Source organism: uncultured Eudoraea sp. (assembly GCF_947490415.1).
Classification (GTDB): Bacteria; Bacteroidota; Bacteroidia; order Flavobacteriales; family Flavobacteriaceae; genus Eudoraea.
In genome coordinates this window covers 461,372-576,714 of record NZ_CANLGX010000003.1, presented here as the reverse complement: position 1 = coordinate 576,714, position 115,343 = coordinate 461,372, and the positions used below count along the sequence as shown (strand labels likewise).

Here is a 115,343-nt window from a genome sequence, read left to right as displayed (position 1 = left end):
CAATCTATCGCTCCAATTATATGGTATGATGTTAAAAGTAGGCTATGTGAGAAATGATGAAGACCTTGGCCGAGTAAGGCTTTATTTTGCAGAGCATTTACCTGAATACAAAATTGAAGATCTTGGTTTTAGGGAAAGGTTATGGCTGTATAAGGCACATTTATGGTATAGTTTTTTGATACAGGACTTTTTATCATGTTATAAATATTCAAGTAAATGGGTAGATCTGTTCTATGAGAATGAAAAAATGATTTATTTAAATCCTGTTTTCTTTTTGAAAGGGAATCACTATTTATTGGAGTCTTTATTCTTTGTAAAGTACAGTTCTCAATTTAGAGAGACACTTGAAAAAATGGAGGCTATTGTTGGCGAAAAGGAATTTGCTAAAAATGACAACATATCATCCTTAGCATTTTTATATATTTATTCAAATAAGTTAAACCTTCATTTTCTGGAGGGCACATTTGATAAAGGATTGTACCTGGTTAAAATAATTGAATACGGCATAACCAAACACCGTGATCGCATAGACCAGCACCATATAATGATCTTTTATTATAAAATTGCCTGTCTGTATTTTGGAGTTGGAGACAATAAAACCTGCATAAAATATTTAAAGAAGATTATAGATAATAAAAACCTTAAGATGAGGGAAGATCTAATGTGCTTTGCCCGGGTTTTAAGTTTAGTGGCGCATTATGAAGCAGGCATGGATTACCACCTTGAAATTCAGTTAAAGAGTACTTATAAGTTTTTACTCAAGATGAATGATCTTCAGGCAGTTCAAAAGGAAATGATCAAATTCTTAAGGAAGTTAGGGGATATTTATCCTCATGAATTAAAAGCGGAATTTCAAAGTTTATATGATGAACTAAAAAAATATGAAGATCATCCCTATGAAAAGCGCGCATTTCTTTATTTAGATATACTCTCCTGGCTTGAAAGTCATTTGCAAAACAAACCTGTAGGGCAAATTATCCGAGATAAGGCTTTGAAAAATATTCGTTGATTTCCTCAGATGACCACATTATGGTATGGGGCTTTTTTTAAATGTATCGAAAATTCAAAAACAAGCATCCCAAATTGGATCTTCTCCGGTCGGTGCCGTTATAGATATAGGTTTCTTTCCAACAGGATGAAAAAATTCTATGCTTCGGGCATGCAAATGGATACTTCCGTTTTTATTGCTACGGTCAAAACCATATTTTAAATCTCCTTTAATTGGGCATTTTATTGCTGCCAGTTGCGCCCGAATCTGATGATGCCTCCCCGTTTTCAAATCGATTTCCAATAAATAATAATTGTTGAGCTTTTTTAAAATTTGGTAATCTAAAACGGCCTTTTTACTATTGGGAACTTCTTTAATATGGGCATAGGACTTATTCTGTTTCGTGTTTCTCACCAACCAGTGTTCCAAAGTGCCCTGCTCTTTATCAGGATGATTTTTTATAATTGCCCAATATGTTTTTTTTGCTAATTTTTTTGAAAATAATTCGTTTAATCTGGAAAGTGCTTTTGAGGTTCGTGCAAATATGACTATTCCAGAGGTGGGTCTGTCTATCCGGTGAACTACGCCCAAAAAAACTTTCCCCGGCTTGTTATATTTTTTTTTAATGTATTGCTTTACTATTTCACTTAATGGTTCATCTCCTGTTTTGTCTCCTTGAACAATATCGCCTGGTCTCTTGTTTACGGCAATAATATGGTTATCCTCATATAATACCTGAAGATTTTGGGAATTGGTCTTAGTTCTATTGTCCACTAGCTTTAATATTGCTCATCATCACTGGGGAAGTCCTGGCTTTTCACATCACTTACATAGCGCGAAATGGCATTTCCCATATCCTCATAAAGATTCATATACCTCCGTAAAAACCGTGGATTGAACTCATGAGTCATTCCAAGAAGATCATGGATTACCAATACCTGACCATCGGCATATTTACCACCGCCTATACCAATTGTTGGGATAGTAATATTTTCGGACACTTTCTTTGTTAACAAAGCCGGTATTTTTTCGAGGACAATTGCAAAACAGCCTAGCTTCTCAAGTAATTCAGCGTCTTCCATTAGTTTCTGAGCCTCATCCTTTTCTTTGGCCCTGACGGTATATGTGCCAAATTTATAGATGGCCTGTGGTGTTAATCCCAGATGTCCCATAACCGGAATACCTGCATTTAGGATTCGTTTTACTGATTCTTTTATCTCAATACCACCTTCGACCTTTACTGCATGAGCACCACTTTCTTTCATTATTCTGATAGCTGAACGAAGTGCTTCTTTGGGATCACTCTGGTAACTTCCAAAAGGAAGATCAACTACTACCAGAGCCCTGTTTACTGCTCGGATAACGGAAGAGGCATGGTAAATCATCTGATCGAGTGTTATAGGTAAAGTAGTCTCATGTCCTGCCATGACATTGCTGGCAGAGTCACCTACCAATATGACATCAACTTTGGCATCATCAACAATCTTTGCCATGGAATAATCATATGCTGTTAACATAGAAATTTTTTCTCCCTGCTTCTTCATTTCTATTAAGGACTTAACAGTAACCCTCTTGTATTCTTTTTTGGAAATAGACATTGCTTTCTTTTTGGCGAGTTAAATGTAAGGAGTTTTGTTCAATTGTTAAGAGCAAGATAAAGTGTTTAAATTATTCCTTATTTTAGGCACCGAAGTTTAAACGATTAAACAATGAGAGTATTTATTTGTTTGCTGTTGATTTTTAGTTCTGGTTTATTAAATGCCCAGAATAATGAAAAAGAAGAAGTAAAGAAGGCCGTTGAAATGTTTTTTAATGGATTTCACAATCAGGATTCTGTGCTAATAAAAAGCACTACCAGTCCTGGTATAATTATGCAAACTATTGGTCGTGATAAAGAAGGTGCAAGTGTAGTCAAGACCTCAGATTTCAATACTTTCCTAAAATCTATAGTTAGTATTCCTGACACTACAAAATTTCGGGAAAAATTACTATCCTATCAAATTCAGGTCGATGGAAGTATGGCAAATGCCTGGACCCCTTATGAATTCTATATCAATGATAAACTGAGTCATTGTGGGGTTAATTCATTTCAATTGCATAAGAAAGACGGAGCCTGGAAGATCATTTATATTATAGATACACGGCGGCGTGAAGACTGCGATTAGGCCAAAAAACACCCTAATTCTTCCGGTTTCAAGCCTCTCTAAATACAATTTCTTTTAGAATACTCCTTATTTAGTTAACGGAACTAATGACATCCTGTCAGTTTTTTCCGGTTGGCATGCTGTTTGTCATTTAATAAATCACTGAAATATAGATAAATATTAACTTATAAAATAAATATTGATGAGCAAGATTATAGGAATAGATTTAGGAACAACAAACTCATGTGTTTCTGTAATGGAGGGCAATGAGCCGGTTGTGATACCCAATGCGGAAGGTAAGCGAACCACACCGTCTGTTGTTGCGTTTGTAGAAGGTGGCGAAATAAAGGTTGGTGATCCTGCTAAAAGACAGGCAGTTACTAATCCGCATAACACGATATATTCCATTAAACGTTTTATGGGGAATAAATTCTCAGAGTGTCAAAAAGAAGTTGACAGAGTACCTTATAAAGTCGTAAAAGGAGACAATAATACACCAAGAGTAGATATTGATGGACGTTTATACACGCCTCAGGAGATTTCAGCAATGGTGTTACAAAAAATGAAAAAAACTGCTGAAGATTATTTAGGCCAGGCCGTTACCTCAGCCGTTATTACAGTGCCTGCTTATTTTAATGATGCACAGAGACAGGCAACTAAAGAAGCAGGAGAAATTGCTGGTCTTAAGGTAGAAAGAATCATCAATGAACCTACAGCAGCTTCTTTGGCCTACGGACTTGACAAGAAGCACAAGGATCAGAAAATTGTAGTATTTGATTTCGGTGGAGGTACGCATGACGTTTCCATTTTGGAATTGGGAGATGGAGTTTTTGAAGTATTGTCTACAGATGGTGATACTCACTTAGGAGGCGATGATGTTGATCAAAAAGTTATTGACTGGTTAGCAGATGAATTTAACAAGCAAGAGAGCATAGATCTGCGAAAAGACCCAATGGCGTTACAAAGATTACGTGAGGCAGCAGAAAAAGCCAAAATTGAATTGTCTACTTCTGCACAAACTGAAATCAATCTTCCGTATGTGACTGCAACAGCTTCCGGACCTAAGCACCTCGTGGTTACCTTGACTCGTTCAAAATTTGAGCAATTAATCGCTGATTTGGTGAAGAGAACCATTAAACCTTGCGAAACAGCTTTAAAAGCTGCCGGACTTTCAAAAAGTGATATTGATGAAATTATTTTGGTTGGAGGATCTACCAGGATTCCTGCGGTTCAGGAAGCTGTTGAGAAATTCTTTGGTAAAAAACCATCTAAAGGCGTGAACCCTGATGAAGTTGTTGCTGTTGGAGCTGCTATCCAGGGAGGTGTTCTTACAGGAGACGTGAAAGATGTCTTGCTATTGGATGTTACCCCGTTATCTCTTGGAATTGAGACCATGGGAGGCGTAATGACCAAATTAATTGAGTCAAACACCACTATTCCAACGAAAAAATCACAAGTATTTTCTACTGCTGCGGATAACCAGCCATCTGTTGAGATTCATGTTTTGCAGGGAGAAAGACCAATGGCGACAGATAATAAAACCATTGGAAGATTCCACTTGGATGGAATTCCACCTGCACAAAGAGGGATACCTCAGATTGAAGTTACTTTTGATATAGATGCTAATGGTATTATAAAGGTATCGGCAACAGATAAGGCTACTAACAAAACTCAGGATATCAGAATTGAAGCTTCTTCCGGACTTACCGAGGAGGAAATTAAGAAAATGAAGGCAGAGGCAGAAGCTAACGCAGAATCTGATAAAAAAGCTAAAGAGACTGCAGATAAAATGAATGAGGCAGATAGCATGATATTCCAGACTGAGAAACAATTAACTGAGTTTGGAGATAAATTATCTGAAGACAAGAAAAAGCCAATTGAAGATGCTTTAACAGAGCTTAAAACAGCTTATGAAGGTAAAGATGTTGAAATAATAACATCTGCACTGGATAAAATAAATGAGGCTTGGAAGGTTGCATCTGAAGAGATGTACAAGGCCCAGGCTGAAGCTCAACAAGCCGGAGCATCAACTAATGGCGAAGAGACTGCTTCTGCAGAAGATACAAAAGAAGGGGATAATGTGGAAGATGTGGATTTTGAAGAAGTAAAGTAAAACAAAAAATATGTTGGGATTAAAGGGCGGTTATTCCGCCCTTTTTTATTTTCGGTATGTTATTTGTTTTCATTTTGAGGTATAAAGAAGTAATTTTGTGTCAATGCAAAAAAACTACATTACTTACCTTTTTAAGCTGATATCGGTTATAGGTCTTTTCTTATTGCCCTTTAAGACATATACCCAGGAACCACAAATCTTTACAATAAAGGATTTTGACCTTAGGGGAAAGGTTAAGTCCTGCCTGGTCATTACTGATTATGGCAAAGAAGAGTTTGAATTTGATAAGGAAGGCTTACTTACCAAAAATTTAACCCGTTATAATGAAACCGATTACGATATTACTTATTACAAATATTTGAACGGACAGTTGATGGAAAAGCGCGATGAAATTTATCGCGAAGGCCAATTTGACAAACAGACTTCACTTGCGCATTTTTTTGAAGTTGATACCACGGATAATAAAAAAGTTTCTGAAAAAATTATTTCTTATGCCGGTGATGTTCTGGATATCTATGAGTATTCTTATGATAAGGATGGTAATCTCATAGAAATTATCAGATCTAATAATCAAGGTTTGGACAACACAAATATTGAATATAGCAGTTATAAGGGCGAAACAACAATAACCTATTTGTTAAATGGTGAAATTCTCAAATCTGTAAGAACATCTTTTAAGAAGAATAAAAAAGGCATAAAGAACAAGATAGTTTTAAGCAAAGAATTTCTTAATGGAATTCCCAACAAAGCGGAAGAGCGGATATATGATTCGGAAGACAAATTGACCTCATTAAAGGAATTTGATTATGATGAAGCTAAGAAGTCATTTGTAACCATAAAGGATATTAACTATAGCTATGATGCAGAGGGCTTGCTTATAAAAGAGGTTGAAAAAATTGAAAAATCTGTCAATACAAAAGGTTATATATACCAATTTGATGGAGAAGAAGAGGGGAATTGGGTTAAAAAAATCATTACACCAAAAAACCTTTTTACTACTCGAAGTATAACTTATTATCAGGATGAATTAACTAAAACTAAAGAACAATAACATTACTCTTTAAACGGTTCAATTAAATCCCATAAGTTTCCATAGACATCCTTATCGGGAGGACGAACAAAAGTAACCCCTTGTTGGCTCATTTATCCTGGCGAAGAAATTTTCCCCATTCATTTTTCAGAATACCATAACAGCAGGTGTTTCTTTTATAGCCATCTAATAAATAGACATTTTCCCTGAGAATTCCTTCCAGAACAGCTCCCAGCTTTTCCACTGCTTTTCTTGATTGCAAGTTTCGTTCATCTATCCTGAAGGAAACTTTTTCAAATCCCAGCATGTCAAAAGCATGGTTAAGCAGCAAATTTTTCATTTGTGAGTTAAGACCGGTGCCCTGAAACTTTTCACCTATCCATGTAGAGCCAATTTCCAACACCTTGTTTTTATAATCTATATTCATATATCTGGTACTTCCGGCAAATGCCATGGATTTTTTATCATAGATAATAAAGGGCAGCGAGGATCTTTGCTTCTGCTGTTCCAGGGCTATTTCAACATATCTCCTTAGAGCCGCAGGAGTTTCGATATCAGAAGGGGAATACTGAATAAGTTTATGCTCTGCAGCTACTGAATGTAAGTTTGTGTAGTTATCAAGAGTGAGAGGCGAGAGTCTTACCCTATCATTTTCCAGAATTATAGATTTTATCATATAATTAAACTATTAATAAGTTCTTTTTTTACGATATGACCTCCATCAAAAATATGTTCTTTTGCCCTGCCATTAAATATGGTCCGGCTTTTTTCTCTCTCAATAGTCAAGCGATCTTTTGTAAGATATTCATCTTGATTACCGATAATTATACTTATCTGAGTATTAGCATCTAAATGTGCAAAATCATTTTCATTTAGTTCGTTTGGAATACCACCCGCATAAAGCACTAATTGATTACATATAATTTTACGTTGAGCCACCCATCTGGCAGCCATCGAAACTCCTTGAGAGAATCCAAATATTATAAGGTTATGCGTGGAGAGCATTGTTTCCGCTTCTAAAATGGCATCGAGATAGTTGAGATTATTCTTTATTTCTCTCTGAGTATTTTCTTTTGTCAGCCAACTGGCGCCAACGTGTTTATATGAGTTATTCAGATAATATTTGGAAGGTGCCTGCGGGGCAATAATGTAATTATCTACAGGATTTAGTTCATCAAAATATTTTAGAAAATACTTGCTCAAATACCCTATTCCATGAAATACAATCCATACATTTTTGGTTTTATCAGTAAAGCCATTTAATGTTTCATAGGTGTTTGTGCTGTTATACCTAACAGATTTTTCCAATGGTTTATTACTCATATTATTTCAATTGTTATTTGTGCATTTGAATGCTTAATTTTACGCAAAATTATTTCTATGGACGAATACAAAGACAAAATACTGAAGGTTTGCAATGATATTTGTAAAAATACCCTAATGGAAACCTTGGAAATTGAATTTGTTGATGTAGGTGAAAATTACCTTGTGGCTAAAATGCCTGTAACCTCAAAGGTTCACCAACCTGATGGTGTCTTGCATGGTGGCGCAACTGTTGCTCTGGCCGAAAGTGTTGGCAGCGCCGCTTCGTATGTATTTCTTGACGCCCAAAAATATTTTGTGCGTGGTATTGAAACATCGGCTAATCATGTAAAGAGTATAAGTGAAGGAGAGGTATATGCCAGAGCTACAATTATTCATAAAGGAAGAACTACACAATTGTGGGATATTAGAATAACAGACATAAAAGGCAACCTCATTTCAATATGTAAATTAACCACTATTGCCCTACCAAGAGCCTAGTATGTTTTTAGAACACATTAGCATAATTGAAAATCACTGGAAAAGTGAATTACCCCTTGTTGTTTACAGAAAACCTAATACCAACGAAGTAATCTCAATTTTTCAGCAAGATTCGAACCTGTACCATGTCCATGATTTTAGCGAGAAAGGATTTGTTTTCGCTCCCTATGATAGGAGGGCTCCTGGAATTCTAACCCGAGCGGATAAAATCTATTCGCATGAATATCAAATCAGGCATTTAAAATTTGATACTCCCAACTTTGGAGCAATCCCGGGAGAGGGGAGGAAATACCATATCGAAATTGTAAATAAAGGGATTAAAGAAATTGTAAATAATAAATTCAAGAAAGTAGTGCTATCAAGAAAGATAGTGGTCCCCAATAATTCCTCACCTATTGAAATATTTAGAAAGGTCCTTGATAGTTATCCTAATGCTTTTTGTTATTTCTGGTACCATCCAAAAATAGGTATTTGGATAGGAGCTACTCCCGAATTACTTTTTCTTAAACAAAATTCCACTTTGGTTACTGTGTCTCTTGCAGGCACCAAAAAGAGTACAACCACTGATAAACCTTCATGGGGTAAAAAAGAAAAAGAGGAGCAGGATTTGGTTACCCAACACATCGTTCAACAACTCAGTGGTTACGTCCCGGATTTGTCAATTGGAAAGGTAAATTCTGTTAGGGCAGGTAATTTATGGCACCTTAAGACTAAAATTTGGGGGACAGTTGGGGATTTGAAATTAAAAAGTATAATTCAAGCATTACATCCCACGCCGGCTATTTGCGGCTTACCTGTAAGTGAAGCAGAAGCATTTATTGAAAGGAACGAGAATTATGATCGGGAATATTACACCGGATTTTTAGGAGAACTAAATATTGATAATGACAAAACTTCACATCTCTTTGTCAACCTTCGTTGCATGCAAATAAAAGATGATTCGGTTTTCCTTTATATTGGTGGCGGAATAACGGGCAGTTCCAATGCTGAACAAGAGTGGATAGAAACAGTTCATAAAAGCGAAACCATGCTAAATATGATATTTAATTAAGTCAATTGATTGGATTTAGACCGCGTTCCGTCGTATTTTTGCGTTGCCTATGAAATATTCTAGTATTCCTTCGGCTCAATCGGTTGTTTTCCATTGTAAATCAAGGGGTATTAAGAACGTTGTAATCTCCCCGGGTTCAAGGAATGCCCCATTGACCATTGGTTTTTCTAATGATCCGTATTTTTCGTGTTATAGCATTGTAGATGAGCGCAGTGCAGCTTTCTTTGCCTTAGGCATGGCACAACACTTACAAAAGCCTGTTATAGCGGTTTGTACTTCGGGAAGTGCTCTTTTAAATTATTATCCTGCCGTAGCAGAAGCTTTTTACAGCGATATACCGCTTATTGTTATCTCTGCAGATAGACCCGGTTATAAAGTCGATATTGGTGATGGTCAGACCATAAGACAAGAATCAGTATTTGAAAAACATATTGGTTATTCAGCCAATTTAAAACAAGATATTTCCCATGCTACTGATATAGTAAAAAAGTATGATCCCTCCTTATTTCCAAAAGATTATAGCTTAGAAAATTTACAGTCTCAAATACAAAACTATAATGATGCAGAGTTAAATAATGCCTTAAAGGAGGCAATTAATCAAAACAGCCCCGTACACATAAATATACCTTTTGAGGAGCCTCTATATGACGCTTTGGAAAATTTAGAGATAGCACCATTTTGTGTCCCTGAAATTTTGGAGAATAGCAGTGAGGAGATCGATTGGGATTATCTTGCCCAAATATGGAATTCGTGTGAAAAGAAAATGCTTATTATTGGTGTAAATAATCCAGATAGCATTAATGTTGATTATTTAAATGTCCTTGCGAATGATGATTCAGTAATTGTTTTTACAGAAGTTACTTCAAATGTGCATCATAAAAATTTTCTTCCAAGTATAGATAGTATAATTGCGCCCATTGAAAAATCTAAGAATAAAGAATTACTTTTTAAAGAATTACAGCCTGAACTATTGATTACTATGGGAGGTATGATAGTTTCAAAAAAGATAAAAGCATTTCTAAGAAAATATAAACCAAAACATCATTGGCATATAAATAATAAAAAAGCCTATAATACTTTTTTTAGTCTTTCAAAACACATAAAAACAGATGAAAATTGGTTTTTTGAAAACTTGTTTAAGCAGAGGTCTGAAGTGCAAAGTAATTATTTTGGCAAATGGAATGAAGTAAAACAAAAATATGAAAGTAGAAGGAAAGCTTATATAAGTGAAATTCCATTTACAGATTTTTTGGCTTTTCAAACTATTTGTTCCGGCATTCCAAAAAACTATCAGTTACATCTTGCAAATAGCTCAACCGTGCGATACGCCCAGTTATTTGATTTAGATCCTTCACTTAAGGTATATTGTAATAGAGGAACAAGTGGCATAGACGGTAGTACTTCTACCGCAATTGGTTCGTCAATTCATTCAGTAAATCCTACCTTACTAATAACAGGAGACCTGAGTTTCTTCTATGACAGCAATGGCCTATGGAATTCATATAAGCGCAATGATTTAAGAATAGTAGTAATCAATAATGGTGGTGGCGGAATTTTCAGGATCTTACCAGGTATGGAAAATTCTCAGAATTTTGAGACCTACTTTGAGACCGTACAAGATTTAGAGTTGCAAAAACTTTGCTCGCTTTTTAATATAAATCATCTGGAAGCAGTAGATAAGAAAACCTTAAATACTGCTTTATCTACTTTTTATTTACCTTCCAATTCGCCGGTGCTTTTAGAGGTAAAAACACCCCGATTATTGAATGATAAAATTTTGCTTACTTATTTTGATTTCATATCTTAGGATCTTATTAATTCTTATAAAGAATCTAACAATATGAGCAGTAGACGAGACCACCTTATTGAGCAGTACGCAGCGGATATCAAGGGTAAATTTGGTCAAACCCCCGATATGGATCTACTGACAAAAGTAACTATTGGTCTGGGGCCAGCAATCTATAATATGGATTCTTCCAAAGTGTCTGGAACAGACGGTGCTGAACTTGAAACTGTAAAGAAAAACTTTTTACAAAAAAAATTAGGGCTAACAGATGGCCCTCTGCTAATGGAAGGTATCAAAAGTGTAATTGACACATACGGTGTTTCTGAGAGAAACAAATATCGTGCGGTGGTATATTATATATTGGCAAAGCATTTTAAAAAAGAATCTGTCTATAACTAGAACATCAAATTAGCCGTTCTTTTGATCGGCTTTTTTTATACCTTTTTGCTTAGAACAATTTCATGATAGAATTAGGAAATTATAACACTTTAAAAATTTTAAGAGAAACAGATGTAGGATTATTTCTAGGTGACGATGATGTGGATGATTTATTACTTCCATCAAAATATGTTCCGGACGAATTCAATATAGGGGATGATATAAGTGTATTTTGTTACCTGGATCATGAAGAACGGCCTATTGCGACAACACTTAAACCACTCATTAAAAGGAATACTTTTGGTTGGCTTAAGGTAGCTGAGGTAAACGAATTTGGGGCTTTTATGGATTGGGGCTTGGAAAAACATTTGCTGGTACCCTTCAGGGAACAGCAGACAAAAATGATTGAAGGAGAATCGTACGTGGTTTTTTGTTATCTCGATGAAAAGAGCTTCAGATTAGTGGCTTCATCCAGATTGAATAAATTCGCGAAGAATGAAGAAATATCACTTAACCCCAACGATGAGGTAGATCTATTGGTAAGCAGGCAATCTGAATTAGGTTGGGACGTCATAATAAATAATAAATACCAGGGACTGGTCTTTAAGAGTGAAGTATTTCAACCCATGCAAGTTGGAGCTACCTTGAAAGGGTATGTAAAGAAAATTCGTGAGGATAATAAAGTTGATGTTGTTTTAAAGCCCATTGGTTATTTGGGACTAGAACCTGCGGCAAAGAAGATTTTTGAGCAGCTAGAATTAGCAGGAGGATATATTTCACTTCATGATAAATCAGCTCCGGAGGAAATACAAGAGATGTTTCAGATGAGCAAAAAAACCTTCAAAAAAGCCATAGGAACCCTTTACAGGAATAGAAAAATTGAAATTAAAAACGACGGGATTTATTCCGTATAGTCAGAATTAATTTTCAATAGTTTTAAACAATTACCAATTCCGTATATTATTCTTCCCATAATTCTGCTATTTTTGTCCGATTAAACCTATTTATTTTGTTGATAATAAGGTTTTTACTTAATTTTAACCGTGGATCCCTAAATTAATTACCTCATGCCATTTATTGAAGAAAGCGATTTATTAGAATTACATAAAGATATTGACAAGGCACAGATTATAAATGAGCGCTTGTTAGATCAAATAAAATTTAAGAATAAAGAATTAAAAAGTAGTAAGATCCAAAGAAATGTTCTTGCTGGTGTAACTACACTTTTTTTAATCGGAACACTTGCGATTACTTCATTTACTGCCGGACTTAGTAGGTCTAATACCTATGACAATCAAAATTTATTAGTTTCTATTGATAGCTTGGATGCTGTAAAAACCAGAATAGATAATCTTCAACAAAAGAATGAAGAGTTGAGTTTAGTAAAAGAATTCTATCTGGCTAAGATGTTTTTAGAAAAAGAAAAAATATATTCAGTACAGGTAAAATCCTTTGTTGATAATAATCTTACCCTGGCCTCAGAATCTTTGACAAATACCATGTTCGTCAAAACCAACCCTTTTTATTCTTACTCACTGGGTAATTTCGAAACATTGGAAGAAGCCAGATCCTTCAGATATCAATTGGTTAAAATGGGCTTCGAAGATGCATTCGTGGCTTCTTATCAGGATGGAAAGCGAATAAAAATTGAAGATCCTTATTAGTGACCAAATTTAGAGCCTGGCTAAGTGCAGCCCGCTTAAGAACCCTTCCTTTATCATTGTCAGGCATATTGGTAGGTACTGCTGTGGCTAATATTTACGGTTATTGGGATTTGCATGTTTTCATTCTTGCTTTGTTAACAACAGTTGCTTTTCAAATTACATCGAATTTTGCAAATGATTATGGTGATGGAGTAAAAGGCACAGACAATCAAGATAGAATTGGACCCAAACGAGCTTATCAAAGTGGCCAACTGTCTAAAAATGAGTTAAAATCGGGTATTCGCATATCTGTTGTAATTGATTTATTCCTAGTCTTCCTGTTATTGTACTTTGCTTTTCAAGAGGAACACTTCTTGTATGTGGTTTTATTTGTAATGCTTGGAATGGCTAGTATTTGGGCGGCAATTAAGTATACAGTCGGCAACAATGCATATGGATATAAAGGATTTGGTGACCTTTTTGTTTTCTCATTTTTTGGACTGCTGAGCGTTCTTGGTTCTATGTTTTTGTATACAAAGTTTTTAACATCTATGGCGGTACTGCCTGCTGTTTCTATTGGATTCCTTAGTACAGCGGTACTTAATTTAAACAACTTAAGAGATATAGGATCGGATAAAAAAGCAAATAAGAATACGGTAATTGTCAAAATAGGGCTTTCTAAAGGGAAAGTTTACCATTACACCTTAATTATTTTGGCATTCATTAGCATGCTAACTTTTGTGGGGTATCATTACTATTCATGGAAAAGTGCAATATGTCTGATCGCATTTGTACCTCTTTTTATTCATTTAAGATTGGTAAGCAAAATAGAAAACCCCAGGAATTTTGATCCTGAATTAAAAAAAGTGGCCCTTAGCACTTTTCTGCTGGGATTCTTGTTTTATATAGGGTATAATTATTTTTTGTAAATTTGAGAAGACATAACCCACTAATACCATACTTACTTTGGAACAAGCTATTAAGATTCTTATTGTAGAAGATAATGTGATTATTGCAGACGACATGCAATCCATGTTGGAGGAAATAGGATATGAAATTGTAGATAATGTAATTGTTTACGAACAGGCTGAAGAGGTTTTAAAAAACAATCATGTAGACCTGGTGCTTATTGATATCATTTTAGCATCCGACAAAACTGGAATAGATTTAGGGAAACATATTAGAGAGAACTACAATATTCCCTTCATTTTTGTCACTTCCAATTCAGATAGGGCTACTGTGGAGAACGCTAAGACAGTAAAACCTAATGGCTACCTTGTAAAGCCATTTGAACAGCAGGATTTATACACTTCTATCGAAATTGCGCTTTCAAATTTTGATTACTCAACCAAAGAGGGAGGGCAGGAACACCCGGAAGATGAGGAAAGGGTAGTATCTAATTCTGTTCTCAAAGACTCGATTTTTGTTAAAAAGCAACACCTTTATTATCGCATTCAGTTTGGAGATATTCAGTTTATTAAGGCAGATAATGTTTATCTGGAGGTGAATACAATAGACAAGAAATTTTTGGTAAGATCTCCCTTAAAAGATTATTTGGAGAAATTACCCAAAAATAAATTCTACAGGGCACATAAATCTTATATCGTAAACGTAGATCATATAGACGCTATTAACTCTAAGGATATTATGATCAATAATACCCTTATCCCGATTTCGAAAGATTTCAAAGAGTTCATTATTTCTGCCATGAACTCATAGGGCTGAGTTTTTTCAGTAGTTTTATTTTATCAGAATAAAACCTGGTATTTATTATTAATGGCCTTCAAAAGGCTAATCACAACACATTTGAACTACTTCACAACAATTATTTTTCCCTGAGGAAGAATAGGAATACTTTGGCTATGTAATTAATTAGATAAATTTTTTTCATTTTCATATAGTGTTCTCGTAAAAGAGTCTTGTCTTAGTTGGCAGGACTCTTTTTGATTAATACCATTTTGAATTGAACCGGATTTCTATTCTCACTTGAATTAATACTCCATGAAAGGCTAAAAAAATCGGGTAAAATGCATATAATGACTATAAAATGCTGTTTCACAACATAATTATGCACTTACACAACAAAAACCCGAATGCTAAATTTCTAGGTAATAAATTTGAAGCGCTGATACAGCACCCCAAATCTTATCATTAATATATCACCGTTTAAAAGGCTATGCTTTGTGTATAGTCTTTTTTTAGTTGCCCCACGTATTTTATAGGGATGATTACAAGAAATAAAAGCGGAAAATTGAAGGTGTTTTGGTATTAAAAGTATGGATGAAAATATTTTGTTATGAGCCTTAATATTTACTAAGAGCTATGGTAGACAACAGTTTCATTCTACTTTACAACAAAAATTTAAACGCTAGACGAATTAATAGTAAGTTTAAATTGTTGTTAAGGTTTTTAACTTAATAATTTTAATCAGATCAAAATAGAATTAGGCAAATATCCCTTAGCTTGTTATGGCAAAATCGCTGGGTAAAATTTTAGTAATATTTTTTCTTTCTTTAGTTCAAAGTGTCGGAGCCCAGGTTTTAGACACCTTGGATGAAAATGTATTGGATGTATTTAAGGAAAAGCAAAGTGTTGCCGATAGGTTTGATTATTTCTTTAATACACTACACAGGTACAATGAAAACTCCGCCTATGATTGGTTAGACGAGGTTAATGTTTATCTAAATTCTGCAGAGAAGTCAGGAGATTCAACAGCTATAAATAATTATAAGCTCATGCAATCTCAAATTTATTATGATTTGGGTGACTACGACAAAAGTGTGGCTATAGCCAATGACCTGTATTCTGTGAAAGATGGGCTCGATTTGCAGACCAAGAGGTTTATGTTAGATCTGATAGATAGTAACTATTCACAGTTACAACTATATGGAAAGCAAGTTGAGATAAGACAGGAGAAAAGAGATTTAGGTTTCTCCGAGAATATTACCTTTTATGATATTTATTCTAATCTGGGTTTGCATAGAAAAGCCATGGAAGATTATATCATGGATATGAAAAAGACCATTGATAATAGTGATCTCTACGGTCTTGCAGAATACAATAATAATGTAGGCCGGTATTTACTTCTGGACAAGTCTTCCTCGGTGGCGTTAAGTAATTTTAAAAAAGCCAAAGGTTATGTGGATGTATTTTTAAATGATGTGACCCAGGTTAAGACGGAGAAAGAATTACAGGATGCCAAATTATTAAAGGGAATTATTGAAGGGAATATTGGTAAATCCTATTTGCAGCTAAAACAATTTGAGGAGGCCTTACCTTATTTGGAAAATAGTATTGGTTTAATAAAGGAAAATAATATTGGGCAGTATTCTGAGGATGTGATTGAAAATAGTCTGGCACTTGCAGATTGTCACCTTCAGCTGGAAAATTTTCAAAAAGCAAAGGATATATTAAATGAAGCTCTCAATCCCATTAAAATAGAGCATATTATTAAGAAAAACAGACTGCTGGCTGCATATTACGACAAGATTGAGGACTATAAAAATTCAAGTTTTTACTTAAAGAAAAATGTAAGGATTGCCGATTCTATTAATATCAATGACTCCTCACTTAAAAAACAACAACTTTCCACAGTTGCAAAATATGAAATTGAGAATTCCAAAAGAATGATAGATGCGCAAAAGCTGGAAATGGAACGCGCCAGAAATGAAATGCAGGCTAAGGATGAGCAGATAAACCTGGTTTTTATTTCTTTGGTTTTTACTCTATTGGGTTTTGCGGGATTAGTTTATGCCTATTTAAAAAGTATAAAGAATCAACGTCTGATTGCCGAGCAGAAGCATATAATTGAAAATTCTCTGGTAGAAAAAGATTCTTTACTTAAAGAAATTCATCATCGTGTAAAAAACAACCTGCAAATGGTATCGAGCCTTTTGAGTCTTCAAACCAAAAATACGCGAAGTAAAGCGGCTATTGAAGCTCTTGAAGAAGGAAAGAGCAGGGTAAAAGCTATGGCTCTAATACATCAGAAGTTATATCAAAATGATGATTTATCTGTTATTGAAATGCAGGGTTATATAGAAAGTTTGGTCAATAGTGTACAATCAGTATTCAAAAAAGGAGGACATAGTATTAATATAACAATTGACGCTGAAGGGGTTGAATTGGATATTGACAGGGCCATCCCTTTTGGATTAATATTAAATGAGTTGGTGTCAAATTCTTTTAAATATGCATTTCCCGATGATGACGCCGATGGTAAAATATATATCCACCTTAGAAAAAACGGCGACCAGGGATTCTTTGAGTATACCGATAATGGTATAGGACTTGACGAAGAATCTGAAGAAAGGGCCAATTCATCAATGGGGATTCGGTTAATGAAGCGTCTGGTAAATCAATTACAATCTACATTAAATATTGATAAAACTACGGATGGTGTACGTTTTTGGTTCAATTTTAAATAAATTTGAACTTCTAAATGTTATCTCATGAAAATTACTTTTTTAGGGCACGCATCCTTATTGGTTGAGGTCGGTCAATACAAGGTTTTAGTTGACCCGTTCATTACAGCAAACGAGAAAGCAACCGGAAAGGTTGATATAAAAGATTTGAATCCAGATTATATCCTGGTTACACATGCTCATCAGGACCATATCTTGGATGTAGAAGCCATTGCTAAAAGATCTGATTCAGTAATTGTCAGTAATTATGAGATTGCAATGCATTATCAGGCTAAGGGCTTCAAAGTACATCCAATGAATCACGGCGGCAACTGGAATTTTGACTTTGGAAAAGTAAAATATACGAATGCCATACATACTTCTTCCTTTCCCGATGGTTCATATGGCGGACAGCCAGGTGGATTTATTATCTCTTCTGAAGGCAGACAACTCTATATTGCCGGAGATACAGCCTTGACTACAGACATGAAATTAATTCCTTTGACCCATAAATTGGACCTGGCCATTTTACCCATTGGGGACAATTTTACCATGGGAATAGAAGATGCTGTTCTGGCGGCAGATTTTGTTTCTTGTGATACGGTGCTGGGTTATCATTATGATACTTTTGGTTATATAGAAATAGATCACAAGAAGGCTCAGGAAGAATTTACGAAAGCTGGTAAAAAATTGCACTTGTTGCCAATAGGGGAGGCAATTACCATTTAATTATCTAAACTTACTTCTCAGAACTATTTTGTGTAATAGCTTTGGGAAGAATCGTTTCAGGTAAATACCTTTAATTTCTTTACCACCAATATATACTTCATATTTCTTTTGCTCTATTGCCCGGATCATTTTTCTTGCAAATATCTCAGGGGGCATGCCTTGCTCCGTTGCCGTATCATTTCTATTTTGAGAAGAACCATCGCCGATTAAAGCATTTATCGCCAACTTAGTCTGAACAAAACCCGGACATACCATGGTTACATCTATACCGTCCTTATCGTGTTCCATCCTAAGCACATCAAAGAAACCGTGCAGGGCGTGTTTAGCTGCGCAATAACCGGACCTATAAGGAGACCCAAATTTGCCCATTAAACTGGTTACGGTTACAAAATGCCCGCTCCCTTTTGAGATAAAATGGGGCAAGACTTCTTTGCTTAGGGCAACAGTTCCCATATAATTTATATTTATCAATTTTTCATAGACTTCTAAATCTGTATCCATTATTAAAGAACGCTGACTTATTCCTGCATTATTAATTAGCATGTCAATCTTCCCATAAAAAGAAATCGCAGTGTTAACACTTTGATCCATAGCTCTGAATTTTGAAAGGTCAAGAGGTAAAATTGTCACGCTATCCGGAAATTTACAGTTCTCTTTAACCAATTGAAGTTGTTTTTTATTTCGGGCGGACAGGATAAGTTTATGGCCTTTCAGGCTTAATTCATAGGCCAGCGCTTCACCTATACCGGAAGAAGCACCGGTTAACCATATTACTTTTTTATTATTTCCCTCCATTCTCTAATTTTTAGATTGAAAATATAGTTAAATTTAGCACCAATTCATATGGACGCCCTTTACAAGAAATACGATCTGAACTTCAAAAGACCTGGTGGCACGTCGCGAGGCATTCTTAGGAAAAAAGAAACCTGGTTTTTAGTCCTGAACAGTAATGGAAAATTTGGAATAGGGGAATGCGGATTGTTCAGAGGCCTGAGTATTGATGATGTACCAGAATATGAGGCCAAACTTTCCTGGACCTGTTCACATATTCATTTAGGTAAAGAAAGACTTTTAGAAGATTTAAAGGAATATCCAAGCATTAGATTTGGAGTGGAACAGGCTTTCACTTCCCTGGCTTCTGAAAACCCCTTCGTGCTTTTCCCTTCGGCCTTTACCAAATCTCAAGCAGCCATTGATATTAATGGCCTAATTTGGATGGGCGATATAGAATATATGCAGGAACAAATAGCTCAAAAGATAGCGTCGGGATTCAGTTGTATTAAAATTAAAATAGGGGCAATTGATTTTAATACGGAATTGTCGTTATTGACTTCCCTGAGAAAGAAGTATAAAAAAGAAGAAATTGAACTTCGGGTTGATGCCAATGGGGCATTTAGAGCAGATGAAGCCTTAAATAAACTCACTAAATTAGCAGCCTGCGATATACATTCTATTGAACAGCCTATTAAACAAGGATTTCCTGTTGAAATGAAATATCTATGTGAAAACTCACCACTGCCAATAGGTCTTGATGAAGAACTAATTGGCCATCATACCGTAACGGAAAAGGAAACTTTGCTACAAACCATTATGCCACACTATATTATTTTAAAGCCAAGCCTTTTGGGGGGATTCATGGCTTGCAAGGAATGGATTGAGATAGCTTCGAAATTAAATATCGGCTGGTGGATTACCAGTGCATTGGAAAGTAATATTGGTCTTAACGCCATCGCTCAGTGGACATATACGCTTAACAGCAAAATGGCTCAGGGTTTAGGTACCGGGACTTTATTTACTAATAATTTTACCAGTCCACTTAAAATACAAAATGGGAAATTACATTACGATAAAAATTCAAACTGGGAACAAAGCTTAATAAATAAATTATGTATATAGAACAAGGTTTTAAAGGATTGCATGAACTATGGCGATATGCGGTTGGAGTAATAATAATTTTCTTTGGCTGGCAAGTTATTGGGGCAGGTCCCCTGGTTTTAGTTCTTATTGCAAAAGCAATTGAGTCAGGAGAATACCCGTCAGACATAGCCGAAATTTCCAATTTACTGGGATCTAATTTATTTTTCTTTCTTGCGCTGCTGACATTTGTCATAGGGTTTTTGGCACTATATCTTACTTTAAAATATGTTCATGGACAAAGCTTTATATCATTAAGCACTTCCAGGAAAAGTATTGATTGGAAACGCGTGATTTTCACATTTTTCCTGTGGGCCGCAATTTCTGGCATATTTATAGGGTTGGATATCTTTTTATCACCTGAAGACTACGTATATAACTTTCAGCCAGGTCCATTTTTAGTATTGCTGCTTATCGCTCTTATTCTGATTCCTATTCAAACTAGCTTTGAAGAGTATTTTTTGCGTGGTTATTTAATGCAGGGATTGGGCATTGCCGCAAAGAACAGATGGGTTCCGCTTATAGGTACATCTGCATTTTTTGGGCTGCTGCATATCTTTAATCCGGAAGTAGCCAAAATCGGATACGGTGTAATGATTTTTTATATTGGAACCGGCCTGTTTTTAGGTATTCTTACCCTAATGGATGAAGGTTTGGAATTGGCCCTTGGTTTTCATGCAGCAAATAATTTAACGGCTGCACTTTTGGTTACTGCAGAATGGACGGCTTTCCAGACGAATTCTATATATAAGGATATTTCTGAACCTGAAATTGGTTGGGAAGTTTTTGCACCAGTTTTTATTATATATCCTGTTATGCTTCTTATTTTATCCAAAAAGTACGGGTGGTCCAATTGGAAGGAACGCTTAACCGGAAAAGTTTTACCCCCCGGAGATATAGATGATACACTTAAAATTTAATTAGATGGCGGTTAAAATACACGAACAATTTAAACTTAATGGTCATGGCTACTCCAATGAAGAGTTAAAAGAGGTAGCTTATAGTTTAATTAAGGAAGGAGAAGATTATGAAAAGGATATAGGAGACTTTCTGTTAGATTGGTTGTCTCCAGACCTACAGTTAACAGTTCGAACATCCGGCTCTACAGGTATTCCTCTGGGGATTGCATTAAAAAAACAGCATATGGTAAACTCTGCCAAGGTTACCGGCGAATATTTCCAGTTAGAGGCCGGTGACAGGGTTTTACTATGCCTATCTCCCCAATATATTGCGGGAAAGATGATGCTCGTTAGAGCAATGGTTCTTGGTTTAGAGCTCGATTTTGTTGCTCCTACTTCAAGACCTTTGGATGGAGTAAATAAGTCCTATAAATTTTGCGCCATGGTACCTCTTCAATTAGAATCATCTATTAATAAATTAAATCAGATTCAGACGGTCATAGTCGGGGGAGCTTCAGTTTCTTCTCAATTAATTAAATTGATTGCTAATAGCAATACAAAGATTTTTGAGACTTATGGCATGACCGAGACCATTACTCATGTTGCGGTCAGACCATTGAATCAATACGATACCAAGTCAAAGTTTGGCGCCTTCAAAATATTACCGGATATAACTATTTCTCAGGATGACAGGAAATGTCTGGTAATAAATGCTCCAAATATTACCGATGACCCTGTAATCACCAATGATATTGTAGAATTGATCTCGGAAAAAGAATTTCTTTGGCAGGGACGATTTGATAACGTTATTAATTCGGGGGGTATCAAATTAATTCCTGAGCAAATTGAACAAAAACTGTCGTCCCTTATACCGTCAAGATTTTTTGTTAGTGCTTTGCCCGATTTGAAGTTGGGTCAGAAATTAGTTTTAGTTGTTGAAGGTGAAAAAATAGAGGGGCTTCAGGAAATAATTTCCAAAGCCGATTTGGAGAAATTTGAGTTGCCAAAAGAAATATTTTACGTCCCGGCTTTTATAAACACAACAAATGGTAAGATTGTAAGGGAAAAAAGCTTGTCTTTGATAAAAAGCTGATATCATTCAAAATTTTGAGAACCCAAATTTTAGTAATACTAAGGGTAAGAATGTATTACTATAGAATATAAATGATTAGTATATTCATGGCTTATTTTAAAAAATAAAACAAATTATAAATTAATGAAGTCTACGCATTTTATGAAAACTTTCCTGACGCTCCTTTTATTTTCACTTAGTTATCAGTTATTCTGCCAGCAAATTTTATCTGAAGAAGAACGTGCTCAGGTTATTGATGAAATTTTAAACGAACGGTTTGATGTACTGTTGCCTGAACTTATGGACCAGTCAGATGTGGATATGTGGATTCTTATTTCCCGGGAATACAATGAAGACCCTATATTGAGGACCATGCTGCCGGCTACATGGCTAAATGCCAGAAGGAGAACCATTCTATTGTTTTATAGAGATAAAGCCAACAACACAATCGAAAAGCTGGCCGTAGCCAGATATAATGTCGGAAAAAACATCTCTTCGGCATGGGACAAAGAAAAAGAACCTGATCAATGGCAAAGATTAATTCAATTGATAGAAGAACGTAATCCAAAAAAAATAGGCCTGAATTTTTCAAAAGATCATAATATAGCGGATGGTCTGGATAAGACAGATTATGAGGAATTCTTGCAGTACTTACCAAAGAAATACGCTTCAAGAGTAGTTTCTGCTGAACAACTTGGTGTTAGATGGATTGAGACAAGAACTGAACGGGAAATGGTAATTTACAATCAGTTGGTCTCCATCACGCACGATATTATTGAAGAAGCATTTTCCGAAAAAGTGATAACCCCCGGAATAACAACAACAACTGAAGTGGAGTGGTGGATGAGGCAAAAAGTTACAGACTTGGGTCTGGAGACCTGGTTCCATCCAACAGTAGATGTACAACGAACAAATGAGGAACTGGTGGGGCATCTATACTCTTTTTCGGGAAGACCAGACCAAATGGTGATTTTACCTGGAGATCTGTTACACTGTGATTTTGGGATTACTTATTTAAGATTAAATACAGATTGTCAGGAATTGGCCTATGTTTTAAAACCCGGAGAAAAGGAAGCACCTGATTTTTTAAGGGAAGGTTTGAAAGCTGGGAACAGTGTGCAGGACTATCTCACAAAGAATATGATAAAAGGACGAACAGGGAATGAAATATTAAGGATCGCCTTGGATCAAGCCAAAGAGGCCGGATTTAAACCTGCCATTTATTCTCATCCATTAGGGTCTTATGGTCATTCTGCAGGAACAACTATTGGTATGTGGGATTCCCAGGGGGGGGTTATGAAAGACGACGGCGAGAATTACCCACTAAATGCGAACACAGTTTATGCTATTGAATTGAATACAACAATTACTATTCCGGAATGGAATAGAGATATTAGAATCATGTTGGAAGAAGCAGGCTTCTATGGGGAAGAGGGTTTTAGGTATGTAAATGGACGACAAACAGAGTTAATGCTGATACCCAGGGAAATCAAACATTTAGGTAATTAAACCTGTAAGACACCCATATTAAATGCTTTTTCAATAGGGGCATGGTTTGCTGCCTCTATACCCATGGAAATCCATTTGCGTGTTTCTAACGGATCTATAATAGCGTCTGTCCATAAATGTGCTGCCGCGTAATATGGGGATATTTGTCTATCATATCTTTTCTTAATTTCATCAAAGAGTTCGGCTTCTTTTTCAGGAGTTATTTTTTCTCCCTTCTTTTTTAAAGAGGCCTTTTCTATCTGGAGTAATACTTTTGCCGCCGAATTCCCGCTCATTACAGCAAGTTCGGCACTTGGCCAGGCGAAGATTAGTCTTGGGTCATAGGCTTTACCGCACATAGCATAATTTCCGGCTCCATAACTATTGCCAATAATCACGGTAAATTTAGGTACAACAGAATTGCTTACTGCATTCACCATTTTGGCGCCATCCTTTATTATTCCGCCGTGTTCACTTTTGCTACCCACCATAAACCCTGTGACATCCTGAAGGAAAACGAGAGGTATTTTTTTCTGATTGCAATTTGCAATAAATCTTGTGGCCTTATCTGCAGAATCTGAATAAATAACACCTCCAAATCGCATTTCGCCTTTATTGGTCTTCACTACCTTTCGTTGATTAGCGACAATGCCTACGGCCCAGCCATCAATGCGTGCATATCCTGTCAGGATTGTTTTCCCAAACCCCTCCTTATATTGCTGAAATTCTGAGTGGTCTACAAGTCGCTTAATTATTTCGAGCATATCGTATTGCTCTGTCCTTGATCCGGGTAAAATACCATAAATGTCCTCCGGATTTTCTGCAGGTTTTATAGTCTTAATTCTATTGAATCCTGCGGTATTGGGAACCCCTATCTTATCAATCAGGTTTTTGATCGTATCAAGGGCATCTTTATCATCTTTTGCCTTATAATCGGTTACCCCACTAATTTCACAATGTGTCGTGGCTCCACCCAGGGTTTCATTATCAATATTCTCCCCTATAGCGGCTTTAACCAAATAGCTGCCAGCTAAAAATATACTCCCGGTTTTATCAACAATCAGGGCTTCATCACTCATAATAGGTAAATAAGCACCCCCTGCTACACAACTCCCCATAATAGCGGCTATCTGTACGATACCCATACTGCTCATTATCGCATTGTTTCTAAAAATGCGGCCAAAATGCTCTTTGTCGGGAAAAATTTCATCCTGCATGGGGAGATAAACCCCTGCGCTGTCTACCAAATAAATAATTGGAAGTCGGTTTTCTATAGCAATTTCCTGAGCTCTAAGGTTCTTTTTGGCCGTAATCGGGAACCAGGCACCCGCTTTTACTGTAGCATCATTTGCAACAACAATACATTGTTTACTTTTAACATAGCCTATTTTTACCACAACTCCTCCAGATGGGCACCCACCATGTTCCTTATACATATTATCTCCCGCAAATGCACCGATTTCTATAGAATTACTTTTGTCATCCAATAAGTAGTCTATACGTTCTCTTGCAGTCATTTTACCTAATTCATGCTGCTTTTCGATACGGATTTTACCGCCGCCTAATTTTACATTTACAAGTCTCTTCTTTAGCTCTGAAACCAGTAATTTATTTTGATCTTCGTTCTTATTGAAGTTGATATCCATTCTCTATAGTCAATTTCTTTAATAGGGTTAAAGATAAGGAGTAATATTGATTAACTTTAGCAAAATACAACAGTAAGATATGAAAGAAAAAATTCGTTGGGGAATAGTGGGATTGGGAAATATAGCTCAAAAATTTGCAGATGATTTAAAATTGATCGCTGATGGGGAACTCACTGCGGTTGCCTCGAGAGATATTCAAAAGGCCAAACGATTTGGTGAATTAAATAATGCCAAACATGCATTTGGTAGCTATCAGGAATTATTTGCGTGTACCGACGTAGATGTGGTATACATTGCCACACCACATACTTCTCATGCCGATTTGAGTATCATGGCCATGAATGAAGGACGAAATGTACTTTGCGAAAAACCTATGGGAATAAATAGAGGTGAAGTGGAAAGAATGATTGCCTCCGCCAGAAAAAATAACGTTTTTTTGATGGAAGCTTTATGGAGCAGGTTTAACCCTTCAATTAGAAAAGTAAAAAATTTGATAGACGAGGGAATTATTGGTGAAGTAGGATACTTACATGCAGATTTTGCTTTTTATGCGCTCGACAAGGATATAAACGGTAGGCTTCTAAATCCTGCATTGGCAGGGGGATCCCTTTTGGATATAGGTATTTATCCTATTTTTTTAGCATATCTTATTTTAGGATTTCCTGAAAAAATTATGGCTTCTTCTAAAATATATAAAACAGGGGTAGATATCCAAACCTCCATGATTTTTGAATATTCAAATGCACAGGCCATATTGTATAGCGGACTTACCTCTAATTCCGAAATGAAGGCAGAGATTTCCGGTTCTGAGGGAACTGTCTTTTTAACCCCCCGATGGCACGAAGCACAGGAATATTCTGTTGAAAAAAACGATAAGTTAGAAAAAGTTCAATTACCTACCAGAGGAAAAGGTTATGAGTATGAAATTGTAGAAGTTCATCAATGTTTAAGGAACGGTAAGTTAGAAAGTGACTTATGGTCCTTGAAAAATACCTATGATTTAATTAGAATTATGGACAATATTAGGAAACAAACGGGGGTAGTCTTTCCCTTTGAACAATAAAAGTTTAAGCATTTACTTTGAAAAATTCTTATAAAATTTCCGATATTTGAGGTCCAACTAAACTAACTAACATGGGAATGAACAAGAATACGGTCCTTGCCTGGGCTACCTTTATTATGATTTTTGTGGGCTTAGGTCTTATTGCCCTTGGGGCATTTCGTTACGACGATGTAGCCGGATGGGGGTTTGCCTCCGTTGGTATTGGTTTTTTTGCCATAGCCTGGGTATTTAATGCATTAAAAGGGAGAGTTTGAGCCCTTCTCTATCCCATAATATTTCTTTAAATATCAACTGGTTTTATGACTTCTTGATTTATTTTTCAAAAAACATATTAAGTTTATGTCTGACGATAAGAAGGTAATTTTCTCAATGTCCGGGGTTACCAAAACCTACAAAAATGCCAATACTCCCGTTCTTAAAAATATTTATTTAAGCTTCTTTTACGGGGCCAAAATAGGAATACTCGGACTTAATGGTTCGGGTAAGTCTACGCTATTGAGGATTATAGCTGGTGTAGATAAGAACTATCAGGGAGATGTAGTTTTTTCGCCGGGTTATAAAGTGGGGTATCTGGAACAGGAACCTTTACTGGATGAAGATAAGACAGTTTTGGAGATTGTCAAAGAAGGAGTATCTGAGACCGTTGCTATTCTCGATGAGTACAACAAGATAAATGATATGTTTGGATTGCCTGAAGTATATGAAGATGCAGATAAAATGCAAAAGCTGATGGACAAACAGGCAACTCTGCAGGATAAAATAGATGCTTCCAATGCCTGGGAACTCGACACCAAACTGGAGATTGCTATGGATGCGCTGAGGACTCCTGAAGCAGATAAGAAAATTTCTGTACTCTCGGGCGGTGAGAGAAGACGGGTGGCATTGTGCAGGTTGCTTCTTCAGGAACCGGAAATATTATTGCTTGATGAGCCAACCAACCATTTGGATGCTGAATCTGTACATTGGTTAGAACACCATCTGGCACAATACAAAGGAACTGTTATTGCGGTAACACATGACCGTTATTTCCTGGATAATGTCGCCGGTTGGATACTGGAGTTAGATAGGGGAGAAGGTATTCCATGGAAAGGAAATTACAGTAGCTGGCTTGATCAAAAATCCAAACGTCTTGCACAAGAAAGTAAACAGGCCTCTAAAAGACAGAAAACACTGGAACGGGAATTAGATTGGGTACGTCAGGGTGCTAAGGGCAGGCAGGCTAAACAGAAAGCCCGTCTCAATAATTATGACAAATTATTAAGTCAGGATCAAAAACAACTTGATGAAAAGTTAGAGATCTATATTCCAAATGGCCCTCGGTTGGGAACCAATGTTATTGAAGCTAAAAATGTAAGTAAAGCTTTTGGCGATAAATTACTTTACGAAGAGTTAAATTTTAAATTGCCACAGGCCGGAATAGTCGGAGTAATAGGACCTAATGGGGCTGGTAAAACAACTATTTTTAAAATGATCATGGGCGAGATAGCTCCGGACAAGGGCGAATTTATTGTGGGTGAGACGGCTAAAATAGCCTACGTAGATCAAAGTCATTCTAATATTCAGAAAGATAAGTCTATATGGGAAAACTTTAGCGACAGTCAGGAATTGATAATGATGGGAGGCAGGCAGGTTAATTCCAGAGCATATTTAAGCCGATTTAATTTTTCCGGAAGTGAGCAGAACAAGAAGGTGAACATGCTCTCCGGAGGAGAACGCAACAGATTACATCTCGCAATGACTTTAAAGGATGAAGGCAATGTTTTGTTATTGGATGAACCTACAAATGATCTGGATGTAAACACATTACGGGCGTTAGAGGAAGGTTTGGAAAATTTCGCCGGTTGCGCCGTTGTAATTTCTCACGATCGCTGGTTTCTGGATCGAGTTTGTACTCATATATTAGCCTTTGAAGGAGATTCACAGGTATATTTCTTTGAAGGTTCTTTCACAGAGTACGAAGAGAACAAAAAGAAACGTTTAGGTGGGGATATTATGCCTAAAAGAATAAAGTACAAGAAGTTAATCCGGTAAAACCTTACTTTTTTTTGCCCTTTCTTAAAAGTCATCATTGGGATACCAGTCCAGTTGTATCACCATAATGTCAGGATTTTCCTGATTCACCAATTCTTTAAATCTGCCAACGTCACTAACATTTGGCCTGCCGCGGTAATGATAAGGATAAACTTCCTTGGGTTGAAATTTAAGTACGGCATCTGCAGCGCTTTCTTCGGTCATTGTATAGGGCTGATTCATACAAATAAATGCCTTGTCAATATTTTTTAATGCGCGCATTTCAGGGATATCTTCGGTATCACCGGAAAAATAAAAACGTTCATTACCCATATTTAGAACATAGCCATTCCCACGCCCATTTTCGTGAAATGCTTTAGCTTCTTCCCTCAAATTATACATTGGGATGGCTTCAACGGTAATACCAAATCGCTCTTTAGAATCCCCATTATTCAATATATCTATTTGTGGTGTAAATTTAGAAGGGATTTTATCTGCAACTGCCTGAGGGACGATGATCTTGGCCTTTTCAGTATTTAGTTCTTCAAGTGTTTCAAGACTAAAATGGTCTCCATGTATATCTGTGATTAAAATCAAATCAGGCAGCTTTTGACCTTCAAATGATTTTAGACCACCAACCGGATCTATGTAAATAGTAACATCTTCCCACTCGAGTACTGTGGTTGCATGTTCAATTGGAATTATTTTAATTTCTGATTGAGAGTTAGCAGACGGTGGCGGTAATTGTTCACTATACTCAGGTTGTGAATCTACCCCCGTTTCGCGGTTGTTTTTTTGCTTACAGCCCATTAAAACCATAAAACAAGCAAGTAAAGCAATAATTAAATTTTTCATAGTATTTTTTATTGTAATAAAAGAAGGAGCTAAAGATAAATAATAAAAGACAATTATAAAATGAGCTGCATTTTAATATTACTTCGTTTATATGGAGTGTTTTTTTCTAAATCTATTACTTGGAACCCATATTTCCGATAAATATAAATGGCGGCTTCCAGCTTTGTATTCGAGTATAAAAGTAATGTTCTCCATTTGTTTCTTTTGGCAAAGTAAATGGCATATTCCATCAATTCCTGACCTATTTTCAGACCCTGATAACCCGGGTCAACAGCCATTTTTCCCAATTCAAAAGTTTGTTCATTTAATTTTATCAAAGAAAAACATCCTACTATTTCAGACTTCATTTCGGCAAAAAAAATATAGCCACCCTTATCAATGATACTGCTTTCACAGTTTTCCAGTAACTCAGCATCTTTAGGCTCTATATAGAAGTAATTCTCCAACCAGGATAAATTCAGATCCCTGAAGTATTTGGCAAGGCCCGGTCTGTAAGGGATAATTTTCAAAGACATTATTGGGATTCTAATTTTGCGATTACTAAAGTTAATATTAGGGGGATTCTTGTTAAAAGTATTTAATTATTTTTTTAGTAAAAAAAATCTAAAAGTAAATCTAAACCGTATATAGACTTATACAAACAAACACTTTTAAAAAGTAACAAAAAGGTTAACTAATATTTACATTATGACTGAAACAAAAAACAACAATGGATTAAAAGTAATAGCTGGCTTATTGGGCGTTGTTCTATTAGCTACTATTATTTATACTGTTAGTCTCTATCAGGATAAGAAAAAGACCACTATGGCTCTTACTCAGGAAAAAGATCTTGTTGTAGAGGATTTGAATAGCTTAAAATCTGAATACGATAAAGCAATATTGGAAAGTAATGCGACAAATGAAGAATTGGTTAGCGCCAGGGATAGAATTGCAAAGTATATTGACTCTGTTAAAACAATGAAGTCTGATATTGCTTCCCTTTCAAGATACAGAAGACAGGTTGGTGTTCTTAAAGAAGAAAGAGAACAATTACTACGCCAGGTAGATTCTTTGACTAAGTCCAATACGTTAATTGCAATGCAAAGAGACAGTACTTTTGTTGAATTGGAAAAACAAACAGTATTCAACGATTCATTGGTAGTACAGAATACTCAGTTGGCAGATGCAGTTGAAAGAGGTTCTGCTTTAAATTTATCTTCTTTTACAGTTGATGCTGTTAGAGAACGTAGCAATGGTAAATTAGTATCCACTTCCAGAGCAAAAAGCACCGACAAATTTAAAATTTGTTTTACTGTTGCTGATAACGTAATTGCAGAAGCAGGAGACAGACAATTCCTTGTTGAGGTTTTAGATCCTCAAGGTAATGTTTTAGGCGGAGGAATGACTAAGTCTAGTGAAGACGGTGCCTCAGTATCTTATAGCAAAGAAACCGATTTCTACTACGAAAACAATGATTTGGATGTGTGTGATTTTATAAACAAACCATCTGGTGATTTCCAAAAAGGAAATTATATGGTAAATGTATATGATGACAAACTTAAATTACTAGGAACATCTAAGTTCGCATTGAAGTAATAAACACTATCCATTTATAAAAAAAGGGTCAATCGTTAGATTGGCCCTTTTTTATTATAATATTTCTGAATTCAATACACTTATCTGGTGTTGAAGGCAAATCCTAACGAGTTACCCCCAGGTCTTCGAATGATAATATTATACATGTTCTGTAAAGGAGGGGAATTCTATTTCAGACCACCAACCATCTCCTCCGGTTTAACCCATTCATCGTATTCTTCTTCAGTAACATATCCCAGATTAACAGCTTCTTCCTTTAGGGTTGTCCCGTTTTTATGTGCCGTATTGGCTATTTCTGCAGCTTTATAATATCCAATTTTTGTATTCAAAGCCGTTACAAGCATTAATGAATTGTTCAATAATTCTTTTATGACGTCGCGATTAGGTTCAATGCCTACCGCACAATTTATATCAAAACTAATGGCAGCATCTCCCAAAAGCTGGGCAGATTGCAAAACATTGGCGGCCATTAAGGGTTTAAAAACATTTAACTCATAATGCCCCTGTGTACCTCCTATGGTGACTGCAACATCATTACCCATAACTTGTGCGCAAACCATGGTAAGTGCTTCGCATTGGGTTGGGTTGACCTTGCCAGGCATTATTGAACTTCCGGGTTCATTGGCAGGAATTATGATCTCACCAATTCCGGATCTTGGCCCTGAAGCCATCATTCGAATATCATTAGCAATTTTATTCAGGGAAACAGCTAGTTGTTTTAATGCACCATGGCTCTCAACCAACGCATCATGTGCTGCAAGGGCTTCAAACTTATTTGGAGCCGTTTTAAACTTAAGTCCGGTAAATTCAGAAATATATTTAGCTACTAAAACGTCGTAGCCTTTTGGCGTATTTAATCCTGTACCTACTGCAGTGCCACCTAATGCTAATTCACTTAAATGATCTAAAGTGTTCTCAAGTGCCTTTATCCCATGATCTATTTGAGAAACATAACCAGAAAATTCCTGTCCAAGCGTTAAAGGGGTTGCATCCATTAAGTGCGTCCGGCCAATTTTAACCACAGTATTAAATCGTGTTGCTTTTTCATTGAGGGTATTGCGCAATTGTCTTAGTCCGGGAATAGTAACCTCAACAATCTTTTTATAAATTGCAATATGCATTCCTGTCGGAAAAGTATCATTTGACGACTGAGATTTGTTAACATCATCATTTGGTTGAATTGTCTTCTCTCCTTCGCCAATGACTTTACCAGCCAATTCATGTGCTCTATTAGCAATAACTTCATTTACATTCATATTGCTTTGCGTGCCGGAACCGGTTTGCCATATAACAAGAGGAAATTGGCTATTGTGATCTCCGGCGAGTATTTCATCACAAACCTGGGCAATTAGATCTCTTTTTTCAACGGCCAATACCCCTAATTCACAGTTGGTGTATGCTGCGGCCTTTTTCAAATAGGCAAATCCCATAATCACATCTAGTGGCATGGAAGCCGGAGAACCAATTTTAAAATTATTTCGTGATCTTTCAGTTTGTGCACCCCAGTATTTATCTGATGGGACTTTTACCTCACCCATGGTGTCTTTTTCAATTCGGAAGCTCATAATAGTGTAGTTTTAATGTCTACAAAGATAAGATACGAAGGCTTATTTTGATGGTTGTAAATTGAAATTTCATGTGATCCAATTTTTTTTTTGCCTTTGATTTGTTGAAATTACTATTTTCAAACTATCTTTGTGTTCCAAAGAATAAGAGTATGTTCGAATTTGATCAATATTTGGGATTTTTAGCCTTTTTAACCGTTATTACCATAGGATTTTGGTTAATGATGTTTTTATTATTATTTGTAGTTCCCTATTGGCTGGGAGGTAATCTTATGGAATTATGGAAAGAAAAGCGGGAAGCCAAAAGAGCCCAGCGTAACGAATAAAAAAAAGAAGCCGCCTGGCTTCTTTATATTTTAGAGATATTTGATTTTAAGATCCTTCAAATTCAAAATCCTCTCCATTACCATTTCCTCTTCTGTTTCCATTTCTTTGGTTCTTGTTTTGATTGAATCGATATAAAAAGGACAATGTAATTTGTCTTTCACGCCATTGGAATTCACTGTAGGTAAATACATTATCTGTGCGGGTTTCACTTCTTCTTTTTCTACTGTTAAATAGGTCACTTACGTTGAGGGAAAGTGTAGCCTTGTCTTTAATTACGTCCTTGCTAAAAGCTAAATTTGTGCTTAAAATACCCTTACTCAGGCTTTGTGCATTTTCCGTTGGACCTCTGTAAAATAGATTAGCCTGAAAATCAACTTTTCCAGGAAGGGGGATTTTGGCACTAAACCTGGTAAACCATGCAAGGTTGTCCGCATCAAAAACTTGAGTTATTTCCTCTTCCTGAGAATTCGTATAAGTATAGTCTCCCCGCAATTGTTGATTAAACACATTAAAATTTACAGTAAAACGCCAATTTCTTATCGGTACGTAGATAGCGGTAAATTCCATTCCATAACGTGTGTCTGTTGCAAGATTTATGGGAGTTCTAACCTGTATAGGAACAAAGACAGGGTTGTCAGGATCATCAGGGTTTTCAATTTCAACAAAATCTCCTGTTTCCAGTGTAATAAATTGAAAAACCCCTGTTGAATAGTTGTAATATGCTGAAGTAGTTAAGGTAACCTTTTCCCATCGTTTCAGGTACTCTAAATCAAAGGCATTGGTATAAGTAGGGTTGAGATCCGGATTTCCCAAAAACAGATTTGTATTACTGGATCTGGAGGGAAAAGGATTAATAAATCGCGAGCGGGGCCTTCTCAATCTCCTGCTATAACTAATATTAATCTTATCTAATTCTGAAAAATCATAGCCTATAAATATAGACGGAAACCAATCTACGTATGTTTTGTTATTTATTTCCTTTGTAGTAACTAATTCAATTCCGATATCAGAAGCCTCCATTCGCAGGCCACCAAGAATATTGAAATGTTTAAATTTTCTTCCTAATTGAACGTATGCGGCGTTTACATTTTCTGTATAAATAAGTCGGTTGCTAAAATTGGGATCACTAATTAAACTACCCTCTTCCACTAATCCGAATTGAAAATCTGTATCAAACGTATTAAAAGTCCCTCTGTAACCTAATTCAAATTGTGACTGCTTGTCCTCGCTAAATGGAAGTACATATTCCATTTGCAGTAATTGGTTTATTTGAGTTTCATCGTTGATAGTCTGCTCTGTTGGAATTTTCTCATTCTCACCAAGTACAATTTCATTGATAATTGCATTTTCTACTTCTGAGCCTGTTGAATATTGATAATCAATTGCAATTTCATGGCCTTTGTCATTGAATTTCTTAGCAAAATTGAATGAATACTGTATATCGTTTTCATCTTCTCTTTCCGTAGTAAACCTATTTCTTTGTACAGTTGGATCCCCGTTGGCATCAAAATTAAAGAAATCAACATCTACTATGTTGTCGCCGTTTGAGGTCCTGTAAACAAAGGAATTCGTGATGCTCGTTGTTGGGTTAATAAATAATTCAAAACCAAAATTATTATTGAATCCGTTCCGCTCTCTTTGATAAGCCCGTATTTCGTTTTGAAAACTTGCGGTAGTCCCATCGGGATTAAAATTTTCCTGCTCAAACAGAGCATTACCAGGAGCGTTTCTGTATCTATAAGTGGTGTTGATAAAAAAGTTGAATTTCTCCCGCCTTAGATTTAAACTAAGGGCACCTCCATAATTATCAGGGTAACCTGCAAATAGATTGACAGATCCGTTTAAGCCAGAATTTTTTCCCTGTTTTAGTATTATATTGATGATCCCACCGGTACCCTCAGCGTCATAGCGTGCTGATGGGTTTGTTATAACCTCTACTTTTTCAATGGTTTCTGCCGGTAATTGTTGTAAGGTTTCAGGATTAATGCCTGATAAGGCAGAAGGCTTACCATTAATCAGAATCCGCACACTTTCATTGCCTCTTAAACTAATATTTCCCTCTACATCTACAGTAACTGACGGTATATTGTCTAAAACATCTGTTACAGATCCTCCTCTTACCGTAAGATCCTGGCCAACATTGTAAATTTTCTTATCAAGGCGAAGTTCTATTGTAGTCCTTTCTCCTATTAGTTCCACTTCTTCCAATTGCTGGGCATCTATTTGCAATTCAATGGTTCCCAGATTGGTTGATGCCCTAAAGTCTTGTGTTTTCAGCTCATAGGTCTTATAGGAAATATATTCTATTCGCACATTGTACTGTCCTGGAAAAGTTTCCACATTAAACTGGCCGTTAGCATCAGTTAATCCACCGGTAACGCGCTCCGGATTTCTTATTGACTGAAGAACTAGGGTAGCATATTCAAGAGATTCACCGGTTTCTGAATCAATAACTTTTCCGGTTATTTGAATTGGATCCGGTGTTTGGGAATGTAATGATAAGTGCATAAATAAACATATTAAGGCCATAGGTATTCCTATTCGGCAGGTAAATATGTTTTGTTTGATTATTCTTCCCATAATTTTTATTATTCTCAAAAATTTATATTAATAAATTATCCGAATAGAATTTAATTTTCCTGTGTCAAAGTTGTGATTAATAAGACAAAACACGAAACAATCTTCTTTGAACGACATAAGGATTGCAGTGAACGGCAAGCTTAGGTTTTTTATCAGCGCAAATGTCGTTCACAGGAATGATTTAGTAGTTGGCGTATGACATTTGGAGAATGGGCCTAATAGTGAAGGCTTATAGAATTAGCATCATGGGGTAGAAGATGCTTGAAAAAGATGGCTGGCAAGAGTTTTTCTTTCAAATTATAATGTCTGAATAGGTGCTGTTTTTTAATTCATCTGACAAGGGCTATCCTGTAATTACCAAAACTATATTGGTTTTGGTTTTAGTAGGAATCGCAAGGTACTTATATCCTACTTCCTGATGTCTAAAGACTTTAACCCTCAGATTTATCTTTCTTTTTCTTTTTCTTTTTGATTTTCTTATACCCCTGCTTTTGTAGTTCGACCAGTTGGTTGAATTTATCTTCGGGAAGCCCTGCTTTTAATTCCTCTTTTTGATTTTCACGAATTTTTTCAGCAGCTTCTCTGGTTTTATCAGCTGGTAACTTTAAAAGTTGCAGTTCAATGCTCTGCTGCACATACTTGGTAAGGATAGAGGAAACTACAGCCTGCTCAAAGTCATTTAGTTCTAAGGCCTCTATGATTTTTGGCATTTCTCTTTCCACTATTTCTTCGGCAGTAAGATTTTCAGGTTTACTTTGAGGCTCCTCCATGCGCGGGATTGGACTATTTCGCCTGGAATTCCTATTATAACCATTATTATAACCATTATTATAACCATATTGAGCATTCGCTTCTGGGATTACAAATAGTGCCAATAAAAATATAAAGCCGATATATTTAATGTTGATAGTCATTCTTTTTCAATTTTCAGTAAAATTAAACCAAGGATTATTCTTAAGCGGTTAAATGATAGTTAAAACTCCAATGGACATAAACAAAATTACAATATAAATCAAAACTTACCATAATGTCGAAATGGGTCCTGAGAATTTCCCCTATTGACCTAACAATTCTATTATAGTTTCGGAGGGTCTGCCAATAACAGCTTTATCTCCTTTTATTACTATTGGACGTTCAATTAATTTGGGATATTTTATCATGGCATCAATAATCTGTTCATCGGACAGAATACTTCCTTTAAACTTTTCTTTCCAGATTGCCTCATTTTTACGCACCAATTGATCAGGACTTAAAGACAAATAGGATAAGACCTTACGCAACTCCTCCTTTGTAGGAACTTCCTCGAGATAGTTAATAATTTTAAAATCTTTTCCGGAAGATTCAACTATTGCAAGACCCTCCCGGGATTTACGGCATCTTGGATTATGATAGATTTTTATCATTGCAGACTAATTATTGCTTTCTTATGTTCTAAATTTATATGGGATATACTAAACTTCGCTTTGCCCCATCGCCATTAGGTAGGCTTTTAAAAATTCATCAATTTGCCCATCCATAACAGCATCCACATTAGCTGTTTCTCTTCCTGTTCTAACGTCCTTGACCAGTTTGTACGGGTGCATAACATAATTCCTGATCTGCGAACCCCATTCTATCTTCATTTTTGAAGATTCTATTTCGCTTCGGGCTTCCTGTTTCTTGCGCAATTCAATCTCATAAAGCTGAGATTTTAACATCTTAAGTGCTGTAGCTCTATTATCGTGTTGTGACCTGGAATCAGAACATGAAATTTGAATCCCAGTAGGTTTATGCACCAACTGTACTTTTGTTTCTACTTTGTTCACGTTTTGTCCGCCCGCTCCGCTCGATCTTGAAGTGGTAATTTCAATATCCGATGGATTTATTTCTATTTCAATAGTATCATCAACCAAGGGGTAGACATATACAGATGCAAAAGAAGTATGTCGTTTGGCATTACTATCAAATGGAGAGATGCGTACCAGACGGTGAACACCATTTTCTCCTTTCAACCAACCAAATGCATATTCGCCATCAATTTCTAAAGTCACAGTTTTAATACCTGCCACGTCGCCTTCCTGGTAATTGAGTTCCTTAATCTTGTAGCCATTTTTTTCACTCCACATCATGTACATTCTCATAAGCATGGCAGCCCAATCGCAACTTTCAGTTCCCCCTGCACCTGCGGTGATTTGTAAAACTGCAGTCATATTATCTCCCTCTTCAGAGAGCATGTTTCTGAATTCAAGATTTTCTATGGCCTCAAGTGCAGCATTGTATTGATGAGTTACCTCCTCTTCAGAGATTTCACCTTCCTTAGCAAATTCCATTAAGACTTCGAGGTCATTTATCAGATCTCCTGCGGCATTGAAATCGTTAACCCATTTTTTTTTGGATTGTACCAGTTTCATTTGAAGCTGCGCATTTTGGGGGTCATCCCAAAAGTCGGGAGCCAGAGTTTTTTCCTCTTCGTTTTCTATTTCTATAAGTTTGGCATCAATGTCAAAGATACCTCCTCAACGCGCCAAGGCGTTCTATAAGATCTTTCTGCTGATCTGATGTTGTCATTAAATTGAATTTTCATCAAAAATAAAGCTAAAGTATGGTTGTGCAATCAATTTTGTATAAATTTAAAAATTCAACCAGCAACATAATGAAAAACTATTTTTATACTTTTTTTCTATCTCTTTTTTATTGTTCTTTAATAAATGCACAATTTACCGAAAAGAGTAAAGCCTTTCAAAAGCATGAAGGGTTTTATGATTTCTATTATGACGCTGCCAGTGATAAGATTTACCTGGAAATTGATGCACTTGAAAAGCCTTTTCTTTATGTTTATTCCTTAAGCAGCGGAATTGGAAGTAACGATATAGGTTTAGATAGGGGACAACTTGGAAATGAGCAAGTTGTATATTTTAAAAAAGCGGGGAATAAATTACTTCTTATTCAGCCTAACTTAAAATACCGGGCAATTACCGACAATGAACTGGAAAAAAAATCTGTGGATCAGGCCTTCGCCAAATCGGTGCTTTTTGGTTTTAAAATAGTAGAAGAGTCTACAGGTAAATATATTATTGATATCAGCGATTTTTTAATTCAGGATGCTCATGGGGTGGCGAAACGCCTTAAGCAAAAAGAGCAGGGATCTTACACTCTTGATAAGGGTAAAAGCGCCATGGCACTTGAAAGAACAAAGGCATTTCCAAAAAATGTTGAGTTTGATGTCACACTTACCTTTAAGGGAGATTCCAAGGGTAATTTTATCAGATCAGTTTCCCCCAACCCAGATTTGGTAACAGTAGCACAACACCATTCATTTATTGAGCTCCCTGATGCGAACTATAAAGAACGGGTTTTTGATCCCAGAAGTGGTTCATACCCGTTTTCATATTATGATTATGCCACACCTGTGCAGGAACCTATTCTCAAGCAATTTATTACCAGACACCGTTTATCTAAAAAGAATCCGGAGGCCGAATTGAGTGAGGCCTTAGAGCCTATTATTTATTACCTGGACAACGGCACCCCCGAACCCGTAAGAACAGCCTTGTTAGAGGGGGGCAGGTGGTGGAATGAGGCATTTAATGCAATAGGTTATAAAGATGCGTTTCAGTTAAAAATATTGCCGGATGATGCTGATCCTTTGGATGTAAGATATAATGTTATTCAATGGGTACACCGTTCTACAAGAGGTTGGAGTTACGGTAGTAGTATTACAGACCCCAGAACAGGTGAGATAATTAAGGGGCATGTAAGTTTGGGTAGTTTAAGGATCAGGCAGGATTTTTTAATAGCACAGGCCTTAACAAATAAACCTTTTGAAGAAAGGAATGATAATTATAATCAGATGCTGGAACTGGCTTTGGCGCGAATAAGGCAATTGTCTGCTCACGAAATAGGCCATACACTTGGGTTTACACATAATTTTGCAGCAAGTACCAATCAACGAGCATCGGTAATGGATTATCCCCATCCTCAGTTTAAAATTGTAAACGGGAAAATAGATTTTTCACAGGCTTATGACACCGGAATTGGGGAATGGGACAAAACAACTGTTGCCTACTCCTATTCAGAATTTGCAAAGGGAATCAACGAAAAGCAAGCCCTGAATAAGATACTGTCTGAGGCCTCCAATAAAGGACTTCGCTTTATATCCGATCAGGATGCCCGGCCTTTTGGCGGGGCACATGCTCTAGGGCATTTGTGGGATAATGGAACGAGCGCCAGTGCCGAATTACAAAACGTTTTAAAGATCAGGGAAATTGCCATTGAAAATTTTTCTATAGACAACATTCGCGAAAATGAACCAAATTCTGTTTTGGAAGATGTTTTTGCACCACTTTATTTTTTTCATAGATATCAGACAGAAGCTGTGGCTAAATTGATTGGGGGGCTCGATTATAACTATGCTGTTAAAGGCGATGGTCAGAAAACTGTTGAAACTCTTGATAAAAGCTCCCAGATTCAGGCACTTAAGGCGCTGTTGGAAACACTAAATGCAAATGTGATAGCCATTCCGAAGGAAAAATTGCCATTATTTCCACCAAGAGCCATCGGATATCCAAGGAGCAGGGAATCTTTTAAAGGCAGGACTGGAGTTTCTTTTGATGCTCTCTCCGCCCCTGAAACGGCTTCGGATATGACCCTTGGTTTATTGTTGCATCCTGAAAGAGCGTCGAGATTAATACAGCAAAAAAGTTTAGATACCCAGCAAATTGGGCTGGAATATGTTCTTAGTCAGCTGGTTCAAAATACGATTGAAAAAACCCTGAAAGATCCTTATTTCAACGAGGTCCAGAAATCAATTAATTACCGGGTACTTTTTCATATTATGAACCTGGCAGCCCATAAAGGTGTGCACCCCCAGGTAAACGCCATTGCAAATCATAAACTTAAATCAATTAAAACAGCCTTACAATCTAGCAAGAATAATGTCGATGCCATAGAAATGATAAGGAGGGTTGATTACTTTTACAGCGAACCAGATAAATTCAAGGTTATAGAAGTTTCTAAAATACCAGACGGATCTCCAATTGGTATGGATTGTATGAATTAGATTGATACACTAAAAGGGCTATGGAAATAAATTTAATTAGTGATACGGTTACCAAACCATCACCCGGTATGTTAGATGCAATGATGTCGGCAGATGTGGGTGATGATGTTTTTAAGGCCGACCCTACAGTTAACAGGCTGGAAGAAAAGGTAGCCAATTTGTTTAGCAGGGAAGCCGCATTGTATTTTCCCAGTGGTACAATGACAAATCAAACTGCAATTAAACTTCACACAAACCCCGGGGATCAATTGATTTGTGATAAATATGCCCATGTCTATAATTATGAGGGTGGGGGAGTAAGTTTTAATAGTGGAGTTTCCTGTAAATTAGTAGATGGTCACCGAGGGATGATGACCTCAGATCAGGTTGTGGAGGCCATAAACCCACCAGATTTTTATCATAGCCCGCTGACTTCCCTGGTTTGTATAGAAAACACCACCAATAAAGGAGGAGGAGCCTGCTGGGATTTTTCTGAACTGGTTCGAATTAAAGAAGTTTGTCAAAAACACGGTCTGGCATATCATTTGGATGGCGCCAGGATATGGAATGCCTTAGTTGAAAAAGGGGAAACTGCGAAGCAATATGGGGAATTGTTTGATACCATTAGCGTTTGCCTTAGTAAGGGATTAGGATGCCCCGTGGGTTCAGTTTTGGTTGGGGATAAAGAAATGATCGACAAGGCATTGCGCATTAGAAAAATACTGGGTGGTGGTATGCGCCAGGCTGGTTTTATGGCTGCAGCCGGCATTTATGCGCTGGATAACCATATTGACCGTCTTGCAGATGATCATAAAAAAGCAAGAGAAATTGGTACATTGCTACAAAGTTTGCCCTTTATAAAGAAAGTGGAACCTTTGGAGACCAATATTATAATCTTTGAAATTAATGACGACTATTTTAGTGCAGAGGATTTTATTCAAAAACTTCACAAAAAGGACATTCATATAATTGGTATGGGAAATAACAAATTACGCGTGGTAACACATATGGACTACACTGATGAAATGCACGAAACTTTACTAAAAACCTTAAAAAATCTATAATTCTTCAAACTTGTTTAGGGTAGCGATACTTTTTTTTAGATTTTTTATGCCATTCTCCATTCCTGCCTCAGAACCATAAAGTTGACTATTTCCAATGAGCTGTCCCTTTTTATCCTTGAGGTTAAAAAGAAAGTTTCCATCATGATCAGTCTTACGCTCAAAGATATATTGTTGTTTATCTGTCATGTTCAAACCACTAACAACATTCTTGATCTCTTCTTCACTTGAAAACCCTACACTATAAAACAAGGCATTACCACTAGTGGTGTTTAAAGAGAAATTATACGTGTTGTTATCATCCTTATTTATCTTTATCATGAAGTGAGTTTTTTTTTAAAAGTATTAAAAATGGACCAACTTTCATACTTGATTAACTTACCAGGATAAGCTTAATTCCACTATTTATTACTTAAAAAAGAATCCATTCCGGGAATATCAGGCATTCCTTCTTTAGCTACTGCGGCTAATTCTGCTTCATTTATTTCAGTGGCTTTTTCTATGGCCTTATTCAGGGTAAGGACCAGATAATCCTCTAATTGCTCCTTGTCTTGCAGCAATTGATCATCTATATTAATAGCCCTTAAAGTTCTATTAGCCGTGATGGTTACGGAAAGAAGGTCATCAGAAGATTTTTCTTCAAGTAGAACCGAATTTAATCGTTCTTTTGTGGCTTTTACCTTTTCCTGGGTTTCTTTTAGTTTCCCCATCATTCCCATTAAGTCTCCAAACATATCTTTCTATTTAGCGTTACTAAGGTCAAAATTACTAAATTGCGCCCTTAAAAATAAGTTATACTGATACACTTTCTTAAAAGAACAATCATTTTATTTATTATTCTTATCATGGCTGCTTCATGCCAGAATGAAAATCAAAATATGGAAGTTATAAATGCCCCCACGGCTAAAAGAATACCTGTTAAATTAGTAAAGCATGACGATATACGCGTGGATGACTATTTATGGCTAAACGAGCGGGATAATAAAGAGGTACTGGCTTATTTGGAAGAAGAAAATAATTATTACAGCGCCCTTACTGAACATACCAAATCTTTCCAGCAGGAATTGTTTGAGGAAATGAAAGGCCGTATTAAGGAAGATGATTCTTCCTTGCCGTACAAATTAAATGGATATTGGTACATAACACGGTATGAGATTGGGAAGGAATACCCTATTTATTCCAGAAAAAAGGGCAACCTTGAATCGGCCGAAGAAATAATTTTCAATTGTAATGAACTTGCACAAGGGCATGAATATTTTGATATCAGAGGTGTTACTGTAAGTCCGGATAACAAACTCGCGGCGTTTGGTACCGACACAATAAGCAGAAGACAATACCACATTCAGATAAAAAACCTTGAAACGGGTGAAATTTATCCCGATAAGATAGATAATACTACAGGCAGTGCAGTCTGGGCGAATGACAATAAAACTTTATTTTATACAAAGAAAGATCCGGTTACTTTGAGATCTGATAAGATATACAAACATATTCTGGGCCATCCAAGTGAGGAAGATGAATTAATATTTCATGAGCAGGATGATACCTTCAATACATTTGTTTACAAATCAAAATCCAAAAAATATATAATTATTGGTTCATATAGCACGTTAACAACTGAATTTCAAATACTTAACGCTGATAATCCCAATGGAGATTTTAAGTTATTCTCAGAAAGAGAAAGGGGCTTGGAGTATTCTATTTATCATTTTGAAAACAATTTTTATATACTCACAAATAAAGATAAAGCTACCAATTTTAAATTAATGAAGGTTGATGAGAATAATACATCCTCTGAAAACTGGGTAGAATTTATTACACACAGGCCCAATATTCTGCTTGAGGATATTGAAATATTCAAGAACTACTATGTTCTCACAGAACGCGATAATGGCCTTAATAAATTAAAGATTACAAAATGGGATGAATCTGACAGTTATTACATCCCGTTTGATAGTGAAACCTATGTAGCATACCCTTATGCAAACCCTGATTTTGACACGGATAATTTTCGTTACGTATTCAATTCAATGACTTCACCATATGCCATTATTGATTTCAATATGAGTACTAAGGTGAAGGAAATAAAAAAAGAACAGGAAGTTTTAGGGGGTAAGTTTAATAAAGAAAATTACCGTTCCGAACGAATATGGGCAAAAGCACGCGATGGCGCAAAAGTACCTATCTCTTTGATTTATCACAAAGACACTAAATTAGACGGTAATAGTCCACTTTTACTATATGGATATGGATCATACGGCAGTACTTCGGATCCTTATTTTTCTACTGTTAGGCTAAGCCTTTTAGATAGGGGTTTTATTTTTGCTATTGCGCATGTGCGGGGTGGAGAATATCTTGGCAGACCCTGGTATGAAGATGGAAAACTCCTAAACAAGAAAAATACCTTCACAGATTTTATCGATTGCTCTAAGTTTTTAATTGAAAGTAATTACACGAGTAAAGAGCATCTATATGCTTATGGTGGTTCTGCCGGTGGCTTACTTATGGGTGTAATAGTTAATATGGCCCCTGATCTATATAACGGGGTTATAGCAGCAGTTCCCTTTGTAGATGTTATTACAACGATGCTGGATGGTTCTATACCACTAACTACCGGAGAATTTGATGAATGGGGTGATCCAAATAAGAAAGAGTACTATGATTATATGAAATCTTACTCCCCATATGATAATGTTGTCGCACAAGAGTACCCTAACATGCTTGTGACCACCGGTTTACATGATTCTCAGGTGCAATATTGGGAACCAGCGAAGTGGGTCGCAAAACTTAGAGCTAATAAAACAGATACGAATAAACTCTTTCTTTATACCAACATGGATGCCGGGCATGGTGGTGCCTCGGGAAGATTTGAGGCATTGAAAGAAACGGCTAAAGAATATAGTTTTCTAATTGATTTAGAAGGCAAAACGGGTAAATAAAAAAAAAATAGTAATTTTGTCGCCAGATTATAATCTATTAAAAAAGATTTATCGACCTAACCTTTCTTTATGAAAAATAAGATAAATGCTCATAACTCGATCCTTGATTTAATTGGAAACACCCCGCTTGTTAGGCTTAATAAGATTTCTGCACCTCTTAAGGGGAGTTTTTATGCAAAAATTGAGGCCTTCAATCCGGGCCATTCCTCTAAAGATAGAATAGCTACATATATTATTGATCAAGCTGAAAAGAGTGGCGTTCTTGAGCCGGGCAATACAATAATAGAGACTACATCCGGGAATACGGGCTTTAGTATTGCCATGGTAAGTATTATAAAGGGCTACGAATGTGTATTGGCTGTAAGCTCAAAGTCTTCGAAGGATAAAATTGATATGCTGCGTTCTATGGGCGCAAAAGTATATGTGTGTCCTGCGCACGTAAGTGCGGATGATCCCAGATCCTATTATCAGGTTGCAAAACGTTTGCATGAAGAAATTAAGGGATCAGTCTACATCAATCAATATTTCAATGCACTGAATATATTAGCGCATTATAAATCTACCGGTCCTGAAATATGGGAACAAACAAATGGTAATATAACTCATTTGATAGCCTGTAGTGGTACAGGGGGCACAATTTCGGGTACTGCCCGATTCTTAAAAGAGCAAAACCCGAATATTAGGATCATAGGAGTTGACGCCTATGGATCTGTTTTGAAAAAGTTTCACGAAACCGGAGAATTCGATAATGATGAAATATATCCCTATCGAATAGAAGGTCTTGGTAAGAACTTAATTCCCGATGCGACTGATTTTAAGGTTATTGACGAATTTATTAAAGTTACAGATGAGGAAAGTGCGCATACCGCAAGGGAAATTTCCTGTACAGAGGGTATTTTTGTAGGATATACCAGTGGAGCCGTTATGCAAGCGGTTAAACAACTAAATGCCCAGGGAGAATTTACTAAAAACAGTAATGTGGTTGTCATATTTCCCGATCATGGCTCCAGGTATATGAGTAAGATTTATAATGATCAGTGGATGAGTGACCAGGGCTTTTTTGACAGTAAAAATGTTGAAGAAGAGCAGCAGATTCAATATGTGAAATAAACAATATAGATTCAGATTTTGAAGGCAACAGTAACCTACTGTTGCCTTTTTTGTTACCAAATAAAATAATTTATGAATCGTGATCAAAATTCCATAATTTTGTGGACTAACCAAACGAGGCCAGATGAAAGATTTATTTGCTAGAATCATTGAGAATAAAGGACCTTTGGGTAAATGGGCATCCCAGGCAGAAGGATATTTTGTTTTTCCAAAGTTGGAAGGCCCTATTTCAAACCGAATGAAATTTCAGGGAAAAGAAGTGATTACCTGGAGTATCAATGATTACCTGGGCATGGCTAATTTACCTGAAATTAAGAAGGTAGACGGGGAAACTGCAGCTGAATATGGAGCAGCATATCCTATGGGGGCTCGCATGATGAGTGGACATACAGATTTTCATGAGCAATTAGAGGAGGAGTTGGCTGATTTTGTCCATAAAGAATCTTCTTATCTGCTTAATTTCGGTTATCAGGGAATTTTATCTGCAATTGATGCACTGGTTTCTAAAGATGATATTATTGTTTACGACGTGGATTCCCACGCATGCATAATAGATGGGGTTCGTTTGCATATGGGCAAACGATTTACTTTTGTACATAACGATATAGAAAGCTTAAAAAAGAACCTGGAACGTGCTACCAAAATGGCAGAACAAACCGGTGGTGGAATCCTGGTTATTTCAGAAGGTGTTTTTGGAATGCGTGGGGAACAAGGTAAACTTAAAGAAATCGTTGAACTAAAAAAGGAATTTAATTTCAGGTTATTAGTAGATGATGCCCACGGTTTTGGAACGCTGGGTAAGACCGGAGCTGGAGCAGGTGAGGAGCAAGGTGTTCAGGACGATATAGATGTATATTTTGCAACATTTGCAAAATCTATGGCAGGAATTGGAGCTTTTTTGGCTGCTGACAAGGAAATTATTGATTATTTGAAGTATAACCTGCGGTCTCAGATGTTTGCAAAATCACTTCCAATGATCTATGTTAAAGGTGCTTTGAAACGGCTTGATATGCTGCGCACAAAGCCTGAGTTAAGAGAGAAATTGTGGGAAAATGTAAATGCCCTGCAAAATGGACTCAAAGAAAGGGGCTTTGATATAGGGACAACCACGAGCTGTGTTACACCTGTTTATCTTAATGGAAGTATCCCTGAAGCTATGGCTTTGGTTAGGGATTTAAGAGAGAATTATGGCATATTCTGTTCAATAGTAGTGTATCCGGTAATTCCAAAAGGAATGATCTTATTGAGAATGATACCAACATCTACTCATACTTTGGAAGATGTTGCTGTAACATTGGATGCATTTTCGGCTATAAGAGATCGATTGGAGAACGGTACCTATAAGAGATTATCTGCTGCGGTGGCTGCGGCTATGGGTGAATAAGTTAAGGCGCGATTTCAATTTAAAGATATTTTAGTTATTAAAACGGAAAGTCTCTATAGCTGTTTTCTGTAGGTTCGCCTGCGCTTATAGATTTCGGGGTCAAAGTGTTTCCACATTTGACGAATGGCAACATTTTCCTCCAATTCGGGAGTTCTGTAACAATTCCTTATTTTTTTCGCCTGAAAAACTTTGTGATATTCATTCATAATTATTGCGGTAACTCCCTTATTCTGATATTCCGGATGAACTCCAATAAGGTAAAAAATCACATCTTTGCTGTTTCTTTTTGCATTCAAAAGATACAGAAAACCAAATGGAAAAATCCTGCCGTTAGCTTTTTGCAAGGCAGATCCATATGATGGCATTACTATAGCAAATGCTACCAGTCTGTTATTACTATCAATTACAAACTTTATATATTCAGGATTGACTAAACCAATATGTTTATTCTTAAAATAAGTTTTTTGCTCGTCGGTTAAAGGAACAAATGAAGATAACTTTGAATAAGTCTCATTAAACAGATCAAACATCTGGTCTGCCCAGGGCATGATATCAGCAGATTTTGTAAAATTCATTTCTTTCAAACCATACCTCTTTTTTATCAGGGCCTGTATTTTAATAAAGTGTTCTGGTTTGGTATTACTGGCGGGAAATCTGTTTTCCATATATTCCTTTTCCTTTATAAAGCCGTGGTGTTCATAATGATCTTTATAATAAGGATGATTATACCAGGTAATCATTGTTCCCACATCGTTAAAACCCTCAACTAATACCCCTACTTTATCGAGATTAGAAAACCCTACAGGACCTTCCATGTAATCGAGCTTGTTATTTTTTCCAATTTCCGCAACCTTGTCGAGCAATGCTTTTGAAACCTCCAGGTCATCAATAAAATCAAACCAGCCGAAGCGCATTTTGGAGTTTTGTTGTTCATTTACCTCTATCCAATTAATAATAGTCGCTATTCTACCTACTAATTTATTTTCTTTATAGGCAAGGAAAAACCGGGCTTCTGCATTAATAAAGTTGGGATTTTTTTCTTGGTCAAATGTTTCAAGTTCATCTGAAATAAGTGGAGGAACCCAATAAGGAGATTTTTTATAAAGGGTGAAAGGGAATTTTATAAATTTTTTTAAATCCGATTTTGTAGTAGCTTCTTCGAGCCTTACCATACCATTTATTTGTAAGGTCAAGATAAGAGATATTTGGTGAAGGAATCAAATTTTAAGACAATTTTCACTAATTCACAACACAAAAAGCCTAGCAAAGAACATATATTAGAAATCAATTACTCCATTGTCAGAAGTATTCTTTTTTTTGTCTTTTTTCTTCTGTTTTTTTATATCCTTTTTGGATGGTCCCAGATCAATATCCTCAGCGCCTTTTACTTTATTTCGGCCTTTAGTTGTTTTTGTCTTTTTGTTTTTCTGCATAGAGTTCTTTTTAATGGGCCCACCATTTTGACCAGCCTTCTGATCTTCAATAGGAATGAGTACATCCTTATGAAGGTCCAGTCTGTATGATGCTCCAACTGAAACAAAAAGGCGGCTTGGAGAATTCTTGAAACTGCCTCCTAAATTGGCATCAACCTGAAAATTTTCATTGACCAAATACGCTCCACCACCTCTCAACAATACGTCCGCATAACGATCACTGCTAACGCCCTGGTTTTCCAAAAACACACTCCATTTGGGATTCCTAAGTGCGTGAGAAAGAGAAAGTGTATAGCCCAATTCCGGATCATCTGTGGCAATTCTATCATAGGAAATATTGGAGATCAAAACAAATCTGGGCGTAAGCCTGCTCTGTGTTGCCAGCATCACTCTGGGAGAAACTGTGGGATCTGTAGGATAAAATGGATTGTCGCCAATAACAAAATTGGCCCCTGCATATACCGAGATTGCCGGAATTAAATTTTTAAATTGAAATTTATTATTGGCCTTCCAACTATACAAGTTTGGTTTGTTGCTTTCCGGATTTTTAAATGGATCAAAAACCAAATACTTTACGCCAAGTCGGTTTCGTGAAAAATTGGTTCTTGATTCATTAAAATCAAGAGAAATGTATGTAATATTCTGATTTATATAGGTGCCTTCCCAATTTAGCTCGAGTTTCTCCAATAATAGGCCATAGCGAACAGAAAAATCCATGCCGTAAATATTAGAATCATAATTCAGATCTGCGTGATCCCGCTTTTCATAAGAAAATCCTATTTCTATTTGAGGGACTCCTTTGCCCACTGCATAGGCGCTTACAGATAAACCCGGTCGGTTAGAATTAATTACATCTGTATATTGGCAGACACCTAATAAAGGGATTAATAATGCTAATAAAAAAAGGACATTTTTATGATTTTTAAGTTCAATATCTCGAAACATCAGGTATATTTTATTATTATTTTATGAATTTTGTAATGTTAATACAACGTTGGAATTGTATTTTTGATATATAGAATACAGACATTATGGGTTTTTTAAGAACGATTTTAATAATTCTTCTGGTATACTATATGCTCAAATTATTTGCTAAATGGTTTGGGCCGAGAATAGTTGGCTATGCTGCACGAAGGACAGAGAAGCACTTTAAAGATAAATTTGATCAATTTCAAGGATATCAAAATCAAGAGGATAAGACTAATGAAGGCGAGATTAGTATCGAGAAAAAAACAGTTCAAAAGAATAAGAATTCCGAACAATTAGGCGAGTTTATAGATTTTGAAGAAATTGAATAACCATTACCACTAAAGCAACCAATGAATAGAGGTACGAAGGCTTTATTTATACATTTTTTTGCGCTTGTTTTTTTTATTGTTGCCTCATTGGCATACTTCTATCCCGTACTTCAGGGCAAAACTATCATCCAATCCGATATTATCCAATATACCGGAATGGCTAAGGAGCAAAATGATTTCAGAAAAAACACTCAGGAGGAACCCTATTGGACCAATAGTGCTTTTGGGGGTATGCCAACATATCAGTTAGGAGCTTATTATCCTCATGATTATGTTAGAAAACTTGATAGGACTATTCGATTTCTACCTCGCCCTGCAGATTATTTATTCCTGTATTTTGTCGGATTTTATATTTTACTATGCTGCTTAAAAGTGGATTATCGATTAGCAATCTTTGGTGCGCTGGCTTTTGGTTTTTCTACCTACCTTATTATTATTCTGGGGGTTGGGCACAACGCGAAGGCCCATGCTATAGGGTATTTGCCAATGCTATTAGGTGGTATTGTCCTTACTTTTAGAAAAAAGTACCTCTGGGGTTTTATTCTTACCTCAATCGCTATGGCATTGGAAATAGGGGCAAATCATTTCCAGATGACCTATTATTTTATGTTGCTTGTACTTGTACTCGGAATTGCATATTTGGTTGATACGGTTAAAAAAAAGAAACTAAAACACTTTTTTATTTCTGTTGGACTGCTTATTGGAGCTGTAGTTTTGGGCGTTGCCGCTAATGCTACTTCTATTATGGCTACAAAGGAATACGCGGATTGGAGTACACGTGGGAAGTCAGCACTTACGATAAATCCCGACGGGACCTCCAGAGAAACTTTAGAGGGGCTGGATAAGGAATACATAACCCAATACAGCTATGGAATAGTTGAATCCTTAAACTTATTTGTCCCGAGACTTTTTGGAGGCAGCAATAATGAAGACCTCGGCGCCAATTCAAAGGCTTATGAATATCTTACAGAACAAGGATTGCCCAGAACAAAGGCCCTGGAATTCAGTAGTGCTCTTCCATTGTATTGGGGAAATCAACCGGGGGTGGCAGCTCCAGCATATATAGGGGCAATTATGATTTTTCTTTTTGTCCTGGGGCTGTTTTTGGTAAAAGGACGTTTAAAATGGTGGTTATTAGGGGGAACGTTACTTTCACTCTTTTTATCCTGGGGAAAGAACTTTGGTCTGCTTACGGATTTTATGATTGACTATTTTCCACTTTATAACAAATTCAGGGCGGTTTCTTCCATTCAGGTACTATTAGAACTCTGTGTGCCTATTCTGGCGGTTATGGTATTAGTTCAAGTATTTAAGCCCTCGATAGCAAAGAGTAAAAAACTTACGGCTTTAAAAACCAGTTTCTTTATTGTTATTGGACTCGGTATCACCTTATTTTTAATTAAAAGTGTTTTTGATTTTACAGGTCTAAATGATAACACCTATCAGAAATATTTTGGTAATGAGGTTATGACAATGATAAAACGGGACAGGGAGGCTGTCTATGTTAATGACACCATACGATCTTTAATATATGTGCTGTTAGCCGGTCTCGCGATATGGCTTTACCTTAAAGAGCGACTTAAGAAAAATGTGGTGATTTTGACGCTTTCCGTGTTAGTGGTTTTTGACCTCGTAGGTGTTGATCTTAGATATGTGAATAAGAAGGATTTTGACAGGCAAAAAAGAATGAATCAACCATTTCAGCAATTGCCTATGGACAAGCAAATTGCCGAAGACACCGGAGTATTCAGGGTTTATGACCCTTCAGAAGGACTTAACGGCGCCAGGACGTCCTATTTTCATCAGTCCATTGGAGGCTATCATGCTGCAAAACCCGCAGGGATGCAGGATTTATTTGATTTCCATATTTATAGAAATAATTTGCGAGTCCTAAATATGCTTAACGTAAAGTATATTGTTCAGCAAGATGACGAAGGTAGGAGTTATGCAATTACAAATTCTGAAGTCAATGGTAATGCCTGGTTTATTAGCAGACTTATTGAGGTACAAAGTGCCGATGAAGAAATTAAGGCACTGGATAGTTTGGATGTTCTTAATGAAGCTGTTGTAAACGCCTCTGATTTTGCTCAAATAGACCAATTTAATTTTCCAAAAGACTCTTTGGCGTACATTAACTTAAAGGAATATAAGCCTAATCATTTAACTTATATCACTAACAATTCAAATAACGGACTTGCGGTATTTTCAGAAATGTACTATCCCGGGGATTGGAAGGCTTATATTGATGGTAAATTGGTAGATCATTTTAAGGTCAATTACGTTTTAAGAGCATTAAATATTCCAAAAGGTAATCATACAGTGGAGTTCAAGTTTGAACCTAAAGTGATTGAAACTGGTGGAAAAATCACCTTAGCAAGTTCCATTTTAATGATTCTGATGTTTTTAGGGGGAGGCCTATTTTCAATATTTCGTTTGCGAAAAAAGAAGGAGGGATAATGCATAAGGTCCTTATCATTAGCTATTATTGGCCTCCTGCCGGGGGTCCCGGGGTTCAGCGATGGTTAAAATTTGTAAAGTATTTACCTGAATTTGACATACATCCTGTCATTTATATTCCTAAAAATCCGAATTATCCTATTACCGATAGCAGTCTTATTAAGGAAATTCCTAAAAATGTTACTGTTTATAAAAATGAAATCTTCGAACCTTATTCATATGCCGGATTTTTAAGTAAAACCAAAACCAAGCAAATAAGTTCCGGGGTTATAAGTGATGATAATCCTTCATTTTTAGAAAACATTTTACTGTGGATAAGGGGCAATATGTTCATTCCGGATGCTCGAAAGTACTGGGTTAGGCCTTCAGTGCGGTTTTTAACGGATATAATTAAAAAAGAACAAATAGATACTATAATTACAACCGGTCCCCCTCATAGTCTTCATTTAATTGGTTTGGAATTAAAAAAAAATCTGGATGTTAAATGGCTCGCGGACTTTAGGGATCCATGGACCTCTATAGGCTACCACAGTAAACTAAGGCTTACAAAAGCTTCAGAAAGGAAACATCGTGAATTGGAAAAGAAAGTTGCAAATGGTTGCGATAAACTTTTGGTTACCAGTAATACCACTAAAGTTGAATTTGAATCAATTACTACGAAGCCAGTCTATGTAATTACCAATGGTTATGATATTCCAGAAAGTGACCTGCCCTTAAGTGCCTTGGATAAAAAGTTTACACTTTCGCACATTGGTTCACTGCTTACTGGAAGAAATCCTGAAAACCTTTGGAAAGTACTGTCCGAGATCATTAGTGAAAATGAGGCTTTTAAGAATGCCTTTCAATTAAATCTAATTGGGGTGGTAGGCCAGGATGTTTTAAATTGCATAAATGATAATGGGCTAAAGTTTTATACAATGCTTAAAGACTATGTCACCCATGAGGAAGCAGTGAATTATCAGAGGAGATCTCAGTTATTACTTTTAGCCGAGATTGATTCACCACATACACGAGGTATTATTCCGGGAAAACTTTTTGAATACCTTGCAGCAAAAAGGCCAATCCTGGCCATAGGGCCTGAAGATTGGGAAGGCGGAGAAATTGTAAAAAGCACAAATTCGGGTTTTGTTTGTAATTACAATTCTTTATCAGACCTTAAAGCTGTAATTTTAAAATGGTTTCATCTTTATCAGCAAGGCAATTTAATGGTATCTTCAGTAAATATTAAAGAATATAACAGAAGAACGCTTACCGCAAAGCTGGCTGAACTGTTGTAATGGGAATAATTTTTAAACAATCATTAAAGAATACTACTATCACTTATCTTGGATTTGCGATAGGAGCCATCAATACACTTTTCCTTTACACCCGTTTTCTCACAGATGAGTATTATGGCCTGGTAGGAGTAATTCTTTCCTCATCGGCTATTCTAATGCCATTTATGGCGTTTGGTGTGCCCAATACTCTCGTAAAATATTACAGTAATTTTAGTGATTCAAAATCGGTTGATGGTTTTCTCACCCTAATGGTGTTCCTTCCGTTGCTTATTATCATTCCCCTTTTAGGGGTAAGTTACTTTGCAAATGAAGTAATAGGTGATTTCCTGGCTAGGAAGAATGTTATTGTAAAAGATTATGTCTGGTACATTTTCTTAATAGGAATTGCTATGGCATATTTTGAAATATTTTATGCCTGGTCCAAAGTCCAAATGAAATCGGTTTTTGGGAATTTCATGAAAGAGGTGTTCGTTAGAGTAGGGGTCAGCTTACTCCTAATCCTTTTATATATGGAGTTTATAAGTGTAGCTTTTTTTTTAAAAGCATTAGTGGGTCTTTACCTTTTAAGAACTCTGTTAATGAAACTATATGCTTATAGTCTAAGAAGACCAAAACTGCAGTTTAATTGGCCAAAGAACACTAATTCTATCATAAATTACAGTATTCTGATCATTCTGGGCGGATCTACCGCAGTAATCCTTTTGGAGATAGATCGTTTTATGATAAATCAGTTTATTGCTATTCAAAATGTCGCATATTATACCGTAGCTATTTTTATTGCCACTGTGATTGCTGTACCGGCAAGAGCCATGCACCAGATTACCTACCCAATGACCGCTGAAATACTGAACAGGAAAGATATAGTTGAGCTGAAAAGACTGTATCAAAAAAGTTCTTTAACCCTGTTCATTGTATCCGGCCTTATTTTTATTCTGATCCTGCTCAATCTTAATGATCTTTATTCTATGCTGCCAATGGCATATCGCGGAGGATATATTATTGTTTTATTAATTGGATTCACCAAACTTTTTGACGCTTTGATTGGTAACAATAATGCTATACTCTTTAATTCAGATTATTACAGGGCTTTGTTGTTTATGGGTGTTCTTCTGGCAGTCTTTACCATACTTTTCAATTGGCTCCTTATTCCCGTATACGGATTGAACGGGGCGGCTTTTGCAACATTCATAGCCATCTGTTTGTACAATATAATTAAACTGATATATGTTAAACGAAAATTTAATATAATGCCCTTTACCAATGAAACAGCTAAAATTGCGGGCCTTTTGGTTTTGATGGTATCTATTTTCTTTTTCGTGGAACTTCCTTTCCATCCTTTAGTCAACATTGTTGTGAAAAGTATACTAATTATAGCTGTATATGTTGGTCTTTTGTACCGCTTTAAAATATCAGAAGATGTTTTCGGGGTTTTTTCAAGATTTTTAAGCAGGAACAGAAAATAAGCTTTTATTTATTAAAGGAAGTTTACATTTTAAGTATTTAAACAGATCCGGATGTGTTTCCAACAAAAAACCCCGCAGGGACTTATCCACTGCGGGGTTAAACAACTAACCAACCTAAAACTATATTTACTATATTTTTGTACTTCTGCTTCGTGCACTATTACTTTTTCCGGAACTCCTGGAAGGACTTCTGCTTACTGTTTTATGAGCAGTGCTTGTCTTCTTAATTGTTTTACTTCCAGAACTTCTGCCCGAAGGATTAGAAGCAACTGTGCGTTTTGTTGAATTCCTAGTACTAAAAGTCTGGCTTTTTGATGCAGCTCTTTCCGGTCTTTTATAATTACTACTGCTGCTGCGCTGAACTGTTTTACTTCTTGGAGTTACCCCAACCTCCTTTTTTGTTACAGTTCTACCTGATGTATACTGCATAGATCCTTTAGTTCCATTTCTAACAGCATTACTTTCAGTATTTCTACCAGTATTGGCAATAGTCCTCTTTGTACTATTAGCAGCTGTTCTATTAGATCTGTTTACAGTCGTACTGTTTATTGACCTTTTGGTACTGGTATTATTTCCTCTTTGCGCTACTGCTGTCGTATTTCTTACTGAACTGCTAGTCCCGTATCTGCCTCTTCGCGAACTATTATCTCTAGCAACTACACGATTATCATTCCTGTATACCTTGCTGCGCCTATTGTAATTTTTACCATGATCATAATGATGGCCCACATTGGCATAGGCTCTCCTATGATTATATTGATAGGGTCTGTAATAAGTATAGCGCACAGGGTTGTAATATCTTCTGTATGGGCTATTGTATACCAGGCAGTAACCAGCTGCAGGTCTTACAAAATAATTATAATAGGGCCTGTATGTATAATATTGGTTATATACGTTAACATATCCTGTGTAATGACTATAATACCCTCTGTTATTATAATACACATACATTCCACCAACTCTCCTCACTCGTCCATTACGGTACCATACATCAACACCACCAATTTGGTTAACACGACCATAGTAGTCGTAAAAGACGGGTACATTTTGAACTTGAATAACTGCACCATAATCATCATATTGAACATATGGATTATAATCATAACCCGAATTGAATGTAATGTTGGTACTTCCGAAATTCACATTTGCTCCTACATTAACACGGTTGTCTATATAGAAATCGAATTCTCCATCAGGATAAACGGAAAACGTAATGCCATTTTCAACAAAGATGAAAGAATTGTTGTATTTATAAGCATTGCGTATTGCAACCTTATCTTCCACTGTGGCTGCCATGGTACCCGCAGTACCTAAAAGAAGAGCCGTAAAAATGAATATTAAATTTCTCATGATATAAGGTTTTAAATTTCCGAATGCAACTATTTACATTCACACAACTAGTACCAAACAACGTGCCAGAAATATTAATATCGATATATAATACTGTAAATCAGTTAATTAAAAATTATTATAGCTAAAGAATTCAACTATACCTTATTTGTTTGAGAGGGAGTGAAGCTATTTCTAATTGGTACTATTGTAATTTTTTACGGAGGTACCGCCCTGTATGAGATTTGGTTTTCAATACAATTTCTTCAGGGGTACCTGAAGCAATAAGTTCACCGCCTTTAGCCCCTCCTTCGGGTCCAAGATCTATAACGTGATCTGCACATTTGATAAATTCAATATTATGCTCTATCACAATAATAGAATGGCCCCTGGCGATTAAAGCGTCAAAAGATTTTAAAAGCTTTTTAATATCATGAAAGTGAAGCCCGGTGGTAGGTTCGTCAAAAATAAACAAAGCCTTTTCTTTTGTTGTCCCTTTTACAAGAAATGATGCCAGCTTAATCCTTTGCGCTTCTCCACCCGAGAGAGTAGAAGAAGACTGGCCTAAGGTAACATATCCTAGACCTACCTCTTGCAATGGTCGTAATTTACCAACTATTTTAGTTTGTGCATGAGTTTCAAAGAATACAATGGCATCATCTATGGTCATATTCAATATATCATCAATATTCGCATTTTCGAATTTAACCTCTAGCACTTCTTTCTTAAAACGCTTTCCGCCACAAGTATCGCATTCTAAATGAACATCAGCCATAAACTGCATTTCTACAGTAATCTCACCTTCTCCTTTGCACTTATCACACCTGCCACCATCTACATTAAAGGAGAAGTGTTTGGCTTGATAACCTCTGAGTTTACTCAATTTTTGTGAGGCAAACAAGGCCCTGATATCATCATAAGCTTTAATATAAGTGACCGGATTAGAGCGAGAGGATCTTCCAATTGGGTTTTGATCTACAAATTCCACGTTTTTTACAGACTGAAACTTACCTGACATTTCAGTATATTGGCCTGCTTTTTCTCCATATCCACCTACTTCTTTAAGCAAAATTGGGTAAAGTAATTTTTTTACCAATGTGCTTTTCCCACTTCCTGAAACACCAGTTATTACTGTGAGCATATTAAGGGGGAAAGTAACATCAATATTCTTTAAATTGTTTTCCCTGGCTCCTTTAATTTCAATAAAGTAATTAGAGGTTCGGCGTTTTTTGGGAATTTCAATTTCCATGGTTCCATTCAGGTATGCTGCCGTAAGTGAGGACGATTTCAGGATTGCCTCCATTGGCCCGTGCGCAACTACTTCGCCTCCATGGGTGCCTGCTTCCGGACCAATGTCAATAACTTCATCTGCCGCAAGCATTATATCTTCATCATGCTCAACAACAATGACAGTATTACCTAAATCTCTCAGAGATTTTAAAACCATTATAAGATTTTCTGTATCTTTCGGATGCAGGCCAATACTAGGTTCATCCAGGATATACATGGATCCAACCAAACTACTGCCAAGAGATGTTGCCAGGTTTATTCGCTGACTTTCCCCACCTGAAAGAGTATTTGATTTTCTGTTGATTGTTAAATAGCTCAATCCGACCTTATCCAAATAACTTAGCCTGGTTTTGATTTCTACTAATAATCTTTTTGCGATTTGAAGGTCGTGTTCGCTTAATGAAAGTGTATCAAAAAATATGATTAAGTTTTCAATTGATAATTCCACAAGATCTGAAATAGATTTTTTATCAATCTTAATATAATTGGTTTCCATTCTAAGGCGCTTCCCTTTGCAGGAGTTGCATCTAGTTTTACCTCTATATCTGGAGAGCATTACCCTATTTTGGATCTTATAACTCTTTTCTTCTAATTGCCGGAAAAATTTATCTATTCCTATAAAATGCTCATTGCCTTGCCAGACCAATAGTTTTTGCTCCTCATTAAGTTGATACCATGGCTTATGGATGGGAAAATCAAACTTATAAGCAGAATTTACTAATTGATCCTTATACCAACTCATGCTCTCGCCTCGCCACGGAAATATCGCATTTTCAAATACAGACAACCCGGAATTAGGTATTACAAGATCTTCATCTATGCCAATAACATCACCATAACCTTCACACTGCGGACAAGCCCCGTAAGGATTATTGAAACTGAAGAGATGTGCGTTAGGTTCCATAAAAACCATTCCGTCCAGTTCAAACTTATTGCTAAACTGAGTCACCGTGCCATTAGCGATTTCTTCTATAAAACAGTATCCTTTACCTTCAAAAAAAGCAGTATCCACTGCATTGGCCAATCGATTAAGAAAATCCTCATCATCCTTCTTAATAATTCGATCTACAACCAACTCAAAATTATAACCAATATCCTGTAACGATTCATCAATCCTGATGACTTTACCCTTATGTTTTATCCTTGCATAACCTTGTTTGGAAAGCAATTGTAAAGATTTTACCGGATCTCTGTCCTTCGAAATAACAATGGGAGCCAACAATAAAAGCTTGGTGCCTTCTTCAAAAGATTTTACATGATTAATTACATCTGATACGTTATGCTTTTTAACTTCATTACCGGAAATTGGCGAATAGGTCTTACCAATTCTGGCATAGAGAAGTTTCAAATAGTCATAGATTTCCGTCGTTGTACCCACTGTTGATCGTGGATTAGTGGAATTTACCTTTTGTTCAATGGCTATTGCCGGAGCAATACCTCTAATGTAATCCACTTTAGGCTTATCTAATTTGCCAAGGAATTGCCTGGCATATGAGGAAAGGCTTTCTACATAACGACGCTGTCCCTCAGCGTAGAGGGTATCAAAAGCCAGACTGGATTTACCTGAACCCGAAAGCCCGGTAATTACAACTAATTTATTTCGGGGTATAACTACATCGATATTTTTAAGATTATGCAGTTTAGCCCCTTTGATTATGATGTTTTCCTTTGGATTTACTTCGGTTATTGCAGACATTTCTTCCGTTAGGTTCGCAAAGATACGATATGTTGAATTCAAACACCAATAGGTAGTCTTTTACATCTAAATTCTGCAATATCACAACATTGTTTACTTGAAAAAATATTTTTTCTCTATATTTGAATCTTAATAACTAAAAAAAACCGCCTATACGCGAAAATTACTTTTTTGAGCATTAATCTGAATAACTAAAGTCCTTTCCCAAAAGAAAGGCCCCTAAGTTTAACCAAAAAAGTAATTAGTATGCAACTACAAGTCGCGGATTCAATTTTAGTTCAGAATTACATTAGCGGGGATGAAAAATCCCTGGAAATTCTAATAAACAAGCACAATCAACGTCTAACGAGTTTTATTTATTCCAAGGTCCAGGACAGGGCTATTACTGAAGATATCTTTCAGGATACCTTTATAAAGGTAATAAAGACCTTAAAAAGAGGGGCCTATAATGAAGAGGGTAAGTTCTTACCTTGGGTTATGCGAATAGCTCATAATCTGATCATTGACCATTTTAGAAGAAATAAACGAATGCCTAAATTTCAAGGTAGTGATGATTTTAACATTTTTTCCGTTTTGGGGGATGATAAACTAGATGCTGAGAGACAGATAATCAAAGACCAGATAGACAATGATCTTGGATTATTGATAGAAGAACTTCCCGATGATCAAAAAGAAGTCCTGGTAATGCGTATATATAAGGATATGAGTTTTAAAGAAATATCTGAAAATACAGGAGTAAGTATTAATACTGCTTTAGGACGAATGCGATATGCGTTAATTAACTTAAGAAAAATCATAGAAAAGAACAATATTGTTTTAACGAATTAATAGGTTCTATAACGACTAATACAAATGGTTTCATAATAGTTGCGTTATTTAGTCATAACAATATTATTTATGGAACAGATTTACCCTAGACATCAAAACAAATGCAAGCTTGTAAAAGTTAAGCCAGAGAGTGTACAGTTATTGCTTCAGTATTCTAAGGCATTAAATATTGTAAAACATAAAGAACTTACATTTGAGAGTAACTTGAATTAACCATATAACCATTTTATTAGGATATTCATTAATCCCTTTGATAATACATCAAGGGGATTTTTAGTTTCTGGTTGTTATTGAAGCCGCTTATATAATTAATTGGAATTAATCCGGGAATATTTCCAGGCTTCCTGAAAATCAATTGGTAACTAATTTATTATGGATTTATTGTGTCTTTACTTGCCAAATCGCTCTTTGACATCAAAAATCACGGGTTTGACAACATAGTTTTTCTCAGACATGGCTATTTCGATACTTTTAAATTGTAATTATGAAATCATAGCTACTAAATATTTAAACTAGTAACCAAAGGTCCGTCAAAAAGAAGCCCCTTTATATTAACCAAAAAATACTACCAATTATGGAATTTGAAATTAACGACTCAGAATTAGTAAGAGACTATATCAGCGGTGACGAAAAAGCACTTGAAGTTCTTATAAACAGACACAATCAACGTATAAGTAGTTTTATTTATTCCAAGGTAATGGATAGGGATATAACTGAGGATATTTTTCAGGACACCTTTATAAAAGTAATTAAAACTCTAAAAAAAGGATCTTATAGTGAAGAGGGAAAATTTTTGCCATGGGTCATGAGAATTGCACATAACTTAATTATTGATCACTTTAGGAAGAACAAGCGTATGCCTAAGTTTGAAGGAAGTGATGATTTTAATATTTTCTCCGTTATAGGTGACGACAAACTTAATGCAGAAAAGCAGATTATTAAAGATCAGATAGATAGTGATCTTGGTTCTTTGATTGAAGAATTACCCGATGATCAAAAAGAAGTTCTGCTTATGAGAATATACAAGGACATGAGCTTTAAGGAGATTTCTGAAAATACCGGAGTAAGCATAAATACTGCCCTTGGAAGAATGCGATATGCACTTATAAATCTCAGAAAGATAATTGAAAGACACAATATAGTTTTAACAAATTAAGAGCAAGGAATAACATCCGAGCAATATTTCCATTTTAGTTGCGTTATTAGAACATAACTATACTATAATAATATGGAAAAAATTTACTCTGAAGAGCAAAACGCTTGTAAACTGGCAAAAACCAGTCCTGAGACGATTCAGTTCTTACTGAATTATTCCAGGTCCTTCAGAATCACGAAGTACAAGACATTCAAATTTGAAACAATTTTGAATTAAGACAAGATGGCCCGCAATTAGCGGGCCTTTTTAATTTTATAATAATCTTCTAATACTTTTTTTCTCCCTATCGTTTTGGTTATTAAATCTTTGTCTATATCCCAGCCTCTTGCCGGAGAATATTCACGGCCATACCAAATAATCTGAAGATGCAAATCGTTCCATAATTCTTTAGGAAACAACCTTTTTGCATCTTTCTCGGTTTGAACCACATTTTTACCATTGGAAAAACCCCAACGATACATTAGACGATGAATATGCGTATCAACCGGAAAAGCCGGTATACCAAAGGCCTGAGAGACTACTACACTTGCGGTTTTATGACCCACAGCCGGTAATTCTTCCAACAAGCTAATTTCTGAAGGGACATTACCCTCATATTTTTCGATCAATATTTTGGATAGACCATGTATTCCTTTCGATTTCATCGGTGAAAGTCCTACGGGCCTAATAATTTCTTTTATTTCCTCAACAGACATTTTAATCATGTCGAAGGGATTATCTGCTCTTGCAAATAATATAGGGGTTATCTGGTTTACGCGTACATCTGTACTTTGGGCCGATAATAATACAGCGATTAACAATGTATATGGATCTTTATGCTGAAGAGGAACAGGTATCACGGGATATAATTCCTGCAATTTTTTTATAGTAAAGGATACTTTTTCCGATTTCGTCATTTTTGTTTAATTTTACAATGAAAAAAATAAACACAAATTTAATTCAAAATAGACTATGAACACACTTAAAGAAGGTGATAGAGTGCCTGATTTTACTTCTGTTGATCAGGATGGCAATTTGGTAAAATTAAGCGATTATTCCGGTAAGAAGTTAGTGGTATTTTTTTATCCAAGGGCTAATACCCCCGGATGTACTGCAGAGGCTTGTAATCTACGGGATAATTATGCAGAACTGCAATCAAAAGGTTATGAACTTCTAGGGGTAAGTGAAGATTCTCAAAAAAAGCAAGCGGGTTTTAGAAATAAATATGAATTTCCATTTCCGCTTTTGGCGGATGAGGACCATACCGTAATTAAGACATTTGGAGTTTGGGGGCCTAAAAAATTTATGGGTAGGGAATACGATGGTATTCACAGAATGACTTTTATTATTGACGGAAACGGATTCGTTATAAAGGTTATTGACAAAGTTAAAACCAAAGATCACGCTGCCCAGATTCTTTAATCTGAAATTATCAGTATGAAAAAAGGCCCTAAAGATTAGGGCCTTTTTTATGGAGTTAAGCGTTAAGCTTTTTCCTCTAGTTTATCGGAAGTTCGCATAAAAAGGTGTTCTTTCTTTATTGTTTCCGCAATACCTTCTGGTAGCATTTCCTCCCAACCACCTTCTCCGCTTTGAATTTTTTTCAAGACATCCCTGGAAAATATGTCCATAATTTCAGGATCGTAGTCTATAATATCCATAACTTTCCCATTGTACTTAAAAAATTTGTACAACTCCTTCATTCTCGGATGAACCTTAACATTATTACTAGTCATGATCTGACCGGTCTCGGGATTCTTCATCGGATAAAGATATACGATGAGTTCTTTAAAGAATAACTTGCCAAATGCTTCCAAAATACCTCCGCTCAGATGCCTGTAATATTTTTCATCAAATATGTCCACCAGGTTATTAACACCCATAGTAAGACCAATTTTTGCTTTCGTATAATTGTTGAAGTATTCCACCAATTTAAAATATTCCTGAAATTTCGAAATCATCACGGAATGTCCTAATGAACACAATAATTTGGCCCGGTCCATAAAGTCACTTTCATCTATTTCCCCGGAAGCTTTTAGATTAGACAATGTGATTTCAAATATTACAATAGAATTGTCTTCATCAACTGCCGGATCACGAATAAAAATTTCATAAGACTTTTCAAACATATCCATGTTCACCTTAGTTACAGGCCTAAAACTCCCTCTAAGCGCAAGAATATTCTTTTTATAGAGAATGGCAGCCGGAAGAAGATTGTTTCCGTCTGGGCCAAACATGACAGCATCAGTCATATCATATCTGATAAGCTGAAGACTCATAAGTCTATTGTCAACGTTTTTAAAGTTTGGGCCTGAGAAATTTACCATATCAATCTCCAGGGTATCACGGTCTATATGATCATATAGGTATTTTAATAGCTTTCTGGGTTTATTATACTTATAAAAAGCACCATAGATAAGGTTCACTCCAACTATTCCCAGGGTCTCCTGCTGCAAACGGGCTTCATTTTGTTTAAACCTGACATGTAATATGATCTCGTCAAATTCCTTTTGGGTTGGATCTAATTGAAAACGGATTCCTACCCAGCCATGGCCTTTATATCGCTTTGAAAAGTCTATAGTTGCAACCGTATTTGCGTAAGTAAAAAACAGTTTATCCGGATTTTTATCCCTGCTAATACGCTCTTCCATAAGATGCATTTCATGAGAAAGCATCTTTTTTAGTCTACTTTGGGTAACATACCTGCCTTCAGTTTCCACACCATAAACGGCATCGCTGAAAGACTTGTCATAGGCACTCATAGCTTTTGCTATGGTCCCTGAGGCACCACCTGATCTAAAAAACCACCTGGCAGTCTCTTGTCCGGCCCCTATTTCCGCAAAAGTCCCATAGATATCGGGATTTAGATTTATTCTAAGAGTCTTAGCTTTTATTGAGGGAATATTTTCAAAAGCAGGATCCTTTTTGAAGACTGAAGCCATATGTATAGTTTGCTTACGGCAAAGTTAACAAGATTGGGGTATCTATTAAATAAATATGTTATAAATTTGAAATAAATAGATGACAGGTTGAAAATAACTTTTTTAGGCACTGGCACATCGCAAGGAATCCCGGTTATTGGAAGCAATCATCCGGTCTGTTTAAGTAAAAACCCCAAAGATAAAAGACTTCGAGTTTCTGTGCTTATTTCATGGAAAGACTATAATTATGTAATTGATTGTGGTCCTGATTTCAGGCAACAGATGTTAACTCATAAAGTTTCCAAATTAGATGGTATTCTTTTTACTCATGAACATTCAGATCATACAGCAGGGATAGATGATATCCGCCCTTTTTTCTTTAGACAGGGTGACATTCCTGTTTATGCTCATGCAGATGTAATCTTCTCTTTAAAAAGGAGATTTGACTATATTTTTGCCGACGAGAACAGGTATCCCGGGGCTCCGGCGGTAAAGGTTAACCTGATACGGAATAATGAACCTTTCATAATAGGGGACCAAGAAGCAATTCCAATTGAGGCTTTTCATAACCGGTTAAGAGTATATGGATTTAGAATAGGTGACTTTGCCTACCTTACCGATGTTAAGACCATATCTAGTGAAGAAATAAATAAGATAAAGGGAGTTAAGTTGCTATCGGTAAATGCATTACGTATAGAACCACATCACTCTCACTTAAACCTTGAAGAAGCACTTAAATTAGTTGATATAATTAAACCTGAGATAGCATATCTTTCTCATATTAGCCATTATTTGGGTTTTCATGATGAAGTGGAAGAAAAATTACCTGATAATGTGCACCTGGCCTATGATAATCTTGTTGTCTCTGTTTGAGCTACAAAACAATAATTTTAGTTAGTTTGATACTTGATTCTTTAAATTTATGAAAAGTAGAATATTTATTTACCTGTTCATTTTTGCTTCTTTGTTATCACTTTACTTGTTTGTAAGCAGCAATACCATGCTAGAGAGTAAGGATTTAAAAATTCAAAATCTGGAGTCTGAAGTTAGTGTACTTCAGGATTCTGTTCAAAAATTACAACTTCAGGTTTTTGATATGCAATATTTTTCATTGCAAAATAATGACGACGCCTTGTCATATTATGATCATCTTGGCCTGGACAACCCTTCGGGCTATATTTCAGATAAGTTATTGGAAACCAATGAACAGAAAGGAGATAATCCATTGGTACCGTATGAGGGTATGGAAAGTGATTTTAAGATCAATAAGATTAAAATACTGAATCATCAATGGATAATAGCCGATTTTTCCGATGGTAAATTTTGGGGAGAACTTCTTTTGAAATACGAGTTAAAAGATAATATGAGTGTTGATTTTACAATGATGGATCATCTTTTATATACCAGGAGCAATTAAATATTTTCTTCAAGCCATTTTCTAAAGGAATAAAAATTTTCGGCGGATACCCCATGGCCTACTGGAAATTCCTCATATTTAAAGTTAATGCCAAGCTTTTTTAAGAGAACAGGTGCTTTTTGAGCCCATTCAGGTGGGATTACCTGGTCTACCTGACCGTGGGATATATAAATGTTCAGGTTTTTATGGTCTTTTTGGGTATAATTCTTCTCGAGAATATTCTCATCTATATAGCCGCTTAGGGCCACCACATTTTTAACCTTATCCGGATATGAAAGCGCAACCGCATAACTCAATACCGTACCCTGGCTAAACCCCAACAAGGTTACATTGTCTTTATCCAGTAAATAGGCTTCACAGGCTTCCTCAATAAAATCTACAATTTTGTTTCTGGATGAGATAGCCTGTTTCTCATCACTCCATTTTCCATAGGATGCATCAAAGTTAATAGCATACCAGGCATTACCAAAGGGGGGTAAAGGGTGTGGGCCTCTTGCAGAAATAATAAAACATTCCGAAGGTAATTCTGAGGCGAATGAAAATAAATCTTCTTCATTGCTGCCATAGCCGTGAAAGAGAAATATAACAGGTGGACGGCCATGTTCTGTTGATGAAGGGCGAATTATATGATATAAGGATAAGGGAACTGTTTTCATATTACTGAATAAAGCTAAACCATTGCTGAAATGAAGTTCCCAAGATTGGAACCGGTTGTTTTTTATTGTTCAAAGCTCCTACAAGACCATATATCCAGAGAGCAAAGTAAAATACATACAAACCTACCCAAACAAAAAAATTGAACCATTGACTTAAGAAAAGCGCACATCCCATAAAAACCAGATGCAAACCAAATGCTTGCCTTGTATGGAATCTCGCAAATTCATTTTTTGGTTCCATATTCATAGTTATTGCTATTAAAGATCCAATAATGGTGAAATAGGCTATTATCGCCGTTGTTTTTCCTTTTGCTACCGAATCTTGTCCCAAAACTTTATTTTTTTATTGCTATATAAACTATAATTGGTTCAGACGATTATTTGATTGTTTGCTATTATTCCGTAAACCTTGCCTCTCATTTTTTCACCAAAAAACATACTGTTTTTTGAAGTAGAATTACAACTTTCTTTTGTAAAAATATATTCGGATTCAGGATCAAAAAGAGTAAGATTAGCCAAAGAACCTTTTTTTATGGCCACCGGACTTAATCCATAGCGTTCTCTTCCTTTAGATAAAAGGGTGACGGCCGTTTCGGTGCCGAATAGCTTATTTAAGACACCAAACGCATTTTCAAGTCCTATTGTGCCATAAGCAGCATTATCAAATTCTATTCGTTTTTCTTCAATATCAATGGGTGTGTGATCTGAAGTCACAAAATCAATAATACCTTCTTTAAGACCTTTTATCAAAGCATTGATATCTTTACTGGTGCGAAGTGGGGGTAAAACTTTGTAATTACTATCAAAGCTGTCCAAAACCTCGTCAGAAAATAACAAATTATGCACAGCGACACTACAACTTACATTAAGCCCCTTTCGTTTAGCTTCGCCAATAAGCTTCACGGACCTGGCTGTAGATATGGTTGGGATATGGAGATACCCACCCGTATATTCCAGAATAAAAAGGTCTCTAGCAATTTGAAGTTCTTCCGCCAAGGCCGGAATTCCCTTTAAACCAACCCTTGTAGATGAAATACCTTCATTAACAATACCCTTGCTCATGATTTGTTTATCCATTGGAAAAGAGTAAACTAATCCATTAAAATCCTGGGAGTATTGCAAGGCTATCTTTAATAAATTGGAATTTGAAATAGATCTCTTAAAATCATAGAATCCAACAGCTCCTGAATTCTGCATGTCATAGAGCTCAGCAAGATCAATACCTTCACTAAGAACCGTAAGTGTACCCAAAGGGTGTAATTTTGTCGGTTGTTCTTTGGCAGCATTTTTCAAAAAAACAATTGCGCCACTGCTGTCCGGTAGTGGATTGGTATTAGTGTTGAGAACAATATCTGTATAACCACTTTTTGCAGCCACCATGAGGCCGTTATTAATGGTTTCACGTTCTTCATACCCTGGTTCACCAAAACTTACACTGCTATCGAACCAACCAGCAGAGACATGCAAATTTTTGAAGTTTAGTGTTTTTATATTCCCGGCAGGTTTAATCGAGGTAGATATTTCTTCAATAACCCCATTAAGAATAAGGATATCACGTTTTTTTAAATGAAGTTTATCGTTGGTTTTATCAACAATTGTGGCAGATTTTAGAAGTATGTTCATTTAAATATTTTTTGAATAAGAACTTCGGCCAGCATAAAAAGCAAAGCAAAAATAGTAAACCATTTCCATAGCTCAGTTACTCTGTTGTCTTTTTCCATGGTTTCAAAGACTTCCGATAAATTATTTAAGGTGGCATTACTATTTAATATGTCTAAATCGGCATATATAGATTCGCTTTCCGTTCTGGGGTAATTAAAACTTATATTTTGAATGGGTCTGGATTCTTCACTTATCACATAAATACCATCTTTATTAGGATTGTAATCAAAGGTTAAGGTAGTTCTATTAGAAAAAGACTGCTGTTCAGGGATAAATTCATATTCTTTCTGGGAAACCTTTAAAATATTATCGCTTGCCATTACTGTCTTAACATCTATTGTGGTTTTTTGACCCAGGGTATTGTATAATTCAGGCGATTTAAGACTATTTGCCCCAATACTATAGATTGTAGGCACGATAAGAGGCGAATTCTTAAAATTAGAATTTGTATTAACGATTGGAGCTGTGAACAAGTATAGCCCATCCAGTCCTACAAGAAAAGCTGATTGATCCTGTAATGAAAGTATTTTTGGGGCCGTTGTTCTGGTAATGAAATAGCTTTTCACCCTTGGATATTGAAAATTGCTTACTCTTTGGGCAAATACATTTTTATAAAGAGGATGATCAAAGTTAATTTCCGTTACATTGCGCTCTTCATCAAGTCTGTTTACAAATGAAGTAGAATAATAATTTCCGAGGAAACTATTATAGCTCTCTATATTGGCATCAAAAGAAGGGATAATCATTAAATGACCACCTTTTTGAGTATAATTGCTTAAGGTATTTTTTAGAGAGACGGGAATAGTTTTTAATTCATTTAATATTATTAAGTTTTGCGACTCCAGTATGCTGTAATTAAGATTATTCATTTGTACATCCGCATATATGAATTCATCTTCGGTAAATATTCTTTTTAAAAACTCACTATCTGACTCACTAACAGACAATACTTTGATTTTGTCCTTCTGATTAATATTAAAAAACAACTGATTATCATAAGGTAATCCAATATCTGATATTTCAATTTTACCTCGAATAACTTCATTAGAAGGTAATGTAAATACTACATTAGATTTTCTGTTCTTATCAAAAGTTGCAGCTGTTTTAGCAATTAACTTATCGTCATTATATAAAGAAACTGGGATCGTTTCTAGAGCTGCAGTTGTAGTTAAATTCACCGAGAGGTCTATTGTAGCTGCATTTACCTCAGCTATATATACCGAATCCAAAACAGTATTATCAAGATTTTCTGCCTTAAGCCGAACCATAAAAGTTTGGATATTTCCTAGAGTATCGGATTCCTGGATAGCGGTTCTGTTTTGAAAATCTGAGATCAGAACCAAATATTTAACAGATTTTTCATCTTCGCTAAAGAAATTTTTCCCTTTGAGAAGGATATCCTTAAAACCCAACTGACTATAAGTATATGGCAGGGATAAAAGCTCATTGCGAATATCCATTAAGGTAATATTAGTAAAGACTTTATCATTAGTAAAAAGACTAAAAGTATTATCCTTAGGAAGACCTTGTAATAAATTCTGAACTGCATCCTGGAGCAGGGTTCCATTCTCTGTCTTGGCCTGCATGCTAAATGAGTTGTCCAGATATATTACGGTTTCTTTGGCGTATGAAGCCGACTCCTTGGCGAAATAGGGCTGTGAAAAAGCAAGGATAAGGCCTGAAAGCAATAATACCCGGGAGAAAAGTAAAAGCCATTTTTTTATCGTACTGCTTTTGCGAGATTGCGCAACTACTTTTTGTAAAAGCTTTACGTTAGTAAATGGTGTTTTTTTAAATCTCCGAAGTTGAAAGAGGTGAATTAATATGGGAATTAGTAGCAGAAAAAAGGCCCAAAGGAGTTCCGGATATTTAAACAGCATTCCCAATTTTGATTTGACAAATATATAAAGTATTGAGAAGATATTGCCTAGTAATTATGACAAAATTGGTAATGAAATGCGTTGAATGAACAAATGGAATTAATATTTAAGCTAAGTGCGCTAGAAATGGACTATTTAAGGTTGATTGAAAGAAAAAATTTTTAACAAAAGAAAAAATAATCGACCATTGGAGTTTGTCCCAAATTTGAGAAGAAATTCGTGATCATTTCCTGGGCCTCTTCATTTGCAACGGTAACTATACTTATTGGCTTTTCCAGATTAAGCAAATAATTAAAATGCTTCATTTCCTTACCATATATAGTTTTGCCGATTTTATTTGGGTTGTCGCATAACCAATGAAACGGAATATTCTGCTGTAACAAATCTCTGGCAATACTTTTTCCTTTGTTCCCCGCACCCCAGACGGTTAAAGGTCGCCTGTGATCATGGTGAAGCTTTAGAAAGTAATGTAGTTTTATATGTAAAAAATAATTCTGAGCATAGTGCTCACTGGTTCTTGAGGTTCTACTGTCATAGTCACGCCATCTGTGTAATATCTCGTTACACGGAATACATTGCAAACCCCGCTCATAAAATCGAAACGTAAGATCATAGTCTTCCGGGTATCTATTGGGCTCAAAGGCACCACATTCTTCTAAATCTTTTTTGTAGACCATCCAGCAAGGGGAGGGGATAACACATTCCTTATAGATTTCAGAGTAGTTTGCTCCTGTGGCAGTGAGTTTGTTCAACCATTTTTCATATCGCTCATATCCATTGCTTATTCCACGATCAGAAAAATAACGAACACCTCCTACTGCAATATGTCCTTTTCCATGTTTTTCCAATGAGGAAGCCATGATTTCCAGCTTATTGGAGTTCATTATATCATCAGAATCCATTCTTGTCAACAATTCACCTTTGCTTAAATTATACGCCTTCCTAAGTGCAGAAATTATACCATTTCCTTTATTTGGATGTACTTTTATTCTGGTATCTCTTGATGAATAATATTCAACTATACTAAGACTATTGTCCTCCGAATGATCGTCTATAGCAATGACTTCCCAGTTTTGGTAACTTTGAGATAAAATCGAATCAATGCACTCCGGAAGGTAAACCGAAGTATTTTTAAATGGAATTAATACACTAATCAGATGATTTTTCATTAAAAGAGCAATTGTCGAATTTATTTTATTGTTTCCAAAAAAAAATTTCAAAGCATAATGAATTCATTTTTTGCGGAAATTTCGGCAACCTTTAGGATCCGAATCGCCATGGTATTGTTTTCAATACCGTAAGGTGAAAAAGGTGGTAAAGTAAAACCTTACTGTACTATTTTTAGCAATAGCGGAAAGAGTAAACGATCCCATCGCACTAGTACAGAACTAATGCTTACTTAATGCCTTGGCGATTGCTTTTTCGGCCAATGGAGCCATTAGCTCATACCCTTTTTTATTAGGGTGAACCCCGTCACTGCCAAGATCTTCCCTTAGACCGTTATTACCATCGGTCATTGCCGAAAAATAATCCAGGTAGACAAAGCCTTTACTATTGGCGTAGCTCTTTATCATAGTATTCAGCGCGGGTATTTTTTCGTTTGGCATAAGCCCTTTTCGCCAGGGATAATCATAAGCCGGTAATACAGAGCATAAAACTACTTTTATACCATTAGCTTCTGCCAATTCTGCCATAGACAATATATTGTCTGCAATCATTTGCAGGGTTGATGGTCCTGTGTTACCAGCTATGTCATTAGTTCCGGCAAGAATGACCACTACTTTAGGTTTTAGATCAATTACATCTTGTCTGAACCGTACCAGCATTTGGGGGGTTGTCTGGCCACTTATTCCTCTATTTACATAGGGTTTACCCTCAAAGAATTCGGGTTGATGATGAGACCATCCGATGGTAATAGAGTTCCCCATAAATACCACACGGTTTTCATTGGTTTTGGCATCGGGTAATTCTTTGTTAGCAGCGTCAAAGTGTCCAAGCTGTGCCCAATCCTGGGCGCTCAAAATAGAATACATAAAAAAAAGACAGATAACTAAAAGGCTTTTTGGCTTTGTTAAAATCATAATGGAAAGTTATATTTTAATGTTTCAAAAGATACAAAATGTAGAAAACATAAATAACTAAATTTAATATATCAATTGGAAATTGTAATTCTAGAGATACTAAATATTAAAAAGCCCTGCATTTAAACAAATGCAGGGCTATATATCAATAAAATTCTTAATTATTCACATTGTACGTCATCGCCATTACTATCCCAACAATGCCATTCTTCATCTTCGAAATAATCAAATGCCATTACTCTTCCCACAAATGTTGTTCTACTCCATTCAATTCTAACATCACTAAAATCCTGCTTATTGCTGTCATAAGCGTATGCTTTAAAATAAGCATCTAAATCACCGTCCTGAAGTCCATATTCAAGATAACTGTCTTTAAACATGTCGTCATTCTCTTGTTCATCCAGTTCTCTGACCCAGGTATATCGAATACTGCCAATTTCATCATTTGAACGTTCCCAGTCTATTCTTAACATTGCTTCTGGTCTCTCCGCACTTTCATTTAATAACCAAAAACCACTGTTACCATCCATCGCAGAACTCCCTGAAAACCACAAGAATTCTTCAAAAGCTCCAATTCCTATCTTGGTTATGTACATTTCCCAAAGAACTTCTTCTCCGGTTACCTCTCCTGTAAGACGTGCAGAATATTCGCTTGTAAAGCCATCTACACTATAGGTCCATTGCCAGATATTATCACCTAAATTTTCAGGGGTATTTGCAAAAGCAGATTTGAAAGAGGCTACAGGCACGGCCAGGTTGGTAAAAAGGGTTGAATTCCATACTCCCACAACAATTCGTGAAAAAAACCAATTGCCATTAGGTGCTTTATTATCATAAACCTGGGCTGTACTTTTCCCTGTATTTGAATCATCGGTAAAATTGCTAAAATCTATAACCATTGATTCATATAACGGTAACGCCAGGTTATTGGCTTCATCTGTGGCTTCATCAGAGTTATCACAGGAAGTTGTAAAAATAAAGGCAAAGGCCATTAATATGCCATATACTCTCCAATTTTTCATAACGTAATTATTTGTTTATTAATCACTTTTATATCTAATATTAACGCTTAAGTAGTCATAAAAGTGTAGGGTAAGGAGTCATATATCGAAAACTTAGCGATAAAATTTACCGCCAAACAAAGATTAACTAACAAGGAATCTGCAATTTATTTCGGCTAAAAGAAATAAAAGTCAGTTTGCAGGGTAGTGCGGAAATTAATTAATATTTGTTAAGATCTTTAATACTTGGCAGATTTTCCTTTTGCCATTGTTTTTTCAATAAATAGCCTAATGTCGGAGTTGGCTTTTTGCAAATCTTCTTTGCGCAAGTACATCATATGTCCACTTCGATAACCTTTAAATTCAAACCGATCTCTCATGCGACCACTCGGGTCTACCTGCCACATGGTGTATTTGGCATTGAAATAAGTGGTGGCACCGTCATAATATCCGGACTGAACCAATACATGCAGATATGGATTCTGTGCCATGGCCTGTCTCAGATTATCTCTTGTATCATCATCTTTATTATCCCACGGACGTACGGGGCCAAACATATTATATTTGATATCTGTTTTAAATTGAAGTTCTTCTTGCAGGTAATAATTTATAGCTGGTGTGAAGCTATGCAGCCAGGAAGTTAGTTCGGGGTTATAATCTGGCGCAGTTCCCGAAATTTGCTTATCTATTCCCAAATATCGGCTATCTAGTCTACCAATAGTATTACCGCTGCGGTCTCTTAATAACCCTTTCCAGAAATACGAAGTAGGAACTACAAGATTATGATCTAATATTTCCTTTTTAGAAAGCCCTGAATAGTATGCCATTTTTTCTGCAACCGTATTTTTCTCCGTTTCACTAATAAACCCTCCTTTTGCGATTGCCGGGAGTACAGTATTAATTGTAAAAGCCTCTGATTCGGGTAAAATATCCAATAAATCTTTTTGTTGAAGGTCGCTGTCTAAAGCTTTTTGATACCAGGCTGCTGCTGTATAATAAGGTAAATTTAAAGCACTGCTTACGGGGCCGCCAACACGAATTACTTTATAATCTGCAGGAGAAACCATAATAACACCGTTTAAATACATCCACTGCTGGTTTTGAAGGGCAAGCGCCAAGCCCATTACTCTGGTACCGCCATAACTTTCACCAATTATATATTTAGGAGAACTCCATCTGTTATTGCGGGTGACAAAAGTATTCAGCCATTCTGCCAAATATTTTATATCTGCATTAATACCAAAAAATTTACTGCGGTCCACTTCTTTTCCACTTTCGGGAATGGTTCTGGAATATCCTGTATTAGCGGGGTTTACATAGACTATATCTGTTACATCCAATATAGAATAAGGGTTTTGCTTTACACCGTAGGGTTGAACAGGATAGCCTTCGTCGTCAATCTTTAAAATCCTGGGTCCTGTATATGCCAAATGCATCCAAACTGAACCAGATCCTGGCCCTCCGTTAAATGATATTAGTAATGGGCGACTTGCCCTGTCTTTGATATTGTTGCGAGTATAATAAGTGTAATGCAAAGACGCAATAGGCTCTCCTAATTCATCCCAGACCGGTTGAGTCCCCGTTTTTGCGGTATATGTAAATGCAGTACCGTTAACAGTGACACTATGTTGTGTAGTAATAACAGTATCTATGGGTAATTTGCGATTTTGAGATAATGTGATATTGAGGCCTAGTATCAAAAGGGAGAACAGGAACGATCTTTTCATTTTTGGGTAGTTTTAGAAAGCCCTAAAATATGGAATTTGACTGATAAATCTGATTATCCTAAATATTAAGATTAAAAAAAAATAGAAATTTGTTTGCTATCTTTAAATTTAGCTTATATAAAAAAAAGGATTTCCAACAACTAATTAGGTGAACATGAATAATATTACCAGAAGAACTTTTAATAAAACAATGTCTAAAGGAATTGGCGGAGCTACCTTGCTTAGCGCGATGCCATGGGCTTGTGCAATGGGTGAACAAAAACAGGACAAGAAGAAATTAGGCGTGGCATTGGTAGGTTTAGGAAGCTACAGCACGTATCAACTGGCACCTTCTTTAATGGACTGCGAATATTGCTATTTGGCAGGGATAGTTACCGGAACTCCTGAAAAAGAAAAGATATGGCAGGATAAATATAATATTCCCCGCACAAATGTTTATAGTTATGAGAATTTTGATACTATCGCATCTAATGATTCCATAGATATAGTCTACGTTGTACTACCTAATTCTATGCATGCAGATTTCTCCATAAGAGCTGCCAAAGCAGGTAAACATGTTATATGCGAAAAACCTATGGCCGTTACTGTTGAGGAATGCGATGCAATAATTGAAGCATGTAAAAAAGCAAATGTTAAATTAAGTGTAGGTTACCGTCTTCACTCAGAGCCCTATACTCAGGAAATAAAGCGATTGGTTGATGAAAAGGTTTTTGGAAATGTACAGTATATATCCGCGGAAGCTGCCTACAGATCTGGCGGCAATCCAGATCAATGGCGATTAAACAAAGCGCTTTCTGGTGGAGGAGCCTTAATGAATATGGGGGTTTATGCGATCCAAAGTGCAATTTATGGAACCGGAGAGAACCCAATATCTGTAACTGCACAGGAGTTTAGCTCAAGACCGGATTATTTTAAGGATACCGATGAGACCATCACCGCTCAATTCGAATTTTCAAGCGGAGCTTTTGGTAATATCATGACGTCACATAATACGAATGTAAACAGAATGTATGGCTCATGTGATAAGGGGTGGTTTGAATTAAATCCTGCCAGTTCATATGGGCCATTGGCAGGTAAAACCTCCAGCGGAGACTTGAGTTTCCCACATGAACGTCAGCAAAAATTACAGATGGATGATTTTGCAAGACATATTTTAAATGATGCTCCAAACGTTGCACCTGGCGAAATGGGCAAACGGGATATGATAATTGTAAAAGCTATTTATGAGTCGATTGCGAAAGGGAATTCAAAAATTGAATTGAAATTGGGTTCTATGGGTCTGTAGCAAATTACATTAATATTTCCTAGAACTTTTCAAATACGCCCAGTCCAAATAGTGCAAAATCGTATTTTACGGGATCTAGTGGGTCCATTTTTCGAAGAAAGGAATCCAGTTCATACACCGCTTTGGAATCGTTTTGTTTCCGATGTAATATCCCTAGCTTTCTGGCCACATTGCCTGAATGAACATCCAGGGGGCAGGATAAAAGGGCAGGGGAGATGGATTTCCAGATCCCGAAATCTACCTTGGTTGAATTATCGCGAACCATCCATCTCAGAAACATATTCAGGCGTTTGGCGGCGGAACCTTTGGCTGGATCGGAAATATGCTTTGTTGTTCTTTTTGGATGTGTTAACTCAAAAAAGGTTAGCTTGAATTTAGAAATTGCAGGCTGTGTTGATTTATTCGTAGTATGTTGACTAAAAATTGCTTCTAAACCTCCCTGTTGTTTATATATATATCTCAATGCTTTAATAAAATATACCAGGTCAATATGATTAAAAGTGCGATGGACAAATGGCTCAAGCTTCATCAATTCTGATTCTTTATGGAATAAAACAAAGTTAAGAGGGTCATTATCTAATAAATCCATTAAATATCGGGCATTGTTTATAATGCTTTTTCGATTACCCCAGGCAATTGTTGATGTGAGAAATGCACTAATCTCAATATCTTCTTTTTTAGTAAACAAATGGGGAACCTGAATTGGATCTGAATCAAGAAATTGAGGATTATTGTATTGGATGACTTTTGCATCCAAAAAATCTCTTAACTCATATATAGTCACTGATTTTTTATTTTGGTGGGGCTAATGTGATAAATGGGTTTTTTTATAGATTCCCATACTTCTCTCAACATATTAGTCTATGATTTGTCCGTCTATCATGGTTAACTTTCTGTCTGCCATATCAGCTAATTCTTCATTATGAGTAACAATAACAAAGGTTTGCCCAAATTCATCGCGTAACTGAAAAAAAAGCTGATGCAGTTTATCTGCACTTTCCGAATCCAGATTGCCACTTGGTTCATCGGCAAGTATTATGCTTGGATTGTTTATCAATGCCCTTGCGACTGCCACACGTTGTTGTTCACCACCAGATAGCTCATTAGGTCGGTGGTGCATGCGACTGGAAAGCCCAAGGAAATTTAGCAATTCAGTTGCTCTGGACTCCGCCTCTGCCTTCCCGGTCCTTTTAATAAATGCCGGAATGCAGACGTTTTCAATGGCTGTAAATTCCGGTAATAATTGGTGGAATTGAAAAATAAATCCAATATGATTATTTCTAAATGCAGCCAGTGCTTTATCTTTTAATGAAGTAATATCAATACCATTGATTTTTAGCTCACTTTCCTTTTTGTTTGATTGGGTATCCAGTGTGCCCAAAATTTGCAATAATGTTGTTTTACCGGCACCTGAGGGCCCTACAATAGATACCACTTCTCCAGCTTTTATACGCAAATCTACCCCCTTCAAAACCTGAAGTTTTCCGAAATATTTTTGGATATTAGTGGCCTTAATCATCAATTAATAATTAGGGCATGAAAGTAAACAATACCCTTAACACTTCAAAATGTTATGAATGGGGAATATGTTGGCAGCAGCCTGGTATAATTCTATTGATGCCTTCATTTTACTAATAATACATTTATTTATGATTTTTAAAGTAGAAACCTTTAATTTCGAAGTACTTTTAAATCAAGCCATTTATACCTTTTTATTATGACATCATACCACAACCTGGAAGAATATAACATAGAAATTACCAATGAAATAACTGAGCGTTTTTCTGGAATAATTAACGAAATAGGGGAGGAAGTTGGTCGTGAAGGATTAATTAAAACCCCTGAACGAGCGGCCAAAGCAATGTTGTTTTTAACACAGGGATATAAACAAGATGCCGCGGCAATCCTTAAGAGTGCAATGTTTAATGAATCTTATAACGAAATGGTAATTGTTAAGGATATTGAATTGTATTCTCTATGTGAACATCATATGTTACCTTTTTTTGGGAAAGCTCATATTGCTTATATCCCCAATGGACAAATCGTAGGGTTGAGCAAATTGCCAAGAATCGTAGATGTTTTTGCAAGAAGGTTGCAGGTTCAGGAACGCTTAACCGAGCAAATATTAGATTGTATAAATGACACTCTAAAGCCTCAGGGAGTTGCCGTTGTTATAGAGGCCGCACACATGTGTATGATGATGCGGGGGGTTCAGAAACAGAATTCCGTGACTACAACATCCGGATTTAGAGGCTCTTTCCAAAAAGAAGAAACTCGTAATGAATTTTTAAAATTAATCAGTTCAAACCTGTCTTAATTTTGTCATATAGAGAATTAAATTTATAGAATAGGATTCGTTTTTATAATTTCTAAATGATTAAGAAGAAAAAATACAAACTCCTTGCATTGGGGCTCCTTTTTGATGGAATTGGCATGCTTTCTTTTATGATGCCGGGTATTGGGGAATTCACAGATTTGATATGGGCGCCCATAGCAGGTTGGTTAATGACAAGAATGTACAAGGGGAATCCCGGAAAAATAGCCGGACTGATAGCTTTTATCGAAGAAATTGTTCCCGGATTAGACGTGATTCCTTCTTTCACCTTAATGTGGCTCTATACCTATGTTTTTGCGACTAACAAGTACATAACTATTGAAGAAGACTAAACCGTTTATATTTCAAATTCCTTAAACCACCTGTTTTAATTTATATTATAAACTAAACCAATATTTCTTACAGAGGAATACTTAATCCTATATTAATATTCCTTCCAATATTTGAAATATCATCTACCTTTAGCCTGGATAAATGGGAAATATAATCCTTATTCAGAATATTTAGGGCAGTTACCACCAATTCAACATCTTGTTTAAAGAGTTTCAGACTTGCTCCAAAACCAGCGTTTAAAAGATTATAACCCTTAGTGGACGTCTCAAAGGTTGCCACTCTATTTTGATCAAATATGGTGTTTAAGGTGATAAAGGTATAACCATCTGTTATCCATTTTTGGGAATTATTAAATTCTAACCTTAAGGTATTGCTTAGCTTATTTGCAGGTATCAATGGAAGGTAGTCGTCATTGTCCAACTGTCCTATCACAGATTCGAAGCTGCTCTGCACATGCAACCAGTCTAAAGGGTGAGGGTGAAAATGAAATCCAATTTCTCCACCATATAAATTGGCATCCTGCTGTATGTAATTGTACACCGGATTATTATCTACAAATTCGCCATTGGGTTCAATAAAAATATAATCGCTGATAATATTATAAAAACCATTTGCAAAAAATTCAAAATGTTGACTACCATATTCCAGTGCAATATCTATTTGCAGATTATTTTCATTCTTCAGGTTGGGATTGCCTATTTCAAATCGGTTAGTACCTTCATGAATACCATTTGAAGTTAATTCAGCCAAATTAGGAGCTCTAAATCCACTTGCAAGATTAATTCGACCTATAAAATTCTTTAAAAAATCAATTCGATATCCCAGTGCTGCATTAAAGCTATTGAAATTTCTATCCAATTGTGCTATGTATCCTTCTTCACCCACGATGCCCGTTTCCTCTCCTTTAATAGTCCGATTGTCAAATCGGATACCTAGCTGAACATCGCTTTTTTCGAAGTGTATATGTGAGGTTGCCAAAAGGCCAATATCATTGGTAATTGCATTGGGTATTAACACCTCCTCTCCAAAGTTTTTATTATCCTGGCTCATTCCCTGGAGCCCTGCTATGGTCTCCAAGCGGCCAAGGGTTGGCAAATTATATTGGACATTATAGCTAAATGTAGAAAGTTTCATGTCCAGAGCTGGTTTTAAATCAACCGCGTTAACCGGTGGTATTTCTTCATCTTCCTCCTCCTCAAACTCTTTTCGGTTATTTAAGATATAGCCTAGTGTAATTCTCAGGCTTGAATTGTTAAAAAACAAATCGCTTTTTGAACTCAATATATGGCTGTTTATTTCCTGATATGGCGAAATTGGAGTTCGTCCTAAATCCTGTATTCCAATTTCTTCCGGAATGCCTAAATCGGAGCTATTTAAATTATAGCGCAACTCTGTTTTAAATTTTCCTAATTGGTATCCAAGCGCTGTTTTAAGATCAAATTCATTAAAACGGGAGTTAGTTACTCTTAAACTGTTTCCGCCTTTATAATCAGCATGAGATGTATATGCACCACGTACCAGGAATTTGAATTTTTCTCCAGAAGTTTTGAAGCCTGCATTGGCATTGACACCCTGCGTATTCGTAAAATAGTTTAAATTTATATCACCCTTGCTTGAATTAACATTGGCAAATTGTTCCGGATTTAAATAAAGTACCCCACCTAAGGCATCCGAGCCATAAAGAAGAGATGCTGGACCCTTAATGACCTCTACACTTTCCACACCTGCTGCACTGATACCAAGGCCGTGTTCATCCCCAAATTGTTGGTTCTCCAGTCGTATGCTTTGAGAATAAACCAAAACCCTGTTGGAGCTTAAACCTCTTATCACAGGTTTTCCAATCCCTATCCCTGTGGAAACACTTTCCACACCCGGGATGTTTGTGATTCCATCAGAAAGCGTTATAGCCCCCATTTTTCTCAATGATTCAACGGCAGCCTGTTCTACCTTCATTACGTTTTCACGTTGTAATTTGTGGAATGGTGTAGATACAATTACCTCTTCCATTTCTATGGCACTGGGCGAAAGGACAATATCCAAGGTAATTGTGCCCTGAGTAAGCGTTATGGTTGAAGAATATGTTTGGTAGCCCATATAGGAAGCAACAATTTTGTAAGTCCCCACGGGAAGATTATTCATGACAAATTCTCCATTGCTTCCGGTTACCGTGCCTTTTTCCAATTGTGGCATGTATACGGAAACCTGTTCTAATGGGGTATTTGAATCTTCTGCTGAAATAGTGCCCCTAAGTGTGCACTGTGCTTTACTATTAAAATAAAATAATACAAAAAGTGTTAAAAATAAATATTTCATAACCTGTTTTTAAATTAAAAAAAATCTAACAAATGGAGTTACGAAAATGAGGGTGGGGCTCTAAGAGAAAATAGTGGAGTGTCTGATACCGGATTATATATATAAGAGTGTGAGAATTCATTTCTTATAAAAACAGCGGCTACTAATTGTGTTTTAAAAAGTCGAATATAAAAGTGATGAGAAAAATTAAATTTACTAAAATCACAATCCAATTCTTTGGCATGAATATGCGACTCAAAAGTGTTGTCGCAGCTAATTTCTAAATGATTGGAAACGTGTGATAATTGAATAACCGAAGGAAGCGCCAAAAAAATGATTAGCACCAATGAAATTATGGAAAGTGATTTGTTTTTGTCCATCACGATACAAAGTAATCAAATAAAGCAATCAGGATAAGTTAAGAAAAGATTAATTTACTTAAAAAGAAAACCTAGTCCGATTCTGCTTAACATTTTTTTTTCAAAGTTCCAGAAAAATTTAAATTGTCCAAAAAGCCCTCCAAAAACCACTAGAAGAATCTGGTAAATTGGAAAGATCACCATTATTCTTAAAGTCCAGTATACCCAGCCACTCCACCATGTGTCAGGTAAGTTGCTTCTTTCCAGACCAACCCACTCAAGAAATGGTTTTGCAATAAATACCGCAGCAGAACCTGTGATAGAAAATACAATTAAAATTATGATAAGTTGAAAACTGGATTCTATACCCCAGCGTTTTTTAAGTTTATTCATTTTAAATAAGATCGGGGCAAATATATTCAATTAATTCGTGGTGCAAAGGGTCCAAGGCGTTGATTGTATTTGCGTTGAAAATAAATAAAATAATTATAAAGTTTATAGTTCACTTCATACCCATAATCAATATTGGAGTCATAGTTGATCTGCAGCTCATATAAATTAGGATCAAATCTTGAAGGTTCCAGAACGCGTTGATTCCAGTTCATAACATAAATACGATTTCTGTTTTCCATATAATTTTGGGTATAATATCCCCTTGGCTTTGCTATACTTTGGAGCCAGGTATTGAAACCTATCTCCATAATTATTATTTCATATTCTAAGCTATCGTTCTCAATGATAACGGTGTCTCTCGTATTTTGATTAAATACTTCCTTCTCTTCTTTTGAAATATCAAGAACTTTCTTAGATCCGGAACATTGAATAATAAATAAAACCAAAATTGAACAGAAAAAAATTCGTATTAAAACTTTAGGCATCATAGCATTATAATTGAAATAATAAAGTACAAAAAAACCATTTGTTTTATCAAATGGTTTTGTTAATTTATTTGGAAAAACTTTGAATTTATTTACCGAAGAGGCCACCCAATAAACCTCCGATACCACCTTTCTGTTTAGAATCACCCATAACCATTCCTGCTACGTCATCAAGAATACTACCATCTCCATCTGCATCCAGAAGGGTAGTAAGAAGACTTTGGTTTTGTTCTGGTTGTCCACCCAACATACTACTTAGCAGCGTATTCATTCCACTCGCATCACTGACTTTATTTTCAGCAGTTTGTTTTGCTAAAATACCCATAACCAGAGGAGCCGTAATTTTTAGAATATTAGCAATAGATCCTGCATCCATTCCGGATCGCTGGCTCAAAGCATTCTCAACATTTGCCTGTTTACCACCAAAGACATGACCTAATATACCAGCCCCATCGTCCATAACTGATTGATCTACACCTCCACTAAAAAGGCCTCCGAGATCATCAAGAATACTTCCATTATGTTTAGATGATAAAGCGTTCATCAATCCTTGTGCACCTTCCGGCGTGGCTACATTTTTTTTCATTGCCCCTAATAGCAAAGGCATAGCCATACTCAGTACATCAGCTGTTTTGTTTTCAGCTTGCCCTGTTTGGCCTGCAACTCCGCTTATTACCTGTTTCCCAATGGGACTGTTTAATAAATCTAATAATCCTCCCATTAACTTACTGTTTAGTTTTATATCATGGAAATGTACGAAAAGTAATTAATGCATAAGAACAGTGCCCTAAAAAAGCAAAAATTACTTTGGTTAACTTCATAATTAAATTAAATTGCTCCTTTTTTAATTATCTTTTTATCTTTAAAGCATGAATTTTTTAGAACTTCCTTCCCAGCCTCATCCTGCAGTTTCTTATTTACGGGTAGGAAGACTGTTGTATTGGTCTTTAATACTTTTTTTATTGGAATCGTGGTTCTACTGGGGGCAATTTCAGGCTTCATTGCAACAATTCTCCCTCTTTTGGGTAGCTCTTTGGTTTAGTTGTTTTCTCTTTTCTTTTGTTCATATCTTCCTTGTGATTATGGACGGATGGTCGAGATTTCAGAATTATAAAAGGGCTAAAGATCTTTTTTTTGTTCATGGATTTAATTCCAGGATTGCCGACATGTACGTTGGGTCAAAATGTCAGCGCAATGCGGCAATAGTTGCTGCGGAAGAATTAGGTTATAAAGATGAAATATTGAACTATTATCAATCCAGGGGAATAAAATGGTTTCATTATTTACCTTATTTTATGATTCATGACCCTTTATTTTTGTTTCGAAATTACTTTTGGGAAAGAACATTTCTTGAAAAGGTTTATGAGCCTAAATTTGACTACAGGAGCCTACATCTGGAAAGAGCAATATGATACTTGAAGCCAGGAATATTTTCAAGTCCTATGGTTCGATTAAAGTTCTGAAAAATGTGACTATAGAATGTCACAGGGGCAAAATCTACGGGCTTATCGGGGCAAATGGCGCAGGGAAGACTACCTTATTTAGGATACTGTTAGGTCTCATTAAACAAGACAGCGGTAGTATAGAAATAAATTCACAAGGAATTAAGCCTATTGGTGGTATTGTAGAAAAGCCTGCCTTGTACGGATATCTATCTGCTTTCGGAAATTTAAAAGTTTTCGCCCAAATTCAGGGTTTGAAACTTACCAAAGATTTATTTTGCCAATCCATGGAACAGGTGGGTCTTTCACCAACGCGGAAAGACGTAATAAGAAATTATTCCCTGGGGATGAAGCAGCGCCTTGGTCTGGCCATAGCTTTATTGAATAATCCCGAATGCATTGTATTAGATGAACCTTTTTCCGGTTTGGATCCTATGGGAATATTTGCACTACATGAATTGATCAAAAAACTAAGCAGCGAGAATCACATAACGGTTATAATCTCATCTCACATTGTCAGTGAATTAACAGACCTGTGCGATACACTTTATGTTCTCAATGAGGGAGAAATAATTAAATCAGGATCAACTGCCCAGCTGATTAAGGAAAATGTTACCACCTTTAAAATTTCTGGAAAGAATCTGGAAATGTCGGAAGTGTTAAAAGATGTCAGTGCTGTTTTTTTAAATAAATCTGCTCTTGTTTCACCCAAAAGTATGAGCATTTCTGAGGTTCTGCATAAATTAATGAAAGAGGGGATAGAAATCACCGCCTGTATTCCACAAACAGATTTAAAAGCCCTATTTGGAAGGGAACCAGTATGATATCATTGATTCGTTCAGAAATTTATAAAATCAGCAAACAGAGCAAAACACTTTATGCCCTGGCTGCCATACTTATTATTGAAGGATTTGTAATTATGAGTGCCTATTATCAGGGCGCGGGAATAATAGACCTTTTGTTAGACAACCTGAAAGATTCTTTTGAATTCAGAGGTAATCTTTTAAATGGGAACTTAATTATTTACTTGATCCTGAATTCGTTGTGGTTTCATATCCCCTTAATTCTAATGATTATTATTTCGGGATTTTTAACTTCCGAATATAAAGACAAGACCTTGGAGACGGTTATGCTTCAACCCGTAAGTAAGTTATATTTTATATTGAGTAAATATATCGTTTCCATAGTTTTTACGCTTTTTATTGTCCTTATTTTGGCTGTTACCACCTTTTTTATTTCCTATTGGATTTTTGGGTACGGGGATTTGGTGGTGTATTTAGACGGATTGAATTTTTTTAAATCAGACGATGCTTTTTACAGACTGATATATGCATTTTTGTCGGGCTCAATAACCATGGTATTCTTTTCGGTGGTTAGTTTAACGCTGGCTGTTATTTTAAAAGATGCTACAAAAACCTGGATTGTATCGGCTATTTTTTTGATATGCAGCAATCTGTTGTTAAAAATCGACTTTAGAAATGAAGTCATCAATGAGTTATTTTTTTCTAAGTTAACAGATAGCTGGCAGTATTTTTTCTATTATGAAATACCGTATTCTACTATTTACTTCAAAAATTTTATGTTGTTGGGATATTCCATACTTGTCATGGTAATTGGCGTACTAATTTTTAAACGAAGGGACATTCAGGGATGAAAGGATTATTTTTTTTATCGATATTTTTAATAGGCCTGAATCAAGTTTGCGCACAGGAGATTGATAATGATCTCCTTCAGATAAAAAAGCGTATGGATTCAATTAAGTCTTACGATGCACAAATAAAACTGGATGTAGACATCAGTTTTATTAATATGCCATCCAAATATGGGAAAGTGTTATATAAACAAGGAGAAACTACTAAGGTTACCTCTGAGGATTTTATTATGCTTCCTAAACGAGGCTTGGATCTTACCTTAAATGAAATCTTTAAGTATCCATTTATAACTGTAAATAGGGGCGAAGCCAACCACAAAGGGATTTTATGCAAGGTTATTAATCTAATTCCCACCTCTTCAAAATCTGACTTCTCTATAGCGACTATTTTTATGGATACTAAGGCAAAAAGAATAGTGAAATCAGAAATAAGTACTAAAATGGAAGGCGTTTTTACTACCTATTTAGACTATAAAAATTATGCGGATATTCTTCCGATGAAAATTGAGGTTGAATTTGCTGTCAATAGTGTAAAAATACCTTTGCGTTTTCTGGGGAAAGAAACTGAAGTTGATCGTAAAGCCCTTAAGCAGGAAGGATCCAAAACCGGTAAGATCTTTTTAACACTATCAGAGATTAAAATTGTGAAATAGGCTTTTGAAAAAACCAATAATCAGTTTAAAGAACATGACTGAAAAGCCTATGTTCTTAAAGGATTAAAATATTTTTACTACCTAAAGCTAAGATTTTTAACAATTGCTTCGGCTTATTTTAAAAGCGCAATAATTTGATTAGCCAATTCCAGGCCAATACGGTCTTGAGCTTCTGCAGTAGCCGCCCCAATATGCGGAGTTAGTGATATTTTGGAATGCATTAGAATCTTTATTTCCGGAGTGGGTTCAGATTCAAAGGTGTCGAGGCCGGCAAAAGCAATTTTTCCACTCTCCAAAGCTTCAATAAGAGCAACCTCATCAATTACACCACCTCTCGCGGCATTCACGATACCAACCCCGTTTTTCATAATGTCAAATTCTTTTTTACCTATTACATATTCCTTTTGAGCCGGCACATGAACAGTAATAAAATCGGAATCCCTCAACACTTCTGCCTTGGATCTGCTTTCAAAGGTAAAACTGACCGACTGCCCATCAAAGAAGGGTACTTTAATCGTTGCCGAATCTAAAAACGGGTCGTGAAAGATAACATTCATGCCTATCCCAATTGCAATTTTGGCAGTTGCCTGTCCTATTCTTCCAAATCCAATTACCCCAAGCGTTTTACCGCGTAACTCAACGCCTTTGGCATAGGATTTTTTTAATTTTTTAAAATTGCTGTCTCCTTCAAGAGGCATATTTCTATTGGCATCATATAGAAACCGAACCCCACCAAACAAATGAGCAAAAACTAATTCAGCTACAGATTCAGATGAAGCGGCCGGTGTATTAATAACATGTAGGCCTTTTTCCTTGGCATAAGCTACGTCAATATTATCCATACCAACACCACCTCTGCCAATAAGCTTCAAAGAAGGACAATTATCAATAATATCCTTACGAACTTGGGTAGCACTTCTAACCAGAATGCCTATAATCTCATTTTCATTGATATAGTCTACTAGCTGTTCCTGGGCAACTGTGGTTGTAATTACTTCGAATCCGGCTTTTTCCAATGCTGAAATTCCATTTTCTGATATACCGTCGTTAGCGAGTATTTTCATCCTTTGATGTTCTAAGTTTAACTTTAAATTTATTTGCTTCTTTGATCAAGTAATTAACCTCTTCTTTCCAGATCACTCATTATATCAACTAAAACACCTACACTTTCCAATGGAAGTGCATTGTACATGGACGCACGATAGCCTCCTACGGATCTATGACCGTTCAATCCATTTATTCCTGCTTCTTTCCACATTTCGTCAAAGGTATCTTTAAGTAATTCATCAGTTAATGTAAATGTGGCATTCATATTTGAGCGATCTTCTTTTTTTGCAAATCCATTAAAAAGAGGATTAAGGTCAATCTCAGAGTAAATGAGGCTGGCCTTTTTATCATTGATTTCTTCAATTGCGGCTATTCCGCCCAAATCTTTCAACCATTGAAGAGTAAGCATCGATACATATACTGCAAAAACTGACGGAGTATTATACATACTATCCTTACTTAAATGAACCTGATAATCCAGCATGGAAGGAATTTGCCTGGATACTTGTCCCAGTATATCATCCTTAATAATGACCAGAGTTGTACCTGCCGGCCCCATATTTTTTTGCGCTCCGGCATAGATAAGATCAAATTTGGAAAAATCCATTTGTCTTGAGAAAATATCGGAACTCATGTCGCAAATTAATGGAACTTTAGTGTTAGGAAATTCCTTTATCTGAGTCCCGAAAATGGTATTATTAGAAGTTAGGTGAAGGTAATCCAGGTCATTAGGAACCACATAACCTCTGGGGATATAGTTGAAATTCTTGTCTTTGGAAGAAGCAACTTCAATAACATCACCAAATAGCTTTGCCTCTTTGATTGCTTTAGTACTCCAGGTGCCGGTATTGATATAACCAGCTTTGTTTTCTAAAAAGTTATAAGCGACCATAAGAAATTCCAGACTTGCACCTCCCTGGAGATATAAAGCCTTATATCCTTTTCCTTCAAGCCCCAAAAGTTCAAGAGCTAAAGACCTTGCTTTTTCCATTACAGCAACGAATTCTTTACTGCGATGTGAAATTTCAATAAGAGAAAGACCAATGCCATCTAATTCAACTACTGCTTCTGATGCCTTTTGCATCACTTCTTTTGGCAATATGCATGGTCCTGCACTAAAATTATGTTTTTTCATCATTAACTTATTTTTTGAGGATCTAAAGGTCATAAATAATACCGAAAAACTAATCAGTAATATGGATTATTTCCATTATGTTTTTAACAGGAATTCAACAGTGTCTATTCCATCAGCATAATCCCATAAGTCTGGTTTTTGGGTTTTACCAAACGGCAGTGAATTTTCAATTATATCAACTCCAACAATACATTGGATCTGATCAGAATCCCTGAGAAGTCTTTTTCTCAATTCTTCAGTAGTGGTATATCTCTCGTAAAATGCCGTACCTATAGGCGAGGCATATCCCACATCTTCTTTTAATAAGAAAAAACCATTATCCAGAAATTGGAATTCACTCATCAAATAAACGGCCTTATTATAATCATAATTATTCGCGTACTTATTCTGGTCAATTAAACTTTGATAAATATTGATGCTCTTAAAAAAATCATCGAAACTATACTCCTTCGGAACAAATAATTTAGAAACATTTCGGCACCCTAATCCGTAATATCGAAATATGTCTTCGCCTAGCTCACTAAGTTGTTCTTTAGTTTCCTTTCCTGTAAGTATGGCAATGGAGTTTCTGTTTTTTCGTATGATATTGGGTTTATTTCCAAAGTAATGTGCAAAATAACGGGCTGTATTATTACTTCCGGTTGCTATAACAACATCAAATTTGGTTAATCTTCCCTCGCTAAACTCTATTTCAGAGGCCAGCTCCGGCTCAATATGTATTAAATACTTGGCAATAAAGGGTAAGAGTATATTATCATTAGAGGAGCATTTTGCTAAAACCTGGTTCCCACTTATAAGGGTAGCAACGAAATCATGAAATCCTACCAGTGGAATATTCCCTGCCATTATTATAGCAACAATTTTGTGAGTATTATTCTCGAGAGGATAAGGCGATAACCATTTATTCAGGTTTTTTTCGTTAAGCTGTTCCGCCCAGGCATTTATTGCGAACATCACCTGTTGTTTTGTGAACCAACCATTTTTATGGCCGGCTAAAGTAATAGCACTCTCAAATTTTTGATGCCATTCATTATTGTCATCTGCTAAACTTAAATTATCTGATAAAGTTTTGGTGAAATTCCCAAAAAACTCTCCAAGTTTTATAAAAGCGTTAAATCGTTGCTCCAGTGTGGCCATTATATTTGTGCAATAGTGTTTAAGGATTTACCTTTGCGCAAAAATATGCATGCTGGGACATTGTAGCAACAATCAGGGCAAGTATATTGCTTATTAAAAGAAAAAGAAAATTATGGCTATTATTATAACAGACGAATGTATTAACTGTGGGGCCTGCGAACCCGAATGCCCAAATACCGCTATATATGAAGGTGCAGATGAATGGCGATATAACGATGGAACCTCTCTTAAAGGCGAGGTGGTATTACCAGATGGGAAGACCGTCAACGCTGATGAAGTACAGGAACCAATTAGTGATGAGATCTACTATATAGCACCAGATAAATGTACGGAGTGCATGGGATTCCATGAAGAACCTCAATGCGCGGCAGTTTGCCCGGTAGATTGTTGTGTTCCGGATGAAGATAGAGTAGAGACGGAGGAGGAATTACTAGCCAAGCAACGATTTATGCACCCGGAATAGATTAATATTCTACGGGTTGTTTTCGATCATTTTCGAAGCTATTTCTTTAAATAATTTTGCGCAGACCATACCTGTCATATTGTTTATGTCGCGGGTTGGATTGTATTCCACAATATCGGCTCCCAGTATAGGAACATCTATTGCCTGAATAATAGTTAATACCTCCCGGGTACTCAAGCCACCTGGTTCGTGATGCGAAACACCGGGGGCATAAGCAGGGTCCAGAGCATCCATATCCAATGAGATATAAACCGGATTTCTAAGTTCTAAAGACGTTGATTTATGTATTTGCGCCATTTCAATGGTTTCAACTCCATATTTTTCTCCCTGTTCACGCTGATGCTTTGAAAGTGTCCTTATGCCAATTTGCATCAATCTGTTGACCAATTTTTCCTCCATGATTCTTGCAAATGGGCAAGCGTGGGAGTATTTGTCTCCCTCAAATGTGTCATATAGGTCGGCATGAGCATCTATATGAATCAGATCTATTGCCCCATGTACCTTGCTGAAAGCTTTTATAACGGGATAAGTTATTGAATGATCGCCCCCCAAAGTCAGCAAATACTTTTTGTCTTTTATGTTTTCAAAGGTGAATTTTTCAATGTCGAAATAAGTGCTTATTTCAAAGTCTCCTTTATCATCGAAAATTTCAGGGAGTATTTCCAGACCGTTTTCTGCAAAGTAATTCACAGATGGACTCTTATAAAAACTTCTAATTTTAGGTGGTGCCAGTGCAGGACCTTTTAAAAAGGATGACTTCTCGTCATATTGAATTCCCTGAAGGGTAATTTTCTTCATTATGGCTATTTAAATAACTCTAAATATACTGGTAAAAACTATATTTGCACCCAAATTATGGCAAGCAGATAGTAGATTGTCAGGATATTTCTAAGATAGAATAGATGAAAGCAGGTATTGTAGGATTACCTAATGTTGGTAAATCAACTCTTTTTAATTGTTTGTCCAATGCAAAGGCGCAAAGCGCCAATTTTCCCTTTTGCACGATTGAGCCAAATATTGGGGTTGTGAATGTGCCGGATCCAAGGCTGGAAAAATTGGCAGAATTGGTTAACCCTGAGAGGGTTATTCCTGCAACGGTAGAAATAGTAGATATTGCCGGACTGGTTAAAGGAGCAAGCAAAGGAGAAGGTTTAGGGAATCAATTTTTAGGTAACATACGGGAAACCGATGCTATTTTACATGTTTTACGTTGTTTTGATAATGACAATGTAGTTCATGTGGATGGGTCTATCGATCCTATTAGGGATAAAGAGACCATAGATATGGAATTGCAGCTAAAAGACCTGGAAACGGTTGAAAAGAAGTTAGACAAGGTAAATAGAGCTGCCAGAACAGGTAATAAAGAGGCTCAAAAAGAAGCTGCGGTCCTTCAAGCCGTAAAAGAAGGATTAGAAACAGGTAAATCTGTGCGTGCTTTAGCTTTTGAAGATGATGACCGAAATGATTTTATTAAACCTCTGCAGTTTATTACAGACAAACCGGTTCTCTATATCTGCAATGTAGATGAAGCATCAGCAGTATCTGGAAATGCTTATGTAGAAAAGGTGAAAGCTGCCGTAGCAGATGAGCAGGCAGAGGTAATTGTTTTGGCTGTAGGGACAGAAGCGGACATTACCGAATTAGATACTTACGAAGAACGACAAATGTTTTTAGAAGATTTAGGGTTGACAGAGGCAGGCTCGGCTAAAATGATCAGAGCAGCTTATTCTCTTTTACACCTTCAAACCTATTTTACAGCAGGAGTTAAAGAAGTCAGGGCCTGGACCATAAAAGTAGGCTCCACGGCGCCTCAGGCAGCAGGGGTTATCCATACAGATTTTGAAAAAGGATTTATCCGGGCTGAGGTTATTTCATATAGCGACTACATTAGCTATGGAAGCGAAACAAAAGTCAAGGAAGCCGGGAAAATGCGTGTGGAAGGAAAAGATTATGTAGTAAAGGATGGTGATATTATGCATTTTAGGTTTAATGTTTAAGCAGCGATATCGCTGGAATTGTTGTTTTTAATAGTGATATAATCCCGCTATCAACAATACATGGCGTTTTATTGTTAATTACTTTCTATACTGCACATTTTGATTTCTGCCCCGAAATTTTATATTAGCAGGGTAATCCCCAAATATCATGGCAGAATCACAATATACCGAAGATAACATAAGATCACTTGACTGGAAGGAGCATATTCGTCTGCGACCTGGAATGTATATTGGAAAACTTGGCGACGGATCTTCTGCTGATGACGGCATTTATATCCTACTAAAAGAAACAATAGACAATTGTATTGATGAATTTGTCATGGGTGCCGGAAAATCCATTGATATTTCTATTCAGGGTGAAAAAGTAACCGTAAGGGACTATGGCCGGGGTATTCCACTGGGTAAGGTGGTTGATGTGGTCTCCAAAATGAATACAGGAGGAAAGTATGATACCCGTGCATTTAAAAAATCGGTTGGACTCAACGGGGTCGGAACAAAGGCTGTTAATGCACTATCTGCATATTTTAAAGTAGAGTCGAATAGGGATGGTAAATCCAAATCGGCTGAATTTGAAACAGGAGAATTGGTGAACGAAGAACTTTTGGAGGAAACTTCCAGGAGAAGAGGAACCAAGATTACATTTATTCCTGATGAGGTTATATTTAAAAAATATAAATATAGAAATGAGTATGTAGAACGCATGCTCAGAAATTACGTATATCTTAACCCTGGCCTTACTATTGTTTTTAATGGAGAAAAATTCTTTTCCGAAAATGGACTTAAGGATTTACTGGAAGATAACAATACTAAAGAAGATTTATTGTACCCGATAATTCACCTCAAAGGACAAGACATTGAAGTAGCTATTACGCATAGTAAAACACAGTATAGCGAGGAATACCACTCTTTTGTTAACGGACAGCATACCACTCAGGGGGGTACCCATCAATCTGCTTTCAGAGAGGCTATTGTGAAAACAATAAGAGACTACTACGGTAAGAATTATGATGCTTCCGATATCCGAAAATCAATAATTTCGGCGATTTCTATCAAAGTGATGGAGCCTGTTTTTGAAAGTCAGACGAAAACCAAACTTGGCTCAACAGATATGGGAGGAGAATTCCCAACGGTAAGAACATACATCAACGATTTTATAGGGAAGCAGCTTGATAATTACTTGCATAAAAACCCGGAAACCGCTGAGAAAATTCAACGTAAAATTGTTCAGGCTGAGAACGAACGAAAGGAACTTTCGGGAATACGAAAACTGGCACGGGAAAGAGCGAAAAAAGCAAGTTTGCATAACAAGAAATTACGAGATTGCAGGTTGCATCTGGGAGATATGAAAAGCGAAAGACGACTGGAATCGACCTTGTTTATTACTGAGGGTGATTCAGCTTCCGGTTCCATAACTAAATCGAGAGATGTAAATACGCAGGCAGTTTTTAGTCTTCGGGGTAAGCCATTGAACTCCTATGGGATGTCAAAAAAAATAGTGTATGAAAATGAAGAATTCAATCTGCTTCAGGCTGCTCTGAATATAGAAGAATCCATGGAGGATTTACGTTATAATAATATTGTAATTGCTACTGATGCCGATGTTGACGGAATGCATATTCGATTATTACTGATTACATTTTTTCTTCAATTTTTTCCTGAATTAATAAAAGAGAATCATTTATATATTTTACAGACACCGTTATTTAGGGTAAGAAATAAAAAAGAAACCTATTATTGCTACAGTCAGGACGAAAAGAGGGAGGCGATTACCAAATTATCAGGTAAACCGGAAATAACTCGTTTTAAAGGACTGGGTGAAATTTCGCCGGATGAGTTTAAACACTTTATTGGAGATGACATACGGTTAGAGCCGGTTATGCTCGATAAAGCATTGTCTATTGAAGAACTTTTAAAGTTTTATATGGGAAAAAATACTCCGGACCGTCAGGAATTTATAATTGAGAACCTTAAAGTTGAAGTTGACCTAATAGAAGATAATTAATTATAAAATAGAATAATACGAATCTTTCTTTATGGAGGAGAATGAAGAAGTAAATGAGGTACATGAAGAAGACCAGGGTAATGGCCAGGAGGCACTTACCCGGGTTACAGGCATGTACAAGGATTGGTTTTTAGATTATGCTTCTTATGTAATTTTAGAAAGGGCGGTGCCAGCTATTGAAGATGGTTTTAAGCCCGTGCAACGCAGAATTATGCATGCGCTTAAGGAGTTGGATGATGGTAGGTATAATAAGGTTGCCAATGTAGTTGGACATACAATGCAGTATCACCCTCATGGCGATGCAAGTATAGCTGATGCCATGGTTCAGATTGGCCAGAAAGAACTACTTATTGATACTCAAGGGAATTGGGGTAATATTTTAACGGGCGATGGAGCTGCGGCATCCCGATATATTGAAGCCAGACTTTCCAAATTTGCATTAGAGGTAGTATTTAGTCCAAAAATCACCGAGTGGCAGTCATCTTATGATGGAAGAAAGAAAGAACCTGTAAATCTTCCGGTTAAATTTCCCTTATTACTGGCTCAAGGAGCAGAAGGCATTGCAGTTGGTTTGTCTACTAAGATTCTCCCTCATAATTTTAATGAGATTATTGATGGATCTATTAAACATTTGAAAGGGCAGCGTTTTAAATTGTTTCCAGATTTCCCTACCGCAGGTATTATTGATGTTACCAACTACAATGATGGATTAAGGGGCGGCAAAGTAAGGGTAAGGGCTAAAATTTCACAACTTGATAAAAATACACTGGTTATTAATGAAATACCCTATGGCACAAATACTTCTTCATTAATAGATTCAATCCTGAAAGCAAATGATAAAGGGAAGATTAAAATAAAGAAGATTGAAGATAATACAGCAGCCCAGGTTGAGATACTTATACATCTGCCGGGGGGTATTTCGCCTGATAAGACCATTGATGCCCTATACGCGTTTACTTCCTGCGAATCTTCAATTTCTCCTTTGGGCTGTATTATTGAAGATAACAAACCTTTATTTATAGGCGTTACAGAAATGCTTGAACGTTCTACAGACAATACTGTAGCTATGCTTAAAGCAGAATTGGAGATACAGTTATCAGAACTCCAGGAACAGTGGCATTTTGCATCTCTAGAGCGGATATTTATAGAAAACCGAATCTATAGGGATATAGAAGAAGAAGAAACATGGGAAGGAGTCATAAGTGCTATAGATAAAGGACTAAAGCCACATATTAAACACCTCAAAAGGGAGGTGACGGAAGAAGATATTGTGCGGCTTACGGAGATTAGGATAAAAAGAATATCCAAATTTGATTTGGATAAAGCACAACAATACATTGATAGTCTGGAAGATAAAATTGCCCAAACTAAAGACCACCTTGCTAATTTGGTAGATTTTGCAATAGCATATTTTAAGGAATTAAAAAGTAAATATGGTAAAGGCAGGGAGCGTAAATCTGAAATTAGAATTTTTGATGATATTGAGGCAACCAAAGTAGTCATTAGAAACACCAAACTATATGTAAACAGGGAGGAGGGTTTTATTGGAACTTCTTTAAAACGCGACGAGTATGTTACAGACTGCAGTGATATAGATGATATCATCGTATTCACCAAAAATGGTCATATGATGATAACCAAGGTAGATTCAAAAACATTTATAGGCAAAAACATAATTCACGTAGCCGTATTTAAGAAGAAAGACAAGCGGACAACCTACAATATGATTTATAAGGATGGCAGAGGAGGATCGAGCTATGTAAAGCGCTTTTTTGTTACTGGAGTTACGCGAGATAAACATTATGATCTTACAGCAGGTAAAAGCAATTCAGAGATTATTTATTTTTCGGCGAATCCAAATGGGGAAGCAGAAGTAGTTACGATTTTTCTTAGGCAGGCAGGCAATATAAAGAAATTAAAGTGGGATTTGGATTTTGCAGATGTTATGATAAAGGGTCGTGCTTCAAAAGGGAACATCGTAACTAAATATTCTGTAAAAAAAGTAGAACTAAAGGAAAAAGGACTTTCCACACTTAAACCTCGCAAACTTTGGTTTGACGATACAGTTCAGCGGCTGAATGTTGATAACAGGGGTGAACTTCTGGGAGATTTTACCAATGAAGACAGACTTCTTATTGTTAACCAAAAAGGATTATTGAAAACAGTTATTCCGGAACTGACAATGCGTTTTGATGATGATATTATTGTCTTGGAAAAATGGGTGCCTAATAAACCTATATCTGTAATATACTGGGAGGGAGAAAAAGAACTGTTTTACATAAAACGATTTTTGGTGGAAAACTGCGATAAAGAGGAAAAGATAATTACGGACCATCCAAAATCCTACCTCGAAAAAGTATTTACAGATTATCGGCCCATGGCGGAATTAGTGTATTCTAAAAAAAGAGGGATGGAACGCAAAGACAACCTTACAATCAATATAGAGGAGTTTATTAGCGTAAAAGGCAGTTCTGCAATGGGAAATCAATTAACCAAAGATAAAGTCCTTGAGATTAACGCATTGGATCCCTTGCCGTATGAAGTGCCGGAGGTTCATGACACCTTGGATATTGAGGTGGTGGATGAAGAAAATATAATTCCGGAGAAGAAAGATTCACCTTCAAAATCTAAGAAAGAAAATAATCAGGCCAATAGCAAAGATAATCCTGGTAAAAAAGATGATGATGGGCAAACAAAGCTTTTTTAGCAAATTATAGAATATTCATACGCAATAATGAGAATGACACTAATTTTAACTTGCTAATTGTATTTGTTTTGGCTATAATTGCCAATTCCTGCAACAACAAAGAGAAAACTGCAACAAATTTATGGATTTTACAAACCCCCTGATTTATGGCGTCCCCTGTTTTATCGCCCTAATTATTTTTGAACTTATTTACAGCAAAACACATGGAAACGAACAATTATATAATTGGAAAGATTTGTTCGCTAGCGGCGCCATGGGTGTTGGAGCTGCAATTATAGGACCGTTGTTTAAAATCATCTTTGCCATAGCGCTTTTTGAGGTATCCTATGAATTTTTTAACCCTGTTACTAATGGAGTGCGTACAAACCTATTGGGGTACGAATCCTTTGGTTACGCATGGTATGTATGGTTACTTTGTATGTTGGCTGATGATTTTACTTACTATTGTTTTCATAGAGCAAACCATGAAATAAGATTATTTTGGGCAGGTCATATCGTCCATCATTCTTCTGATAATTTTAACTTAGGTACTGCGGTTCGTAATGGATGGTTCACAATTTTTCACAAACCCTTTTTCTATATGTGGATGCCTGCAATTGGTTTTCCCCCGGAAATGGTTATCGTATGTATAGGAATAGAGATTATGTGGCAATTTCAGTTGCATTCCGTCTATATTCCAAAAATGGGATTTCTCGAAAAGATATTTAATACACACACGATGCATCAGGTTCATCATTCTCAAAATGTAGAATATCTGGATAAAAATCATGGAGGGATCCTTAATATTTTTGACAAAGTCTTCGGTACCTGGAAAGAACTGGATAATGATACAAAGATCAAATACGGCGTTATTCATTCCCCAAACTCTTACAACCCTCTGGTGATCCTTACTCATGAATATAAGGATATCTGGAAGGATGTGAAAAAGTCGAAAAAACTTTCCCATGCCTTGATGTATATATTTGGACCACCAGGATGGAGCCATGACGGCAGTACATTGACTGTGAAACAACAGCAACAAAAACTTAGGGAATCACAATTGGCGTAGCTAATAGTCGAGCAATGACCTTAAAGCTATAGCGCGACAGGTTAATCCTGCCTGGATTTTATTTTTGCTTTTCCGGAACCTTTTTTAAATTATTTTTTTTGCGAATCTTCATATTCAAAAACTCTACCAATAAAGAGAAGGCAATGGCAAAATATAAATATCCTTTCGGAATAGCTCCAATCTCCTGATTAAATATTCTTGCATGGCTCAAATGTGCAGCTTCAGCAATTAGCATAAATCCTATTAGAATTAAAAAGGAAAGAGCGAGTATCTGCATGGATGGGTGATTATTAATAAAAACCCGGATAGGATTAGCAAAAACCATCATGATTATGATAGAAATAACTACAGCAATAACCATTAGGACCAAAGCATCCATAGGCTTATCACCAATGCCATTAGTCATGCCTACAGCTGTTAATATTGAATCTATGGAAAATATAAAATCAATTATAACAATTTGCACAATTGCTTTAGAGAGCGTGGTAATATTCCTGGATTTTAGTGCGTCTTCGTCATGTTCTGGCATCTCCACCTTTTCATGAATTTCTGAAGTGCTTTTATATAATAGGAAAAGACCTCCAAAAAAAAGGATCAGGGCCTGGCCACTAATTCCTATAGAGATCCAGGAGGCATCTATATAATAAAAGGGAATCTTTAAACCAATAAGAAAAGAAACTGCAAACAACAATATGATGCGCTGTAGCATAGCCAAAATTAATCCCAGATTTGTAGCTTTGCGCTGATCCTTTGCAGGCAACTTGTTTGCGGCAATCGATATAAATACAATATTATCTATACCTAATACTATCTCTAAGAAGGTTAAGGTTAACAGAGCTACCCAGGCATCCGGGCTAGTTAAAATTTCAAACATTATTACTTAATTTTTATAGCAGTTCCCACAGATTTATTTGTTTCCCCTACAATACCGTACTCAAAAGTATAAGAGCTATCTGTTGTGGTTCTTATTTTTATATGAATTGATTTCTCTTCAGCCCTATTCCTGGGTTTTATTTTCTTCACTATATACTCGCAATCATTTATCCACCTTAAGGATGACGTGTCACTTTTTCCTTCATAAAAATCGATCTCAATATTTTCATATCGAACAAATGTGGTAGTCTTTTCTTCATTATTTATGGTTGAAGAAAATGTAAAAGTTCCATATTTAAAAGCTTTGCAGTCTCTTTCAGGTTGGTAACACGAGTTTGCTATAAGAAAAACACAAACTATGAGGAAGGACCATTTCATAGTTGCAAAATAACAAAATAGTACGGATATCTAGGCGGAGTATTATACGAATTTATGAAGTGATGCTGCTATTGCCCCTTATTTTTATTAAATGCCTCAAAACTACCATCTTCATAAAAAATGATTATTTTTTTAATTGATTTCGAATTGGACGGGTTTTCCGTGGAGGATACTGTTTCGGGAGAGTAGGGTAGCGTTGTTTCTTTTTGAACTGCAGGAAAGGCACCTTTTCCGTTGAGCAGCCAATAAAGGTTAACTTCTGGAAATGACTTTACAACTTTTAGTACGAATTCAAGGCTGGGTTTATTTCTGCCTGTAAGCAAATGGGAAATGGTAGATCTTTGGACTGCTATCTTATCTGCAAAAGCAGATGCTGAAAGCCCATAATAATTTAATATTTTTTCTAAACGCCGTACAAATTCTTCTGTGTTTACCATTGTACAATAATCTAATTAAATATTTTTTTTCTTTGGATATAAGTATTTAATTTGAATCAATAAATATTATATAAATAATAGAATTAAAGGTATTTAAATAGCTGAAATACAATTTATTAAGTTTATTTTAATAAACTAACCTTTATTTGTTTACAACGGTACTCAAAACGCTGCGAAAAATCACCTATTCTGTTTACAAATGTAACTAATTTAATCACATTTGTAATTGATTTGTCCTTTACATTTGTAATATTAATTAACTCTATTGTGAATTTTTCTTCTTTAAATTATCAGGATATAAAAGAGCTTTCCGTGCATGGAAGATATATCAGACGTTCACAACTGCAATCTGTAATAAATAGAAATTCAATTCAGAGTAAAGTTTCTCAGTTAGGGATTTCTGTAAGAAACAGTCCCATTCATAAAGTAACATTAGGTAGCGGTAAAATTAAAATTTTAATGTGGTCCCAGATGCATGGTAATGAGACCACCACCACAAAAGCTGTACTGGATTTGATTAATTATTTAAATAAGACCAATGAACTCGTTACTCAAATTTTATCATCAGTCACATTAACAATTGTTCCTGTCTTAAATCCTGATGGTGCTGTGGACTATACCAGGGAAAATGCAAATAAAGTAGATTTAAACCGAGACGCAATGGAATTAAGTCAACCAGAAAGCAGAATTCTGCGAGTTCTTTATAATGAAATAAAGCCTGATTATTGTTTTAATCTCCATGATCAGCGAACGATTTTTAATGTGGGTAGTCTTGAGAAACCAGCTACTTTGTCGTTTTTGGCCCCTGCGCATGATATTCAACGTAACGTCTCAGCCAGCCGGGGTCAAAGCATGAAAATTATTGCGGCCATACACAAAGCTTTGTCTTCCGTTATACCGGATCAGATTGGAAGATATGACGATGCCTTTAATCCCAATTGTGTTGGAGATACATTTCAACTACTGGGAACACCCACTATATTATTTGAAGCAGGTCATTTTCCAGATGATTACCAAAGAGAACAAACAAGGGAGTTCGTATTTTACTCCTTACTCACTGCAATATCGGTAATAGCTCAACGTAAAATTGAAGGATACAGTTTGGATACTTATTTTGACATTCCTGAAAATAATAAACGTTATTTTGATGTCTTAATATTAAATGCAAATCTTATTAATAAGAAATATGACCACAATATTGGCATTCTTTATAAAGAGATATTGAATGAAGAAATTATAATTTTTAACCCTTTTATAGAAGCTATTGGTGAATTAAAGGATAGCTTTGGCCATAAATATCTTGATTGTAAAGATCAAAATGATCTCAATTTCTTAAAATCTGATAGTAAATTGCGTAAACTCCTTTTTTAAATTATCATGTGAAAAAGCTATAATATTTTGCACATAATTCAAAAAAACCTAGTATTTATTACATTTAAATTCTTAAATTTACCCCCAAGTAAAAATTATTCTTAAAATGGGGAAAATAAAACTAGACGAAATAGATCATCAAATTCTGGACATGTTAATTGACAACACCAGAACACCATTTACTGATATAGCTAAAAAATTACTAATATCTGCGGGAACTGTTCATGTTAGGGTTAAAAAGATGGAGGAATCCGGAATTATACGCGGATCTTCACTTACACTGGATTATGTAAAACTGGGTTATGCATTCATAGCTTATGTGGGCATTTTTCTGGAAAAAACACATCAAACCAAATTTGTTTTAGAACGTTTGAATCAAATACCCAATGTTACCGTTGCACATATTACTACTGGTAAATTCAACATCTTTTGTAAAATAAGGGCAAAGGATACTAACCATGCTAAAAATATCATATTTAAGATAGATGATATTGATGGTATTAGCAGGACGGAGACTATGATTTCCCTGGAAGAGAGTATTAATGACAAAAAACGTTTGATGCACACCATTTTTAATGAATTATAAAATGGGACATTTTATAAATTAAGATTGCTGATCTGTCAGAATATCCGCAATTTCAATGGGCATTAGTTAACTTCAGATTAATCATTATCCTTAAACAAAATACTTTTAGAAATACTACTAACATTGTTATTTTCCTTAAATGAAGAGTTCTGAACTCAAAAAAGAAGATTATCACCCCTTTTACCAACCGTATATTGCTACTTTGGGTGACGTGGAATTAGTGGAGATGTTAAGAAGGCAATTGGAGAATTTTCCATTATTTATTTCGAGTATTCCGAAAGATAAATTTCATTATACCTATAGTGAGGGAAAATGGACAGTGGCCCAGGTTTTGGTCCATGTCTTGGATACGGAACGCGTATTTCAATATAGGGCGCTTCGATTTGCCAGAAACGACAAAACACCTTTACCGGGATTCGATCAGGATAAGTTTGTTATGGAATCTGATGCAGAAAATTGGAATCAGCAAGAAGTGATAGAAAATTATAGAACCATACGAAAGTCTACAATTGCTCTTTTTGAAAAATTTTCTGAGAAGACATTAAAAAGAGCTGGAATTGCCAGTGATTCACCTATGAGTGTTGCGGCTTTGGGTTTCATTTGTTGCGGCCACCAGAAACACCATAGAAATGTATTACGTGAGCGCTACCTTAAAGACTAATCAAAATCTTTTTCATCCTCATTTTCCTCTTCAATATTAAGTTCTAAAGAAGGCCCTTCAATAGATTCATCTTTTATTGCTTCAAGCCCTTCGTCTATGTTTTCATCGAAATTAGCAATGAAATGAGAAAGACTTTTACTTATTTTAATAAGGTATAGGGTATCCGCAGTTTGTAGTTCTACGGCTTCAATGAATTCACCGTTAACATTTCTAAAAGAAATTATATCTTCATCTCCATATCCGTCGGGATAGGTTTCAATCAGAAGAGCGGTCACTTGGGGGTTTAATTTTTTGTAATCAATGAGTATACGTTTCATAAGCAGGTATTTGAATACAACTATAGCAGTTGTCTTAATCCTGTACCTAAACTATACTTTTTTTTCCTTTGGGAATTCAAAGAGTTGTAAAACAGCAATTTTAGTATATGTAGCTGCTATTCTTTGTAGTATGCAAATGCCTGGCTTAAAATATCATCAGGAACTCTATTGTCAATCTGGGCATCACCAATCCTTTTTAGAAGTACGAAGAAAACACTTCCATGGGAATTCTTCTTATCGTATTTCAGTAGATCTATTATAGAACGAATGTCGTCATCGTTAAATTCAACTTTTTTAAAATGTCTGAGTATTGTCATCTTAATATCTTCCAATTGATTTATACCTAGGCCGGTTTGTTGATGTGATAGGAATGCTTCCAATATCATACCAATGGCAATTGCCTCACCGTGAAGCAGGGACTCACGTTCCACATTCTCTAAAAAATAGGATTCTATAGCGTGACCCAGGGTATGACCAAAATTTAATATTTTTCTAAGACTTTTCTCCCTCGGATCCTGGCGAACTATTTCATTTTTTATGACTATAGATTCGTAAATATGATCTTCCAATTGGTCAACAGAATTGACTTGTTTAAGAACTCTCCAAAAGGGTTCACTAACAATCAGGCCATGTTTTAGCATTTCCGCAAAGCCGCTATTCAATTGCCTCTTATCTAATGTGTTTAGGAATTTAGGGATAATAAGCACCATTTTAGGCTGGTTTATTACGCCTATCTGATTTTTTAACATTCCCATATCAACTCCGGTCTTACCTCCAACTGACGCATCTACCATAGCTAGGAGGCTTGTGGGAATATTGATAAAATCTATACCTCTTCTAAATGTTGAAGCCACAAAACCACCCAAATCTGTAATAACACCCCCTCCGAGATTTATTAACAAACTCTGTCTATCTGCGCCTTTTTGTGAAAGCGCTTCCCAAACTTTTATACAACTAGTAATACTTTTGTTAATTTCACCAGATTCTATCTCTATAATCTCGAAGTCATAACTCCCTCCAACACTTGCTAAAAATTTAGGCAGACAATGCTCCCGGGTATTTTCATCAACAAGTATAAAAAGACTGGAATAGTTTGATTTTTTTAAATGATATTCGAAAGCCTCATATCCCAAATAGTTAAAATGGATTTGGGCAGAAAAAGAAGTAATTGATTCCATGGGTTATAGTTTATAGTACCTTTCTTGATAATCCTAAAGAAATGCCTTTTTAAAAGCAAAGCACAAAATAAAGGCAATTTTTTAGTAAATGGATACAAATTCTGTTATTATCTTTGAAATGATAACTAATTCGTAATAATGAACAGAATTTTTGAAGATACCTCAACCGCATTTTCTCTTAAATCCGATTCTGAATTGGAGCGAGCCTATTTTCTTTTTAAGATGATAGCTAATGAACCACTTGTTAAAATTGGTACAGCAATGACCAATTTTGCTCTAAAAGCAAGATTACCAGTTGACGGCCTTATTCGGGCAACTGTATTCGATCATTTTTGCGGAGGTGTAAGTGAGGCCGATTGTATGACCGTAGTGGATAAAATGTGGAGCAAAGGTGTTTGTTCTGTTCTTGATTATTCTGTTGAAGGTAAAGATACAGAAGATCCTCTTGATGCCGCTCTTGAGAAAACCTTAATGATACTAGATTTTGTAAAGGAACTGGATGCTATTCCTTTTGCAGTTTTTAAGCCTAGTGGTTATGGCAGAGTGTCACTTTTTCATAAAATTGGAGAGGGTAAATCTTTGTCAAAAAAAGAACAAGAAGAATGGGATAGGGTAGTGGGCCGTTTTGAGACCACATGTAAAAAAGCATATGACCTTGATGTTCCACTTTTAATAGATGCCGAAGAAAGCTGGATGCAAGATGCGGCAGATGAATTGGTGGAGGAAATGATGCGTAAATACAATAAGGAAAAAGCTATTGTTTTTAATACACTACAACTTTACCGATGGGATCGTATGGATTACCTTAAAGAGCTTCATGCAAAAGCCCTGAAGGAAGATTTTAAAATAGGAATCAAGACTGTTCGCGGGGCCTATATGGAAAAGGAAAATGAAAGAGCTTTGGAATATAATTATACCTCCCCTATATGTGCTACTAAATCCGAAAGTGATTCTAATTATGATGCAACAGTAGCCTATATAGTTGAACATCTGGACAGGATCTCACTTTTTTCGGGCACCCATAATGAATTGAGTTCTTACAAATTAATTGAATTGATGGATCAAAAAGGTATTTCACACAATGATACCCGAATCTGGTTTGGCCAACTTTACGGAATGAGTGACCATATTTCTTTTAATCTGGCTGAGAAGGGTTTTAATGTGGCAAAGTATTTGCCTTTTGGACCTGTACGTGATGTAATGCCTTATTTAATAAGACGTGCCGAAGAAAATACTTCAGTAGCAGGACAAACAAATAGGGAATTGGAGCTGATAAAAAAAGAACGTCTTCGAAGAAAAATTTAGAGGACTATTTTATTCTATGTAGTTTATTGATTTTTGGAGCTGCTAAATTAAGATGCTTTTGCCGAGCACCCGTGTATAGCTAGGGGTATTACCTTAAAGAGTTATTGTTTTACACTTATTAATACTGCCTCGCAACTGGATAAGTCAGAATTTAGTACAATATTTTCTGAATTTGAACCATCTTTTATTTCTAAGGAGACTGTATTTGGAGGAAAATTACCCAGATTATGGGCATAGAGAAATAGATCATTGGATTTGTTTAAATTCAATTTTACCTCAAAACTCTTTTTCTTATATGTTAAAATATGACTAGCTACAATTTGCTCACCATTTAGATAGATAGATACAATGTCACCATCTGCTCTGCCATGGTCATAAAGACTTATAGTTATTATTTCGTTCTCTACGATCATTTCTTTTTGATATGAAATTTTTCTTCCTTCAAAAACAGTTCGGTTTGGAGTCTTAACTACCTCCTTAACTGCTATTTCTTTCGTTTCTTCCTCTACTATAGCAATTGTCTCTATAGGTTTTTGCGCCGGGGCTTCGAGTTTCTCAACTATTTTCGCGGGCTCCGGAACTGGCTCTACAGAAACTTCTTGAACTTCAACAGGAGCCTCTATAACTTCAGCGGGGGCTTCTACTATTTCGGCAGGGGCATCAACTATTATTTCTTCAGGTATTTTATCTTCTTTTTTTATCGTAAAATAGGGAGTGGCATACTTCGCTATATGGTATTTATTAACAGGGAAGAGTTCAATACCCATAATTTTATACTTATTTCCGGAGGGAAGTCCTTTTCTAAGCTTTACATCTTTTACAAAGTGATTGTTTTTAAAAACTCCTAGTTCTTGCACTACCACATCGTCTCTGGTTAAAAAGAACTTAATAGTTTTGCTTTCATCCATATTAGATGTAGACCATTTTATTTCTACAGGGCTAGGGGCAATCCAAACAGTTCCAGTTGTAGGATAGGTAATTTCTATGGATGAACGCCATTGTATTCTTTCGTTTATTCTTTGTTTATTTAACTTATAAACGGAATTTTTGAAATTATTATATGGTACATATGCAGTTAATCCAATATTTGCCTCTTGTAATAACTGGTAAAATTCTTCCAGTTCTGCAAGAACATTTATTAAAGGGATTTGACTTGGATATGTCTTTTTTATAAAATTTATTTTTGAAATTACTTTTTTAGCGTTTTTTTTATTTGATACCTGATTATAATTCTCTGAACTGGCATTATTTAAATTTTTAGCGAAACTAAGCTTCTCATATCCAAATCTATTTTCTAAAAACTTAATAGCATCTTCGTTGCTAAGAGAATTAGATTCTTTAAATTTCTTTACTATGTTATAGGCTAAAAGGTATTCTTTCAGGCTTTGATCCAGACTTGCTTTGGCTACTTCTGTACTTAGTACCTCGGGTGAATCGACAGCCTGATTCAAAATTTTAAGAAAAAGATCTTTACTTAACAGTTCTTGTGAATTGGAAAATCCACCTTGGAAATAATCAAATACCAGGGTAGGCGATTCCAGCAAAATATAATTCTTGTTTGCTGCATTGGACAAGTTCCCGGATCCATAAGTTTCAAGTATTCGCCGTTTTGCATCTTCGCTCCAGGAGTCGGTGTTCTCACTTATAATTTTCTTACTCAATTCAATTGGGTCATCAATCCGGGACACTATTAAGGGAGCCCGATCATGCGCATGGTTTGGCTGACTAAAGAAAAACCATAAAAAAAGAATCAATATATTTTTCATCAAAATATGTTGTCACAGTGATATTTCACTCACCTTAAGCCCCATTAACAATATCGAATTTTCAATTTTAGAATACTATAAAAAACGCACTATCCGGTGTTCGGGCAAGAAACGACCAATTAATTGCGACTTATCTTACATAATAACTCCAAAACACCCTAATTTATTATACTTCTGACCTTATATACGAGATTAACTCCTATTTAGTTTTAAGTGATTACTGTCCTTTATAGGTCTAAATGTATTATACATAAGAATAAGACTACAAAGTATGATATCTATTAAAATTTGGTCATACTTCATTAGTTGAGAAGACAATCAGATTAACTCATATGCTAAACCCCTGTATACAAATTGAAATTTGTTTAAATAAGAGGGTTCAAGTTTAATAGTCGGAGTAATCCGTCGGGTACAGAAAGTGAATATCTGCATGAGAAACAGTATTCTCATATTTTGGATAAGTAAGCAATTCTTTCCATTCAGGGGAATCAAAAAAAGCTTCCCAAAGTTTATCCCTTGTTTCTTGATCTTTAAAAGTGGTCATATACATAAGATTAGGCATTTGGGATCCCGATATTACTTCTGCGTAAAAAACGGCATTAAAACCTAACCGATCAAATAGCTTAATTTCACCACCCTCGTTAAACATAGCTACTTTTCTTTTGTAATATGCTTCCGTAGGAGATTCATAACTACGTAATTCATATATACGATTGGCCTTTGGAACTTCAAATTGCGGGGCAAACATCTTAGGCATATTTTCGAATGCTTGCATAATTATGGATTGTATGCGGTTATATGGAGGATTTTCATGTGAAGCGTTGATAAATTTACTTCCGGTAACCAAATACATACTGTCTTTTCCCAGCGTCTTGTCCAGACCAAGAAATTGTTCCATAGATTCAAATGGAATTAATAGCATAATACGTTTAGTTGTATCAATCTTGTTTGGTATGGGCTTAAAAACACCAATATTTTTTATATTCTGTCTGTGAAGTGCAGGTATCAAAGAATTCCTGAAATAGTCATCAGTTTTAGATTCTTGTTCCTTAGAATCAAAATAATAGGTTTTAAGTTGATAGAATTCTCTGCTCTGTTTTACCTCAATTTGTTCATTAGTTGTTTCTTTCTTTGTTTCGCAACCACCTAAAATTAGTAAACAAACTATTATAGCGTATTTGAATGATTTCATTTTTTAGAATTGAGTCGGTTATGGTTTAAGTTAGTAAGAACATAGATGATTAATGGTTATTTGCTCAAAAAATTACCTTTTTTCAAATGTTAAATCATTCGAAATATGATCAATTATAACTTTAATAAAAATAATATATATAATTATTAGTCCATTGTTTGTAAATCATCTATCAAAATTGTACTGTCGCAATTCTTTACAGTCAAGGCCATAAATTTTTCCTTTACCATTCCTTCAATTAAATAGGTCTTACAAGTTGTATTTTTAGTGATACTCTTTTTAAAATTAACATCACCTTCATTCAGAAAGTAGGCAATAGTTAGAGAGTCCAGGACACGTTCAGCAACCATCTGATCTACCTGCTTGGAATAAATAAGGGGTTTGGACCTCAATTCTTTTAACACCCTGCAATTAGGCAGATAACAAAAACTGACACCGGTTTCATCGGATTTTTTTTTCAGAAAAAAGAAAAGGAAAACAAGTCCGATGGATAATCCTATAAGATAAAATCCCAATCGTTTCAGAAATGCCATGAACTAAAAAATAAGGAAGTTGATATCACTGTATTTTAGATCGAACCATTCACCAACGGATTTATTAGTAAGTATGCCGTGATACATATATAAACCATTTCGCAGGCCTCTGTCAAATCGCAGTGAATTTTCCAGGCCTCCATCTTCTCCAATCTTTAAGAGATAAGGGGTAAAAATATTACTGATTGATACTGATGACGTCCTGGGATATCTGGCAGGAATATTTGGTACACCGTAATGAATGACACCAAATTTTTCTCGAGTGGGTTTATCGTGGGTAGTAAGTTCACTGGTTTCGAAACACCCCCCCATATCTATGCTTACGTCAATGATCACGGATCCTTTTTTCATATGTTCTACCATCGTACTAGAAACTACAATTGGCGATCTGTCACTGCCACGTACGGCCCCTATTGCAACATCGCAGCGCTTTAAACTCTTCAAAAGGTTCTTTGGTTGCAGAGTAGAGGTATATATAGTCTGTTTAAGATTGGTTTGAATGTTCCGTAATTTAGTAAGGGAATTATCAAAGACTTTTACATTGGCTCCAAGCCCTAAAGCAGACCTGGCTGCAAACTCCCCAACGGTTCCTGCTCCTACAATTACCACTTCTATAGGGGGTACCCCACTAATATTACCAAACATAAGCCCGTTACCCTGGTTGGTAGCGGCCATGATTTCCGAAGCAATAAGTACCGAAGCAATACCTGCAATTTCACTTAAGGAACGTACAGCGGGATACTTACCATCCTCATCCCGAATATATTCAAAGGCTATTGCTGTAATCCTTTTTTTTGCCAGTTCCTCAAAATATTCCTTAGATCTTGTTTTTATTTGCAAAGCCGAAATAATAGTCGCCTGTGGATTCATTAATTGAATTTCCGACAGGGTAGGGGGCTCTACTTTTAATAAAAGCGGACAGGAAAAAACCTTTTTTGTGTCTCGTGTTATTTTGGCACCTGCTTCAGTATATTCCTTATCCGTGTAGCTTGCACTTTCACCTGCTCCTGCCTCCATTAATACCCGGTGACCATTTGAGGTTAGGGCATTTACGGCATCCGGAGTGAGGCAAATACGTTTTTCCTGATATTGGTTTTCATTTGGGATCCCAATGAAGAGTTCTCCTTTTTGCTTTAAAACTTCCAGTGTTTCTTCCTGAGGAAGTAGCTGTTGTTTACTAAATGGTGAGGAAGGTTGATTCATAAAAAGTAATTTCTAACCAATAATTTAGGTCAATCTCAAAATTACAATTTTTTTTTGATCAAGTAGGTTAGTAAAACGGAGGGTAAAAAAATCCTGCTCAAAAGGCAGGATTTACGCTAATTATTTTTCTCTTTTATAAAAACATATTAAACAGAGTCTTTAAAGAGTGTTGAAACCGATTATATAATTGCTGAAGCGACTTATTTGGTGTTTTTTGTGATAAGTCTTCTTCCAATTCATCTTCTATTTTTGTCTTAACATTTATTCTTTCATTTTCCCGTCGTTCTTTGTCTTTATAGTATTGCAGCTCTACATCCATTGCGTCCAGGTCAATACCGTGCACATATTTATCGTAAAGTTTTACTCTAATAAAGTAAACGAAGGGAATAACGACCATACAAACAGGTAATATCCAAAAAATGTTTTCTATATCTACGGTTTGATCATCATAGTAGTAAAAGACTTCCAAAATTTGGAAGGCATACATGCAAATAGGTACCAAAAGTATATGATACCACCAGTGCTTGTTGGTAAAGAACCAGATTAATAACAAATAAAAAGGAACTATTTTACCTAATAAGAACCACGCATAAGTACGCACATTGGCAAATCCGTTACTATCAATAGTTATCCCTAGGAAATTGAAAGTAGCCTCAGGGTCTTTGGGCAAATAATCATGAAATTTAAAAATAAAAGGGGCTGCAATAATTAAAAAAATAGCTATAGATTCTATATACAATCTAGTTTTGGCTTTTTTACTCTTGTCTGGAATTTGACTCATTAAAACAATATTTCGAGGGTATATATTGCTCTAACGTAAAAAAGGGCAATTTATGATTGCCCTTTTCTTTAAAAAGTAATTTTATATTCAATAATATTTATTATTTAATAATAATATCTTTTTTATCCACTGCATCTTCATACAATTGATCATCTGCAGTACTGTTCGGGGTGCAAGCTGCTGCCATCAGAATAAGGCAGGTACAAATTCCAAAAAAAAGTCTCTTAGTGTTCATCGTAATACGTTTTTCGTTAAAGATTTGATCTGTTCTCAATAACAAATGTAGGAAAAAAAGCACTAACAAATTGTTATTTATCCGAAAAATACAACCTTTTATCGTAAAAAGCGTTCATTTTACCGATTTTTTTACCGTTCGTCGAGTTCAAGGCAATAAAAAAGGTCCTTTTACGATAGCTAATTCATCTCTTCTTGAACGAAATCACATCAACTAGCTTGTTACAGAGTAATTAGTTTTTATTTTTGACTTTGCAATTGATTATAATAATTCATGATTTAAAATCTAAAACAGAAAAGGGTGTATTCATAAAAGTTCTTATTTTCTTGTCTAAAATTTTAAAAAATGAAGGAAAGAAAAATATATATTTTTTTATTCCATTGATCAATGGTCGGTGTTTTAAAACACTTTATCGATGATGACCTAATGGGAAATTTTGGAAAATTAGTATTTAAAGGCACATATCCTCAATTTACTTAAGTCTGCGATCTCATTATTCAGGCTGGTTTATTTGAATTTGGCGAGTAACAGGATCAAGTATTTCCAGAGAAATTCTTGTGCAATTTTCGGGGAGTTGCGCTCCAATCTTTTCGGGCCATTCAATAAAAATCCAGGTATCCTGACTAAAATAATCTTCCAGACCTAAGTCCAGTGCTTCTTCTTCACTATCCAGTCGGTAAAAATCGAAATGATATCCTAACAAATCTCCGTTGCTGTTTTGATATTCATTAACTATTCCAAATGTCGGGCTATTGGCCTGATCTCCCCCATCTAAATTTCGGACCAGCGCTTTGATTAGTGTGGTTTTCCCGGCACCCATCTCACCGTAAAAACAAAGGATTTTAGAGCAGGCCTGATCCAGTATTTTAACCGAAACCTGGTCTAATTCCTGAATTGTGTAGATTATTTTCTGCATATATAGGATAAAATCAGTATATTTAAGAATCAATTTTTTAGTTTAAACATAACTATGTTATGCCTTTTTTACTTTTCTAAAGGTAAAAATAGAATTTGTATGTCAAATAATTAATATACCATAAGATTGAAATCTAATTGGCAAAGTAAATACAAGTTGGATGTACTAGTAGCATTTTTGATAGCTGCTTTGCCATTTTTAGGTTATATTCATTTACTTTTTAGCTATGATTCAAGGGCATTTTCATTTTTTGGACTTGAATATTCGCATGTCTTCCCTAGTAATAAACTTTTTGTTTGGTATCTTTTTAAGGATATCATTCCATTTACTCTACTTTTGATATGGTTTACCTCAATTTCGACAAAGTGGAGATACCTGATCGTTCCCTTATTAATATTATACTTTAATGACATATTGGAAAATTTATTTCTGCCGTATGGAAAGTACACCTTTTACCCATTTTATTATGAGAATTATCCTTTAACATTTAATATTTTTATAATAACCTCTATAATTGGAATAATCATTTTTTGGGATTTTTATTATTTTAAATCTTACCGCAAAAGAATGTTAGAGATTTCTATTAAATCTTTAATGAGAAGGAACATTCGAAAATCCCACAACTTTTACCGAGAAAATTTAAATTCTTTGAATGAGAAAAGAGATAAAATAAGCTGGTCTAGCTACCTTCAAAAAATCTATAATGCGAAACTAATATTAGAAAATCGCCTTAATAGGCAGACAAGCTCAATAAATCAATTAGTTAAGGTCCATCGAGATTGCCTAAATTTTATAGTAGTTGGTTTATTGATTTTTACAACACTTCTCTGGTTTATACATTTTCTGATTCCTGATAATAAACAAGTATTGGATTTAGGCATAATTCAGGTTCATAATAATGGATTCCTTAATGTGAGAATTTTTGTTTGGTTTTTGCTGCAAAAATTGATTATCCTTATTCCTCTGGTGCTGTGGTTTATTACTTGTCAGCATTGGTGGAAATACGCTATTCTTTCGCCAATAATTTTGTACTCCTTTCAGTTTTGGGAAGCCACACAGGATGTAAGTTCATTGGATGCTGCGGGTAATATAAAAGCTTTCCCCGCCATTTTTTGTGTTGTACTTCTTCTTTTAATGATATCTAAAGCCATCAAATACAGGGTGGAAATATTAATGATGTACGAACATCTGACGGAGGAGATAGAGGATCTTCTAAAAAATGCTGATTTTAATGCAAACAGCGTACTTTATAAAAACGTAAAACGGTTTAAATTGCTAAAAGCAGAAATAGCGAAAGAAACCAATGCCCGGAAGCAATTAATGAAGCTTATAACTTTAAGAGAAGAATTAGTAAAACAGTTAAATATCAACTATTAAAGCTATTCTTTTAAACGCTTCTGTGTTTTTTCAATCTCTTCGGTTACTTCTTTTAGTAATCGTTTCAATTCCTCTTCCTGGTGTTCTTTGATTTTTTGTTCAATAAGGTCTTCAATCTCTTGTTGCCTGGATTTGGGCAGATGATCAAAATCAAGAATTTCATCCTCTTCTCCCTTGTTCAACATATCTCCTTCTCCGGTAATAAGCCATACTACATTAAGTTGGGGATAAACTTTAAGAATGTTTTCAATGACGTCGCTACCAATAGATGCATTGTTCTTTTTCATTCTTAAGGTATAGCCATTACTGGCACCTATTGATAAATCGAACTGTCTTGCACTGAGTCCGGCAAATTTAATAAACTGCATTAAACGATCTATCGTTTTAAACATTTCCTAGAAAATAATCGATATAAAACTTCATTTTATCAAAGGTAAGGATTTAAAAAGAGATAAAAAAGAACTGAATATATGTGAAAGGTAGTCTAATTTGTAAGAAAATAGAAAAATATCTATATTTTATTTGCATATATAGAAAATAATCTATAATATTATAAAAGAATTAATGTACCTGGTTTATTAAACCATATTTTTAAAAAACACTTTAAATATCCCCGAAAATATTGTTATTGAAAAAAAGGGTAGAAGATGAATAAAATTAAAACCTTAGAAAACCTGCAAAAACTTCATTTACTTATAGAGGCAGAATGTACAGGTCCACCTCGGTCACTTTCACGTAGAATGGAATTGAGCGAACGTTCTGTATATAACCTACTGGAAGTATTAAAGGATTTTAATGCTCCTGTAGCGTACAGCAGAAGGAGGAAAACGTATTATTACAGTAACCATTTTAAACTTGATTTTCGAATTTCACTGTCGGTTACAAATAACAATGAAGTGACTGAATTATTTAAAGGTAGTTATTTAAATTAAGTATTAAATTAAGAATAATAAAAGAGACCTATAGGATTAAAAAGAATTGTTAATTAGTTTTTCGTTTGATCTCTCTTTAAAGGCCAGCTTCCAATAGCTGGCTTTTATTTTAGAGGTATTCTAGGAATCAAATGTTTTTAGAAGAAAATAATAATGATATTTTTTAAACAAAATGACATACAAATAAAGCCGCAGATTCCTAGCCTTCAGTTTATTTTTAAATTTTTTGGAAGATTTATTGAAGTATTGGGTTATACTGTATATTTTATCCCTTCCCATATCTTTGAGAATGAGATAACTCTGATATCTTAAATAAGGAGCAAGATTTTTTCCCCGGTGTGATTCAAAAGTGTACATATGAAAGAGATAGCCCTCGTTTTCACCAATTTGAAAAGTTTTTTGGTAAAAATTAGTATCTTTTAATTCGATTAGCATAAATGCAGCAATTTCTCCCTTGTATTTTAAACCAATACATTTGAGCTGATCATGAAAATAAAGTATTCCCGCTATCTGATCATTACCAATTATTTTTTTTCTTAAAGCCTTAATTGCTTCTATATCAAGATGGACTAATTCATAATCCAAAGAATCGCCCTTTATTTGAGGTGGTTCACAATCTGATGCGCCTTCCTGTACCCAGTAAAAAGGATTTATATCAAATCCGAACCTTGCAAGTTGATTCCTTACCCCAAATAAAAAAAGGCCGTTCTTAAGAATATTCCAAAACCATTTTATCCTATAAAATTTGTCCTTGTTTACTTCCATTAGTGCATTGGATTATATTTCTATTTACGTCCATATCTTCCATTTCCAGGCTCCATATTCATAAGCCTTCTGAACTCCTTGGAGGACATAAGCTCCCTTCCATTCACTTTAGCAATGGTATGTATTCTTTCAATTAATTCAAGATTATTTGCCAACTTTGTTCTATATGCATCATACCAGATATTATCCTCAATACCCACTCTAACTCCTCCACCAACAGCAATTGATAATGAATTCATTTTAAGTTGTGCATTCCCAATTCCTGCCAAACTCCAAAGTGAGTTTTCCGGAAGATCCTGAATCATAATCCCCGTATGTAATAAATTTGCTTGTGAACACGCAATGTTACCAAGAAGAAGATTAAAGTAATACGGCGGTTCAAGCAGGCCTTTTTTTATAAGATACTTCGAAAAATTCACCATCCCGATATCAAATGCTTCCAATTCGGGAACAATTCCCTTTTCCTTCATTATAGCCGCTAAACTTTGTATCATATCAGGGGAATTCATGCTGGCGACTTTATTAAAATTCAGGGAGCTCAAGGTTAAACTACCCATATCTGGTTTCAGATCACCCTCCAGGTGCAGGGCATCTGCCCGTTGTTCCAGTTCTTTAAAATTTCTACCACTTAATGAAACGCAAATCACAAGAAAAGGATCAAATTTTCTGATACCACTAATTATTTCGCTATATATTTCTTTTTTATAACTGGGTTCTTCAGTGATTTCATCCCGTGCGTGCAGATGAACCATTGTAATTCCTGCTTCGGTTGCCCGATGTACATCGTCTATTATTTCTGATACACTGATAGGGACGTGGGGAGTCATTTTTTTTGTAGGGATCATCCCCGTAGGAGTGAAGTTGACTATCAATTTATCTGACATAGCAAAAAAGTATAGGCTTAGGTTAGCTTTATAAAAGGAATGCATTCTATAACAAAAAGTACGACCTTAATATGTTTCTTTTTAACATTATAATGTCTTCCTCAAGCTAATATAATTAAAAACAGAGATTGGATTCCTTAAACTAATAATTACTAGTTATCTGGTTCGAAAGAGTAGATGTTACGCTACCTAGTCACTTGTTTTACATCGGATTATGAATAATCTAACCAGGAAAAATTAGTTTAGATTCACAGGATCAATTTAGAATTAATAAAGATTCAAATCTCTTTTTAGGAAAACTTAAAAAGAAAAATATAAACCGACCAAAGAAAACAAAAAATAAAAAAGCTATAAAGAATAAAGGAAAGTGTAGCTCTTTTTTTCATCAGATAGGGGTTATATTAATAAATATTAAGAGATCTATAGTAATACTTTTCCTCCTTTTTAGCGCAGGAAATCCGATTTTAGACACAAATATTCGTTGAAAACAGCTATTTTACGATTATGAATAAACTTAAATATTTTCAAATGACAATTATGCTCTCGAGGAAATCTCCAATAAAATAGGCAACCATCGCAGCAATACTTCCTAATAATAATGTTTCCAGTATTCCCTTCCAAAAGACATAGCGCACCCATCTGCCAGCAAATTTGCAAATCCAAGAATAATTATTATGACACTATCAAGGCCCGCACCTACAGAGCCGGCTACAACGGCAAAAGTAGTTGCACAACCATCGATCCCACCATAAAAGAATTCACCTAAAT

At 35.8% G+C, this 115,343-nt stretch carries 111 protein-coding genes (2 of these 111 running past the window's edge); 55 read left to right on the top strand and 56 right to left on the bottom strand.

The genetic code is table 11. From position 1 onward, the window contains the following. Positions 1–1,009, top strand: partial view of a hypothetical protein gene (locus Q0874_RS10870; RefSeq protein ID WP_299162977.1) — the 3' portion only. Its footprint begins 536 nt before the window's first position; only the last 1,009 of its 1,545 coding nucleotides appear in the window; the start codon falls outside the window, past its left edge; its stop codon occupies positions 1,007–1,009. Between the two features lie 54 nt (positions 1,010–1,063). Here Q0874_RS10870 and Q0874_RS10865 read toward each other — a convergent pair whose 3' ends face one another. Beyond that, positions 1,064–1,762: an RluA family pseudouridine synthase gene (locus Q0874_RS10865; RefSeq protein WP_299162975.1), complete on the bottom strand. Its 699-nt coding sequence runs from the start codon at positions 1,760–1,762 to the stop codon at positions 1,064–1,066. A gap of 5 nt (positions 1,763–1,767) precedes the next feature. Next, positions 1,768–2,586: a 3-methyl-2-oxobutanoate hydroxymethyltransferase gene (gene panB / locus Q0874_RS10860; RefSeq protein ID WP_299162973.1), complete on the bottom strand. Its 819-nt coding sequence runs from the start codon at positions 2,584–2,586 to the stop codon at positions 1,768–1,770. Between the two features lie 111 nt (positions 2,587–2,697). Here panB and Q0874_RS10855 point away from each other — a divergent pair, with 111 nt between their 5' ends. The 3 genes from Q0874_RS10855 to Q0874_RS10845 all read left to right on the top strand — a co-directional run bounded on the left by Q0874_RS10855 (position 2,698) and on the right by Q0874_RS10845 (position 6,296). After that, positions 2,698–3,153: a nuclear transport factor 2 family protein gene (locus Q0874_RS10855; RefSeq protein WP_299162971.1), complete on the top strand. Its 456-nt coding sequence runs from the start codon at positions 2,698–2,700 to the stop codon at positions 3,151–3,153. Between the two features lie 181 nt (positions 3,154–3,334). Then, positions 3,335–5,245, top strand: a complete 1,911-nt coding sequence (gene dnaK, locus Q0874_RS10850) for a molecular chaperone DnaK (RefSeq protein WP_299162968.1) — start codon at positions 3,335–3,337, stop codon at positions 5,243–5,245. Positions 5,246–5,348: 103 nt separating this feature from the next. Next, on the top strand, positions 5,349–6,296 hold the full coding sequence (locus tag Q0874_RS10845; protein ID WP_299162965.1) for a hypothetical protein: 948 nt from the start codon (positions 5,349–5,351) through the stop codon (positions 6,294–6,296). An 88-nt stretch (positions 6,297–6,384) separates the two neighbouring features. Here Q0874_RS10845 and Q0874_RS10840 read toward each other — a convergent pair whose 3' ends face one another. Both Q0874_RS10840 and Q0874_RS10835 read right to left on the bottom strand, forming a co-directional pair. Beyond that, the gene (locus Q0874_RS10840; protein WP_299162962.1) at positions 6,385–6,951 is read right to left on the bottom strand and encodes a GNAT family protein; all 567 of its coding nucleotides are present in this window, start codon (positions 6,949–6,951) and stop codon (positions 6,385–6,387) included. After that, positions 6,948–7,598 carry an esterase gene (locus tag Q0874_RS10835; protein WP_299162959.1) on the bottom strand — a complete coding sequence of 217 codons (651 nt, stop codon included), beginning with the start codon at positions 7,596–7,598 and terminating at the stop codon, positions 6,948–6,950. The genes Q0874_RS10840 and Q0874_RS10835 overlap by 4 nt, the downstream gene beginning before the upstream one ends. Positions 7,599–7,655: 57 nt before the next feature. On the opposite strand from Q0874_RS10835, the gene Q0874_RS10830 reads away from it, so the two are divergent. The 10 genes from Q0874_RS10830 to Q0874_RS10785 all read left to right on the top strand — a co-directional run bounded on the left by Q0874_RS10830 (position 7,656) and on the right by Q0874_RS10785 (position 18,068). Next, complete coding sequence (locus Q0874_RS10830) at positions 7,656–8,078, top strand: PaaI family thioesterase (RefSeq protein ID WP_299162956.1); 423 nt, start codon at positions 7,656–7,658, stop codon at positions 8,076–8,078. Position 8,079: 1 nt separating this feature from the next. Then, complete coding sequence (locus tag Q0874_RS10825; protein ID WP_299162953.1) at positions 8,080–9,129, top strand: isochorismate synthase; 1,050 nt, start codon at positions 8,080–8,082, stop codon at positions 9,127–9,129. Positions 9,130–9,178: 49 nt separating this feature from the next. Further along, a complete protein-coding gene (menD, locus tag Q0874_RS10820; RefSeq protein WP_299162949.1) occupies positions 9,179–10,936 on the top strand; it encodes a 2-succinyl-5-enolpyruvyl-6-hydroxy-3-cyclohexene-1-carboxylic-acid synthase in 1,758 nt (585 codons plus the stop codon). A gap of 33 nt (positions 10,937–10,969) precedes the next feature. After that, complete coding sequence (locus tag Q0874_RS10815; protein WP_299162947.1) at positions 10,970–11,314, top strand: DUF2853 family protein; 345 nt, start codon at positions 10,970–10,972, stop codon at positions 11,312–11,314. 62 nt (positions 11,315–11,376) lie between these two features. After that, positions 11,377–12,207 (top strand): S1-like domain-containing RNA-binding protein, encoded by an 831-nt coding sequence (locus Q0874_RS10810; protein ID WP_299162944.1) that lies wholly within the window; start codon positions 11,377–11,379, stop codon positions 12,205–12,207. A gap of 153 nt (positions 12,208–12,360) precedes the next feature. Beyond that, positions 12,361–12,957 (top strand): SPOR domain-containing protein, encoded by a 597-nt coding sequence (locus Q0874_RS10805; RefSeq protein WP_299162942.1) that lies wholly within the window; start codon positions 12,361–12,363, stop codon positions 12,955–12,957. Beyond that, positions 12,957–13,865 carry a 1,4-dihydroxy-2-naphthoate octaprenyltransferase gene (gene menA, locus Q0874_RS10800; protein ID WP_299162939.1) on the top strand — a complete coding sequence of 303 codons (909 nt, stop codon included), beginning with the start codon at positions 12,957–12,959 and terminating at the stop codon, positions 13,863–13,865. Before Q0874_RS10805 ends, menA begins: the two co-directional genes overlap by 1 nt. Positions 13,866–13,902: 37 nt before the next feature. Beyond that, positions 13,903–14,655 carry a response regulator gene (locus Q0874_RS10795; protein ID WP_299162937.1) on the top strand — a complete coding sequence of 251 codons (753 nt, stop codon included), beginning with the start codon at positions 13,903–13,905 and terminating at the stop codon, positions 14,653–14,655. A 749-nt stretch (positions 14,656–15,404) separates the two neighbouring features. Continuing rightward, positions 15,405–17,363 carry a histidine kinase dimerization/phosphoacceptor domain -containing protein gene (locus Q0874_RS10790; protein WP_299162934.1) on the top strand — a complete coding sequence of 653 codons (1,959 nt, stop codon included), beginning with the start codon at positions 15,405–15,407 and terminating at the stop codon, positions 17,361–17,363. Between the two features lie 24 nt (positions 17,364–17,387). After that, positions 17,388–18,068 carry a metal-dependent hydrolase gene (locus tag Q0874_RS10785; protein WP_299162932.1) on the top strand — a complete coding sequence of 227 codons (681 nt, stop codon included), beginning with the start codon at positions 17,388–17,390 and terminating at the stop codon, positions 18,066–18,068. Here Q0874_RS10785 and Q0874_RS10780 read toward each other — a convergent pair whose 3' ends face one another. After that, positions 18,069–18,863: an SDR family oxidoreductase gene (locus tag Q0874_RS10780; RefSeq protein WP_299162929.1), complete on the bottom strand. Its 795-nt coding sequence runs from the start codon at positions 18,861–18,863 to the stop codon at positions 18,069–18,071. 48 nt (positions 18,864–18,911) lie between these two features. Between Q0874_RS10780 and Q0874_RS10775 the strand changes: the two genes are divergently transcribed. The 4 genes from Q0874_RS10775 to Q0874_RS10760 all read left to right on the top strand — a co-directional run bounded on the left by Q0874_RS10775 (position 18,912) and on the right by Q0874_RS10760 (position 23,462). Next, on the top strand, positions 18,912–19,964 hold the full coding sequence (locus Q0874_RS10775; RefSeq protein ID WP_299162927.1) for an o-succinylbenzoate synthase: 1,053 nt from the start codon (positions 18,912–18,914) through the stop codon (positions 19,962–19,964). Then, a complete protein-coding gene (locus tag Q0874_RS10770; protein ID WP_299162925.1) occupies positions 19,955–20,902 on the top strand; it encodes a CPBP family intramembrane glutamic endopeptidase in 948 nt (315 codons plus the stop codon). Before Q0874_RS10775 ends, Q0874_RS10770 begins: the two co-directional genes overlap by 10 nt. Before the next feature lie 4 nt (positions 20,903–20,906). Further along, positions 20,907–21,974, top strand: coding sequence for an AMP-binding protein (locus Q0874_RS10765; RefSeq protein WP_299162923.1), 1,068 nt, complete (start codon positions 20,907–20,909; stop codon positions 21,972–21,974). A gap of 141 nt (positions 21,975–22,115) precedes the next feature. Next, positions 22,116–23,462 carry a M24 family metallopeptidase gene (locus tag Q0874_RS10760; RefSeq protein WP_299163239.1) on the top strand — a complete coding sequence of 449 codons (1,347 nt, stop codon included), beginning with the start codon at positions 22,116–22,118 and terminating at the stop codon, positions 23,460–23,462. On the opposite strand, the gene Q0874_RS10755 is transcribed toward Q0874_RS10760, so the two are convergent. Further along, positions 23,459–25,087 (bottom strand): acyl-CoA carboxylase subunit beta, encoded by a 1,629-nt coding sequence (locus Q0874_RS10755; protein ID WP_299162920.1) that lies wholly within the window; start codon positions 25,085–25,087, stop codon positions 23,459–23,461. The two genes, Q0874_RS10760 and Q0874_RS10755, sit on opposite strands and share 4 nt — an antisense overlap. Positions 25,088–25,166: 79 nt before the next feature. On the opposite strand from Q0874_RS10755, the gene Q0874_RS10750 reads away from it, so the two are divergent. From Q0874_RS10750 to ettA, 3 genes are all read left to right on the top strand, one after another. Next, the gene (locus Q0874_RS10750) at positions 25,167–26,150 is read left to right on the top strand and encodes a Gfo/Idh/MocA family oxidoreductase (RefSeq protein ID WP_299162918.1); all 984 of its coding nucleotides are present in this window, start codon (positions 25,167–25,169) and stop codon (positions 26,148–26,150) included. A gap of 71 nt (positions 26,151–26,221) precedes the next feature. Continuing rightward, entirely contained in the window at positions 26,222–26,404 is a 183-nt protein-coding gene (locus tag Q0874_RS10745) for a CAL67264 family membrane protein (protein ID WP_299162915.1), read from the top strand. An 85-nt stretch (positions 26,405–26,489) separates the two neighbouring features. Then, positions 26,490–28,181: an energy-dependent translational throttle protein EttA gene (gene ettA / locus Q0874_RS10740; RefSeq protein WP_299162912.1), complete on the top strand. Its 1,692-nt coding sequence runs from the start codon at positions 26,490–26,492 to the stop codon at positions 28,179–28,181. A gap of 24 nt (positions 28,182–28,205) precedes the next feature. Here ettA and Q0874_RS10735 read toward each other — a convergent pair whose 3' ends face one another. After that, the gene (locus tag Q0874_RS10735) at positions 28,206–29,015 is read right to left on the bottom strand and encodes an MBL fold metallo-hydrolase (protein ID WP_299162910.1); all 810 of its coding nucleotides are present in this window, start codon (positions 29,013–29,015) and stop codon (positions 28,206–28,208) included. 53 nt (positions 29,016–29,068) lie between these two features. Next, the gene (locus tag Q0874_RS10730; protein ID WP_299162907.1) at positions 29,069–29,530 is read right to left on the bottom strand and encodes a GNAT family N-acetyltransferase; all 462 of its coding nucleotides are present in this window, start codon (positions 29,528–29,530) and stop codon (positions 29,069–29,071) included. A gap of 172 nt (positions 29,531–29,702) precedes the next feature. On the opposite strand from Q0874_RS10730, the gene Q0874_RS10725 reads away from it, so the two are divergent. After that, complete coding sequence (locus tag Q0874_RS10725; RefSeq protein ID WP_299162904.1) at positions 29,703–30,590, top strand: hypothetical protein; 888 nt, start codon at positions 29,703–29,705, stop codon at positions 30,588–30,590. A gap of 167 nt (positions 30,591–30,757) precedes the next feature. Here the strand turns inward: Q0874_RS10725 and fumC are convergent, their stop codons facing one another. Then, positions 30,758–32,155, bottom strand: a complete 1,398-nt coding sequence (gene fumC / locus Q0874_RS10720; RefSeq protein WP_299162902.1) for a class II fumarate hydratase — start codon at positions 32,153–32,155, stop codon at positions 30,758–30,760. Positions 32,156–32,307: 152 nt separating this feature from the next. Here fumC and Q0874_RS10715 point away from each other — a divergent pair, with 152 nt between their 5' ends. After that, positions 32,308–32,481, top strand: coding sequence for a hypothetical protein (locus tag Q0874_RS10715; protein ID WP_299162900.1), 174 nt, complete (start codon positions 32,308–32,310; stop codon positions 32,479–32,481). Positions 32,482–32,527: 46 nt separating this feature from the next. On the opposite strand, the gene Q0874_RS10710 is transcribed toward Q0874_RS10715, so the two are convergent. From Q0874_RS10710 to prfB, 4 genes are all read right to left on the bottom strand, one after another. Beyond that, complete coding sequence (locus Q0874_RS10710; protein WP_299162897.1) at positions 32,528–34,990, bottom strand: outer membrane beta-barrel protein; 2,463 nt, start codon at positions 34,988–34,990, stop codon at positions 32,528–32,530. A 503-nt stretch (positions 34,991–35,493) separates the two neighbouring features. Continuing rightward, on the bottom strand, positions 35,494–35,976 hold the full coding sequence (locus Q0874_RS10705; RefSeq protein WP_299162895.1) for a hypothetical protein: 483 nt from the start codon (positions 35,974–35,976) through the stop codon (positions 35,494–35,496). A 141-nt stretch (positions 35,977–36,117) separates the two neighbouring features. Further along, complete coding sequence (arsC, locus tag Q0874_RS10700) at positions 36,118–36,465, bottom strand: arsenate reductase (glutaredoxin) (protein WP_299162894.1); 348 nt, start codon at positions 36,463–36,465, stop codon at positions 36,118–36,120. A 48-nt stretch (positions 36,466–36,513) separates the two neighbouring features. After that, positions 36,514–37,609, bottom strand: a protein-coding gene (gene prfB / locus Q0874_RS10695; RefSeq protein WP_299162891.1) for a peptide chain release factor 2 whose coding sequence is annotated in 2 segments (ribosomal slippage) — positions 36,514–37,545 and positions 37,547–37,609 — 1,095 coding nt in all. Because the reading frame shifts where the segments join, the coding sequence is not laid out codon by codon here. 85 nt (positions 37,610–37,694) lie between these two features. Between prfB and Q0874_RS10690 the strand changes: the two genes are divergently transcribed. After that, entirely contained in the window at positions 37,695–40,097 is a 2,403-nt protein-coding gene (locus Q0874_RS10690; protein ID WP_299162889.1) for a zinc-dependent metalloprotease, read from the top strand. Positions 40,098–40,117: 20 nt separating this feature from the next. After that, on the top strand, positions 40,118–41,140 hold the full coding sequence (locus Q0874_RS10685; RefSeq protein WP_299162886.1) for a low specificity L-threonine aldolase: 1,023 nt from the start codon (positions 40,118–40,120) through the stop codon (positions 41,138–41,140). On the opposite strand, the gene Q0874_RS10680 is transcribed toward Q0874_RS10685, so the two are convergent. Then, complete coding sequence (locus Q0874_RS10680) at positions 41,135–41,458, bottom strand: YegP family protein (protein ID WP_299162883.1); 324 nt, start codon at positions 41,456–41,458, stop codon at positions 41,135–41,137. The genes Q0874_RS10685 and Q0874_RS10680 overlap by 6 nt on opposite strands. 80 nt (positions 41,459–41,538) lie before the next feature. Then, positions 41,539–41,871, bottom strand: a complete 333-nt coding sequence (locus tag Q0874_RS10675) for a YbaB/EbfC family nucleoid-associated protein (RefSeq protein WP_299162881.1) — start codon at positions 41,869–41,871, stop codon at positions 41,539–41,541. 111 nt (positions 41,872–41,982) lie between these two features. Between Q0874_RS10675 and Q0874_RS10670 the strand changes: the two genes are divergently transcribed. The 3 genes from Q0874_RS10670 (at position 41,983) to Q0874_RS10660 (ending at position 46,570) form a co-directional block, all read left to right on the top strand. Beyond that, positions 41,983–44,076, top strand: a complete 2,094-nt coding sequence (locus tag Q0874_RS10670) for a S9 family peptidase (RefSeq protein ID WP_299162878.1) — start codon at positions 41,983–41,985, stop codon at positions 44,074–44,076. Between the two features lie 69 nt (positions 44,077–44,145). Next, positions 44,146–45,186, top strand: a complete 1,041-nt coding sequence (locus tag Q0874_RS10665; RefSeq protein ID WP_299162877.1) for a PLP-dependent cysteine synthase family protein — start codon at positions 44,146–44,148, stop codon at positions 45,184–45,186. A gap of 124 nt (positions 45,187–45,310) precedes the next feature. Then, positions 45,311–46,570 (top strand): aminotransferase class I/II-fold pyridoxal phosphate-dependent enzyme, encoded by a 1,260-nt coding sequence (locus tag Q0874_RS10660; protein WP_299162874.1) that lies wholly within the window; start codon positions 45,311–45,313, stop codon positions 46,568–46,570. A 53-nt stretch (positions 46,571–46,623) separates the two neighbouring features. On the opposite strand, the gene Q0874_RS10655 is transcribed toward Q0874_RS10660, so the two are convergent. Both Q0874_RS10655 and Q0874_RS10650 read right to left on the bottom strand, forming a co-directional pair. After that, positions 46,624–47,742 (bottom strand): GTP cyclohydrolase, encoded by a 1,119-nt coding sequence (locus tag Q0874_RS10655; RefSeq protein WP_299163237.1) that lies wholly within the window; start codon positions 47,740–47,742, stop codon positions 46,624–46,626. 105 nt (positions 47,743–47,847) lie between these two features. Beyond that, positions 47,848–48,948, bottom strand: coding sequence for a transporter (locus Q0874_RS10650; protein ID WP_299162872.1), 1,101 nt, complete (start codon positions 48,946–48,948; stop codon positions 47,848–47,850). An 86-nt stretch (positions 48,949–49,034) separates the two neighbouring features. Here Q0874_RS10650 and Q0874_RS10645 point away from each other — a divergent pair, with 86 nt between their 5' ends. The 4 genes from Q0874_RS10645 to Q0874_RS10630 are packed head-to-tail and all read left to right on the top strand — an operon-like array spanning position 49,035 to position 54,498. Then, a complete protein-coding gene (locus Q0874_RS10645; RefSeq protein ID WP_299162869.1) occupies positions 49,035–49,301 on the top strand; it encodes a DUF4834 family protein in 267 nt (88 codons plus the stop codon). A gap of 21 nt (positions 49,302–49,322) precedes the next feature. Then, on the top strand, positions 49,323–51,758 hold the full coding sequence (locus tag Q0874_RS10640) for a YfhO family protein (RefSeq protein ID WP_299162866.1): 2,436 nt from the start codon (positions 49,323–49,325) through the stop codon (positions 51,756–51,758). After that, positions 51,758–53,035: a glycosyltransferase family 4 protein gene (locus Q0874_RS10635; RefSeq protein WP_299162863.1), complete on the top strand. Its 1,278-nt coding sequence runs from the start codon at positions 51,758–51,760 to the stop codon at positions 53,033–53,035. The genes Q0874_RS10640 and Q0874_RS10635 overlap by 1 nt, the downstream gene beginning before the upstream one ends. Next, positions 53,035–54,498 (top strand): polysaccharide biosynthesis C-terminal domain-containing protein, encoded by a 1,464-nt coding sequence (locus tag Q0874_RS10630; RefSeq protein WP_299162860.1) that lies wholly within the window; start codon positions 53,035–53,037, stop codon positions 54,496–54,498. The genes Q0874_RS10635 and Q0874_RS10630 overlap by 1 nt, the downstream gene beginning before the upstream one ends. 129 nt (positions 54,499–54,627) lie before the next feature. Here Q0874_RS10630 and Q0874_RS10625 read toward each other — a convergent pair whose 3' ends face one another. Continuing rightward, entirely contained in the window at positions 54,628–55,848 is a 1,221-nt protein-coding gene (locus tag Q0874_RS10625) for a hypothetical protein (RefSeq protein WP_299162858.1), read from the bottom strand. 184 nt (positions 55,849–56,032) lie between these two features. Then, entirely contained in the window at positions 56,033–58,813 is a 2,781-nt protein-coding gene (uvrA, locus tag Q0874_RS10620; protein ID WP_299162855.1) for an excinuclease ABC subunit UvrA, read from the bottom strand. Between the two features lie 246 nt (positions 58,814–59,059). Here uvrA and Q0874_RS10615 point away from each other — a divergent pair, with 246 nt between their 5' ends. Both Q0874_RS10615 and Q0874_RS10610 read left to right on the top strand, forming a co-directional pair. After that, positions 59,060–59,641 carry a sigma-70 family RNA polymerase sigma factor gene (locus tag Q0874_RS10615; RefSeq protein ID WP_299162852.1) on the top strand — a complete coding sequence of 194 codons (582 nt, stop codon included), beginning with the start codon at positions 59,060–59,062 and terminating at the stop codon, positions 59,639–59,641. Between the two features lie 574 nt (positions 59,642–60,215). Further along, complete coding sequence (locus tag Q0874_RS10610) at positions 60,216–60,797, top strand: sigma-70 family RNA polymerase sigma factor (protein WP_299162849.1); 582 nt, start codon at positions 60,216–60,218, stop codon at positions 60,795–60,797. A 233-nt stretch (positions 60,798–61,030) separates the two neighbouring features. Here Q0874_RS10610 and nth read toward each other — a convergent pair whose 3' ends face one another. Continuing rightward, a complete protein-coding gene (nth, locus tag Q0874_RS10605) occupies positions 61,031–61,693 on the bottom strand; it encodes an endonuclease III (protein WP_299162847.1) in 663 nt (220 codons plus the stop codon). Between the two features lie 55 nt (positions 61,694–61,748). Here nth and bcp point away from each other — a divergent pair, with 55 nt between their 5' ends. Further along, positions 61,749–62,198 (top strand): thioredoxin-dependent thiol peroxidase, encoded by a 450-nt coding sequence (bcp, locus tag Q0874_RS10600; protein WP_299162844.1) that lies wholly within the window; start codon positions 61,749–61,751, stop codon positions 62,196–62,198. A gap of 62 nt (positions 62,199–62,260) precedes the next feature. On the opposite strand, the gene Q0874_RS10595 is transcribed toward bcp, so the two are convergent. Further along, on the bottom strand, positions 62,261–63,718 hold the full coding sequence (locus tag Q0874_RS10595; RefSeq protein ID WP_299162842.1) for a TonB-dependent receptor: 1,458 nt from the start codon (positions 63,716–63,718) through the stop codon (positions 62,261–62,263). Between the two features lie 87 nt (positions 63,719–63,805). Between Q0874_RS10595 and Q0874_RS10590 the strand changes: the two genes are divergently transcribed. Together Q0874_RS10590 and Q0874_RS10585 are read left to right on the top strand one after the other, a co-directional pair. After that, complete coding sequence (locus tag Q0874_RS10590) at positions 63,806–64,570, top strand: MBL fold metallo-hydrolase (protein ID WP_299162840.1); 765 nt, start codon at positions 63,806–63,808, stop codon at positions 64,568–64,570. A gap of 49 nt (positions 64,571–64,619) precedes the next feature. Further along, positions 64,620–65,114, top strand: a complete 495-nt coding sequence (locus tag Q0874_RS10585) for a hydrolase (RefSeq protein WP_299162837.1) — start codon at positions 64,620–64,622, stop codon at positions 65,112–65,114. On the opposite strand, the gene Q0874_RS10580 is transcribed toward Q0874_RS10585, so the two are convergent. From Q0874_RS10580 to Q0874_RS10545, 8 genes are all read right to left on the bottom strand, one after another. Beyond that, a complete protein-coding gene (locus Q0874_RS10580) occupies positions 65,111–65,770 on the bottom strand; it encodes an alpha/beta fold hydrolase (RefSeq protein ID WP_299162834.1) in 660 nt (219 codons plus the stop codon). The genes Q0874_RS10585 and Q0874_RS10580 overlap by 4 nt on opposite strands. A gap of 1 nt (position 65,771) precedes the next feature. After that, positions 65,772–66,101, bottom strand: coding sequence for a hypothetical protein (locus Q0874_RS10575; RefSeq protein WP_299162832.1), 330 nt, complete (start codon positions 66,099–66,101; stop codon positions 65,772–65,774). Positions 66,102–66,139: 38 nt separating this feature from the next. Next, positions 66,140–67,393: a dihydroorotase family protein gene (locus Q0874_RS10570; protein WP_299162829.1), complete on the bottom strand. Its 1,254-nt coding sequence runs from the start codon at positions 67,391–67,393 to the stop codon at positions 66,140–66,142. Next, on the bottom strand, positions 67,390–69,312 hold the full coding sequence (locus tag Q0874_RS10565; protein ID WP_299162826.1) for a BatA domain-containing protein: 1,923 nt from the start codon (positions 69,310–69,312) through the stop codon (positions 67,390–67,392). Before Q0874_RS10565 ends, Q0874_RS10570 begins: the two co-directional genes overlap by 4 nt. Before the next feature lie 161 nt (positions 69,313–69,473). Further along, a complete protein-coding gene (locus Q0874_RS10560; protein ID WP_299162824.1) occupies positions 69,474–70,481 on the bottom strand; it encodes a glycosyltransferase in 1,008 nt (335 codons plus the stop codon). A 219-nt stretch (positions 70,482–70,700) separates the two neighbouring features. Then, the gene (locus tag Q0874_RS10555; protein WP_299162822.1) at positions 70,701–71,393 is read right to left on the bottom strand and encodes an SGNH/GDSL hydrolase family protein; all 693 of its coding nucleotides are present in this window, start codon (positions 71,391–71,393) and stop codon (positions 70,701–70,703) included. A gap of 161 nt (positions 71,394–71,554) precedes the next feature. Next, a complete protein-coding gene (locus Q0874_RS10550) occupies positions 71,555–72,415 on the bottom strand; it encodes a hypothetical protein (RefSeq protein ID WP_299162819.1) in 861 nt (286 codons plus the stop codon). A 218-nt stretch (positions 72,416–72,633) separates the two neighbouring features. After that, a complete protein-coding gene (locus tag Q0874_RS10545) occupies positions 72,634–74,121 on the bottom strand; it encodes a carboxypeptidase (RefSeq protein WP_299162816.1) in 1,488 nt (495 codons plus the stop codon). Between the two features lie 154 nt (positions 74,122–74,275). Between Q0874_RS10545 and Q0874_RS10540 the strand changes: the two genes are divergently transcribed. Next, positions 74,276–75,406, top strand: a complete 1,131-nt coding sequence (locus tag Q0874_RS10540) for a Gfo/Idh/MocA family oxidoreductase (protein ID WP_299162814.1) — start codon at positions 74,276–74,278, stop codon at positions 75,404–75,406. 19 nt (positions 75,407–75,425) lie between these two features. Here the strand turns inward: Q0874_RS10540 and Q0874_RS10535 are convergent, their stop codons facing one another. Both Q0874_RS10535 and Q0874_RS10530 read right to left on the bottom strand, forming a co-directional pair. Next, on the bottom strand, positions 75,426–76,190 hold the full coding sequence (locus tag Q0874_RS10535; RefSeq protein ID WP_299162812.1) for a TIGR02757 family protein: 765 nt from the start codon (positions 76,188–76,190) through the stop codon (positions 75,426–75,428). 72 nt (positions 76,191–76,262) lie between these two features. Beyond that, positions 76,263–76,925, bottom strand: a complete 663-nt coding sequence (locus Q0874_RS10530) for an ABC transporter ATP-binding protein (protein ID WP_299162810.1) — start codon at positions 76,923–76,925, stop codon at positions 76,263–76,265. Positions 76,926–77,123: 198 nt separating this feature from the next. Between Q0874_RS10530 and folE the strand changes: the two genes are divergently transcribed. Next, positions 77,124–77,723, top strand: coding sequence for a GTP cyclohydrolase I FolE (gene folE / locus Q0874_RS10525; protein WP_299162808.1), 600 nt, complete (start codon positions 77,124–77,126; stop codon positions 77,721–77,723). Positions 77,724–77,779: 56 nt separating this feature from the next. Beyond that, entirely contained in the window at positions 77,780–78,073 is a 294-nt protein-coding gene (locus tag Q0874_RS10520; RefSeq protein ID WP_299162806.1) for a hypothetical protein, read from the top strand. A 67-nt stretch (positions 78,074–78,140) separates the two neighbouring features. Here the strand turns inward: Q0874_RS10520 and Q0874_RS10515 are convergent, their stop codons facing one another. The 5 genes from Q0874_RS10515 to Q0874_RS10495 form a co-directional block, all read right to left on the bottom strand. After that, positions 78,141–80,387 (bottom strand): TonB-dependent receptor, encoded by a 2,247-nt coding sequence (locus tag Q0874_RS10515; RefSeq protein WP_299162803.1) that lies wholly within the window; start codon positions 80,385–80,387, stop codon positions 78,141–78,143. A gap of 38 nt (positions 80,388–80,425) precedes the next feature. Continuing rightward, positions 80,426–80,746, bottom strand: coding sequence for a hypothetical protein (locus Q0874_RS10510; RefSeq protein WP_299162800.1), 321 nt, complete (start codon positions 80,744–80,746; stop codon positions 80,426–80,428). 54 nt (positions 80,747–80,800) lie between these two features. Continuing rightward, entirely contained in the window at positions 80,801–81,118 is a 318-nt protein-coding gene (locus tag Q0874_RS10505) for a DUF6787 family protein (RefSeq protein WP_299162797.1), read from the bottom strand. 26 nt (positions 81,119–81,144) lie between these two features. After that, the gene (locus Q0874_RS10500) at positions 81,145–81,606 is read right to left on the bottom strand and encodes a DUF6146 family protein (RefSeq protein ID WP_299162794.1); all 462 of its coding nucleotides are present in this window, start codon (positions 81,604–81,606) and stop codon (positions 81,145–81,147) included. Positions 81,607–81,691: 85 nt separating this feature from the next. Further along, positions 81,692–82,324 carry a DUF937 domain-containing protein gene (locus Q0874_RS10495; RefSeq protein ID WP_299162792.1) on the bottom strand — a complete coding sequence of 211 codons (633 nt, stop codon included), beginning with the start codon at positions 82,322–82,324 and terminating at the stop codon, positions 81,692–81,694. Positions 82,325–82,472: 148 nt separating this feature from the next. Here Q0874_RS10495 and Q0874_RS10490 point away from each other — a divergent pair, with 148 nt between their 5' ends. The 4 genes from Q0874_RS10490 (at position 82,473) to Q0874_RS10475 (ending at position 85,349) form a co-directional block, all read left to right on the top strand. Beyond that, positions 82,473–83,015, top strand: a complete 543-nt coding sequence (locus Q0874_RS10490; protein WP_299162789.1) for a hypothetical protein — start codon at positions 82,473–82,475, stop codon at positions 83,013–83,015. Continuing rightward, positions 83,012–83,869: an ABC transporter ATP-binding protein gene (locus tag Q0874_RS10485; RefSeq protein ID WP_299162786.1), complete on the top strand. Its 858-nt coding sequence runs from the start codon at positions 83,012–83,014 to the stop codon at positions 83,867–83,869. The genes Q0874_RS10490 and Q0874_RS10485 overlap by 4 nt, the downstream gene beginning before the upstream one ends. Further along, positions 83,866–84,699, top strand: coding sequence for an ABC transporter permease (locus Q0874_RS10480; RefSeq protein WP_299162783.1), 834 nt, complete (start codon positions 83,866–83,868; stop codon positions 84,697–84,699). Before Q0874_RS10485 ends, Q0874_RS10480 begins: the two co-directional genes overlap by 4 nt. A gap of 92 nt (positions 84,700–84,791) precedes the next feature. Continuing rightward, on the top strand, positions 84,792–85,349 hold the full coding sequence (locus Q0874_RS10475; RefSeq protein WP_299162781.1) for a hypothetical protein: 558 nt from the start codon (positions 84,792–84,794) through the stop codon (positions 85,347–85,349). Between the two features lie 113 nt (positions 85,350–85,462). On the opposite strand, the gene Q0874_RS10470 is transcribed toward Q0874_RS10475, so the two are convergent. The 3 genes from Q0874_RS10470 to Q0874_RS10460 form a co-directional block, all read right to left on the bottom strand. Beyond that, the gene (locus Q0874_RS10470; RefSeq protein ID WP_299162776.1) at positions 85,463–86,413 is read right to left on the bottom strand and encodes a D-2-hydroxyacid dehydrogenase; all 951 of its coding nucleotides are present in this window, start codon (positions 86,411–86,413) and stop codon (positions 85,463–85,465) included. A 53-nt stretch (positions 86,414–86,466) separates the two neighbouring features. Then, entirely contained in the window at positions 86,467–87,531 is a 1,065-nt protein-coding gene (gene serC, locus Q0874_RS10465) for a 3-phosphoserine/phosphohydroxythreonine transaminase (protein ID WP_299163235.1), read from the bottom strand. A 75-nt stretch (positions 87,532–87,606) separates the two neighbouring features. Further along, entirely contained in the window at positions 87,607–88,668 is a 1,062-nt protein-coding gene (locus Q0874_RS10460; RefSeq protein ID WP_299162773.1) for an acyl-CoA reductase, read from the bottom strand. A 112-nt stretch (positions 88,669–88,780) separates the two neighbouring features. Here Q0874_RS10460 and Q0874_RS10455 point away from each other — a divergent pair, with 112 nt between their 5' ends. Next, the gene (locus tag Q0874_RS10455; RefSeq protein ID WP_299162771.1) at positions 88,781–89,131 is read left to right on the top strand and encodes a 4Fe-4S dicluster domain-containing protein; all 351 of its coding nucleotides are present in this window, start codon (positions 88,781–88,783) and stop codon (positions 89,129–89,131) included. Between the two features lie 9 nt (positions 89,132–89,140). Here the strand turns inward: Q0874_RS10455 and Q0874_RS10450 are convergent, their stop codons facing one another. Beyond that, positions 89,141–89,929 carry an agmatinase family protein gene (locus tag Q0874_RS10450; RefSeq protein ID WP_299162768.1) on the bottom strand — a complete coding sequence of 263 codons (789 nt, stop codon included), beginning with the start codon at positions 89,927–89,929 and terminating at the stop codon, positions 89,141–89,143. Between the two features lie 104 nt (positions 89,930–90,033). Here Q0874_RS10450 and ychF point away from each other — a divergent pair, with 104 nt between their 5' ends. The 4 genes from ychF (at position 90,034) to Q0874_RS10430 (ending at position 96,885) form a co-directional block, all read left to right on the top strand. Then, a complete protein-coding gene (ychF, locus tag Q0874_RS10445; RefSeq protein ID WP_299162765.1) occupies positions 90,034–91,128 on the top strand; it encodes a redox-regulated ATPase YchF in 1,095 nt (364 codons plus the stop codon). Between the two features lie 148 nt (positions 91,129–91,276). After that, complete coding sequence (locus Q0874_RS10440) at positions 91,277–93,130, top strand: DNA topoisomerase IV subunit B (RefSeq protein WP_299162763.1); 1,854 nt, start codon at positions 91,277–91,279, stop codon at positions 93,128–93,130. 31 nt (positions 93,131–93,161) lie between these two features. Further along, positions 93,162–95,837, top strand: coding sequence for a DNA gyrase/topoisomerase IV subunit A (locus Q0874_RS10435; protein WP_299162761.1), 2,676 nt, complete (start codon positions 93,162–93,164; stop codon positions 95,835–95,837). 121 nt (positions 95,838–95,958) lie between these two features. Then, positions 95,959–96,885 carry a sterol desaturase family protein gene (locus Q0874_RS10430; RefSeq protein WP_299162759.1) on the top strand — a complete coding sequence of 309 codons (927 nt, stop codon included), beginning with the start codon at positions 95,959–95,961 and terminating at the stop codon, positions 96,883–96,885. 58 nt (positions 96,886–96,943) lie between these two features. Here the strand turns inward: Q0874_RS10430 and Q0874_RS10425 are convergent, their stop codons facing one another. The 3 genes from Q0874_RS10425 to Q0874_RS10415 form a co-directional block, all read right to left on the bottom strand. Beyond that, a complete protein-coding gene (locus tag Q0874_RS10425) occupies positions 96,944–97,759 on the bottom strand; it encodes a TerC family protein (protein WP_299162756.1) in 816 nt (271 codons plus the stop codon). A 2-nt stretch (positions 97,760–97,761) separates the two neighbouring features. Then, on the bottom strand, positions 97,762–98,136 hold the full coding sequence (locus tag Q0874_RS10420; RefSeq protein WP_299162754.1) for a DNA topoisomerase IV: 375 nt from the start codon (positions 98,134–98,136) through the stop codon (positions 97,762–97,764). Between the two features lie 68 nt (positions 98,137–98,204). Further along, positions 98,205–98,573, bottom strand: coding sequence for a helix-turn-helix transcriptional regulator (locus tag Q0874_RS10415; RefSeq protein WP_299162751.1), 369 nt, complete (start codon positions 98,571–98,573; stop codon positions 98,205–98,207). 267 nt (positions 98,574–98,840) lie between these two features. Between Q0874_RS10415 and Q0874_RS10410 the strand changes: the two genes are divergently transcribed. The 3 genes from Q0874_RS10410 (at position 98,841) to Q0874_RS10400 (ending at position 101,191) form a co-directional block, all read left to right on the top strand. After that, the gene (locus Q0874_RS10410; protein ID WP_299162749.1) at positions 98,841–99,944 is read left to right on the top strand and encodes a M14 metallopeptidase family protein; all 1,104 of its coding nucleotides are present in this window, start codon (positions 98,841–98,843) and stop codon (positions 99,942–99,944) included. A gap of 106 nt (positions 99,945–100,050) precedes the next feature. Further along, on the top strand, positions 100,051–100,530 hold the full coding sequence (locus tag Q0874_RS10405) for a winged helix-turn-helix transcriptional regulator (RefSeq protein ID WP_299162747.1): 480 nt from the start codon (positions 100,051–100,053) through the stop codon (positions 100,528–100,530). Positions 100,531–100,669: 139 nt separating this feature from the next. Then, positions 100,670–101,191 carry a DinB family protein gene (locus Q0874_RS10400; protein ID WP_299162744.1) on the top strand — a complete coding sequence of 174 codons (522 nt, stop codon included), beginning with the start codon at positions 100,670–100,672 and terminating at the stop codon, positions 101,189–101,191. On the opposite strand, the gene Q0874_RS10395 is transcribed toward Q0874_RS10400, so the two are convergent. Both Q0874_RS10395 and aroB read right to left on the bottom strand, forming a co-directional pair. Next, positions 101,188–101,508, bottom strand: coding sequence for a hypothetical protein (locus Q0874_RS10395; RefSeq protein ID WP_299162741.1), 321 nt, complete (start codon positions 101,506–101,508; stop codon positions 101,188–101,190). The genes Q0874_RS10400 and Q0874_RS10395 overlap by 4 nt on opposite strands. Before the next feature lie 116 nt (positions 101,509–101,624). Beyond that, a complete protein-coding gene (gene aroB, locus Q0874_RS10390; RefSeq protein ID WP_299162738.1) occupies positions 101,625–102,686 on the bottom strand; it encodes a 3-dehydroquinate synthase in 1,062 nt (353 codons plus the stop codon). 138 nt (positions 102,687–102,824) lie between these two features. Between aroB and Q0874_RS10385 the strand changes: the two genes are divergently transcribed. Beyond that, on the top strand, positions 102,825–103,991 hold the full coding sequence (locus Q0874_RS10385) for a proline dehydrogenase family protein (protein WP_299162735.1): 1,167 nt from the start codon (positions 102,825–102,827) through the stop codon (positions 103,989–103,991). A gap of 101 nt (positions 103,992–104,092) precedes the next feature. Here Q0874_RS10385 and Q0874_RS10380 read toward each other — a convergent pair whose 3' ends face one another. The 7 genes from Q0874_RS10380 to tsaE form a co-directional block, all read right to left on the bottom strand. Further along, complete coding sequence (locus Q0874_RS10380) at positions 104,093–105,757, bottom strand: hypothetical protein (protein WP_299162732.1); 1,665 nt, start codon at positions 105,755–105,757, stop codon at positions 104,093–104,095. Positions 105,758–106,142: 385 nt separating this feature from the next. Then, positions 106,143–106,949 carry an NIPSNAP family protein gene (locus Q0874_RS10375; RefSeq protein WP_299162729.1) on the bottom strand — a complete coding sequence of 269 codons (807 nt, stop codon included), beginning with the start codon at positions 106,947–106,949 and terminating at the stop codon, positions 106,143–106,145. A 146-nt stretch (positions 106,950–107,095) separates the two neighbouring features. Further along, complete coding sequence (locus tag Q0874_RS10370; RefSeq protein ID WP_299162727.1) at positions 107,096–107,482, bottom strand: DUF4258 domain-containing protein; 387 nt, start codon at positions 107,480–107,482, stop codon at positions 107,096–107,098. Between the two features lie 3 nt (positions 107,483–107,485). Then, on the bottom strand, positions 107,486–108,685 hold the full coding sequence (locus Q0874_RS10365; protein ID WP_299162724.1) for an alanine dehydrogenase: 1,200 nt from the start codon (positions 108,683–108,685) through the stop codon (positions 107,486–107,488). Between the two features lie 133 nt (positions 108,686–108,818). After that, positions 108,819–109,466 (bottom strand): hypothetical protein, encoded by a 648-nt coding sequence (locus Q0874_RS10360; RefSeq protein ID WP_299162721.1) that lies wholly within the window; start codon positions 109,464–109,466, stop codon positions 108,819–108,821. Between the two features lie 100 nt (positions 109,467–109,566). Continuing rightward, on the bottom strand, positions 109,567–109,701 hold the full coding sequence (locus tag Q0874_RS10355) for a hypothetical protein (RefSeq protein ID WP_299162718.1): 135 nt from the start codon (positions 109,699–109,701) through the stop codon (positions 109,567–109,569). Positions 109,702–110,194: 493 nt separating this feature from the next. Beyond that, on the bottom strand, positions 110,195–110,617 hold the full coding sequence (gene tsaE, locus Q0874_RS10350; protein WP_299162715.1) for a tRNA (adenosine(37)-N6)-threonylcarbamoyltransferase complex ATPase subunit type 1 TsaE: 423 nt from the start codon (positions 110,615–110,617) through the stop codon (positions 110,195–110,197). Positions 110,618–111,484: 867 nt separating this feature from the next. On the opposite strand from tsaE, the gene Q0874_RS10345 reads away from it, so the two are divergent. Then, positions 111,485–111,994, top strand: coding sequence for a hypothetical protein (locus tag Q0874_RS10345; RefSeq protein ID WP_299162712.1), 510 nt, complete (start codon positions 111,485–111,487; stop codon positions 111,992–111,994). Between the two features lie 2 nt (positions 111,995–111,996). Here the strand turns inward: Q0874_RS10345 and Q0874_RS10340 are convergent, their stop codons facing one another. Then, positions 111,997–112,362 (bottom strand): hypothetical protein, encoded by a 366-nt coding sequence (locus Q0874_RS10340; protein ID WP_367275436.1) that lies wholly within the window; start codon positions 112,360–112,362, stop codon positions 111,997–111,999. Between the two features lie 279 nt (positions 112,363–112,641). On the opposite strand from Q0874_RS10340, the gene Q0874_RS10335 reads away from it, so the two are divergent. Next, on the top strand, positions 112,642–112,926 hold the full coding sequence (locus Q0874_RS10335; protein ID WP_299162708.1) for a DNA-binding protein: 285 nt from the start codon (positions 112,642–112,644) through the stop codon (positions 112,924–112,926). A gap of 120 nt (positions 112,927–113,046) precedes the next feature. Here the strand turns inward: Q0874_RS10335 and Q0874_RS10330 are convergent, their stop codons facing one another. From Q0874_RS10330 to Q0874_RS10320, 3 genes are all read right to left on the bottom strand, one after another. Then, positions 113,047–113,691: a hypothetical protein gene (locus Q0874_RS10330; RefSeq protein WP_299162705.1), complete on the bottom strand. Its 645-nt coding sequence runs from the start codon at positions 113,689–113,691 to the stop codon at positions 113,047–113,049. A gap of 20 nt (positions 113,692–113,711) precedes the next feature. Continuing rightward, positions 113,712–114,575, bottom strand: a complete 864-nt coding sequence (locus Q0874_RS10325; RefSeq protein ID WP_299162702.1) for a 3-keto-5-aminohexanoate cleavage protein — start codon at positions 114,573–114,575, stop codon at positions 113,712–113,714. A 589-nt stretch (positions 114,576–115,164) separates the two neighbouring features. Then, a protein-coding gene (locus Q0874_RS10320; RefSeq protein WP_299162699.1) for a VIT1/CCC1 transporter family protein crosses the window boundary here: on the bottom strand, positions 115,165–115,343 show its 3' portion. 40 nt of this gene lie beyond the right edge of the window; 179 of the gene's 219 nt are visible here — the last part of the coding sequence; its start codon lies off the right edge, out of view; it ends in the stop codon at positions 115,165–115,167.

What these genes read in the sequence shown, in the direction of transcription:
- Q0874_RS10335 (WP_299162708.1), top strand. Translation starts at nt 112,642, where the DNA reads ATGAATAAAATTAAAACCTTAGAAAACCTGCAAAAACTTCATTTACTT.
- arsC (WP_299162894.1), bottom strand. Translation starts at nt 36,465, where the DNA reads ATGATAAAAATCTATCATAATCCAAGATGCCGTAAATCCCGGGAGGGT.
- Q0874_RS10615 (WP_299162852.1), top strand. Translation starts at nt 59,060, where the DNA reads ATGCAACTACAAGTCGCGGATTCAATTTTAGTTCAGAATTACATTAGC.
- Q0874_RS10430 (WP_299162759.1), top strand. Translation starts at nt 95,959, where the DNA reads ATGGATTTTACAAACCCCCTGATTTATGGCGTCCCCTGTTTTATCGCC.
- Q0874_RS10505 (WP_299162797.1), bottom strand. Translation starts at nt 81,118, where the DNA reads ATGAATAAACTTAAAAAACGCTGGGGTATAGAATCCAGTTTTCAACTT.
- Q0874_RS10490 (WP_299162789.1), top strand. Translation starts at nt 82,473, where the DNA reads ATGAATTTTTTAGAACTTCCTTCCCAGCCTCATCCTGCAGTTTCTTAT.
- Q0874_RS10555 (WP_299162822.1), bottom strand. Translation starts at nt 71,393, where the DNA reads ATGATTTTAACAAAGCCAAAAAGCCTTTTAGTTATCTGTCTTTTTTTT.
- Q0874_RS10730 (WP_299162907.1), bottom strand. Translation starts at nt 29,530, where the DNA reads ATGTCTTTGAAAATTATCCCTTACAGACCGGGCCTTGCCAAATACTTC.
- Q0874_RS10375 (WP_299162729.1), bottom strand. Translation starts at nt 106,949, where the DNA reads ATGAAATCATTCAAATACGCTATAATAGTTTGTTTACTAATTTTAGGT.
- Q0874_RS10625 (WP_299162858.1), bottom strand. Translation starts at nt 55,848, where the DNA reads ATGAGAAATTTAATATTCATTTTTACGGCTCTTCTTTTAGGTACTGCG.
- Q0874_RS10610 (WP_299162849.1), top strand. Translation starts at nt 60,216, where the DNA reads ATGGAATTTGAAATTAACGACTCAGAATTAGTAAGAGACTATATCAGC.
- Q0874_RS10685 (WP_299162886.1), top strand. Translation starts at nt 40,118, where the DNA reads ATGGAAATAAATTTAATTAGTGATACGGTTACCAAACCATCACCCGGT.
- uvrA (WP_299162855.1), bottom strand. Translation starts at nt 58,813, where the DNA reads ATGTCTGCAATAACCGAAGTAAATCCAAAGGAAAACATCATAATCAAA.
- Q0874_RS10755 (WP_299162920.1), bottom strand. Translation starts at nt 25,087, where the DNA reads ATGGATATCAACTTCAATAAGAACGAAGATCAAAATAAATTACTGGTT.
- Q0874_RS10805 (WP_299162942.1), top strand. Translation starts at nt 12,361, where the DNA reads ATGCCATTTATTGAAGAAAGCGATTTATTAGAATTACATAAAGATATT.
- Q0874_RS10855 (WP_299162971.1), top strand. Translation starts at nt 2,698, where the DNA reads ATGAGAGTATTTATTTGTTTGCTGTTGATTTTTAGTTCTGGTTTATTA.
- Q0874_RS10760 (WP_299163239.1), top strand. Translation starts at nt 22,116, where the DNA reads ATGAAAACTTTCCTGACGCTCCTTTTATTTTCACTTAGTTATCAGTTA.
- Q0874_RS10810 (WP_299162944.1), top strand. Translation starts at nt 11,377, where the DNA reads ATGATAGAATTAGGAAATTATAACACTTTAAAAATTTTAAGAGAAACA.
- Q0874_RS10665 (WP_299162877.1), top strand. Translation starts at nt 44,146, where the DNA reads ATGAAAAATAAGATAAATGCTCATAACTCGATCCTTGATTTAATTGGA.
- Q0874_RS10845 (WP_299162965.1), top strand. Translation starts at nt 5,349, where the DNA reads ATGCAAAAAAACTACATTACTTACCTTTTTAAGCTGATATCGGTTATA.
- Q0874_RS10475 (WP_299162781.1), top strand. Translation starts at nt 84,792, where the DNA reads ATGGATTCAATTAAGTCTTACGATGCACAAATAAAACTGGATGTAGAC.
- Q0874_RS10710 (WP_299162897.1), bottom strand. Translation starts at nt 34,990, where the DNA reads ATGCACTTATCATTACATTCCCAAACACCGGATCCAATTCAAATAACC.
- ettA (WP_299162912.1), top strand. Translation starts at nt 26,490, where the DNA reads ATGTCTGACGATAAGAAGGTAATTTTCTCAATGTCCGGGGTTACCAAA.
- Q0874_RS10635 (WP_299162863.1), top strand. Translation starts at nt 51,758, where the DNA reads ATGCATAAGGTCCTTATCATTAGCTATTATTGGCCTCCTGCCGGGGGT.
- Q0874_RS10330 (WP_299162705.1), bottom strand. Translation starts at nt 113,691, where the DNA reads ATGGAAGTAAACAAGGACAAATTTTATAGGATAAAATGGTTTTGGAAT.
- Q0874_RS10825 (WP_299162953.1), top strand. Translation starts at nt 8,080, where the DNA reads ATGTTTTTAGAACACATTAGCATAATTGAAAATCACTGGAAAAGTGAA.
- Q0874_RS10735 (WP_299162910.1), bottom strand. Translation starts at nt 29,015, where the DNA reads ATGAAAAATTTAATTATTGCTTTACTTGCTTGTTTTATGGTTTTAATG.
- Q0874_RS10680 (WP_299162883.1), bottom strand. Translation starts at nt 41,458, where the DNA reads ATGATAAAGATAAATAAGGATGATAACAACACGTATAATTTCTCTTTA.
- Q0874_RS10370 (WP_299162727.1), bottom strand. Translation starts at nt 107,482, where the DNA reads ATGGCATTTCTGAAACGATTGGGATTTTATCTTATAGGATTATCCATC.
- ychF (WP_299162765.1), top strand. Translation starts at nt 90,034, where the DNA reads ATGAAAGCAGGTATTGTAGGATTACCTAATGTTGGTAAATCAACTCTT.
- menD (WP_299162949.1), top strand. Translation starts at nt 9,179, where the DNA reads ATGAAATATTCTAGTATTCCTTCGGCTCAATCGGTTGTTTTCCATTGT.
- Q0874_RS10830 (WP_299162956.1), top strand. Translation starts at nt 7,656, where the DNA reads ATGGACGAATACAAAGACAAAATACTGAAGGTTTGCAATGATATTTGT.
- Q0874_RS10360 (WP_299162721.1), bottom strand. Translation starts at nt 109,466, where the DNA reads ATGAGTCAAATTCCAGACAAGAGTAAAAAAGCCAAAACTAGATTGTAT.
- Q0874_RS10395 (WP_299162741.1), bottom strand. Translation starts at nt 101,508, where the DNA reads ATGAAACGTATACTCATTGATTACAAAAAATTAAACCCCCAAGTGACC.
- Q0874_RS10630 (WP_299162860.1), top strand. Translation starts at nt 53,035, where the DNA reads ATGGGAATAATTTTTAAACAATCATTAAAGAATACTACTATCACTTAT.
- Q0874_RS10785 (WP_299162932.1), top strand. Translation starts at nt 17,388, where the DNA reads ATGAAAATTACTTTTTTAGGGCACGCATCCTTATTGGTTGAGGTCGGT.
- Q0874_RS10560 (WP_299162824.1), bottom strand. Translation starts at nt 70,481, where the DNA reads ATGAAAAATCATCTGATTAGTGTATTAATTCCATTTAAAAATACTTCG.
- bcp (WP_299162844.1), top strand. Translation starts at nt 61,749, where the DNA reads ATGAACACACTTAAAGAAGGTGATAGAGTGCCTGATTTTACTTCTGTT.
- Q0874_RS10520 (WP_299162806.1), top strand. Translation starts at nt 77,780, where the DNA reads ATGATTAAGAAGAAAAAATACAAACTCCTTGCATTGGGGCTCCTTTTT.
- Q0874_RS10455 (WP_299162771.1), top strand. Translation starts at nt 88,781, where the DNA reads ATGGCTATTATTATAACAGACGAATGTATTAACTGTGGGGCCTGCGAA.
- Q0874_RS10385 (WP_299162735.1), top strand. Translation starts at nt 102,825, where the DNA reads ATGAACAGAATTTTTGAAGATACCTCAACCGCATTTTCTCTTAAATCC.
- Q0874_RS10815 (WP_299162947.1), top strand. Translation starts at nt 10,970, where the DNA reads ATGAGCAGTAGACGAGACCACCTTATTGAGCAGTACGCAGCGGATATC.
- Q0874_RS10595 (WP_299162842.1), bottom strand. Translation starts at nt 63,718, where the DNA reads ATGGCTTCAGTCTTCAAAAAGGATCCTGCTTTTGAAAATATTCCCTCA.
- Q0874_RS10420 (WP_299162754.1), bottom strand. Translation starts at nt 98,136, where the DNA reads ATGAAATGGTCCTTCCTCATAGTTTGTGTTTTTCTTATAGCAAACTCG.
- Q0874_RS10580 (WP_299162834.1), bottom strand. Translation starts at nt 65,770, where the DNA reads ATGAAAACAGTTCCCTTATCCTTATATCATATAATTCGCCCTTCATCA.
- Q0874_RS10660 (WP_299162874.1), top strand. Translation starts at nt 45,311, where the DNA reads ATGAAAGATTTATTTGCTAGAATCATTGAGAATAAAGGACCTTTGGGT.
- Q0874_RS10415 (WP_299162751.1), bottom strand. Translation starts at nt 98,573, where the DNA reads ATGGTAAACACAGAAGAATTTGTACGGCGTTTAGAAAAAATATTAAAT.
- Q0874_RS10585 (WP_299162837.1), top strand. Translation starts at nt 64,620, where the DNA reads ATGAAAAGTAGAATATTTATTTACCTGTTCATTTTTGCTTCTTTGTTA.
- Q0874_RS10440 (WP_299162763.1), top strand. Translation starts at nt 91,277, where the DNA reads ATGGCAGAATCACAATATACCGAAGATAACATAAGATCACTTGACTGG.
- Q0874_RS10510 (WP_299162800.1), bottom strand. Translation starts at nt 80,746, where the DNA reads ATGGACAAAAACAAATCACTTTCCATAATTTCATTGGTGCTAATCATT.
- Q0874_RS10530 (WP_299162810.1), bottom strand. Translation starts at nt 76,925, where the DNA reads ATGATTAAGGCCACTAATATCCAAAAATATTTCGGAAAACTTCAGGTT.
- folE (WP_299162808.1), top strand. Translation starts at nt 77,124, where the DNA reads ATGACATCATACCACAACCTGGAAGAATATAACATAGAAATTACCAAT.
- Q0874_RS10790 (WP_299162934.1), top strand. Translation starts at nt 15,405, where the DNA reads ATGGCAAAATCGCTGGGTAAAATTTTAGTAATATTTTTTCTTTCTTTA.
- Q0874_RS10485 (WP_299162786.1), top strand. Translation starts at nt 83,012, where the DNA reads ATGATACTTGAAGCCAGGAATATTTTCAAGTCCTATGGTTCGATTAAA.
- Q0874_RS10780 (WP_299162929.1), bottom strand. Translation starts at nt 18,863, where the DNA reads ATGGAGGGAAATAATAAAAAAGTAATATGGTTAACCGGTGCTTCTTCC.
- Q0874_RS10515 (WP_299162803.1), bottom strand. Translation starts at nt 80,387, where the DNA reads ATGAAATATTTATTTTTAACACTTTTTGTATTATTTTATTTTAATAGT.
- Q0874_RS10725 (WP_299162904.1), top strand. Translation starts at nt 29,703, where the DNA reads ATGACTGAAACAAAAAACAACAATGGATTAAAAGTAATAGCTGGCTTA.
- Q0874_RS10640 (WP_299162866.1), top strand. Translation starts at nt 49,323, where the DNA reads ATGAATAGAGGTACGAAGGCTTTATTTATACATTTTTTTGCGCTTGTT.
- aroB (WP_299162738.1), bottom strand. Translation starts at nt 102,686, where the DNA reads ATGGAATCAATTACTTCTTTTTCTGCCCAAATCCATTTTAACTATTTG.
- tsaE (WP_299162715.1), bottom strand. Translation starts at nt 110,617, where the DNA reads ATGCAGAAAATAATCTACACAATTCAGGAATTAGACCAGGTTTCGGTT.
- Q0874_RS10675 (WP_299162881.1), bottom strand. Translation starts at nt 41,871, where the DNA reads ATGTTTGGAGACTTAATGGGAATGATGGGGAAACTAAAAGAAACCCAG.
- Q0874_RS10470 (WP_299162776.1), bottom strand. Translation starts at nt 86,413, where the DNA reads ATGAAAATACTCGCTAACGACGGTATATCAGAAAATGGAATTTCAGCA.
- Q0874_RS10540 (WP_299162814.1), top strand. Translation starts at nt 74,276, where the DNA reads ATGAATAATATTACCAGAAGAACTTTTAATAAAACAATGTCTAAAGGA.
- dnaK (WP_299162968.1), top strand. Translation starts at nt 3,335, where the DNA reads ATGAGCAAGATTATAGGAATAGATTTAGGAACAACAAACTCATGTGTT.
- Q0874_RS10775 (WP_299162927.1), top strand. Translation starts at nt 18,912, where the DNA reads ATGGACGCCCTTTACAAGAAATACGATCTGAACTTCAAAAGACCTGGT.
- Q0874_RS10650 (WP_299162872.1), bottom strand. Translation starts at nt 48,948, where the DNA reads ATGTTTCGAGATATTGAACTTAAAAATCATAAAAATGTCCTTTTTTTA.
- Q0874_RS10645 (WP_299162869.1), top strand. Translation starts at nt 49,035, where the DNA reads ATGGGTTTTTTAAGAACGATTTTAATAATTCTTCTGGTATACTATATG.
- panB (WP_299162973.1), bottom strand. Translation starts at nt 2,586, where the DNA reads ATGTCTATTTCCAAAAAAGAATACAAGAGGGTTACTGTTAAGTCCTTA.
- Q0874_RS10670 (WP_299162878.1), top strand. Translation starts at nt 41,983, where the DNA reads ATGGCTGCTTCATGCCAGAATGAAAATCAAAATATGGAAGTTATAAAT.
- Q0874_RS10435 (WP_299162761.1), top strand. Translation starts at nt 93,162, where the DNA reads ATGGAGGAGAATGAAGAAGTAAATGAGGTACATGAAGAAGACCAGGGT.
- Q0874_RS10835 (WP_299162959.1), bottom strand. Translation starts at nt 7,598, where the DNA reads ATGAGTAATAAACCATTGGAAAAATCTGTTAGGTATAACAGCACAAAC.
- Q0874_RS10715 (WP_299162900.1), top strand. Translation starts at nt 32,308, where the DNA reads ATGTTCGAATTTGATCAATATTTGGGATTTTTAGCCTTTTTAACCGTT.
- Q0874_RS10500 (WP_299162794.1), bottom strand. Translation starts at nt 81,606, where the DNA reads ATGATGCCTAAAGTTTTAATACGAATTTTTTTCTGTTCAATTTTGGTT.
- Q0874_RS10425 (WP_299162756.1), bottom strand. Translation starts at nt 97,759, where the DNA reads ATGTTTGAAATTTTAACTAGCCCGGATGCCTGGGTAGCTCTGTTAACC.
- Q0874_RS10495 (WP_299162792.1), bottom strand. Translation starts at nt 82,324, where the DNA reads ATGGGAGGATTATTAGATTTATTAAACAGTCCCATTGGGAAACAGGTA.
- Q0874_RS10550 (WP_299162819.1), bottom strand. Translation starts at nt 72,415, where the DNA reads ATGAAAAATTGGAGAGTATATGGCATATTAATGGCCTTTGCCTTTATT.
- Q0874_RS10325 (WP_299162702.1), bottom strand. Translation starts at nt 114,575, where the DNA reads ATGTCAGATAAATTGATAGTCAACTTCACTCCTACGGGGATGATCCCT.
- Q0874_RS10570 (WP_299162829.1), bottom strand. Translation starts at nt 67,393, where the DNA reads ATGAACATACTTCTAAAATCTGCCACAATTGTTGATAAAACCAACGAT.
- Q0874_RS10690 (WP_299162889.1), top strand. Translation starts at nt 37,695, where the DNA reads ATGAAAAACTATTTTTATACTTTTTTTCTATCTCTTTTTTATTGTTCT.
- fumC (WP_299162902.1), bottom strand. Translation starts at nt 32,155, where the DNA reads ATGAGCTTCCGAATTGAAAAAGACACCATGGGTGAGGTAAAAGTCCCA.
- Q0874_RS10705 (WP_299162895.1), bottom strand. Translation starts at nt 35,976, where the DNA reads ATGACTATCAACATTAAATATATCGGCTTTATATTTTTATTGGCACTA.
- Q0874_RS10400 (WP_299162744.1), top strand. Translation starts at nt 100,670, where the DNA reads ATGAAGAGTTCTGAACTCAAAAAAGAAGATTATCACCCCTTTTACCAA.
- Q0874_RS10770 (WP_299162925.1), top strand. Translation starts at nt 19,955, where the DNA reads ATGTATATAGAACAAGGTTTTAAAGGATTGCATGAACTATGGCGATAT.
- Q0874_RS10340 (WP_367275436.1), bottom strand. Translation starts at nt 112,362, where the DNA reads ATGCAGTTTATTAAATTTGCCGGACTCAGTGCAAGACAGTTCGATTTA.
- Q0874_RS10750 (WP_299162918.1), top strand. Translation starts at nt 25,167, where the DNA reads ATGAAAGAAAAAATTCGTTGGGGAATAGTGGGATTGGGAAATATAGCT.
- Q0874_RS10355 (WP_299162718.1), bottom strand. Translation starts at nt 109,701, where the DNA reads ATGAACACTAAGAGACTTTTTTTTGGAATTTGTACCTGCCTTATTCTG.
- Q0874_RS10450 (WP_299162768.1), bottom strand. Translation starts at nt 89,929, where the DNA reads ATGAAGAAAATTACCCTTCAGGGAATTCAATATGACGAGAAGTCATCC.
- Q0874_RS10545 (WP_299162816.1), bottom strand. Translation starts at nt 74,121, where the DNA reads ATGAAAAGATCGTTCCTGTTCTCCCTTTTGATACTAGGCCTCAATATC.
- Q0874_RS10565 (WP_299162826.1), bottom strand. Translation starts at nt 69,312, where the DNA reads ATGCTGTTTAAATATCCGGAACTCCTTTGGGCCTTTTTTCTGCTACTA.
- Q0874_RS10365 (WP_299162724.1), bottom strand. Translation starts at nt 108,685, where the DNA reads ATGAATCAACCTTCCTCACCATTTAGTAAACAACAGCTACTTCCTCAG.
- Q0874_RS10840 (WP_299162962.1), bottom strand. Translation starts at nt 6,951, where the DNA reads ATGATAAAATCTATAATTCTGGAAAATGATAGGGTAAGACTCTCGCCT.
- Q0874_RS10655 (WP_299163237.1), bottom strand. Translation starts at nt 47,742, where the DNA reads ATGGTAAGGCTCGAAGAAGCTACTACAAAATCGGATTTAAAAAAATTT.
- serC (WP_299163235.1), bottom strand. Translation starts at nt 87,531, where the DNA reads ATGAAAAAACATAATTTTAGTGCAGGACCATGCATATTGCCAAAAGAA.
- nth (WP_299162847.1), bottom strand. Translation starts at nt 61,693, where the DNA reads ATGACGAAATCGGAAAAAGTATCCTTTACTATAAAAAAATTGCAGGAA.
- Q0874_RS10380 (WP_299162732.1), bottom strand. Translation starts at nt 105,757, where the DNA reads ATGAAAAATATATTGATTCTTTTTTTATGGTTTTTCTTTAGTCAGCCA.
- Q0874_RS10460 (WP_299162773.1), bottom strand. Translation starts at nt 88,668, where the DNA reads ATGGCCACACTGGAGCAACGATTTAACGCTTTTATAAAACTTGGAGAG.
- Q0874_RS10405 (WP_299162747.1), top strand. Translation starts at nt 100,051, where the DNA reads ATGGGGAAAATAAAACTAGACGAAATAGATCATCAAATTCTGGACATG.
- Q0874_RS10745 (WP_299162915.1), top strand. Translation starts at nt 26,222, where the DNA reads ATGGGAATGAACAAGAATACGGTCCTTGCCTGGGCTACCTTTATTATG.
- Q0874_RS10765 (WP_299162923.1), top strand. Translation starts at nt 20,907, where the DNA reads ATGGCGGTTAAAATACACGAACAATTTAAACTTAATGGTCATGGCTAC.
- Q0874_RS10480 (WP_299162783.1), top strand. Translation starts at nt 83,866, where the DNA reads ATGATATCATTGATTCGTTCAGAAATTTATAAAATCAGCAAACAGAGC.